General features: G+C 43.2%; 88 protein-coding genes, 1 tRNA gene and 1 other RNA gene (1 of these 90 only partly in view). 63 read left to right on the top strand and 27 right to left on the bottom strand.

Annotation, left to right across the window (positions count from 1 at the left end; all coding sequences use genetic code 11):
• On the top strand, positions 1–1,525 hold the 3' portion of the coding sequence (locus Q0890_RS04970) for a hypothetical protein (protein WP_299218245.1). 149 nt of this gene lie to the left of the window's left edge; the window shows 1,525 of its 1,674 coding nt (coding positions 150–1,674); the start codon falls outside the window, past its left edge; the stop codon is at positions 1,523–1,525.
• A gap of 395 nt (positions 1,526–1,920) precedes the next feature.
• On the top strand, positions 1,921–3,606 hold the full coding sequence (locus Q0890_RS04965) for an OmpA family protein (protein ID WP_299218243.1): 1,686 nt from the start codon (positions 1,921–1,923) through the stop codon (positions 3,604–3,606).
• 110 nt (positions 3,607–3,716) lie between these two features.
• On the opposite strand, the gene nagZ is transcribed toward Q0890_RS04965, so the two are convergent.
• Positions 3,717–4,802: a beta-N-acetylhexosaminidase gene (gene nagZ / locus Q0890_RS04960; RefSeq protein ID WP_299218241.1), complete on the bottom strand. Its 1,086-nt coding sequence runs from the start codon at positions 4,800–4,802 to the stop codon at positions 3,717–3,719.
• Between the two features lie 46 nt (positions 4,803–4,848).
• Here nagZ and Q0890_RS04955 point away from each other — a divergent pair, with 46 nt between their 5' ends.
• Both Q0890_RS04955 and Q0890_RS04950 read left to right on the top strand, forming a co-directional pair.
• Positions 4,849–5,010: a hypothetical protein gene (locus Q0890_RS04955; protein ID WP_299218239.1), complete on the top strand. Its 162-nt coding sequence runs from the start codon at positions 4,849–4,851 to the stop codon at positions 5,008–5,010.
• A 278-nt stretch (positions 5,011–5,288) separates the two neighbouring features.
• Positions 5,289–7,517 (top strand): carboxy terminal-processing peptidase, encoded by a 2,229-nt coding sequence (locus Q0890_RS04950; RefSeq protein WP_299218237.1) that lies wholly within the window; start codon positions 5,289–5,291, stop codon positions 7,515–7,517.
• Between the two features lie 486 nt (positions 7,518–8,003).
• Here Q0890_RS04950 and Q0890_RS04945 read toward each other — a convergent pair whose 3' ends face one another.
• Entirely contained in the window at positions 8,004–8,489 is a 486-nt protein-coding gene (locus Q0890_RS04945) for a peptidylprolyl isomerase (RefSeq protein ID WP_299218235.1), read from the bottom strand.
• Positions 8,490–8,984: 495 nt separating this feature from the next.
• Between Q0890_RS04945 and Q0890_RS04940 the strand changes: the two genes are divergently transcribed.
• Complete coding sequence (locus tag Q0890_RS04940; RefSeq protein WP_299218233.1) at positions 8,985–11,000, top strand: M61 family metallopeptidase; 2,016 nt, start codon at positions 8,985–8,987, stop codon at positions 10,998–11,000.
• Positions 11,001–11,002: 2 nt separating this feature from the next.
• Here Q0890_RS04940 and Q0890_RS04935 read toward each other — a convergent pair whose 3' ends face one another.
• Both Q0890_RS04935 and Q0890_RS04930 read right to left on the bottom strand, forming a co-directional pair.
• Positions 11,003–11,815 (bottom strand): DUF305 domain-containing protein, encoded by an 813-nt coding sequence (locus Q0890_RS04935; RefSeq protein ID WP_299218232.1) that lies wholly within the window; start codon positions 11,813–11,815, stop codon positions 11,003–11,005.
• 168 nt (positions 11,816–11,983) lie between these two features.
• Positions 11,984–12,598 carry a pseudouridine synthase gene (locus Q0890_RS04930; RefSeq protein WP_299218230.1) on the bottom strand — a complete coding sequence of 205 codons (615 nt, stop codon included), beginning with the start codon at positions 12,596–12,598 and terminating at the stop codon, positions 11,984–11,986.
• A gap of 401 nt (positions 12,599–12,999) precedes the next feature.
• Between Q0890_RS04930 and icd the strand changes: the two genes are divergently transcribed.
• On the top strand, positions 13,000–14,259 hold the full coding sequence (gene icd, locus Q0890_RS04925; protein ID WP_299218229.1) for an NADP-dependent isocitrate dehydrogenase: 1,260 nt from the start codon (positions 13,000–13,002) through the stop codon (positions 14,257–14,259).
• A 141-nt stretch (positions 14,260–14,400) separates the two neighbouring features.
• Here the strand turns inward: icd and Q0890_RS04920 are convergent, their stop codons facing one another.
• Complete coding sequence (locus Q0890_RS04920; RefSeq protein WP_299218227.1) at positions 14,401–16,620, bottom strand: NADP-dependent isocitrate dehydrogenase; 2,220 nt, start codon at positions 16,618–16,620, stop codon at positions 14,401–14,403.
• A gap of 720 nt (positions 16,621–17,340) precedes the next feature.
• Between Q0890_RS04920 and Q0890_RS04915 the strand changes: the two genes are divergently transcribed.
• From Q0890_RS04915 to glyA, 3 genes are all read left to right on the top strand, one after another.
• The gene (locus tag Q0890_RS04915) at positions 17,341–18,681 is read left to right on the top strand and encodes a GNAT family N-acetyltransferase (protein WP_299218226.1); all 1,341 of its coding nucleotides are present in this window, start codon (positions 17,341–17,343) and stop codon (positions 18,679–18,681) included.
• A gap of 66 nt (positions 18,682–18,747) precedes the next feature.
• Entirely contained in the window at positions 18,748–19,251 is a 504-nt protein-coding gene (locus tag Q0890_RS04910; RefSeq protein ID WP_299218224.1) for a chorismate lyase, read from the top strand.
• 316 nt (positions 19,252–19,567) lie between these two features.
• Entirely contained in the window at positions 19,568–20,824 is a 1,257-nt protein-coding gene (gene glyA, locus Q0890_RS04905) for a serine hydroxymethyltransferase (protein ID WP_299218222.1), read from the top strand.
• A gap of 216 nt (positions 20,825–21,040) precedes the next feature.
• Here glyA and Q0890_RS04900 read toward each other — a convergent pair whose 3' ends face one another.
• The 6 genes from Q0890_RS04900 to Q0890_RS04875 form a co-directional block, all read right to left on the bottom strand.
• Complete coding sequence (locus tag Q0890_RS04900) at positions 21,041–21,739, bottom strand: zinc transporter (protein WP_299185689.1); 699 nt, start codon at positions 21,737–21,739, stop codon at positions 21,041–21,043.
• A gap of 192 nt (positions 21,740–21,931) precedes the next feature.
• A complete protein-coding gene (gene gltS, locus Q0890_RS04895) occupies positions 21,932–23,206 on the bottom strand; it encodes a sodium/glutamate symporter (protein ID WP_299218220.1) in 1,275 nt (424 codons plus the stop codon).
• An 88-nt stretch (positions 23,207–23,294) separates the two neighbouring features.
• Complete coding sequence (locus Q0890_RS04890) at positions 23,295–23,639, bottom strand: barstar family protein (protein ID WP_299218218.1); 345 nt, start codon at positions 23,637–23,639, stop codon at positions 23,295–23,297.
• 1 nt (position 23,640) lies between these two features.
• A complete protein-coding gene (locus Q0890_RS04885) occupies positions 23,641–24,117 on the bottom strand; it encodes a ribonuclease domain-containing protein (RefSeq protein WP_299218216.1) in 477 nt (158 codons plus the stop codon).
• 33 nt (positions 24,118–24,150) lie between these two features.
• Positions 24,151–24,408, bottom strand: coding sequence for a cold-shock protein (locus Q0890_RS04880; RefSeq protein WP_299218214.1), 258 nt, complete (start codon positions 24,406–24,408; stop codon positions 24,151–24,153).
• Positions 24,409–24,609: 201 nt separating this feature from the next.
• Positions 24,610–25,911 (bottom strand): glutamate-5-semialdehyde dehydrogenase, encoded by a 1,302-nt coding sequence (locus Q0890_RS04875; RefSeq protein ID WP_299218212.1) that lies wholly within the window; start codon positions 25,909–25,911, stop codon positions 24,610–24,612.
• Positions 25,912–26,363: 452 nt separating this feature from the next.
• On the opposite strand from Q0890_RS04875, the gene Q0890_RS04870 reads away from it, so the two are divergent.
• From Q0890_RS04870 to Q0890_RS04830, 9 genes are all read left to right on the top strand, one after another.
• Positions 26,364–26,720: a hypothetical protein gene (locus Q0890_RS04870; RefSeq protein WP_299218210.1), complete on the top strand. Its 357-nt coding sequence runs from the start codon at positions 26,364–26,366 to the stop codon at positions 26,718–26,720.
• A gap of 334 nt (positions 26,721–27,054) precedes the next feature.
• Positions 27,055–27,852, top strand: coding sequence for an ABC transporter ATP-binding protein (locus Q0890_RS04865; RefSeq protein ID WP_299218208.1), 798 nt, complete (start codon positions 27,055–27,057; stop codon positions 27,850–27,852).
• A gap of 348 nt (positions 27,853–28,200) precedes the next feature.
• The gene (locus Q0890_RS04860) at positions 28,201–29,001 is read left to right on the top strand and encodes a transporter substrate-binding domain-containing protein (protein ID WP_299218206.1); all 801 of its coding nucleotides are present in this window, start codon (positions 28,201–28,203) and stop codon (positions 28,999–29,001) included.
• A 32-nt stretch (positions 29,002–29,033) separates the two neighbouring features.
• Positions 29,034–29,975, top strand: coding sequence for a transporter substrate-binding domain-containing protein (locus Q0890_RS04855; RefSeq protein ID WP_299218204.1), 942 nt, complete (start codon positions 29,034–29,036; stop codon positions 29,973–29,975).
• Positions 29,976–30,072: 97 nt separating this feature from the next.
• Positions 30,073–30,945 (top strand): ABC transporter substrate-binding protein, encoded by an 873-nt coding sequence (locus Q0890_RS04850; protein WP_299218974.1) that lies wholly within the window; start codon positions 30,073–30,075, stop codon positions 30,943–30,945.
• Between the two features lie 424 nt (positions 30,946–31,369).
• Positions 31,370–32,089, top strand: coding sequence for an ABC transporter permease (locus Q0890_RS04845; RefSeq protein WP_299218202.1), 720 nt, complete (start codon positions 31,370–31,372; stop codon positions 32,087–32,089).
• Between the two features lie 13 nt (positions 32,090–32,102).
• A complete protein-coding gene (locus tag Q0890_RS04840; protein ID WP_299218972.1) occupies positions 32,103–32,828 on the top strand; it encodes an ABC transporter permease in 726 nt (241 codons plus the stop codon).
• A gap of 146 nt (positions 32,829–32,974) precedes the next feature.
• Positions 32,975–33,715 carry a fumarylacetoacetate hydrolase family protein gene (locus tag Q0890_RS04835; RefSeq protein WP_299218201.1) on the top strand — a complete coding sequence of 247 codons (741 nt, stop codon included), beginning with the start codon at positions 32,975–32,977 and terminating at the stop codon, positions 33,713–33,715.
• A gap of 183 nt (positions 33,716–33,898) precedes the next feature.
• The gene (locus tag Q0890_RS04830) at positions 33,899–35,392 is read left to right on the top strand and encodes an alpha/beta fold hydrolase (RefSeq protein ID WP_299218199.1); all 1,494 of its coding nucleotides are present in this window, start codon (positions 33,899–33,901) and stop codon (positions 35,390–35,392) included.
• 104 nt (positions 35,393–35,496) lie between these two features.
• Here the strand turns inward: Q0890_RS04830 and Q0890_RS04825 are convergent, their stop codons facing one another.
• Positions 35,497–36,474, bottom strand: a complete 978-nt coding sequence (locus tag Q0890_RS04825; protein WP_299218197.1) for an Hsp33 family molecular chaperone HslO — start codon at positions 36,472–36,474, stop codon at positions 35,497–35,499.
• 316 nt (positions 36,475–36,790) lie between these two features.
• Between Q0890_RS04825 and Q0890_RS04820 the strand changes: the two genes are divergently transcribed.
• The 12 genes from Q0890_RS04820 (at position 36,791) to Q0890_RS04765 (ending at position 53,310) form a co-directional block, all read left to right on the top strand.
• The gene (locus Q0890_RS04820) at positions 36,791–37,768 is read left to right on the top strand and encodes a glutamate/aspartate ABC transporter substrate-binding protein (RefSeq protein WP_299218195.1); all 978 of its coding nucleotides are present in this window, start codon (positions 36,791–36,793) and stop codon (positions 37,766–37,768) included.
• A gap of 98 nt (positions 37,769–37,866) precedes the next feature.
• Positions 37,867–38,613: an amino acid ABC transporter permease gene (locus Q0890_RS04815; RefSeq protein ID WP_299218193.1), complete on the top strand. Its 747-nt coding sequence runs from the start codon at positions 37,867–37,869 to the stop codon at positions 38,611–38,613.
• The gene (locus tag Q0890_RS04810) at positions 38,610–39,281 is read left to right on the top strand and encodes an ABC transporter permease subunit (protein ID WP_299218191.1); all 672 of its coding nucleotides are present in this window, start codon (positions 38,610–38,612) and stop codon (positions 39,279–39,281) included. Before Q0890_RS04815 ends, Q0890_RS04810 begins: the two co-directional genes overlap by 4 nt.
• 127 nt (positions 39,282–39,408) lie before the next feature.
• Complete coding sequence (locus Q0890_RS04805; protein ID WP_299218970.1) at positions 39,409–40,128, top strand: amino acid ABC transporter ATP-binding protein; 720 nt, start codon at positions 39,409–39,411, stop codon at positions 40,126–40,128.
• Positions 40,129–40,346: 218 nt separating this feature from the next.
• Positions 40,347–41,594: an FAD-dependent oxidoreductase gene (locus Q0890_RS04800; protein ID WP_299218190.1), complete on the top strand. Its 1,248-nt coding sequence runs from the start codon at positions 40,347–40,349 to the stop codon at positions 41,592–41,594.
• A gap of 306 nt (positions 41,595–41,900) precedes the next feature.
• A complete protein-coding gene (locus Q0890_RS04795) occupies positions 41,901–43,688 on the top strand; it encodes an AMP-binding protein (protein ID WP_299218188.1) in 1,788 nt (595 codons plus the stop codon).
• A 398-nt stretch (positions 43,689–44,086) separates the two neighbouring features.
• Positions 44,087–45,841 (top strand): AMP-binding protein, encoded by a 1,755-nt coding sequence (locus Q0890_RS04790; protein ID WP_299218187.1) that lies wholly within the window; start codon positions 44,087–44,089, stop codon positions 45,839–45,841.
• A gap of 161 nt (positions 45,842–46,002) precedes the next feature.
• Positions 46,003–47,613 (top strand): carboxyl transferase domain-containing protein, encoded by a 1,611-nt coding sequence (locus Q0890_RS04785; RefSeq protein WP_299218185.1) that lies wholly within the window; start codon positions 46,003–46,005, stop codon positions 47,611–47,613.
• A gap of 231 nt (positions 47,614–47,844) precedes the next feature.
• Positions 47,845–48,639: an enoyl-CoA hydratase/isomerase family protein gene (locus tag Q0890_RS04780; protein ID WP_299218184.1), complete on the top strand. Its 795-nt coding sequence runs from the start codon at positions 47,845–47,847 to the stop codon at positions 48,637–48,639.
• Positions 48,640–48,695: 56 nt separating this feature from the next.
• Positions 48,696–50,819: an acetyl/propionyl/methylcrotonyl-CoA carboxylase subunit alpha gene (locus tag Q0890_RS04775; protein WP_299218182.1), complete on the top strand. Its 2,124-nt coding sequence runs from the start codon at positions 48,696–48,698 to the stop codon at positions 50,817–50,819.
• 36 nt (positions 50,820–50,855) lie between these two features.
• Positions 50,856–51,776, top strand: a complete 921-nt coding sequence (locus Q0890_RS04770) for a hydroxymethylglutaryl-CoA lyase (protein ID WP_299218181.1) — start codon at positions 50,856–50,858, stop codon at positions 51,774–51,776.
• A 346-nt stretch (positions 51,777–52,122) separates the two neighbouring features.
• Entirely contained in the window at positions 52,123–53,310 is a 1,188-nt protein-coding gene (locus tag Q0890_RS04765; RefSeq protein ID WP_299218180.1) for an isovaleryl-CoA dehydrogenase, read from the top strand.
• Positions 53,311–53,572: 262 nt separating this feature from the next.
• Here Q0890_RS04765 and Q0890_RS04760 read toward each other — a convergent pair whose 3' ends face one another.
• Together Q0890_RS04760 and Q0890_RS04755 are read right to left on the bottom strand one after the other, a co-directional pair.
• Positions 53,573–54,301 (bottom strand): pantothenate kinase, encoded by a 729-nt coding sequence (locus Q0890_RS04760; RefSeq protein WP_299218178.1) that lies wholly within the window; start codon positions 54,299–54,301, stop codon positions 53,573–53,575.
• A 37-nt stretch (positions 54,302–54,338) separates the two neighbouring features.
• Positions 54,339–55,301, bottom strand: coding sequence for a biotin--[acetyl-CoA-carboxylase] ligase (locus Q0890_RS04755; RefSeq protein WP_299218177.1), 963 nt, complete (start codon positions 55,299–55,301; stop codon positions 54,339–54,341).
• Positions 55,302–55,558: 257 nt separating this feature from the next.
• Between Q0890_RS04755 and Q0890_RS04750 the strand changes: the two genes are divergently transcribed.
• Positions 55,559–56,362, top strand: a complete 804-nt coding sequence (locus Q0890_RS04750) for a sulfite exporter TauE/SafE family protein (RefSeq protein WP_299218968.1) — start codon at positions 55,559–55,561, stop codon at positions 56,360–56,362.
• 8 nt (positions 56,363–56,370) lie between these two features.
• Here Q0890_RS04750 and Q0890_RS04745 read toward each other — a convergent pair whose 3' ends face one another.
• Positions 56,371–56,670, bottom strand: coding sequence for a DUF4298 domain-containing protein (locus tag Q0890_RS04745; protein WP_299218176.1), 300 nt, complete (start codon positions 56,668–56,670; stop codon positions 56,371–56,373).
• A 279-nt stretch (positions 56,671–56,949) separates the two neighbouring features.
• Between Q0890_RS04745 and Q0890_RS04740 the strand changes: the two genes are divergently transcribed.
• The 4 genes from Q0890_RS04740 (at position 56,950) to Q0890_RS04725 (ending at position 65,633) form a co-directional block, all read left to right on the top strand.
• Positions 56,950–60,906 (top strand): AAA family ATPase, encoded by a 3,957-nt coding sequence (locus Q0890_RS04740; protein ID WP_299218174.1) that lies wholly within the window; start codon positions 56,950–56,952, stop codon positions 60,904–60,906.
• A gap of 216 nt (positions 60,907–61,122) precedes the next feature.
• Positions 61,123–62,142 (top strand): cell division protein ZipA C-terminal FtsZ-binding domain-containing protein, encoded by a 1,020-nt coding sequence (locus tag Q0890_RS04735; RefSeq protein ID WP_299218173.1) that lies wholly within the window; start codon positions 61,123–61,125, stop codon positions 62,140–62,142.
• 180 nt (positions 62,143–62,322) lie between these two features.
• Positions 62,323–64,428: an NAD-dependent DNA ligase LigA gene (ligA, locus tag Q0890_RS04730; RefSeq protein ID WP_299218171.1), complete on the top strand. Its 2,106-nt coding sequence runs from the start codon at positions 62,323–62,325 to the stop codon at positions 64,426–64,428.
• 341 nt (positions 64,429–64,769) lie between these two features.
• Positions 64,770–65,633 (top strand): MauE/DoxX family redox-associated membrane protein, encoded by an 864-nt coding sequence (locus Q0890_RS04725; RefSeq protein ID WP_299218170.1) that lies wholly within the window; start codon positions 64,770–64,772, stop codon positions 65,631–65,633.
• 170 nt (positions 65,634–65,803) lie between these two features.
• On the opposite strand, the gene Q0890_RS04720 is transcribed toward Q0890_RS04725, so the two are convergent.
• The 3 genes from Q0890_RS04720 to Q0890_RS04710 all read right to left on the bottom strand — a co-directional run bounded on the left by Q0890_RS04720 (position 65,804) and on the right by Q0890_RS04710 (position 69,931).
• A complete protein-coding gene (locus Q0890_RS04720; RefSeq protein WP_299218169.1) occupies positions 65,804–66,343 on the bottom strand; it encodes a hypothetical protein in 540 nt (179 codons plus the stop codon).
• 388 nt (positions 66,344–66,731) lie between these two features.
• On the bottom strand, positions 66,732–67,172 hold the full coding sequence (locus Q0890_RS04715; RefSeq protein ID WP_299218167.1) for a hypothetical protein: 441 nt from the start codon (positions 67,170–67,172) through the stop codon (positions 66,732–66,734).
• 320 nt (positions 67,173–67,492) lie between these two features.
• Entirely contained in the window at positions 67,493–69,931 is a 2,439-nt protein-coding gene (locus Q0890_RS04710) for a YgiQ family radical SAM protein (RefSeq protein WP_299218166.1), read from the bottom strand.
• 242 nt (positions 69,932–70,173) lie between these two features.
• Here Q0890_RS04710 and Q0890_RS04705 point away from each other — a divergent pair, with 242 nt between their 5' ends.
• Positions 70,174–70,482 carry a hypothetical protein gene (locus Q0890_RS04705; protein ID WP_299218164.1) on the top strand — a complete coding sequence of 103 codons (309 nt, stop codon included), beginning with the start codon at positions 70,174–70,176 and terminating at the stop codon, positions 70,480–70,482.
• Between the two features lie 8 nt (positions 70,483–70,490).
• On the opposite strand, the gene Q0890_RS04700 is transcribed toward Q0890_RS04705, so the two are convergent.
• Positions 70,491–70,958, bottom strand: a complete 468-nt coding sequence (locus Q0890_RS04700) for an Lrp/AsnC family transcriptional regulator (protein WP_299218163.1) — start codon at positions 70,956–70,958, stop codon at positions 70,491–70,493.
• A gap of 267 nt (positions 70,959–71,225) precedes the next feature.
• Between Q0890_RS04700 and rarD the strand changes: the two genes are divergently transcribed.
• Entirely contained in the window at positions 71,226–72,224 is a 999-nt protein-coding gene (gene rarD / locus Q0890_RS04695; protein WP_299218161.1) for an EamA family transporter RarD, read from the top strand.
• Between the two features lie 80 nt (positions 72,225–72,304).
• Here the strand turns inward: rarD and smpB are convergent, their stop codons facing one another.
• Positions 72,305–72,781: an SsrA-binding protein SmpB gene (smpB, locus tag Q0890_RS04690; protein ID WP_299218160.1), complete on the bottom strand. Its 477-nt coding sequence runs from the start codon at positions 72,779–72,781 to the stop codon at positions 72,305–72,307.
• A 281-nt stretch (positions 72,782–73,062) separates the two neighbouring features.
• On the opposite strand from smpB, the gene coaD reads away from it, so the two are divergent.
• The 19 genes from coaD (at position 73,063) to Q0890_RS04595 (ending at position 93,506) form a co-directional block, all read left to right on the top strand.
• On the top strand, positions 73,063–73,653 hold the full coding sequence (gene coaD / locus Q0890_RS04685; protein WP_299218158.1) for a pantetheine-phosphate adenylyltransferase: 591 nt from the start codon (positions 73,063–73,065) through the stop codon (positions 73,651–73,653).
• A 26-nt stretch (positions 73,654–73,679) separates the two neighbouring features.
• Positions 73,680–73,928, top strand: a complete 249-nt coding sequence (locus Q0890_RS04680; protein WP_299218157.1) for a YfhL family 4Fe-4S dicluster ferredoxin — start codon at positions 73,680–73,682, stop codon at positions 73,926–73,928.
• Positions 73,929–74,218: 290 nt separating this feature from the next.
• The gene (bioA, locus tag Q0890_RS04675) at positions 74,219–75,523 is read left to right on the top strand and encodes an adenosylmethionine--8-amino-7-oxononanoate transaminase (protein WP_299218156.1); all 1,305 of its coding nucleotides are present in this window, start codon (positions 74,219–74,221) and stop codon (positions 75,521–75,523) included.
• A 43-nt stretch (positions 75,524–75,566) separates the two neighbouring features.
• Positions 75,567–76,304, top strand: coding sequence for a dethiobiotin synthase (gene bioD / locus Q0890_RS04670; RefSeq protein WP_345832321.1), 738 nt, complete (start codon positions 75,567–75,569; stop codon positions 76,302–76,304).
• An 82-nt stretch (positions 76,305–76,386) separates the two neighbouring features.
• Positions 76,387–76,748, top strand: an RNA gene (rnpB, locus tag Q0890_RS04665) — RNase P RNA component class A.
• 136 nt (positions 76,749–76,884) lie between these two features.
• Positions 76,885–76,961, top strand: a tRNA-Met gene (locus tag Q0890_RS04660).
• Between the two features lie 250 nt (positions 76,962–77,211).
• On the top strand, positions 77,212–78,024 hold the full coding sequence (locus Q0890_RS04655; RefSeq protein ID WP_299218154.1) for an ABC transporter permease: 813 nt from the start codon (positions 77,212–77,214) through the stop codon (positions 78,022–78,024).
• Positions 78,025–78,069: 45 nt separating this feature from the next.
• Entirely contained in the window at positions 78,070–78,741 is a 672-nt protein-coding gene (locus Q0890_RS04650) for an ABC transporter ATP-binding protein (RefSeq protein WP_075103441.1), read from the top strand.
• Positions 78,719–79,825: a capsule biosynthesis protein gene (locus tag Q0890_RS04645; protein WP_299218151.1), complete on the top strand. Its 1,107-nt coding sequence runs from the start codon at positions 78,719–78,721 to the stop codon at positions 79,823–79,825. Before Q0890_RS04650 ends, Q0890_RS04645 begins: the two co-directional genes overlap by 23 nt.
• A gap of 172 nt (positions 79,826–79,997) precedes the next feature.
• On the top strand, positions 79,998–81,779 hold the full coding sequence (locus Q0890_RS04640) for a polysaccharide biosynthesis/export family protein (protein ID WP_299218149.1): 1,782 nt from the start codon (positions 79,998–80,000) through the stop codon (positions 81,777–81,779).
• 55 nt (positions 81,780–81,834) lie between these two features.
• The gene (locus Q0890_RS04635) at positions 81,835–84,282 is read left to right on the top strand and encodes a capsular polysaccharide biosynthesis protein (RefSeq protein WP_299218147.1); all 2,448 of its coding nucleotides are present in this window, start codon (positions 81,835–81,837) and stop codon (positions 84,280–84,282) included.
• A 131-nt stretch (positions 84,283–84,413) separates the two neighbouring features.
• Positions 84,414–85,643 carry a capsular biosynthesis protein gene (locus tag Q0890_RS04630; RefSeq protein ID WP_299218146.1) on the top strand — a complete coding sequence of 410 codons (1,230 nt, stop codon included), beginning with the start codon at positions 84,414–84,416 and terminating at the stop codon, positions 85,641–85,643.
• A gap of 440 nt (positions 85,644–86,083) precedes the next feature.
• On the top strand, positions 86,084–87,883 hold the full coding sequence (lepA, locus tag Q0890_RS04625) for a translation elongation factor 4 (RefSeq protein ID WP_299218144.1): 1,800 nt from the start codon (positions 86,084–86,086) through the stop codon (positions 87,881–87,883).
• 103 nt (positions 87,884–87,986) lie between these two features.
• Complete coding sequence (gene lepB, locus Q0890_RS04620) at positions 87,987–88,889, top strand: signal peptidase I (protein ID WP_299218142.1); 903 nt, start codon at positions 87,987–87,989, stop codon at positions 88,887–88,889.
• A gap of 188 nt (positions 88,890–89,077) precedes the next feature.
• On the top strand, positions 89,078–89,473 hold the full coding sequence (locus tag Q0890_RS04615) for a DUF4845 domain-containing protein (protein ID WP_058368148.1): 396 nt from the start codon (positions 89,078–89,080) through the stop codon (positions 89,471–89,473).
• 202 nt (positions 89,474–89,675) lie between these two features.
• On the top strand, positions 89,676–90,470 hold the full coding sequence (gene rnc / locus Q0890_RS04610; RefSeq protein ID WP_299218140.1) for a ribonuclease III: 795 nt from the start codon (positions 89,676–89,678) through the stop codon (positions 90,468–90,470).
• 186 nt (positions 90,471–90,656) lie between these two features.
• Positions 90,657–91,829, top strand: coding sequence for a GTPase Era (era, locus tag Q0890_RS04605; RefSeq protein WP_299218139.1), 1,173 nt, complete (start codon positions 90,657–90,659; stop codon positions 91,827–91,829).
• Between the two features lie 46 nt (positions 91,830–91,875).
• A complete protein-coding gene (locus Q0890_RS04600) occupies positions 91,876–92,622 on the top strand; it encodes a DNA repair protein RecO (RefSeq protein WP_299218138.1) in 747 nt (248 codons plus the stop codon).
• A 110-nt stretch (positions 92,623–92,732) separates the two neighbouring features.
• Positions 92,733–93,506 (top strand): pyridoxine 5'-phosphate synthase, encoded by a 774-nt coding sequence (locus Q0890_RS04595; RefSeq protein WP_299218137.1) that lies wholly within the window; start codon positions 92,733–92,735, stop codon positions 93,504–93,506.
• Positions 93,507–93,568: 62 nt separating this feature from the next.
• Here the strand turns inward: Q0890_RS04595 and Q0890_RS04590 are convergent, their stop codons facing one another.
• The gene (locus Q0890_RS04590) at positions 93,569–94,111 is read right to left on the bottom strand and encodes a GspH/FimT family pseudopilin (protein ID WP_299218136.1); all 543 of its coding nucleotides are present in this window, start codon (positions 94,109–94,111) and stop codon (positions 93,569–93,571) included.
• A gap of 706 nt (positions 94,112–94,817) precedes the next feature.
• Here Q0890_RS04590 and Q0890_RS04585 point away from each other — a divergent pair.
• Together Q0890_RS04585 and typA are read left to right on the top strand one after the other, a co-directional pair.
• Positions 94,818–96,113 carry an OmpA family protein gene (locus Q0890_RS04585; protein WP_299218134.1) on the top strand — a complete coding sequence of 432 codons (1,296 nt, stop codon included), beginning with the start codon at positions 94,818–94,820 and terminating at the stop codon, positions 96,111–96,113.
• Between the two features lie 354 nt (positions 96,114–96,467).
• Positions 96,468–98,318: a translational GTPase TypA gene (gene typA / locus Q0890_RS04580; RefSeq protein ID WP_299218133.1), complete on the top strand. Its 1,851-nt coding sequence runs from the start codon at positions 96,468–96,470 to the stop codon at positions 98,316–98,318.
• Positions 98,319–98,399: 81 nt separating this feature from the next.
• Here the strand turns inward: typA and Q0890_RS04575 are convergent, their stop codons facing one another.
• The 6 genes from Q0890_RS04575 to cysM all read right to left on the bottom strand — a co-directional run bounded on the left by Q0890_RS04575 (position 98,400) and on the right by cysM (position 106,330).
• On the bottom strand, positions 98,400–98,768 hold the full coding sequence (locus tag Q0890_RS04575) for a hypothetical protein (RefSeq protein WP_299218131.1): 369 nt from the start codon (positions 98,766–98,768) through the stop codon (positions 98,400–98,402).
• 233 nt (positions 98,769–99,001) lie between these two features.
• The gene (mutM, locus tag Q0890_RS04570; protein WP_299218129.1) at positions 99,002–99,910 is read right to left on the bottom strand and encodes a bifunctional DNA-formamidopyrimidine glycosylase/DNA-(apurinic or apyrimidinic site) lyase; all 909 of its coding nucleotides are present in this window, start codon (positions 99,908–99,910) and stop codon (positions 99,002–99,004) included.
• Between the two features lie 52 nt (positions 99,911–99,962).
• Entirely contained in the window at positions 99,963–102,521 is a 2,559-nt protein-coding gene (locus Q0890_RS04565; RefSeq protein WP_299218127.1) for a bifunctional (p)ppGpp synthetase/guanosine-3',5'-bis(diphosphate) 3'-pyrophosphohydrolase, read from the bottom strand.
• 364 nt (positions 102,522–102,885) lie between these two features.
• Positions 102,886–104,427 (bottom strand): 23S rRNA (uracil(1939)-C(5))-methyltransferase RlmD, encoded by a 1,542-nt coding sequence (rlmD, locus tag Q0890_RS04560; RefSeq protein ID WP_299218125.1) that lies wholly within the window; start codon positions 104,425–104,427, stop codon positions 102,886–102,888.
• A 71-nt stretch (positions 104,428–104,498) separates the two neighbouring features.
• Complete coding sequence (locus tag Q0890_RS04555) at positions 104,499–105,323, bottom strand: 3'-5' exonuclease (protein ID WP_299218123.1); 825 nt, start codon at positions 105,321–105,323, stop codon at positions 104,499–104,501.
• A 41-nt stretch (positions 105,324–105,364) separates the two neighbouring features.
• Entirely contained in the window at positions 105,365–106,330 is a 966-nt protein-coding gene (gene cysM, locus Q0890_RS04550; protein WP_299218121.1) for a cysteine synthase CysM, read from the bottom strand.
• Positions 106,331–106,786: 456 nt separating this feature from the next.
• On the opposite strand from cysM, the gene Q0890_RS04545 reads away from it, so the two are divergent.
• The 5 genes from Q0890_RS04545 (at position 106,787) to Q0890_RS04525 (ending at position 115,067) form a co-directional block, all read left to right on the top strand.
• Positions 106,787–110,341 carry an ATP-binding protein gene (locus Q0890_RS04545; protein ID WP_299218120.1) on the top strand — a complete coding sequence of 1,185 codons (3,555 nt, stop codon included), beginning with the start codon at positions 106,787–106,789 and terminating at the stop codon, positions 110,339–110,341.
• A gap of 206 nt (positions 110,342–110,547) precedes the next feature.
• On the top strand, positions 110,548–111,360 hold the full coding sequence (locus tag Q0890_RS04540) for a crotonase/enoyl-CoA hydratase family protein (protein ID WP_299218118.1): 813 nt from the start codon (positions 110,548–110,550) through the stop codon (positions 111,358–111,360).
• Positions 111,361–111,662: 302 nt separating this feature from the next.
• On the top strand, positions 111,663–112,886 hold the full coding sequence (locus Q0890_RS04535; RefSeq protein ID WP_299218965.1) for a multidrug effflux MFS transporter: 1,224 nt from the start codon (positions 111,663–111,665) through the stop codon (positions 112,884–112,886).
• Between the two features lie 346 nt (positions 112,887–113,232).
• A complete protein-coding gene (locus Q0890_RS04530; RefSeq protein WP_299218116.1) occupies positions 113,233–114,114 on the top strand; it encodes an ABC transporter substrate-binding protein in 882 nt (293 codons plus the stop codon).
• A gap of 65 nt (positions 114,115–114,179) precedes the next feature.
• Complete coding sequence (locus Q0890_RS04525; protein ID WP_299218114.1) at positions 114,180–115,067, top strand: ABC transporter substrate-binding protein; 888 nt, start codon at positions 114,180–114,182, stop codon at positions 115,065–115,067.
• Positions 115,068–115,343 lie beyond the last annotated feature (276 nt).

Raw genomic sequence — 115,343 nt, 5'->3', positions numbered from 1 at the left:
CACCGATCAAGATTTACCATTACAAGCAGTTTCAGGCGTCACTGTGTTTGAGCAGCTTTGGCAAAAGGCAAGCCTGCGTCAATGGTTCATTAATGAATTGGCGATGAGCCATCATGTTGATACACAGACCACCGAAAAGCTACTCATCAATGCTGCATCGCTGACCTATCAGGAGCTGAATGTGTTAGCCAATGGTCAGTTTTTACCTGTTTTTTTACAGACGCAGCAACTGTCAGTAAGGCCTTATTTGCCAGTATGGGCAGAGAGGGTCATATCACCAAAGGATGCGGTTAACGAAAACATAAAGTTGGACGAAGACGCACTTAACGATATTGAAAATACAGCTGATGACATCGTTGAATCTGATGCTACTGACGTGCCAAGTATAGTAGTCAAACCAATGGCAGGCGTGAGTAGTTTGACCGGGAGCTTGTCAAAAAATGATAGCACGCTCAATAATATAACCACGTTAGACAAAGAGCTTTTTTTAACCGATACGAGCAATGTTATCCATACCAACCCATCTGACTATCGTGACTCAGACACTTCTGAGAGTCGTTTAAAGGGTCGCACGCGTAACCCGAGGAATAATCTGATAGTAAAGGTCTTGCTATTAATTGGCGCACTGCTCGCCATTGGGCTAGCATGGGTATTCGTCATCAAGCCTAATTATCTAACCGCTGCACCTGTAGAGCCAGTTGCTGATATACCTGTCGAAGCTGAACCGACAACTGAGCCTGCCGTAGAAGATTTATCACCAGTGGAGCTACTGATTGTGTTAGATGACAGTGGGAATATATATACTTGTACCGCGACTGTAGGGGATACAGTGTTACAAAATGCGCTGAATCAAGCCTTACACGTCAGCTTTGGAGCGCAGACAAATTCTTGTATGCTAGAAGTAAAGCAAGGCGTTGCTAAGCGTTTATCCAACATCGATGTAGAAGCGTTACCCCGTGTATTCACGCTACTGCGCGCAGTTCCTTTTGCACGATTACAACTACAGAACGCCGCGCTTAACCTAGAGGCACCGGATGACGTATTGCTCCAACGCTTAGTGACTGATATACGGACTATAATACCGACAGCAATGATAACCCATGCTGCACCCTTACCATTAACAAATAGCGACGAGATAACCGACGATAATAACGATGATATAAGTATGATGAACAGTCGCGATAATCAGTCTAACGATATAAAAAAACCACTAAACAATACTTATGACGAAACCTATCCTCAAAACAATAATCCTAGAAACAATGACCTTCAAAATAACGATATGAGTTCCAGCCAGAGTGCATGGCAATCAAATAACGATACAAGTAGTACAACAGAAACAATACCCTACAATACCAATCCTGATAAAGATATGAATAACCAGACTAACAACGAGCGCTCGTTTACCACTTCAATTGGTTCTATGTCAGCAGCAGAGGTTGATGATTTGGCCAATACTACGATCGTCGCTGAGAAGCTACGTAATGAGAGGCCAGTTGACAAGAATATCGTTCAGGAAAGATAAGCCCGCGCTGAAATATTTAAATAGTTTTTAACGATTTAATTAAAGTCTACGTAGCGATTAATAATTGATCTTCATACGATTTTTATTTTTATGTTAATAAATTGTAGGGGTTTAGCGATACAGTTACGTGCCACATCTCAAAAATTACCTAATGTATCATTTGCACAACAGCGTGTTTGTAGAGTTGACTTATGCATTGCTTTTATAATGTTTGATAGTTAAGTTTTATAGATGAGTAGTTAATCGTAAATCTTATATGAGTAAAATTAGCCAGAATATAAGGTGCTCAGCACTTTTTTATTTGGACTATTTATTTATATACAGATTTATAATAGATTTTTTATATCTTTTGAATGAGTTAGGCATAAAACAAGATTGATTGGAGGAAGTACATTATGGATATCATTGGTCATTTAACACGTACCGTTAGCCCTGCCGTATTAGGAGATGATCAGTCTCCCGCTAAAAAAAGTTTACTAGAACAATTTTATGCAATTTTTGCTGCACGTTTAGCAGACAAAGACACCTATGGACGTTTTGCTAATGAAAATATCGCTCGTGATGATCAGGGTTTTTATGATCGCGTGTGGACTGACGGCTCGCACCGTGACAGTATTTCACGTGAGCTTGCTGGTGCTCATAATGTGGACGCAACGGCGGCTCGTGGCTTAGTCGCTATGGCAGCGCCACTTGCTTATCATGAAATCAAAAGCCTAGCAGGTACGACGCCTGTACCACAGTTTTTGAGCGATAACTCTGCTGATTATCAGCATCATATTCCTGCTTGGGCCAGTGCAGTAGTTCCTGCTGGTATGCTTGGTGCTGGTGCTGCCGCTGGTACGCGCATTTCTGATACTACCAGTATGGAGCCACTTCAGCACAAAGAAGAAGAATCTGGTAGCTTTATGAAAGCTTTGCTACCTATTATCGGTTTGATTATCTTAGGTGCATTGGCTTGGGCGTTATTAAGAGGGTGTCAAGACAATCCAGAACCTGTAGCCACTCCAGTCGTTACTGAACAGTCAGTTGAAGATGATGGTCAAGCGGTAGCTGCGGTCGCCGCTAGTGTGGAGCCAGCCTCTATTCGTATTGCTACTGGCGAAGCAAATACCTTATATGCATGCCGTATGAATGTGGGTGATGAGACATTACAAACAACCATTATGAATGCTATGAGTAGCACCTTCGGCAATGAGGCTGATAAGTGCCGTGCAGATGTAGATGATAATTTTGCAACGGATATGCCAGCTGCAGCACAATTGGCTTCTATTTTACCAATTATCAAAAGTGTGCCAAACGCTAGTATGATCATCAAAGGCGATGAAATCGTGGTTAATTCGGCTGATGCAGAGGTACTTGATAAGCTCGTCTCTGACTTACAAGCGGCTGCACCAGCACTGTCTATAAAAGCAGAGGGCCCATTAAATCTACAAAGTGAGATTGATGATAGTTTGGTTGCAGCAGATGCTGCTGTTGATAATCTTGGTGAAAATCCAGACCCTCGTGATGTTGCTCGTGCTTTAAGTATTCAGGTAATCAACTTTGAGCTTGATAAAGCGATCATTCCAGAGGTGAACAAACCTTTCCTTGATCGTGCTGCTAATGTCGTTCAAGAAGTCCCCAACGTTGAATTAGTGATTATCGGACATACAGACAATCAAGCTTCTGATGCATACAATATGGAATTGTCTCGTGACCGCGCTGAAGCCGTAAAAGAGTATCTGGTCTCTAAAGGTGTTGATGCAAGTAAGCTTACAACCAAAGGTATGGGGGAAAGCGAGCCTATCGCTGATAACTCGACCGAACAAGGACGCTTCCGCAATCGTCGTATCGAATTTGTTGTTAACGACGAAGCTACACTGAATGGTACAGGTGTCAGTGGTACGATTACTAATAATGCTATTGACCCAGACCTAAACCCGTTGGATAGCAATAATGATGATATGACGGTGGACGGTGATGACAATGGCGTAGATGCTACTGTGCCAGATCCAGATCTAAATCCACTAGACAACAACAATGATGATGTATTGCCAGATGGTGATGATCCTACTCAAGGTACGGCATTAGACCCACAATAAAAGTTAGACTTAATTATCAATGTCAAAAACCGCGTCTAATAGAGATGCGGTTTTTTTGTTATATGAAATGTCCTCAAAGACGATAAAAACTACTTAACTACCAAAACTATTTATCTGTAGTCAGTTGGGTCTAGTTTCTTATGTTCACCTTGGGGTAGCGAAAAATCAGATTGAGCATTAAAAAACGTCTTTAGAACATTCTCCTTAGCTTGCTGCCAATATTCAAACTGCTGGCAGGTCGATTTTAAATCTCCTTGCCATGACGGCACCTGTCCACACATAGCCTTGACGCGGCTCTGGTTAGGGTAGGGCAGTTCTTGAGCAACCTTGGCCGCTTCATGGGCGGCAATACGATCATTGCATACTAGAGCAATATCGCAACCTGCTTTGATGGCTGCACGTACACGGTCGCTAATGTCACCAGCCGCTTGCGCGCCTGCCATACATAAATCATCAGAAAATAAAACACCGTCGAATTTGAGCTGATCACGAATGATGTCTTGCAACCAAACCTTGGAAAAACCTGCAGGCTTATCATCTACTTGCGAAAATATCACATGCGCTGGCATCAGTGCATCGAGCCATGGTAATGTCTGGGCAAAAGGCTGCATATCAGTGGCTAGTATTTCATCAAGGCTGCGATCATCAATGGCTTCTGCCACATGAGAGTCAGGAGCGATAGCGCCGTGACCAGGGAAGTGCTTGCCTGTGGTTGCCATACCAGCCGCTCTCATACCACGCATAAACTGTGTGGCCAAAGCGACGATCACTTGCGGATCTTTATGAAAGCTACGGTCACCGATGACTTGACTAATGCCATCTCTATCAAGTACTGGTGCAAAACTGAGGTCAACCCCCACTGCTAATACTTCAGCAGCCATCAAATAACCACAATCATAAGCGCAGCTTAGCGCCTCAGTTGAATGATGGTCAAACAACTCACCAAGCTTACCCATAGCGGGTATTGGTGTAAACCCATTACGTAACCGAGCAACGCGCCCCCCTTCTTGATCGACACCGATGAGAATATCAGGGTTATGATAGCGAATATCGTCACATAGCGCGCGTACTTGTGCGGCATCGACAATATTACGTGCAAACAAAATTACGCCACCGACTTGAGCTTGTTCGAGTAAACTGATGTCTTCATTTGTCAGTGCGGTGCTACCGATATCGATCATTAACACACCATACATGGCAAGATCCTTAGAGTGCTGTGCACTTATATTATGAGTTTTGATAATGACTGGTTATTTATATTGTTGGTTTGATGATGACATCATTAAAGCAGCATGGGTGAAAACTGCCTTTTTCTATCAATCTATTATGCCAGTTGTCGCTTATCAGACCTATGTTAATTTGGCAGATACAGCTGTTAGTATATTTATCATTGCTACCATTTAAGTATAGAATTATTACCACAACTTAAGTTGTATAACTGGTGTTGGTCAAACCATTACTATAAATATGATAACACGTACAATAAAGACGATAGAAAGTTTGGTATGTACAGACGTAGCGTGTAAGATTGTTTATACAGTTTGAGACAGTTGTAAGCCAATGACCATGCTAATATTGAACGCAAAGTATTCTATAGTAACAAACCAGTTTAAGACATATTGATAAGACAATTTAAGACACATTTTAGGCATTTTATCACTTAAAACAACCAGGTACACATAATGAAAAAACAACCAGCACAGTGGTTACTCAGCGCAGCGTCAGTCGGCGTAGCTGGGCTTATTCTGACACAAAGCTATGGTACAGCAGTAGCAGATACTGGTACTGAAGGGTTTGTCCAAACTCCTGAACAAAAAATTACAACCAGACAAGTCGCGGCACTATTAGACCGCAGTCATTATTTGAACCAACCACTTGATAGTGAAATGGGCAGTGAAATTTTGTCTATGTACATTGATAATCTAGACCCAAATCATACGTTGTTTTTGCAATCTGATGTTGATGAATTCGAAAAGAAATATGCAAGCGAATTTGGCAATCGACTCAAGCGCGGTGATCTATCTGCTGGTATCGACATTTTTGAGCGTTATCGCAAACGCTCAAATGAGTACTTCGATATGGCCACAAGAATGCTCAAAACGGATCTTGATTTGACAAGTGATGAGACCATCATTCTTGACCGAGAGAAGCTTGAACACTTTAAAACCAAAAAAGCACAGCGTGATTATTGGGCACGTCAGTTAAAATTTCAGTTAATAAGTATCTCTTTAGGTAAGGAAAGTGAAAAAGGCAAAGAACAGATATTTTTAGATAACCCTGACATCACTCGTGGTCAAGATTTAGTACGTGATGATCAGCGTACGCCAAGTGAGATTTTATTAAATCGTTTGTCGCGCCAACAAGGGCAGATGTCACGTTTAAAAGACGATGAGATTATGGAGACAGTACTCAATACTGCCATGCTCACTTACGATCCACACAGTAACTATTATGCGCCTATTCAGGCGACTGAGCTACAGATTCAGTCAAGCTTACAGCTAGAAGGAATCGGGGTCTCTATTCGTCCAGATCGTAAAAACCCAGATTATACACGTATCGTCACTTTAGTCGATGGTGGGCCTGCGGCCAAAACGGGTCAAATCAAACCCAACGATCTCATCATCGGTATCGCTGAAGATGGCAAAACCATGACCGATGTGGTCGGTTGGTCAACGCGTGAAATTGTCGGTTTGATTCGCGGTAAACGTGGGACTTCAGTGACTTTAAAAGTGCGTCAGCCCAATACACCAGAGGCGAGTGCTCGTACTATTACCGTCGTACGTGACATTATCGAGCAAGAAGAATCAGGAGTCACGCACCGTATCGTAGAGGTACAACGTCCTAACATTGATGACACGCCACAGCGCATTGGTGTGCTCGAGATACCAAGCTTTTATTTGAACTATCGTGCGCGGCGCAATGGTGAAGATTATCGTAGTGTCAGTGTTGATACTGAAAAGGCAATCAAAGCCCTAAATAAAGAAAATATCGACGGTCTGGTGGTGGATCTGCGTAACAATCCAGGTGGCTCTTTGGATGAAGTAGCAAAGATGCTAGGGTTATTTATCAAAGGTGGGCCATTAGTACAAATACGCGATAACCGCGGCAATGTCCAAGTATATCGCGATGATGATGGTGGTAAACAGCTATATGATGGCAAGGTAGTGGTGCTCACAAACTTAGCCTCAGCGTCTGCTAGTGAGATTTTCGCAGCAGCGATACAGGACTATGGCCGAGGTTTGGTGGTTGGTAGTACCACAACTGGTAAAGGCTCTGCACAAATACAGCTGGACAATCTAGCGCTGGGTTCTGCAACATTAACTCAGCGTAAGTTTTATCGTATCACAGGGGGCAGTACACAGAATAAAGGTGTTGTACCTGATGTAGAGCTAGTCAATATTTATGATGACGCTACCTTTGGTGAGCGCGCACAGAAAAAAGCGCTACCATGGGATACTATTAAGACGGCTGCATATAAGCCTGAAGGTAAGTTTTCTTCAGACACGCTTGCCACCTTGAACCAGCAATCGAAAATACGTCAACAGCAAAATCCGCAGTTTGTTTATCTATCTACTCTAAATGACATACGCGATATGGATGATGAAAAAAAGCCCATTGATTTGGATATAAATAGTCGCCGAGCGAAGATGGAGTTGATTGAGCAGCGCTCATTGCAAGCTGAGAATAAACGTTTAATAGCGACAGGTAAGGGTCCATATGCCAATTGGGATACTTATCAAGCAGCCATGGATGCAAAATTTGAAGAGCGCAGCAAAATGAAAGTTGATGAACGTCCGCAGCTACCAGAGGACGAGGCCTTTATCAGCGAGGCGGCTTATTTAATGCTAAGCGCTGATCCAAAAGCGACGCCCAGTCCTAAAGAAAAACTGCAAGCAACAATAGAGCCTTAAATACCTTGAACATTGTCTGTAAGCATATGCTTACAGACAATGTCGTTTCAACCTCTTACTAAGCGAGGGGCAATCTGCGATTATAGACCCACTGCACAGTTTGACGATACTATGTTTAATACTAGGGATTGGTATTTGTAGGTTGTTTATAAATTGTTTCAGGGATGGATTGCTCATTACGGATGATAAGGCTGGATGCCTAACAGTTATACTATGTCTTGGGATTGGGTATAGCATAACGTAAACAAGGATGGTTGGTGATAGAAACCGCATAGCGCTTGTCGTTGTGCGGTTTTATTACGTTTGGATGGGAGTGGTTTTATTACCAAGACATCCACAATATTTTTTTTACGATAATGTTCAAAAACAACTGCTCTTATCGTTTAAACCAAAAAAACCAGTAGACATCGCTACTGGTTTTTTTGGTTTAAACAATAAGTAATGTTTATCACTCATTGTTCAACGTTCTATCTCATTTATGATAGATTAGTGCTCAACGCCACCTGCGCCATGTACATGGCCGTGGTTGAGTTCGTCTTCAGTTGCTGCACGTACTTCTTGAATTTCTACATCAAACGTTAAACGCTTGCCAGCTAGTGGATGGTTGGCATCAACAGTCACTTGATCATCAGATACTTCAGTAACCGTCACTAACATAACTTGGCCACCAGCTTCTGACTGAAACTGCATACCAGGCTGGATATCGTCAACACCTTGAAAGTTATCACGTGGCACATGCTGCACTGCTTGCTCTTGGTATTCGCCGTAGCCATCAGCAGGTTCAACGACTGCATTAACTTTTTCGCCAGCAGATTTACCTTCTAGCTGCTGCTCAAGGCCTGGAATAATGTTGCTATGGCCATGCAAATAAGCAAGCGGTTGACCTTCTGGTGACTGGTCAAGAATGTTGCCTTCGTCGTCTTTTAGCGTGTAATTAAATTTGACGGCAGTGTCTTTTGCGATAGTAGTCATAAATTATCCTAAATATATCTATGTAAAAAATTAGATGCGGTTGCAATAAACCTAAAAAAGCCAATCAGTAAGCCAAAAGCCATATCATTAGTTAATTATCGTCAGTTTATTTAAACTTATAAAAGTAACTTTAACAGTTAGCATCTTTAATTGAGATGGTAATAATAACTTTCAAGGCAAAAAACATAAAAAATGCCAATATTCATGAAATTTATTCAATTTTTATTATATTAGTCAGCTTAAAATAAACACAGGGCAAGCGTATTGATGCGCTACTGATACCACTTTGTCCCGTTAACTTTACGCTTTGCCAGACAAGAGTTAAAAAATTCAACTCAGTCATTGTTTTATTCATCGCCTCAGTCACTCTACATCCATTTTAAGATGCATTGCTTATATTATTCATTATTCATTATTAATTACTCATTGCTTATTGGTTGCGTTTTGCATTTAAGGCTTCTACTATAACGTTAAACACCATAATAAGTATCCAATATGACAACACTATCCTTATCACAAGACCACTCATCAAATCATCAGTCTGCACCAAAACGTACCACTGATATCAGCTATCAGCTCGATTTTGACCGATTTTTTGAGCATTTAGTCGATGTTACGCTAAGCTTTACAGCAGATACAGCATCACCGCGCTTATGGTTGCCAGCATGGATACCAGGCAGCTATTTGATGCGTGAGTTTGCTCGTAATATTACGGCAGTTTATTACCGAATAGAGAATCAAGAAAGTAAAGAACAAAGTAAAGAACATAGTGATGCCAGCTCTTTTAAACAACGTGCTCATAAGATTGATAAAAATACATGGCAACTACCACAGGTTGAAGCTGGGCAGCTGCTAAGCGTCCATTATGAAGTTTATTGTTATGACTTATCAGTGCGTACTGCCTATGTCGACCAGCAGCGTTTGTATGGAAATTTTACGTCGCTTGCCTTGGCTGTAGAAGGACAAGAGAAAAAACCAGTACAGGTAAGCCTTATCGTACCAGCCACATTTTTAGCAGAGCAGAATCTGACGACTAACGATGATAGTGATATCACACTGGCATGCGGTCTTGAGGCCACGCATCTACACGTTGATGCGCAAGATGGTCATGGTAAGCATAGCTATAGTTTACTAGCAGACAGTTACTATGAGCTGATAGATCATCCTTTTGAGATTGCCGCTCAAACATCATTTAACTTTATCGTTCAAGACCATATGCATCAGACATTGAGTCATCGATTTTTTATCTCTGGCAAACACAACGCCAACATGGGGCGCTTGCAGCAAGATGTGACGCAGATTTGTCAGACGTATGTCAATTGGCTGGGTGATGCGCCGTTTGATGACTATACCTTTATGACTTACGCCAGTGGTCAAGATTATGGTGGCCTTGAGCATATCAACTCTACCAGCCTGATCACCCCGCGCCGCGACTTACCAAGTTTCGATGAGCCTAAAATACCAAGTAGCGACTATCAGCGCTTTTTGGGTTTATGCAGCCATGAGTACTTTCATTCGTGGTGGGTCAAGACTGTACGCCCAGATGTGATGCTAGAGGTTGATTTGCGCAAAGAAGTATTCACACCGCTACTTTGGGTGTTTGAAGGTTTTACCTCTTATATTGATGATTTTATGCTGCAAGCCTCAGGCGTGATTGATAAAGCCAGCTATCTAAAACTGTTGGCTGAACAAATGAATAGATACTACCAAACGGATGGCCGTGCGCATCAAAGTGTCGCAGAGTCCAGTTTTGATGCATGGATTAAGCTTTATCGTAGCGATGAAAATACTGGTAATGCAGGGATCAGTTATTACAATAAAGGCGCATTGGTCGCTCTTTGCTTAGACTTGACGCTACAGCAAAAAAGCGCTGGTCGCTACCACCTATTCGATGTGGTGAAAGCGTTTTACGAGCAGGCAAAGCAAAAGGACAATAAGCGCATTGGTATCAGTAGTGCTGATATGGGTACGGTGATCGGTCAGTTTATGCCAATAGCAGACTGGGAAGACTTTGAGCGCCGTTATGTCAATGGCGTGGAGGAGTTGCCTCTTGAGCGCTTGCTTACTGACAATGGAATTACCATTCATGATGATGTCAAAGAAACAGCCGATAAAAAGATACCTTGGGGTCTACGCTGCACTGAAACGCCAGCAGGTCTAAAAGTCAATCGAGTACAACGTAGTAGCGCTGCAGCAAAGGCTGGAATATCAGCTCATGATGTCATTATCGCTATCGATGGTATCAAGGCTGATAGTAAACAACTAACAGCTTTCAGTCACGCTCAGCATAAAGTTACTTGTCATTTATTCCGCCGTGATGAGCTGATGTGTGTCACCGTATTGCCTAACGTGGTCATGCAAGGTCAAGATAGAGTAGAACAAGCTTTTCCACATAAGATAAATTTACGGTTGGTTAAAACAGACAGCTCACAAGAGCAAGACGGAGCACGTCAGCAGATTGTTCCGGCTTGGCAAATGTGGCTTAATGGCATAGAGCGTTATCAAAAGTAAGGCTATTGATTGAGCTCGTTATTATCGATCTCTTGCAGAGCAATCCAATCTTGCATCAGCTCAATTTCACGCTGCTGCGTATCAATGATCTGCTGTGCAAGCTGACGCATTTCTGTATCTTTACCATACTTCATCTGCACCATTGCCATATCTACTGCACCTATATGATGTGGCAGCATCCCGCGCGCGAATGCCATATCAGGCATCGGGTCTGCGATGCCAAGTGTCATCTCCCCATGCATAGTTTCCATACCCTTAGCATAGGCTTGCTGCATTGCTTGAGTATCAGGTTTGGGTTTAGCGGCATCAGGATGACTGGCAAGCCACTTGTTTATAGTATCAATCTCAACTTGCTGTGAGTCTATAATGTCTTGCGCAAGCTTACGCATAGTCTCATCAGTACCGTATTTGAGCTCAGTTTTTGCCATATCTAAGGCACCGCGATGGTGTCCAAGCATGCCTTTGGCGAATGCAGTATCTGGATCATTATAATTCATCCCGATCATCATCTCATCATGCATTCTTGCCATCGACTTACTGTAATCTTTGAGCATATCGCTCATTTGTACATCATCAGCGCTCATAGCTGCATCTGGCATATGATGACCTGCATGCCCATCAATCGTTTCATCTACCTTGGTTACTTGTTCAGTTGCTTGGGTTGAAGGTGCTACAACCTCTTCTATGGTCGTTGCCTCATCGTTTTGAAGGACTGTACTTTCTGAGTTTTCAGTGATTGGCTGGCAAGCACTAAGCACAAGTAGCGTTGTAACACTAATAGCTATAGCAGGAAGAGGATAACGATAAGAAGTCATGATATGTCCTTAACATAAATAAGCCGCTAGTCAGTCAAATGAATAAATAAATTGACAAACCATTTGGCTAAAACACAACAAATAATGGATATTAGCAGATTAGTCTTGCTAATTCGAGTCGCTAACGTTTTAAATGTCAGCAGCAAATTTGCTACAACCTGTGTTCTATTACTTTATGATACCCAACTTCTGACAGCGCTCTTTACTTAAGTGAATACGTACAAACTCACCAACACCTAAATTGCCCAATTCAAACCCAGCCACTGACCATCTGATTAAGCGTAAGCAAGGCAGGCCAACATGCGCTGTCATACGACGTACTTGACGGTTTTTCCCTTCGTAAATGGTCAGCATTAGCCAGGAGTCAGGGACGCTTTTACGCTCGCGAATAGACGGGTTACGTGCCCAAAGAGGCATCGGTAATTCGTCTTCGTTTAGACGTTCGACTTTAGCAGGCAGCGTCTTACCGTCTTTTAAAACAACACCTGTTACAAGCTGACGTAGTTGCTCAGGAGTTGGAATACCCTCAACTTGTACCAAGTAAGTTTTGCCTTGTTTGTGCCCATCATTGGCCTTTGGTGGATGCGTGATGGCTTTGTTTATCCGTCCATCACTTGTCAAAATAAGTAAGCCTTCTGAAGTCGCGTCCAATCGACCAGCCACTCTCAAAGACTTGTCAGTGAAGTATTCAGATAACGTAGTATGGTCATTGTTACTATCGTCACGAAACTGACTTTGTACTCCGTAAGGTTTGTTAAATAAAACAAGGCTTGAGGCTGACATAAGGCAAATATATCCAAACAAAAAAGAAAAGATTTTATGTGATAAAAAGGAAGATTGCGCTACCTATTATCGTCTGACATTTTGAAACCAAACCGTTTGAGAATAGATGTTAAAATAGGCACTATTCTTTACTCATACTAATTATGTACTAAGCATGAACAGCCATCATATTATAAATATATCAGTTGATAAGCGTCTAACATAGTCAGACAAAACGAAAGCAATATTGAGCCAGTAGCATACTAAATAAACATCACGTTAGCTAATCTCAATTATAAAACCATGATGGAGTAAAGGTTTTTGTAGTGCTAGTAATTGAAATATTTATAGCAAATATTTGTCACATAACAAAGTGATCAATGGGCCTGAGAACCCTAACATATAATCAAGGAATTTTATTTATGTCTTATAACAAAGTTATCGTACCAAGAGATGGTGAAAAAGTGACTGTCAACGCTGATTTGTCGTTAAACGTTCCTAACAATCCAATTATTCCGTACGTTGAAGGTGATGGTATCGGTATAGATATCACGCCTGTCATGATAAAGGTGGTCAATGCTGCTGTAGACAAAGCCTACCATGGCAAAAAATCAATCATTTGGATGGAGGCCTACCTTGGTGAAAAAGCTGCCAAAATCTACGAAGGTGATTACTTGCCAAGCGAGACATTAGATGTTTTAAAAGACTATGTCATCAGTATCAAAGGTCCATTGACCACACCAGTTGGCGGCGGTTTTCGTTCATTAAATGTTGCAGTACGTCAAGAGCTTGACTTATACGTCTGTCAGCGTCCAGTACGTTGGTTTGAGGGCGTCCCAAGTCCAGTCCAACATCCTGAATTGACCAATATGGTCATCTTCCGTGAAAACTCAGAAGATATCTACGCTGGTATTGAATGGAAAGCGGGTAGTAATGATGCCAAAAAGGTCATCGACTTTTTACAAAATGAGATGGGTGTCGATAAGATACGCTTCCCTGAAGACTGCGGTATCGGTATCAAACCTGTATCAAAAGAAGGCACACAGCGCCTAGTGCGCAAAGCCATTCAACATGCTATCGATAATGACTTGCCAAATGTAACCTTAGTGCATAAAGGCAATATTATGAAGTTTACCGAAGGTGCATTTAAAGAGTGGGGCTATGAGTTAGCTGCGGAGCGTTTTGGCGCCGAGTTGTTAGATGGCGGTCCTTGGATGACGATGAAGAACCCTAAAACAGGTAACGAGATTGTCATTAAGGACGTCATCGCTGATGCGTTTTTGCAGCAAATACTAATGCGTCCTGCAGATTACTCAGTGGTGGCAACACTAAACTTAAACGGGGATTATATCTCTGATGCACTGGCAGCAGAAGTGGGCGGTATTGGTATTGCACCAGGCGCGAACAAAGGCGGCGCTGTTTCTGTTTATGAGGCCACTCATGGTACTGCGCCAAAGTATGCAGGTCAAAACAAAGTAAATCCAGGGTCGTTAATACTGTCAGCTGAGATGATGTTACGTGATATGGGCTGGGTTGAAGCAGCAGACCTGATTATTGAAGGAATAAAAGGCGCGATTGCGAGTAAGACAGTGACTTATGATTTTGAGCGCTTGATGCCAAAGGCTACCTTACTGAGTACCTCGGAGTTCGGTACAGCAGTCATCAAGCATATGAACGCTTAAAATTTCATGGAACGTCAGCTTTAAACCTGCGTTGCTTATAACGCTACATAGTGTTTCTTTGTTTTACTAATTTCTTAAACCGAAAAAACACCCCAACGATCTTAGACCGTTGGGGTGTTGTTACTTTAACCAATCACGTACTTATAACGAATCGATAGCTTCGTTGAACGTTGTGCTAGGGCGCATTGCCTGCTCAGCCAACTTTTCATCGGCAAAATAGTAGCCATCGATATCTACAGATTTACCTTGAGCGTCATTGAACTCTTTAACGATAGCGTCTTCTTGACTCTCAAGACTTTGCGCAAATTTAGAGAATTTCTCTTTTAGCTCGCTGTCTTGTTCTTGTGCGGCAAGCTCTTCTGCCCAGTACATAGCCAGATAGAAGTGACTACCGCGGTTATCCAATTCACCTGTTTTACGCGATGGAGATTTATCATTCAATAACAGCTTTTCTGTCGCTTTATCAAGCGTATCTGCCAATACCTGTGCTTTGGCATTGTTATCGTTTTTGGCCAAATGCTCCAAAGACTCAGTTAAGGCTAAAAACTCACCCAACGAATCCCAGCGTAAATGGTTTTCTTCTACCAGCTGCTCGACGTGCTTTGGAGCTGAACCACCGGCACCCGTTTCAAACAGACCGCCACCCTTCATTAAAGGTACAACTGAGAGCATTTTTGCGCTCGTGCCCAACTCTAAGATAGGGAATAAATCTGTCAGATAGTCACGTAAGATATTACCAGTCGCAGAAATGGTATCAAGACCGCGAGCTACACGCTCTAAGGTATAACGCATCGCACGAACTTGTGACATGATTTCAATATGTAGGCCATCAGTATCATGGTCTTTTAAGTACATATTAACCTTTTTGATGAGCTCGTTTTCATGCGGACGATATGGATCTAGCCAAAAGATAACAGGCGTATTTGATTCACGTGCGCGGCGTACAGCAAGTTTCACCCAGTCTTGAATCGGTAAGTCTTTGGTTTGACACATGCGCCAGATATCACCCTTTTTGACGTCTTTTTCGAGCAAGACTTCGTCGGTGTCAATATCGACAATACGTGCCATACCGGTATCGCTAGATTCAAAGGTCTTATCGTGCGAGCCATATTCTTCAGCTTTTTGAGCCATAAGGCCGACGTTAGGGACAGTACCCATCGTCGTTGGATCAAAATTACCATGCCATTTGCAAAAATTAATCATTTCTTGATAGATACGAGCAAAAGTAGACTCAGGCATAACGGCTTTGCAATCGTATAATTTGCCATCGGCGCCCCACATTTTACCGCCATTACGAATCATAGCAGGCATAGAAGCATCTACGATAATGTCGCTTGGAGAATGGAAGTTGGTAATACCTTTTGCAGAGTCGACCATGGCCAGACGCGGGCGATGCTCTTGACAGGCATGTAAGTCCTGCTCAATCTCTTCACGCTTTGATGCTGGTAATACTGAGATTTTGTCGTATAGATCAGCCATGCCGTTGTTAACGTTAATACCTAACTCATCAAAACACGCGCCATGTTTTTCAAAGGCTTCCTTATAGTAGATTCTTACTGCATGACCAAAGACGATAGGGTGAGAAACCTTCATCATGGTCGCTTTTACGTGCAATGAGAACAAAATACCAGCTTCGCGGCAGTCTTCCATTTCACGCTCATAAAACTCTAGCAGGGCATCTTTACTCATGACCATCAAATCGATGACTTCTTTGTCTTGCAACGCAATTTCAGGCTTTAAGACTTTTTTAGTGCCGTCATCGAGCAACAATTCCATGCGGACAGTGCGAGCTTTATCTAATGTTATAGACTGCTCACCGTCATAAAAGTCACCGCCATGCATGTGCGATACGTGCGTGCTTGACCATTGCTTCCATTCACCCATAGAGTGCGGATGTTTGCGAGCATAGTTTTTGACAGCCTTTGGTGCCCGGCGATCTGAGTTACCTTCACGCAGTACAGGGTTTACTGCACTACCGAGCGCTTTACCAAAACGCTTACGCAGCTCTTTTTCTTCATCCGTTTGAGGATCTTCTGGAAAATCAGGTATCGCGTAACCTTTGCCTTGTAGCTCTTTAATCACAGCTTTAAGCTGTTGTACAGAAGCACTGATGTTAGGTAGTTTGATAATATTGGTGTCAGGTTCTTGTGTTAGACGACCAAGCTCAGCCAAATTGTCAGGAACACGTTGATCTTCATTTAAGTATTCAGGAAATTCAGCCAATACTCGGGCGGCAACAGAGATATCGCTGGTCTCAACAGCAATCCCTGCCGTCTGCGTAAAAGCCTTAACAATAGGTAAGAACGACAGAGTCGCCAGCGCTGGGGCTTCATCAGTTTTTGTATAAATAATTTTTGACATTTTAGTAGGGTAATCCTTTAGTCGGTAGTTAATAATAAGGCTTAGTATTATTTTGAATGCTAAATGCTAAATGCTAAATGCTAAATGCTAAATGCTAAATGCTACTAAGCGATAACGAACTATATGGCTATAACCAGTACATTATATGCAGTTCCAAAAGTTGAAACGGCTTAAAGTTTTCTATTACTCATATTCATTTACAGGCGTTAATATAAGATTTCAAAAGGTTGCCCTAAAGAAACCATTTTTAAAAGTAACTGATTGACAGCACATTATAACTAATCCGCTATAAATTCGCTTAATGTCAATCTTGTTTAATGAACTAAGTGTACTGTTTTTGCTCATATCCTATGTATCTAAATTATATTAATCTAATAACAGCTTTATTCTACCAGTCATCGACACTGATATCATCTTTTCCATGCAATTAACGTTTTTTGCAACTATTATCTAGGGGCAAATTTTTTGGTATATTTATAAAACCAATCGATAAAGCAAATATCTGTGGTTTATGTAGCAAACGCCTTGCTTAGCTGTAATTATACAACATAATAAGTAAAGTCATCTGCAGCGTTGTAGATGACTTTTTGTATTGGTTGAGCATAAAGCTCAATTTTTTGAACATTATTGTTTGCTTTAATTGGATATTTTGCAAATTGTGACAGCAAAATAGTTGACGTTTGATACGCTAAACCATAAAGAAAACGCAATGTGAGAATTATGAATTTACAGTATGCACTACTCAAAGACACAAGTTGGCAGAGTCAAGTCGATTGGCAATTGCCTGATACGCCTTTTATGTCGTTTGCCTTTTGGCAGGCATTGATAGATACACATGCCATTGGCGAGCAGGCAGGATGGTTGCCTATTTTCGTTTTGGTTTATCGTACAGATGATGTGGGCCACAAAGCTACGATCGATCCTATCATAGAACCAGTAGACATAGAGCCAGTAGATATCGCTCAAGCTGTCGCCGTCATGCCAGTATTTGTAAAAAATCATCATCGCGGTGAGTTTGTGTTTGATCATGCATGGGCGCAAGCCTACGCGCAATATGGTCTTGACTATTATCCGCGCCTAGTGACAAGCTCTCCTTATACCCCAATTACTGGGCAGCGCTTATGGTTGGCGGCTGGCGAGACGCTTGATGCCAATATCGTAAAAACGGCTATGGCAGGAGTAGACGACATTGCCCAGCAAGTAGGAGCGTCAAGCTGGCATGGACTGTTTGTAACGCCAGAATTGGCCAAGCTGACGACGGCCGCAATGCCTGCTCATAATGTGAGTGATCCGGCACAAATAACCCATACTGAAGTAGAGGCGCTTACTGCAAACAATCCTATCCTTGAGCGCCAAGGCTGCCAGTTCTTATGGCAAAATAAGGATTTACTGCAAGATGGCAAGGCGTTTACAGACTTTGATGCGTTCTTAACGACATTGACGGCTAGAAAACGTAAAAATATTCGTGCTGAGCGTAGAAAAGTAATTGCCCAGGGGATTCGTTGCGTTCGTAAATGCGGAGATGAGATTACTGAGGCGGATTGGAAGGCGTTTTATCATTGTTATGTAATGACCTATGCCGTCCGCGGACAGCAGCCATACTTAAAAGAAGCATTTTTTATGGCATTAGCAAAACAGATGCCTGAGTGTCTGTTGTTAGTACAAGCTTACGATACCAATGATGAGATTATTGCCAGTAGCTTGTTTTTATACGACAAACCCCATAGCGACAATGCAACTTTATATGGGCGCTATTGGGGTGCGCTTGGCGAGTATGACAGTTTGCATTTTGAGCTGTGCTATTATCAAGGCATTGAGTTTGCCATTGAGCAAGGTTTGACGCATTTTGATCCCGGTACTCAAGGTGAGCACAAACTTATCAGAGGATTTATTCCAACTAAAACACACTCATTACACCGTATATATGATCCACGTTTTGTACCAGCGATTGCTGACTTTTGCGCAAAAGATCGACTACAAATGGCGCGATATCGTCAGCAAGCACACGATGCATTACCATTTAATGTTGATAACATGCCAGAGTTTACTGATTATGATTGATAAGGTTTGAGCGTTATGAGTAAGATTGGTTTTTCTTTTTTTACCCTTCATATTTAGTCAGTGATTATGTCAAGTTATCCCTATGATTGTCTAAATAATTGGCCACCGCCAATAGAGCTATTACCATGGCTTAATGCCAAAGGCTCATTAACTGCAATGTTAGAAGAAAAAGCCGGGCAGCCATTACGCGTAGAGCGTAGCTTTGAAGGTTATCGGCTGCTTACGTTACACCAAAAGCGGCAACTAGGTCTGCATAACTCAGCACTTAATCGTTCGATGCTAGCATGGGTACGCGAAGTTCGGTTGTATGGTAATGATGATAAGCCTTGGGTACAGGCGCAGAGTGTCTTTCCTTTAGCAAGTCTAAAGGGGGGTGCACGTCGTCTGCAGCAACTAAAAGGTATTCCTATCGGCTATGTCTTATTTAAACGCAGTCGTACTTTACCTAACAAGCGCTCTGTCTGCTTAACTGACGATGGATGGCAACGTCAAACGTGTTATGACTGGTATAGACGTAAATTACTGATTAGTGAAACCTTTTTATCAGCATTTTTGTCTAGTGATGCTTGAGGGTTTTTAATAATCGTAGGTTTGCTAGATCAACATTGCTAGATATGACGTATTTAACATGTGCTGGCATGTATTAAAATAAGAAAAAAGCTTATTTTATTGGCCATTTATTGACGCTATAAAACCATCTAATTCGCTTGGCTTAAGGTAAGGGTTTTTTGCGTTCATAACATAAAATTTCATGTTACACTTGCCCATAGCGATACGCTAAGTGCAGAAGTACATCAAAACTTGTTGCTGATATCGAGGCGCCGACTCTAGGCTTCTTTTTTCTAACAACGCCTTTTTAATAATAGTCAATACGTAGGACATACATATGTTTAAAGATATATCTATCAAGGATTTTGATCCAGAACTTTCAAAAGCCATGGAAGCTGAAAGTGTACGTCAAGAAAACCATATTGAGCTTATTGCGTCAGAAAACTATTGCTCGCAAGCTGTGATGGAAGCGCAAGGTACAGATCTCACCAATAAATACGCCGAAGGCTATCCAGGCAAGCGTTATTACGGTGGCTGTGAGCACGTCGATGTCGTTGAGCAATTGGCTATTGATCGCGCAAAAGAGTTGTTCGGTGCTGAATATGTCAACGTACAGCCGCATTCAGGTAGCCAAGCAAACTCAGCCGTCTTTTTAGCATTGCTTGAGCCTAACGACACGGTACTAGGCATGAGCCTAGACGCGGGTGGTCACTTAACCCATGGCGCGCATATTAACTTTTCAGGCCTTAATTACAACGCCGTACAGTACGGTTTGGTTGAGGGCACTGGACTTATCGATTATGATGAAGTTGAGCGTTTGGCAAAAGAGCACAAGCCTAAGATGATTATTGCTGGCTTTTCAGCATACTCACAGATTGTAGATTGGGCACGTTTCCGTGAAATCGCCGACGAAGTAGGCGCATATCTATTAGTAGATATGGCACACGTGGCTGGTCTTATCGCTGGCGGCGTTTACCCAAGCCCAGTACCATTTGCTGATGTAGTGACGACGACGACGCACAAAACCTTACGTGGCCCGCGCTCAGGTATGATTTTGGCTCGTGATGAGAAGCTTGCGAAAAAGCTTAATTCTGCGGTATTCCCAGGCAACCAAGGAGGCCCGCTCATGCATGTCATCGCGGGCAAAGCGATTTGCTTTAAAGAGGCGCTAGAAGACAACTTCAAAACCTATCAGCAGCAAGTCGTCAAAAACGCCCAAGCAATGGCTAAAGTTATCCAAGAGCGTGGTTATGAAATTATCTCTGGTGGTACTGAAAACCATCTAATGCTGATTAGCTTGGTTAAGCAAGAAATGACGGGTAAAGAAGCGGATAAATGGCTTGGCGATGCGCATATCACTGTGAACAAAAACGCTGTACCAAATGATCCAAAATCTCCGTTCGTCACATCTGGTATCCGTATCGGTACGCCAGCGATTACTACGCGCGGCTTTAATGAAGCACAAGCTAGTGATTTGGCTGGTTGGATCTGCGATGTGCTAGACAGCCGCGGTGATGAAAAAGTCTTGGCTGACATACGTGGCAAAGTAGAAGCTATCTGTAAAGAGCTACCAGTTTACGAAAAAAACCAGTAAGCCAGTTCTTTTAATTTTAGCTAGCGCTTATTTAGCGTTGAGTAAAATAAAAACCGCTCAGCTTAGGCTGGGCGGTTTTTTCTTGTTATAAAAAAGTCGGTATTTTTATGGTGAACTTCTCAGTCGAGTCTTTGGGTCATCGATGATTTGGTCATAGTGTTCAGAACTATAGTACACGGAGATTAGGCAGCCAACGTATCAGCCATACCAAACAGATTAACCACCAAGCTGGTTTAAGGCCAACGCCAGTATCAGGCCAACACTCGCACTGATACCTGCCCAGTGGTTGCCGCGTTTAAAGGCAGTGGGGAACACCTCAGTCGCTAAAGAGGCAATAACAGCGCCAGCAGCGAAACAATCGATAGCACTAATAATCTCTTCATCAACGCCTTTGAGCAGCACCTTACCTAAGATAGCCGCAAGCGATAATAAAACAGCGGCACCGATCCAAAGCATAAGTACTTTCTTGTTACTTTTGCCATTTTTACGCATCTCTTTGGCACCGCCCGCCGCTTCTGGAAGATTGGACAACAAGATAGAGCCTGCCAATGCAGCGACTTGCATTACGTTACCGCTTAAGAGTGATACGCCTAGCGCCAGATTTTCAGGCACCCCGTCAAGTGTGATGGCAGCCAATAGACCACCACCGCCCTCCGAGTTGAGTTTTTCATCAATCAAGTAGTCAATACCTGTAAATACGATAGCGCCTAGTAAAGTGAAAGCCGCTGTGATCCAAACTCCGCTATCAGTCACGGCTGGTTGTAATAGCTCGATGACCACTGATATCGTCAGTGCCCCACCTGCGACCGCCAGCAAGTTGCCTTCAAGCCAGCTAGGTAGTCGTCCATACAACCCCCAAAGCGCCCCGACGATAAGGGCGCCTGAGACAACAATGATTACTGCAAACACTAACATAATTTACCTCAATATTTTTATACACCATTGATAACGGCTTATGGTTTTGGTGTCATTAGAAGTTGCGTAACAAAACGCAAGGTTTGTTCTTTAATCTATGAGATCAGTAAACACGCCAACCAAAAACCCCAACTAACCGAAGTGTAGTTGGGGCTTTAATTATTACTAAAACTGGTCTAAAAAGTCTTGTTTCTACATAAACGGTAAATTAACGAATATCTGCAATACCGTGGCGTTGACAATATCGACAAAGAAGGCACCAACCATCGGCACAATCAAAAACGCCTTATACGAAGGTAGGTAGCGATCGGTGACCGCCTGCATATTGGCAATCGCAGTCGGCGTTGCCCCCATACCAAAACCACAATGTCCTGCTGATAAGACAGCGGCATCGTAGTTTTTGCCCATTATCTTAAAGGTGACTAGGTACACATAGATAATCATAATCACCGTTTGTACGATTAAGATAACCAGTACAGGACCTGCTAAGTCAGTCAGCTGCCATAGTTTTAGTGACAACAATGCCATGGCCAAAAACAGGCTCAAAGAGGCGTTACCTAATACATCAATGGCACGGTCAAACATCTCAAAGTTAAAAAATATCGTTAGTACGTTGCGAATAATCACACCGCCTGCCAGCGCCCAAACGAAGGTAGGCAACTCAAACCACGTATCAGCTGCAACCAATGTCATGGTCTCTGCAAACGCCAACGCACCGGCGAACAGTGCCAAAGTTTCGATAGTAGAGGACGCAGTAATAAGACGAATGTGGTCAGGTCTTTCAAAGATTTCTTTGTCATTTAAGATGTCGTCTTCGTCGTGCTTGGTACTATATAGTGACTGCGCGCCTGTTACCTTTTCGATATCACTTGGACTTTGATTGTAGGGAGTTGGCTCTATACCAAGCCTTTGAATCAACCGACGAGCCACAGGCCCACCGACTACGCCGCCTGCGACCAAGCCGTAAGTTGCAACAGCGATACCTAGAGTCGTTGCACCGACCACGCCATATTGCTCCTCTAAAGTAATGCCCCAAGCACCGGCCGTTCCATGTCCACCAGTCAGCGCGATAGAACCGGTGACCAGCCCAAGTAGAGGGTCAAGTCCAAGAGCGCTTGCCATCGCAACGCCGACGATGTCTTGCAAGATAATAAAAACGGACACCACAATGGTGAAAATCAATAACGGCGTACCACCTGCTTTAAGCTTACTAAAGTCAGCGCTCAGACCGATAGAGGCAAAGAACATCAGCATGGTCGCCGTTTGCAATCCTTGGTGAAAGTTAAAGCTAAATCCCCAAAATATATTTAATATATAAACAACGACTGCAGCGACCAAACCACCTGCAACTGGTTCTGGAATATTAAAGTTTTCTAAAAACTTGATATTTTTAACCAAAAACCGCCCTAGCAGTAGTACTAAAGTGGCTAGTATCAAGGTGTAATAGCCATTTAAAGTAATTTCCATACTTCAATCCTTTCTCTAAATATAAATTAACCCAAATTTGAAACAAAATTATATTTATCTCAAATTTAGGTCTCGTGATAATTAGCGACTAATCCTTGTCTCTTGTCGGCATAGTCACCCAAAGTTGCGGCTTGCCGAAGTCCTTATAGGCATCTTCAATAATGCCTTTAAAAACGTTAAAGTCCTCAGTGTTTATGTTCTCTACCGCAGCCAAATTAAGCGCTAGATATGCAACTTTACTGTCTGTCAAACAATCCCACGCACTGTCCCAGTTATGAGCAAAGTAGCTAGGAAAATTGCATGCCTTGGCTAAGCTGGTCAAAAGGGTGTTTTTATCAAGCGTTTTACCGATTGAGATACTAACAGCCTGTTTAGGAATGCTGTCACTTAGTGCTGCATTGCTTTGATCAACAAAATAAATGGCTTGGCTCATATCAGTTTACCTTAAGCTTTCGAAAGCTATCGTAATGATCTATGGTCAAATAATAGACGGTAGGAGGATTGCCACCAGTGACAATACGCCGCGCTCCTCGATGAGACACCCCAGGCGTAGGTACGGTGTACTCGCGGTAGTAGCCTTGGGACTGGGCAGGCAGTCTGCCTTCACGGTTATAAAAGGTAGTACCGTCTTTATTCGGATATGGAAAAGGCCCACCTTGTTGAATCAGCGCGACTGTTTGGTCTATCTGAGGGTCGCCAGTGACAGCGTTTGTCTCTATCTCAACATAAGAAGAGGTTGACGTAGTATTAGATGGAGCATCACCGAGTAACGCCGGCTTTAATTCTGTATAGCCAAAGAATATGATGGCAATAAGAACAAGTACGCTAAGAGCAGTCGATTTCCAGCTTTTTTTGTTCTGCCTATTAGAGTTACTATTATTGTTACGGCTATTCACGTCACGGCTATTCACGTCACATAGTCTCTGACTGCCGTTCTGATAACTTTAGTTTGAACGTATTGAGGCGTGATTTACTTTGGCGGAACTCTCTTCGATACTCAACGAAGCATCCGTAACCTCAGTTGCTCGCAATTGATCTTTATGGTTACGTTCGCTATTAAAATAGACTCGTTGACCTACAGTGATTGGCTGCGACAACCTGACGTTACTGACATGGAAGAAGACCTCTTCATTTTGCTCATCAACATCGATAAAGCCATAGCCTTTATCTGAGCTATAGTGCTTGATTTTGCCACTTTGCATGAGATCATGTTCCTATATAATGTTTTCGTTATGTTGCAACCTGATCTTTATCATGGTTTTCATTGAGAAAGCGAATTTTTATGACCCATTTACCCTCAATAAAAAAACGCCAGCAATGGGGCTGACGTTTTTTGTGGATTATACTTGAGGTTAGGTCATAAGTGGTAGGTTAAGGAGTAAAAATTAACAAGAGACAACAAGTTAAGCACGTGTCTCACCATGTCCATAGACGATCCACTTCTGTGAGGTTAGGCCTTCGAGTCCTACCGGGCCACGCGCGTGAATCTTATCGGTTGAAATGCCAATCTCTGCGCCCAAGCCATACTCAAAACCATCTGCGAAACGACTAGAAGCATTAATCATGACACTTGCTGAATCCACTTCACGAATAAAGCGCTGCGACTTAGTATAGTTATCAGTAATGATGACATCGGTATGATGGCTGCCATGGGTGTTGATATGTTCAATGGCTTCATCGATGCCTGCCACGATTTTAATCGCTAAGATAGGCGCTAGATATTCGGTATCCCAGTCCTCATCGGTTGCAGACGATAGATGACCCTCAAGCTTGGCATTGTCCTTTAAGAGAGCTTGCGCCTTGTCATCGAGACGTAGTTGCATGGCGTCATCAGCTTGCACGATAGCTTCAGCAATCTTTGGTAATAGCTCATCTGCAATCGTGTCATCGAGCAATAACGTCTCCATCGTGTTGCATGTGCCATAGCGATGGGTTTTTGCATTGACGCTGACATCGATGGCGATTTTTGAATCAGCGTCGCTATCGATAAAGGTATGGCAATTACCATCTAAGTGTTTGATGACAGGTACTTTGGCATCATTACTAATACGAGCAATCAAGCCTTTGCCGCCACGCGGTACAATGACATCGACGTATTCTGTCATAGTAATAAGCTCGCCAACGGCAGCGCGATCTGTGGTTTGCAGTACTTGTACGCTATGCTCAGAGAGGCCCGCTTTTTTTAGGCCTTGGTGGATACATTTAGCGATTGCTTGATTGGATTCAAAGGCTTCAGAGCCGCCGCGTAGAATAATGGCGTTACCTGATTTTAGGGCCAATGAAGCAGCTTCTAAAGTAACGTTTGGGCGTGACTCATAAATCATGCCAACAACGCCAAGTGGCACGCGCATTTTACCTAAGTGAATACCAGATGGGCGATAGGTCATATCGGTGACCTCGCCGATAGGATCAGGTAGGGCTGCGACATCTTTTAGACCTTGAAGCATGCCCTCAAAGCGATCTTCGTTGAGCTCTAAGCGATCTAAAAGTGCTGCTTCAAGGTCGTTTTTTTGACCATTATCCATATCGATTTTGTTAGCAGATAAAATATCTTGTTTGTTATCAACTAATACATCATGAATCGCTATCAATGCTGAATTTTTATCGCCAGTATTGGCAGCGGCAAGCGTACGCGACGCTGTACGAGCTTGTTTGCCGACTTGTTGCATGTAAGTAGCGACATCTGCGGTATTTGATTGACTCATAGAAAGGTTCCTTGTGTGTGTAGATGAGAGTTTTTCACTAATAAGAGGTTGTCATTGGCGAGAATTTACGTTTTTTCGCCTTCACAACTTGATGCTATTTAACATAGAGGAGTTACCATCGATAGTAAAGATGAATTTGTGAACAGTATCTGCTTTTACTCAGCAATTTTTGTCACTTACAATGCCTTTGCCAGCCTTTATAAATATAAGATTTAAATCAAAATATTGTCTATTCGTAAGTCTGTTAACTCAAAATAATCATATAAAAAACTTAATACGTACGCGGTTACGCACTTTTAACATAACTGTGCTGTAAATACTAAGGTAGTGACAAACAGTTATCAGTATAGTTGAGTACTAAATAACCAGACATTCCCTAAACTCAATATCCATTAAGTGGGTTTAGAAAATTTTTTTATCCCATTATGCCTATTAAGCGACGGAGAGTTCAGATGAATACTATTAAAGATATGACTACCTCAGATACGACCACTCACAAACCTATGCATAAAAAGTGGCTTTACGCTTCTTTAGCAGCAGCGGCTTTAACATTGGGTGCTTGTGCAGATAAAGAAGCACCTATGAGTGAAGACGAAACAGCTATGGATGCGCAAGTAGAAGTAGAGCAAGATGCTACTAGTGTTGATGATGTCGAGCAAGTCACAGAAGGAGTCAACAGTGCAGATATCTCTGATGATCCTATGGTGAATGATGATGTCGCCGTTGCTACGGTTGATGAGTCTGAAGTGACGGACGACGCTGAGATATTAGACGGTAGCGAATCAGAAGAGCATGTATCAACCTACTAATTTTAATCTCTTAAATTACTATTAATAAGCTTACAGACTGGCTGTTGATAAGCCTATAAACTGACTATCATTTAAGCTGACTATTACCAGTTTTATATAAAAACAGTAACATTATAGGTAAGCTCAGATGTGCTAACGCTGTCTGAGCTGTTTTTGTGGAAAAAAGGGTAAAGAAGCAAGAGGTATCAAGCACAAAAAATAGATAGAAAGTTTGCCTTTTGGTCTTGTTTTAGGCGACAATGTGGCGCAAACGCCCTATAAAACTTATTAGCATCATTTTAAGTCATTATTACGCTTCTCCCTTTATTTATTTTTATTGGAAATCTACCGACCCATGCTTGAGACTGCCGCAAACTCGACTCGCCCTATTGCCTTAGAGTTACAAGATCTTCATAAAAGCTTCGGCTCATTGGCTGTGCTCAAAGGTGTATCGTTGACTGCCTATGATGGTGATGTGATCTCTATCTTAGGATCTTCTGGCTCTGGTAAATCGACTTTACTACGATGTATTAATCTACTTGAAAAACCAACACAAGGGCATATAAGCATTGGTAATGAAGCGCTTATGCTAAAGCCAACCAAGTCAGGCGAGATGCAGGCGGTAGATAATAAACAGCTTGATAGCTTACGGGCTCGTGTGGGTTTTGTTTTTCAAAACTTTAATTTATGGCCGCATAAGACCATCCTTCAAAACATCATCGAAGGGCCAACACAGGTATTAAAAATCAAAAAAGAGCAGGCCATTATCGATGCAGAAAAACTGCTAGATAAAGTTGGTTTGCTTGACAAAAAAGACGCTTATCCTGCCAACTTATCCGGCGGTCAGCGTCAACGGGTTGCGATCGCTCGTGCACTTGCGATGCAGCCGCGTGTATTATTATTTGATGAGCCGACTTCTGCACTTGATCCTGAGCTGGTCAATGAAGTGCTGACTGTTATGCGCGACTTAGCAGAGGAGGGGCGTACAATGTTAATTGTCACCCATGAGATGCGCTTTGCTCGTGAAGTTTCAAACAAAGTGGTGTTTTTGCATCAAGGTGTGATTGAAGAGATAGGCACACCTGAGCAAGTATTTGACAACCCTACCTCAGAGCGAGTCAAAGAGTTTATGGCATCGCACAATCAAAATTAATTATTAAAAATACCCATCATCTATTATCCATCACGCTATTTTTTAACCTTATGTCTTAACTTTTCAGACAATCAATCACCTGACCACTATTTGATGTTGTCATTCTGACAGTGTTAGATAGTGGCGATGTCAAACGAACATCAGGCATGTATTTTATCCTCATTTGATGCTTTATTGCTCGATAATAACAGTCAATATGCAAAACGTTTGTTTTTGATATTTGAGTGAGGTATTATCGAGTTGTCCATAAAATGTCAATACTTGTTATTGTATTTACATCTGGCAAGGATGTCAGACGTTAAAACTGCACAAATCTTTATCAAAATTTTATTAAAAAATGAGGAACGTATGATGTCGAACTCTCGCCTATTGTGGTCATCAATGACCATCACCGCGGCCATTGCACTTAGTGCCTGTAGTCAACCTGCCAACGAGGCCGCTGATACTAACGCTGATGCACCGGCAGCGGACGCGGCTGGTAAGACGATTCGTATCGCAACTGAGGGCGCTTACCCTCCTTTTAACTATACTAATGCTGACGGTAGCTTGGCAGGATTTGATGTCGATGTTGCCAATGCTTTGTGTGAGCAGATGCAAGCCAACTGTGAAATCGTCGCGCAAGATTGGGACGGTATCATTCCAGGTCTATTGGCTCAAAAGTATGATGCTGTGGTCGCAGGTATGTCGATTACTCCCGAGCGTCAAGAAAAGGTCGATTTCACTGAGCCTTACTTTGCTAATACCATGGTATGGCTGACCGATACGACTGGCAGTTTTGATCCAATGGCAATGCAAAACCTGACGTTGGGCGGTCAACGTTCAACGACTCCAGGTGCTTATTTGCAGGACAATTATGAAGGTAAAGACGGTAATACGGTTCAATTATATGATAACTATGATAATGCCTACCTAGACCTAAAATCTGGTCGTAGTGATGCAGTATTGGCCGAAAAAGTATCTGCCAAATCGTGGTTAGCAGATAACCCTGAAGGCTTTGGTATTGTTGGCGATGAGATAGATAATGACGACAATATTGCTATCGCTGTACGTAAAAACGACTCTCTTAAAGATGACTTCAATAAGGCGTTGAGTGAGATCCGCAGCAACGGTGAGCTTGCTCGTCTTGAACAAGAAAACTTTGGTCAATAAAAATCTATTTTAGAAATAAGAGAGTAGCAATTATGACAATATCTATGACATCATCAATCGTAAATAAAGCCAAATGGTTGGCACCGCTTAGCGCTGCTATGTTGATGCTGGCTGGCTGCAACAATAGTACTGCACCAGAAGAGAGCGCTGCCTCTGATACAGCAGTTTCTGACGCGCCTATTAATGTAAAAATCGCTACCGAATCAAGTTATAAGCCGTTTAGCTACACAGATGCTGATGGCAAGCTTATCGGTTATGAGATTGAACTGGTCGATGCGTTATGTGCGCAAATGCAAGCTGAGTGTGAGGTAATCTCTCAGGATTGGGACGGCCTTATTCCTGGGCTCAATGCACAAAAATTCGATGCGATTATCGCTGGTATGTCGATCACACCTGAGCGTAAAGAAGTGGTAGATTTTACGGATCCGTACTTTCACACTGGTATTATCTTAATCGGTAAAAAAGGCGATGACATCAGTGTTGCTGACCTAAAAGGGCAGCCTGTAGCTTCGCAGCGCTCAACGGTCTCGTCACAGTACCTGCAAGACGAATACCCTGATGCTGACATCAAGCTTTATGACACTCAAGACAATGCCTATCTAGACCTAACTTCAGGTCGTGTACGTGCGATGATGTCAGATAAAGTGACTGGCATTGATTGGTTAAAGACTGAAGCTGGTCAAGACTATGAAGTCAAAGGTCAAGAGATTAGTACTGAAGAAGATGCAATGGGTATTGCCTTTCGTAAAGGTGATCCTCTAGTTGCCAGGTTCAATGAAGCGTTGGCTGAGCTAAAGTTTAATGGTGTCTATGATCAGATCACTGGTAGCTACTTTGGTACCAGCACAACCGCTGCAGCCCAACAAGCGACAACCACCGGCGGTGTTGAAAAAGTCGTTGTCGTGGACGAAGAGGGCGTCGATGCCAATGCTATGATTGCTGAAGAAGAGCAAACAGAAGCGGCGACTAATTAATAGCGCTTTAATGAGTAAAACCTAGGCTGTTGGTCTTTAGTAAATATCAAGGATGATTATGAGCAACCATTTTGTCTCCGCGATCGTAATGGCGAATATGTCTGTTGTGAGATCGACTAGAGTGAATCGTTTACTAGCTCCTTCATTGGCTATGGTGGCAGCGTTTACGTTAGCTGGTTGTAGTAATAGCCAAGACAGTGCTGAGAACGTTAATGCAACAGCTGATGAGACTACGGCAGCGGCTGAGTCAGGTGAGGTGCTACGTATTGGTACCGAAGGTGCTTATGCGCCTTTTAACTATACCAATGCAGATGGGACACTCGGCGGTTTCGATGTCGATATGGCCAATGCCATTTGTGCGGATATGCAAGTCACCTGTGAGATTACGGCGCAAGATTGGGACGGTATCATTCCTGGCCTGAAGGCTGGCAAGTATGATGCGATTGTAGCTGCGATGTCTATAACGCCAGAGCGCGCGCAGCAAGTCAGCTTTACTGATCCTTATTTTAGCAATACTTTGGTGTTTTTGGCCAAACAAGACAGTGGCTTTGATCCAAGTCTGAGTAGTGATATCGATGCCCATTCTATTGCCGCCCAGCGCTCGACCATCTCTTCACAGTGGTTAGAGGAGACTTATCCAAAAGCAAATATGAAGTTATATGATACTTTGAGCAATGCGTTTTTGGACTTAGGGTCAGGCCGCGTTGATGCGATGATATCTGATAAGCTACCAGCGCTAGAATGGTTAAGCTCACCATCAGGTAGCGGCTATGTAGTCAAAGGGGAAGAGATCGATATCGATGACAACTTTGCAATCGCCGTGCGTCCTGGCGATGATCTGCAAGCAAAAATTAATCAATCATTAAAGAATCTAAAAGCTGATGGTACTTATGATAAGCTCAATCAAAAGTACTTTGCTATACCAATTGTGGTAACCGATGAACCTATCGCAGATACTACTGCTCAATAGAGGTGTTCTAGTGTAATGATCTATAAACCAACCTCAAAATACTTACCTTATTAGTCAAAAGGATATTGCCAGACCGGTGATATCCTTTTTATTTTGTCAATGTTTTCTATCGTAATGTCGGCTTTCGTATCTGCTAGATAAGAAAGACAACTGTAAATTGACTATACAGTCTTGCCAAATTTATCCTAATAGTAGGGGTTTTGACAATAGCAATGTTCATTTATAGACAGGTTTTGCTTATGAGCAGTAACATAGAGCTTGCCGATTATGATAAAATCACGGCGCATTTCTACCGAGTCAATCAATCGTCGTCTCTGTACAAGGCGACATTTGTCATTGTTCTAGAAGATATAAGACGATTGATACGGATTCTTTAACTAACATTCTGCTAACTGGCTAATATAAAGAGACTGAGTGGACAACTGTGTTTGACTTACAAGGATTTGGCGCGCTCTTACTGAGCGGCGCAACCGTCACTATCAAGCTTGCTTTGACCAGCTTAATTATAGGCATGGTCCTCGGGCTTTTGGGTGCGACTGCTAAGCTGTCCAAGGTTTGGATACTACGTAAAATTGCGACTGTTTATACAGCCACGATGCGCGGTATCCCCGAGCTACTATTGGTACTGTTCATATATTATGGCGGCTCCATATTGCTCATGAGTGTACTCAAAAATTTTGGTTATAATGACTATATTGAGATCAGTGCATTTTGGGGCGGGGTCATGGCCTTGTCTATTGCCTTTGGTGCATATGCGACCGAGATTTTACGGATGTCCATTCAGGAGATTCCAGTAGGTCAAAGTGAGGCGGCTCAAGCGGTTGGCATGCGTCCTCTTCAGACGTTTTATCGGATTACTTTACCGCAAGTGTGGCAGATTGCCCTACCAGGTTTGGGTAATTTATTTTTGGTACTGCTCAAAGATACCGCTTTGGTATCAGTCATTGGTCTTAAAGATATTATGTATCAGTCATCGCGCGCCGCTCAGTCAACCCAGCAGCCTTTTACGTTTTATATGGCAGCAGCGATTATTTATTTGGGGCTGACGATGCTCATAACTGGCTTTATGATGTGGCTTGAATGGCGTGCAAACCCAGCAGCACGCTATGCAAAGAAGCTTAGCCGTCAATCGACCACAGGGTAGAGGAGAGATACTCATGGATTGGAATTGGCAGGTTATTTTTGATCATATCCCAGATTTATTGGGCGGTGCAGTGTTGACCGTGCAACTGGTGGTAGTCTCAGGCATCATTGGGCTATTTTTAGGCTTGGTTTTAGCGTTATTAAGATTGTCCAAAAGCTGGTTGGTACAGATTATACCTTTTTTGTATATCTTCTTCTTTCGTGGTACGCCGCTACTGGTACAGATATTCTTGATTTACTATGGTCTTGGCCAGTTTGAAGCCGTACGTGATTCGTTCTTGTGGGAGCCAGTACTTAGCCAAGCTTATTGGTGCGCCATTATCGCGTTTACGATGAATACGAGTGCGTATCTTGCCGAAATTATTCGCGGAGCCATTCAGACCATCCCAGTCGGTGAGCTTGAAGCGGCCGATGCGATCGGCATGTCAAAATGGCAAAAGCTCACCCGTATTACTTTGCCGCGAGCATTTGGTATTGTGATTCCAGCGTATAGTAACGAAGTGATTTTTATGCTTAAGGGTAGTGCCTTAGCCTCAACGATTGCGCTGATGGATATCACTGGGGTAGCCCGTACTATTAGTGCTCGTACTTATACTTTGATGGAGTTATTCTTCGCTGCAGGTATTGTTTACTTACTATTATCATGGGTAATTTTATTCGTTTTTGGCAGGTTTGAAAAACGTATGAATCGTCATACCAGCTACGTACCACCAGATGTCGTGACACGTACTATCCCATGATATAGGACCATGTTTTTATTACATAGATGATCAGACATTACGATAGAGCGGTTGATTGACCGCTACTAAAAGATAATAATGAAAAATAGTGATGAAAGTTACTTGGTAAATGCTCGTATGACTTCCTTTTATAGTGAGAACGCATTATGACTGAATCTCCCCATGTTTCTTTGATTAATGACATCGTTAGAGAGGCTAATGAGTTTAGCATAGACGATGATAACAGCAACCAAAACAAGCGTCATTTGATAGGCAAAGTCGTCTGCGTCGGTCGCAATTATGCCGCTCACGCCGCTGAGCTTGGCAATGCTGTTCCAACGCGTCCATTACTATTTATCAAGCCTGCTTCAAGTATTATCTCTTTATCAGACGTTATTCCTAGTAGTGTCCGTGATACACCCCGCAAAAAAGTATATCCAGTACATTACGAAGCAGAATTCTGTATTCGTTTGGGCAAGGATTTAAAGTCAGCTTCGTTAGAAGAGGTTGTCAGTACGACTGGTTTAATTGAAGCAGTCACGCTAGGACTAGATTTGACTTTGCGAGACTTACAAAGTGAGCTCAAAGAACAAGGCCATCCATGGGAGCGGGCAAAGTGCTTTGATGGCGCATGTGTGTTTGCTGACTGGATTGATCCGCTGGCATTTGGTGACTGTAGCGATGTGCATTACCAGCTTTATATTAATGACGAGCTTAAGCAAGACGGTAATAGCGCGCTGATGCTATTCCCTGTTTATGAGTTACTTGCCGAGATTAGCCATGCTTTTAGTTTGCAAGCAGGTGATGTGATTATGACCGGCACCCCAAGTGGCGTTGGTATCTTGCATGCAGGCGATGAGTTAAAATTGGTATTGGGCGCGCATGAGTGGCAGGCGCGAGTGCAATAGTGTTACTCTAAATATAAGCTTAAATAAAAATTTGATGTCTGAAAATAAAAAATCCCAAGCCAATGCTTGGGATTTTATATTGAAAATGAGCACAGTAATCTTATGTGACAGGATAGAGGTTTTGTTTATCTGACATAGCAGATACTATGAATAGGTACTCTTGTCACCAGATATATCAAAACTATGAACAATCTAGATTCTATCGATTCGATTCACAATTTATTTGCCAAAAATAAGCTTGAGCCTAATATAAGCTCTGGCTCTGATACTAGCTCAAGGTTCCAAGGTGACCTATATGAAGAGCTGGCTAAGCTTGAATATATCTATATCGATGACGCAATAGAATTACAGGCAAACGATAATAGAACCACCATTGCATATAATCCTATATCTTTAAGCGACTTTTTTGAGGGGTTAGCACAGCTTGCTACAATGGGAGTGGTGGAGGTAACTGATATTGTTGAAGCTATTCACCGTGAGATTGTTTTACGTCCTTTGGGGCGTTTTAATGAAAGCAATGTCAGTAAATGGCAACGTGGTCTCACCGGTCGAATCTATAGGGCGGTACGCCGGGTAGCATCCTTGGTTGGCAATAATCTAGCATTGGCACTGCGATTGTATAAAAACGTAATTAGTCAAAAAGACGCCCGTCCGCTACCAGAATCTTTTAAACAGCTTATCAACGTCCTAAATGGCGTGATGGGCGATCATCTGGTCAATCATGACAATCCCCTCGCGATTCCCATGATTTTATACGATAGCGCCTCACGTCCAAGAAGTGAACAGCTGCAAAACAAAGAAATATCAGGACGCGTTATTATCTTGTGCCATGGTCTTTGCATGAGTCATTTAAGCTGGCAACCATCTGAACCAAACAGCCTTGGTGCACATATTAAGCGCAGTCTGCCTAAATCCACCGTTTTATATCTTGATTACAATACCGGACGACGTATCTCGCTCAATGGTCGTAACTTCTCCAAAGTACTACAAGAGCTGGTAGCACATAATCCAAACATCAGTCAGATAGACTTAGTTGGACATAGCATGGGCGGATTGGTCGCTCGTAGTGCCTTGTTTTACGGTAAACAGCAAGGCTTTGATTGGGTAAAGCGAGTGGGTAATTTGATTACTCTTGGTTCACCGCATCATGGGGCAAGCCTAGAGCGTATCGGCTATTTTGTACAAGATATGATCGCCAAACTACCTTTTGCAGGATCACTTGCGAAGTTGGGTGATTTACGTAGTACAGGCATCATCGATTTGCGTCATGGTAGTATTCGTGACGATGACTGGATGTCTTTAGAAGGTCGCAGTGTACTGCCGCAAGAGTTCCATCATCCTGCGCGGTTGCCGCTACATGTCAATACGTATTTTATCGCCGCCACACTGGTTGAAGCTCATTATGACTCTAGAGCGACAAGCCTATTGGGCGATGGTCTGGTGACGATAGAATCTGCGCTAGGGGAGTATGATGGCGAGCATGCTTTGTCAGTACCTGAAGGACACAAGGCTATTTTCTATGGTGTGAGTCATTACAATTTACTTTATAACGATAGAGTGCACAAACAAGTGGTCGCATGGCTGCTGGATAACGGTCAGAGTAGCGCTAATCAGGACGGAGATGTACTTGGCACTTGCATCCATTCTTATCCTGAAAATATCGAGGTGAGGGTGTAGTTTTATTTTTTTATCTACATTCATCCAGTAAAATAAAACCCCCAAGCATTACACTTGAGGGTTTCAATTATGAGTTCAAATGAAACAAAGCAAGTTAATAATAACTACTCAGCAAATATCGCTGTAATATCGTCTTTGTTAAATTTATAAATTTCACCGCAGAATCCACAATCCATCTCGAATGTTCCGCCTTGCTCTTCAATAATATCCAAAGCTTCTGCTTCACCGATTTGCTCAATCGCCATCTCTGACTTTTTACGTGAACAAGTACAGCCAAAGGCCAGCTCGACAGGGTCAGGGGCGACGACGTTTTCTTCATTGTACAAACGATACAAGATTTCGTTGGTATCGAGTGTGGTCAACTCTTCGGCTTTGACCGTACGAGTCAACACACTTAAACGCGTCCACAAATCATCATCGATACCCGCGTCTTCGTTTTGCTCTACTTCATAGGTTTCCTCAGCAGTACGAGGCAGCATTTGTACCAATATACCACCCGCTTGCAAGCCATCAGATGCCAAATTAATCAGCGTTGGAATTTGTGCAGACTGCTTTTGATAATGGGCCAAGCAGTCAGCCAAATTGTCATGGCTACGCTCAACGATACCTTGATACGCCTCACCGCCATCGGGCTGAATATTAATAAATAACACACCTTGACCCATAGCCCCAAGCTCAGCGAAGGCTTCATTAGCACAGGTCATGTTTTCCCATGCTTGTACTTGCTCATCTGTATCAGCTTTCCAGCTGGCAAGTGCACGAATAATACCGTTTTGATCACATTCAGCCATTGCCCAATTTAGCAAACTACCACTGTCTGATGATTGTAATTGAATAGATAAGCGGCCGTCTATTTTGACAGTACCAATAAGCAAACTGGCCGCCGTTAGCATCTCACCTAGCAAGCGCTTAATCGCTTCAGGGTAGGGCTTTTGAGCGATAGTACTGGCATAACTACGTGATAGACGAACGACATCACCACGTACAGGTGAGTCTTGAATAAAAAAGCGCTGGCGTACGTCGTTATTGGTACAAGCCGTATTAGCCGTCGTTACTTGAGTATTGTGATTGGTTTGAGTCATAAGTCGTTAGTAAGATTAAGAAGTTGCTAACTTTATGGGGATTATTGGTAAATTATCAACAACGCCACAAGCATGATAATCAAGTTTAAGTCATAGTGTTCCAATAGAGACTTTATGTGCTGATACGAGTTTTGTTGCAATACATGAGATATTATGAATATACGCAAAAAAGTCTATTAAGAGTGTTAAAAGTATTGTACAGTAACATTAAGTTGCTCTATGATAACTGAAAGTAACAGCAAGGATGCTGGACAGTAGGATAAACAATGTTCAGAGTTTTCACTATTTGTACTAATTTGATAAAAGGATGTATCTTATGGCTTACTCGCTCTCAAAACCTCTAACACTAGTTGCTGCTATGGCGTTTGGCTTAGCTGGCTGTAATAACAGTAATCAAACGACCAGCGAAGCTCCAGCAGATGATGCTGCTACGACGGAAACTGCCGCGAGTGCTAGTGGTACCCTACAAAAAATAAAAGATTCTGGCACTATCGTCGTCGGTTATCGTGACTCCTCAATTCCATTTTCTTATATCGCTGATGATCCCAACCAGCCAATGGGCTATGCACACGATTTAGAGATGAAAGTTGTCGAAGCGGTCAAGCAAAAGCTAAACATGCCAGATTTAAACGTCCGTTATAATCTTATCACTTCACAAACTCGTATCCCACTAGTACAAAACGGTACGGTAGACTTTGAGTGTGGCTCAACGACCAACAATGAGGAGCGCCAAAAACAAGTTGCGTTCTCTAATGGCTTTTTTGAGATTGGGACGCGCTTGTTAACCAAAACTGACTCTGGCATTCAAGATTTTGAAGACTTAAAAGGTAAAACCTTAGTTACTACGGCCGGTACGACCTCAGAGCGCTACATTCGCAAATACAATGATGAAAACAATATGGACACCAACGTCATCTCCGCAAAAGATCATGGTGAAGGTTTCTTGATGTTAGAGAACGGCCGTGCCGATGCCTTTATGATGGATGATGTACTGCTCGCTGGCGAAAAAGCCAAAGCCAAAAATCCTGATGAATGGGTCATCGTAGGTGAACCACAGTCGTTTGAAATCTACGGCTGTATGATGCGTAAAGACGACCCTGAGTTTAAAGCGGTGGTCGATGAGGCGCTTGCTAATACCTTTAGCTCAGGTGAGATTAACAGCATCTATGATAAGTGGTTCTTAAACCCTATTCCACCGAAAAACGTCAATCTCAACTTTGAGATGTCAGACAACTTAAAGGCTTTAATTGCTAACCCGCACGATAGTGCTCAGCCACAAGACGCTGCACAATAAGACATTTGTCCCTCACTATAGCCGACTCATGCGCTTAGGAAAATCATCTAGATTGACCTAACGCTTGAGTCTATCTTCCGCTGCTCGGAGAGACAAAAATGAATTATAGCTGGAACTGGGGTGTGCTCTTTGAGCAAACCGGTATCGGTAATGAGCTGTACTTACATTGGATGATCACCGGTCTTGGCTGGTTGTTATTGATTGGTAGTATTGCATGGGCGATAGCCATGATCATTGGTACCATCTTTGGTATCATGCGTACTTTGCCAAGTAAGACTGCGCGCAGTATTGGCACCGCCTACATCACTTTTTTTCGTAATATTCCTTTATTGGTTCAATTATTCTTTTGGTTTTATGTCGCCCCTGGTTGGCTGACACCAGCCTTACAAGAATGGTGGTATAAAGACTTGTCTCCGAATACCTCAGCCATGCTCTCAGCAAGTATCGGCCTTGGCTTATTTACCGCTGCACGTATCGTTGAGCAAGTGCGTACGGGTATTGAGTCGCTACCACAAGGTCAAATCAATGCCGCTTACGCTCTTGGGTTTAGTGTTCTACAAGCTTATAAACAAGTCTTATTACCCCAAGCCTTTCGTATCATCTTGCCGCCACTTAGCTCTGAGCTGACCAACTGCTTTAAAAACGCATCAGTGGCCTCTTTGGTCGGCGTAATGGAGCTCATTAGTCAGACCAAAACCATTAGCGAATATACTCAAAATAACCTTGAGATTTATACTTACGCGACTGTTATCTATTTGGTATTTAATCTATCTTTAATCGCCATCATGGGTTTGATTGAGCGCAAACTGCGTGTACCAGGGCTTATTGCAGGGAGTCAGAAATGAGTATGATGACCGAACTTGCAACGGCCTATCCAGGTCTAATGGGTGGCATGCTAACCACCTTAAAAGTATTGTTTTTAGCCATTCTCGGTGGTATCAGTTTAGGAACCGTACTCGCTTTGATGCGCTTATCTGGTATTAAGGCGCTAGAAGTACCCGCCAAACTCTACGTCAATTACTTTCGTTCTGTACCGCTGCTACTAGTATTGCTATGGTTTTATTTTGCCGTACCGATGATCTATTTTTGGGTAGCTGGTAAATACTTGCAACTTGATGCCGCCTTTGCTTCATGCGTCGTTGCTTTTATGATGTTTGAAGCCGCCTACTTTTCAGAAGTGGTACGGGCAGGTATTCAGTCTATTGGTAGCGGCCAAGTCAATGCTGCAAAAGCCTTGGGTATGACTTATGGGCAGACCATGCGTTTGATCGTATTACCGCAAGCCTTTCGCAAAATGCTGCCACTTATCTTGCAACAATGTATTATTTTATTCCAAGATACGACGTTGGTATTTGCTATTGGTTTGACAGACTTTTTCCGTGCAGCCTATGTCCGTGGTGAGCTGATGGGTTTATTGACACCTTATATATTAGGCGCAGGGGCGGTGTATTTTGTCATCAGCTTAAGCGCTTCTATCGGTGTGCAACATGTACAAAAACGTCTGAGGTTTTGAGTGTTTTTTAATAACTTTAAAATAATGTGGTTAGGAGCCAGTGATGAGTAATGCTGATACGTATACAAATGACTTTGGCGGACTGGTGACAAACAATGGTCATGCCAGTGATGAGATAGTCATTCAGATGACTGACGTCAGCAAATGGTATGGCGACTTCCAAGTTTTGAGCGACTGTACTGCCCACGTACACAGGGGTGATGTGGTGGTGGTTTGCGGCCCATCGGGCAGTGGTAAATCGACCTTGATTAAGACTGTCAATGGTCTTGAGCCTTTTCAAAAAGGTGAGATTATGGTTAATGGTATCTCAGTCGGTGCGCCAAAGACTGACCTACCTAAGCTGCGTAGTAGCGTTGGCATGGTGTTTCAGCATTTTGAACTGTTTCCACATTTAACCATTATCGACAATCTGACCGTCGCACAAGTCAAAGTATTAGGCCGTAAAGAGTCTGAGGCAAAAAAGAAAGCGATGGCGTATTTGGATCGGGTGGGACTGACAGCGCAAGCGGCAAAATATCCAGCCGAGTTGTCTGGTGGTCAACAGCAGCGGGTCGCCATTGCCCGTGCGCTTGCAATGGATCCCGTAGCGATGCTGTTCGATGAACCAACCTCAGCGCTTGACCCTGAGATGATTCAAGAAGTACTTGATGTGATGGTCGAGCTAACACGCGACGGTATGACAATGATGTGTGTGACTCATGAGATGGGCTTTGCCAGTCAGGTCGCTAACCGTATTATTTTTATGGATGAGGGCTATATCGTTGAGAATTGTAGTAAGGATGAATTCTTTGAAGGTGCGAAAAGTGAACGCGCGCAGATGTTTCTGTCAAAGATTTTGAACCATTAAAAGTTTATTTCATTCTATGATGATATCAAGCGCCTATAAATAGGCGCTTTTTTGTGTGAGTAAGTTTATATCCTCAATATTGAGATGAGTAACTACATCGTAAGCGATGAGGGAGAATAGATGAGTGCATGGCTGTTTACTGATACAATAAGAGCAATCATATCCAGCAAATTTTGTAAAACTTAACAAACATAATAATCAACTTAATGGGAGCTTGTATGAGCGCAGAACATTCATCTACATCAAAAGGTGTCGTCATTGTTGGGGCAGGACTAGCGGGTTGGCATGTCATTGACGCCATTCGTGCGAAAGATAAAGACATTGCAATTACGTTGGTCACGACAGATAGTGCAGATCGTTACCACAAGCCCATGCTAACCATGGCGATCAGTCAAAACAAACGCGCCTCAGATTTGGTACGGGCTACAGGTAGTGATGCAGCTAAGGATGCAAACGTCAATTTACTCGCCAATACCCAAGTCAGTGACATCGATGCAGCCAGTCAACAATTACATCTTATCTCTGCTACGCGCTCAGATCCGGCCAATGTAGATTATGCCACTATTGGCTATGATAAATTAGTGCTAGCAATGGGCGCTCATCCTATCTTTCCGCAAAGCTTGCCAGAAGACTTGGTTTGGCACGTTAATCATATTGAACGCTTTGGTCAACTGCAAGAAAAGCTGGCAACGGGTAGTCAGCATGTCGCTATCGTCGGCGCGGGTATGGTTGGGACCGAGATTGCAGAAGATTTGTTAAAAGCTGGGCATGAGGTGACGCTGATTGATTTAAATGATGCACCGCTTTCACAAATGTTACCGCCAAAAGCAACAGCTCGTATCGCTCAAGCAGTCAAATCACAAGGGATTAACTTTTTGGGTGGTTATCAAGTGTCTGACGTGACGCGTGTCAGCGACAGCGTCAATGATAACGACAGTACAAGTGGTCATGATAAATTACAAGTAAACTATAAGCCGGTAGCAGGTGCCGATAGTACGGTTGATCAGCAGCCTGAACCTTTGATCGTCGACCATGTGATAGCTAGTACAGGTCTCACTGTCGACGATAAATTGCCTGCTGCTGCTGGGGTTGAGTTCAATCGCCGTACTGGTATCGTGGTCGATGCGACAACACTGCGTACTAATGCTTCTAATATTTATGCCATTGGTGACTGTATGTCTATCAATGGGGTAGCGTGTCGTTATGTCGCGCCACTACGTGCACAAGCTGCCACCATTGCCGACGATATTTTAGGTCATGAGCACGAAGGCTATGAGCATAAGCCGCCGATGATTCGTCTAAAAAATAAAGCCATCTCTGTCATGGCGACTGGTGTACCACAAGCGTCGGGTAATTGGCAGGTAAAGGCTGAAACGGATGACGAGCTAATCATGGAATTGCTAGATGATAAGGATAAAGTCAGTGCAACAGTGACTATTAAAGCGCCTGTCATGCCTAAAGCTTAATTATTAAAAATCTTTACATCATAGCCAGTGCTGCTATCTAAATGCAGCACTGGCTTTTTTTATGGCTATCGCATTTTTTGCATTAGTTATCGACTTAATAGTACGTCGCATCAATTATAATCGATACGTGCTGTATCAATATTATTGACAGTCTTTTATTTAAGGGGCTATATTGGTTAGGGCATGATTTAACTATACTGTCTAGTTATAACAAATATCCAAGGAGGAATATTGTATTTACCTTAGCAGCGCATTAAATGCTCATAAAGCAGTAATAAAATTAACAGCAAAACGAAAGGACTCGTTATGACTCAGCTTGCCGATTTCGACAATATTCTCAATAACAAGATTCTTAATGACAGTATTCTCAATAATGTTCCCAAAGTTAATATAGGTGCGCGCTCAGCGAATGCGCCACTCACCCAAAGCCATGACAAAGGGCTTGAGGTGCCGCTGATTGAAGCGACCATTGGCGACTTTTTTGATGCCATTGTCAATAAATATCCTGAGCGTGAAGCCTTGGTTTCTCGTCATCAAAATATTCGCTGGACGTATCGTGAGTTGCAAATAAAAGCCAATCAGCTGGCAAGTGCCATGATTGAGATGGGACTTGAGATAGGTGATCGTATCGCTATTTGGTCGCACAACAATAGCGAGTGGCTGCTGATGCAATTAGCGACCGCAAAAATTGGCGTCATTCTCGTTAATATTAATCCTGCCTATCGTACCTTTGAGCTGCAATATGCGCTGAATAAATTGGGCTGCTCGGCCTTGGTATTGATGCGTCATTTCAAAGATAGTGACTATACGCAAATGATTCGCGAGCTATGTCCTGAGATTTATCATAAAAGCTATAACCAGCTCGATTTGGTCGAGATTCCGACGATTGAGCGCATTATTTGGATTGATAAACCAGAGAGCGATGAAGACTTTAATTTTATGCAAAAGTTCTCTAGTTGGATGGCAGAGGGAGATGCCAATGACCCTCGCGTTGCAGAACGTCAAGCTCAACTCAAAAACACTGACGCTATTAGCGTGCAGTTTACCAGTGGCACAACTGGCACGCCCAAAGGCGCTACCTTAACGCATCGTAATATCTTGAATAATGGTTATTTTATGGGCGAGGGGATGAGGCTGACGAAAGAGGACAGGCTGTGTATTCCATTGCCACTCTATCACTGCTTTGGCATGGTAGGCGGCAACTTAGCCATTTTAACCCATGGTGGCTGCGCGGTGTATCCCAATGATGGTTTTGATCCGCTAACAGTATTGCAAACGGTGGAAGCAGAAAAATGTACCGCCTTACTTGGCGTGCCAACGATGTTTATCGCAGAGCTTGATCATCCAGACTTCGATAGCTTTGATTTGTCCAGTTTGCGCACCGGTATCATGGGCGGCTCGAGCTGTCCGATTGAGGTCATGCGCCGCGTCATGGATAAGATGCACATGAGCGAGGTGACCATTGCTTATGGTATGACCGAGACCAGCCCAGCTTCTTGTCAGACCAGCTCGCAAACACCCCTTGAAAAAAGAGTCTCGACAGTAGGGATGGTACTGCCAGCACTTGAAGTCAAAATCGTCGATACCGAGACGGGTGAGGTCGTCCCGATTGGAGAGACAGGCGAGCTACTCACCTACGGCTATGCGGTCATGAAAGGCTATTGGGGTAGCCGCTTTAAAACACGCGCGGCAATCACTGATGGCTGGATGCACACGGGTGATTTGGCAACGATGGACGAAGACGGCTACATTACGGTGGTTGGGCGTAGTAAAGATATGATCATTCGTGGCGGCGAAAATATCTATCCTGTAGAAGTCGAAAATTACCTTTATCGTCATCCTAAAATACGTGATGTACAAATCGTTGGCGTGCCTGACAAAAAATATGGGGAAGTGTTGGCGGCGTGGATCATTACCAAAGAGCCGGGAAATTTGACCGAAGAAGAGATAAGGCAATTTTGTCGTGACCATATCGCTCATTATAAAGTGCCGACCTATTTTCGCTTCGTGGATGTATATCCGATGACCGTGACGGGCAAAATTCAGAAGTATAAAATCGTTGAACAAATGATAGAGGAGCTAGGTTTAGAGTAGACTATGGTAGATAAATAGCTGTTAACCAACATAAGTCATTAATTTATAAGCATTAATTTATAAGTGCTATTATCATAAAGACTTACAACTGAATGCTAAAGATATAAAGACAGAAGTGTTAAACACTGATAAAGTCAGTTTTATACTACTATGGTATAAAGCTGACTTTTATAATTTAAGTCACATAAAAAATTCATTGCTAACTTATCGTTTAATAAGCAATTATTCATTTATTTTATATTTTCTTTTTAAATGATACATATTGTATCGCTATCATTGACAGTCTTTCATTTGAAGCGGTATAGTAGATAATAATATATGATATAGGTTCAAGGATGAAAAATCGGCTTACGGGCTGTTTTTATATAGAATAAAAAGATAAAACGAAAGGACTCGTTATGACTCAAAATATTGATTTCCATGCTATCTTAGCTAACATTCCCAGCGTCAACATGGGTGCGCGCTCAGCCAATGCGCCACTTTCTCAAAGCTACGACAAAGGTCCTGATGTACCACTGATTGAAGCGACCATCGGTGATTTCTTTGACGCTATTGTCCATAAATATCCGGACCGCATGGCGCTAGTTTCCCGTCATCAAAACATTCGCTGGACTTATAAACAGCTACAACAAAAGGTCAATCAGCTGGCAAGCGCCATTATAGAGATGGGGCTTGAGATTGGTGATCGCATCGGTATTTGGTCGCACAACAATAGCGAGTGGCTTTTAATGCAATTAGCGACCGCTAAAGTTGGCGTTATCCTCGTCAATATTAATCCTGCCTATCGCACCTTTGAGTTGCAGTATGCCTTAAATAAATTGGGCTGCTCGGCATTGGTGCTCATGCGCCACTTCAAGACCAGTGATTATACGCAAATGGTGCGAGAGCTGTGTCCGGAGATTTATCATAAAACTTATAATCAGCTAGATTTGGTCGAGATACCGACGATTGAGCGTATCATTTGGATCGATGAGCCAGGGAATGATGAAACTTTTAGTTATATGCAAAAGTTCTCTGACTGGATAAGCGAGGGTGACCCGAACGATCCACGCGTTGCCGAACGCCAAGCACAGCTCAAAAACACTGACGCTATCAATGTCCAATTTACCAGTGGTACGACTGGCACACCAAAAGGTGCGACCTTAACCCACCGTAATATCTTAAACAACGGCTACTTTATTGGTGAGGCGATGAATCTCACTGAAGAAGATATCTTGTGTATTCCTGTGCCGCTTTATCACTGTTTTGGTATGGTACTCGGCAATCTAGCCATTTTGACCCATGGTGGTTGTATCGTGTATCCCAATGATGGTTTTGAGCCATTAAGTGTCCTGCAAGCGGTCGAAGAAGAAAAGTGTACTGGTTTGCATGGAGTGCCAACGATGTTTATCGCAATGCTTGATCATCCAGATTTTAACCAATACGATTTATCCACTTTACGTACCGGTATTATGGCAGGCTCGAGCTGTCCGATTGAAGTCATGCGCCGCGTTATTGATGAGATGCACATGAGCGAGGTCACGATTGCTTATGGTATGACCGAGACCAGTCCAGTATCTTGTCAAACAAACAAGCACACACCGCTTGAGAAGCAGGTTTCCACTGTCGGACTGGTGCAGCCAGCGCTTGAAGTCAAAATCATCGATACCGAAACGGGTGAGACTGTTCCGCTAGGAGAAAAAGGCGAGCTACTCACGCGCGGCTATTCGGTGATGAAAGGCTATTGGGGTGACCGCTTCAAAACTCGCGCGTCCATTCAAGATAATTGGATGCACACAGGGGATTTGGCTACTATGGATGAAGATGGTTATGTCAAAGTGGTGGGTCGTAGCAAAGACATGGTCATTCGTGGTGGTGAGAATATCTATCCAGTAGAGATTGAAAACTATCTATATCGTCACCCTAAGATTCGCGATGTGCAAATCGTTGGCATACCTGATGCTAAGTACGGTGAAGTATTGGCAGCATGGATTATTCCCAAAGAGCCTGATTGCTTAACCGAAGAAGAGGTAAAAGAGTTTTGCCGTAATAACATTGCCCATTATAAAATACCGACCTATTATCGTTTCGTCGAAGAATACCCGATGACCATTACAGGCAAGATTCAAAAATATAAAATCGTTGAGATGATGAAAGATGAGCTGAGCTTGTAATAAGCTTGTTTAGTTTATAAGGTCTAAAATATTTGAACTTAAAACATCTGGGCCTAAAACATTAAAGATTAATTATGTGAGTAACGCTTAGAGTAATCAGCAATTAGAATAATCTGCCTAAAAAAGCTACTTACCTCTACGCATTAAAGAAAAGGGATATCATGAGCACTATCATAACCAGTAAGTTAAGCCCAAATGCGAGCGACTTTCAGCAAAACAGTGCTGCTATGCAAGAAGTGGTCGACGACTTATATGTACACCTGCGTAAGGTCGCTCAAGGCGGTTCAGAGCGTGCCCGTGCCAAGCATTTGGCGCGTGGTAAGCTACTCCCGCGCGAGCGTGTCGAGCGCTTGCTTGATGTGGGTACGTCATTTTTAGAAGTGGCTCCAATGGCTGCGCATGATATGTATGGCGAGGATATTCCCGCAGCTGGCGTGATTGCCGGTATCGGCCGTATTAATGGCACTGAGTGTATGATTGTCTGTAATGATGCCACGGTAAAAGGCGGCACGTACTATCCGATGACGGTCAAAAAGCACTTGCGCGCGCAAGAAATCGCTCAAGAAAACAACTTACCTTGTGTCTATTTGGTGGACTCAGGCGGCGCGAACTTGCCAAACCAAGATGACGTATTTCCAGACAAAGAGCACTTTGGTCGTATTTTCTTTAATCAGGCCAATATGAGTGCTGCAGGCATTCCACAGATTGCCGTAGTCATGGGCAGCTGTACGGCAGGCGGTGCTTATGTGCCAGCGATGAGTGACGAATCTATTATCGTCAAAGATCAAGGCACCATCTTTTTGGGTGGGCCACCACTTGTGAAAGCAGCAACGGGGGAGGAGGTCACCGCTGAAGATTTGGGCGGTGGCGACGTGCATACTCGCCTGTCGGGGGTCGTCGATCATTTAGCACAAAGCGATACCCATGCGTTGTCGATTGCCCGTAATATCGTCAGTCATCTCAATCGTTCTGCTAAGCAAATTCCGAATCAAATCACACCACGTCCACCACGTTATGACGCCAAAGAGCTATATGGCGTCATTCCAACAGACAAGCGTAAACCTTTTGATATTAAAGAAATCATCGCTCGTATCGTCGATGACAGTGCCTTTGATGAGTTTAAAGCGCGCTTCGGTACTACGCTGGTTTGTGGTTTTGCGCATATCGAAGGCATGCCAGTCGGTATTATTGCCAATAACGGTATCTTGTTTAGTGAGTCAGCGCAAAAAGGCACACACTTCATTGAACTATGTTGTAAGCGTAAAATCCCATTGGTATTTTTGCAGAATATTACTGGCTTTATGGTTGGCCGTAAGTATGAAAACGAAGGTATCGCTCGTCACGGTGCTAAGATGGTGATGGCAGTTGCCAACGCCAAAGTGCCGAAGTTTACCGTTATTGTCGGTGGCTCATTTGGTGCCGGTAACTACGGCATGTGTGGCCGTGCTTATAGTCCTCGTTTCTTATGGATGTGGCCAAACGCGCGTATCTCTGTCATGGGCGGTGAGCAAGCAGCCTCAGTACTGGCAACCGTCAAGCGTGATAATTTCGACCGTAAGGGCGAAGAATGGAGTAGCGAGGATGAGGCTGCATTTAAAGAGCCGATTCTCGATATGTATGAGAAGCAGGGCCATCCCTATTATGCGACGGCGCGCCTGTGGGATGATGGGGTGATTGATCCTGCTGATACTCGTAACGTACTGGCTTTAGGTCTTAGCGCTGCCTATAATGCACCGATTGAAGAGACGACTTATGGGGTCTTTAGAATGTAGATTGGTAGCGACTTGAAAAGATAGTAGGGTGGGTTAGCGTAAGCGTAACCCACCAATATTAAATAGTCACAACATTAAATAGCCATCATGCAAAATGGCGGGTTACGTTTTATCCGCACTCTCTGAGAGAGTTTGAAAAACTAACCCACCCTACAGTTTTTCTAAAATATAATGACGGCGTTAAAAGAAAAGTCATACAAAAGTTACCATGAAAAATAGAGACAATCATATATGAATAACTATAAAAGCCTATTGGTCGATATTGAGCAGCACGTAGCGACGGTGACATTAAACCGTCCTGAAATACGTAATGCCTTTAATGATGAAATGATTGCTGAGCTGACCGAAGTTTTCACCACGCTTGGCACTGATGATAATGTGCGAGTCATCGTGTTAGCGGCTGCCGGCAAAGCATTCTGTGCAGGTGCCGATCTTAACTGGATGCGTGCCATGGCAGATTATAGCTATGAAGAAAATCTAGCGGACGCTGATAAACTCGCGCAAATGCTTAAAACTATCTATGAATGTCCTAAGCCGACAGTTGCTGCTATTCAAGGCGACGTTTATGCAGGTGGTATGGGTTTAGTGGCCGTTTGTGATGTGGCTATCGCCGTTAAGATTGCGAACTTTTGCTTGAGTGAAGTGCGTTTGGGGCTAGCCCCTGCAACAATTAGCCCTTATGTTATCAGAGCGCTAGGTGCTAGAGCGTCACAGCGTTATTTCTTAAGTGCGGAAGTGTTTGACGCCAAAAAAGCGCGTCAGCTTGGTTTTATCCACGAGCGAGTCAGCGAAGAAGCATTAGATGAGGCAGTGGCAACATTCTGTGCCAAGATGGTCAAAAACAGCCCTGATGCGGTTAAAACTTGCAAGCAGCTGTTGCATGATATTGCAGGCGCGCCTATTAGTGATGACTTAATTGCCGATACGGTAAAAGGCATTGCTGATATCCGTTCATCTACACAAGGTAAGGAAGGCGTGCAAGCGTTTTTGCAAAAGCGTAAGCCTGATTGGTTGACGGTAGACTAGACGCAAACAACGATAGCCAAGACGACAAATAAAAATGACAAGACACAGGGATAGTTATGTTTTCTAAAATTCTAATCGCCAACCGTGGTGAAATTGCCTGCCGGGTGGCCGCGACTGCCAGGCGTCTGGGTGTGAATACCGTCGCTGTTTATTCTGATGCTGACCGCGAAGCCAAGCATGTCGCTGTCTGTGACGAAGCGGTTTATTTGGGTGGATCGTCTCCGAAAGATAGCTATCTTAAAGGCGATGCGATCATTGCGATTGCTCTCGATGTTGGCGCACAAGCGATCCATCCGGGTTATGGGTTTTTAAGTGAGAATGCGGATTTTGCGCAAGCCTGTCAAGATGCAGGGTTAGTCTTTATTGGTCCATCTGCCGATGCGATTTGCGCCATGGGCGGCAAGTCTGAGTCCAAGCGTTTAATGGAAGCGGCAGGCGTGCCACTGATACCGGGTTATCATGGTGACAATCAAGATGCCCAGTTTTTAAAACAGCAAGCAGATGATATTGGCTATCCGGTATTGATTAAAGCCAGCGCCGGCGGTGGCGGTAAAGGCATGCGTATCGTAGAGCAGGGTAGCGACTTTATTGACTTGTTAGATTCATGTCGCCGTGAAGCGATTACCAGCTTTGGTAATGATCAAGTATTGATTGAAAAATACGCCCTCAAACCACGCCATATCGAGATCCAAGTATTCGGTGATACGCATGGCAACTATGTGCATCTTTTTGAGCGTGATTGCTCGGTACAGCGTCGCCATCAAAAGGTGCTAGAAGAAGCCCCGGCGCCAGGCGTTGATGAGGCTATGCGTAAAGCGATGGGGACAGCAGCGATAGAAGCCGCGCGTGCCGTTAGCTATGTTGGTGCAGGTACGGTTGAATTCATCGTTGAACAGCGCGAAGGCGCTATGAGCTTTTATTTCATGGAGATGAACACCCGTCTGCAAGTTGAGCATCCAGTCAGTGAGGCCATTACTGGTGTAGACTTGGTCGAATGGCAACTTTTGGTTGCGGCAGGTCAGCCATTACCAAAGACGCAAGATGAGCTTGCGATCAATGGTCATGCGATTGAAGCGCGTATCTGTGCTGAAAATCCTGACAATGACTTCTTACCAGCGACAGGTACTTTATTTACCTATCAAAAGCCTGAACATAGTACCTTTATAATTAACAATGACAGCGCAGGCGTGCGCATCGATGATGGTGTACGCGAAGGCGATGTAATCAGCCCGTTTTACGACTCTATGATTGCCAAGCTTATCGTTCATGCGCCAACGCGCGAGCAAGCATTGGCCAAGCTTGATCGCGCATTGGCACAAACGCGCATCGTTGGCTTACCGACGAATGTGGCGTTTTTGCGTTATATTCTTAATACTGAGTCATTTAGTAAAGCCAATCTCGATACGGCACTGATAGAGCGTGAAGCGGACGAGCTATTTGATCAGCATCCGCTTGAGTTATCGACGTTGGTTGTGACTGCTATTACGCAGCAGCTTGCCAGTGAAGGCGCTGCTCAAGGTACAGATGTAGACCCATTTAGTAAGCCTACTGGTTTTCGTGCGTATAACGATTATACAAGATCGTTTAGCTTGGTTTATGATGAGCAAGCTTATAGTGCTCGTATTAGTAATTGGCACAACGCACATTATTCTGACAGCAAAAAGGGTGCTAAAAATACCAGCAGCTTTACATTGATTATTGAAAAAGAGATCGCAAGTAACGACACTCAAAATAATGTTAATGTAGCCGCTCAGACAGAAATTGTTTATGAGAGTAATGTGAGTTACGCCAGCAGCGACGCACACAATCATACTTTATGGGTTGATGGCGCACGTATTAGCGCTCAAAGTTGGGTACACAATGAGATCGTTTATGTGTTCACCGACAGCGGTCGTGACGAGATTACGCTGATCGATATCATGGCGCACGTGGGCGAAGAGTCTGCAGCGGTCGGCAGCTTGAAGTCACCAATGCCAGGTCAGGTAGTGGCATTTAAAGTAAAAGTTGGCGACACAGTCAAAAAAGGTGAGCCACTCGCTGTTATTGAAGCAATGAAAATCGAACATACCATTACCGCACCGACTGATGGGGTAGTGGCAGAGTTATTGTTTGCAGCAGGTGACTCGGTGGCTGATGGTGATGAGCTGCTCCGTATCGATACCGAAGCTAGTGAAGCTTAAGAACCGAAGTATAAGGGCAATAAAAGGATAATAACCATGAGCCATTCTTATCCAGACCATGTCAGAATCGTTGACGTTAGTCCACGTGATGGCTTGCAAAATGAATCAATGACAGTACCGACTGTAGTGAAGCAGACGCTTATCAACGATTTAATCGCAGCAGGGGTAAAAAAGCTGGAGGCAACCAGCTTTGTCTCGCCAAAGTGGGTGCCGCAAATGGGCGACAATAGTGAGCTAATGACCGCACTGTCAGAGTCGCGGCATGATGACGTTATGTATTCGGTACTCGTGCCAAATATGCGCGGCTTTGAGAATGCCATCGTGCACCGTCCTGATGAAATCGTAATTTTTGGTTCAGCCAGTGAAACCTTTAGCCAGAAAAACATCAATTGTAGTATTGATGAAAGTATTGAACGTTTCGCCCCCGTTGCCGCTGCGGCAAAAGAACAGGGCATCAAAGTACGCGGCGTTATCTCTTGTACGGTCGGTTGCCCTTATGAGGGCGAGATTGACCCAAGCCAAGTGGCGTACGTGACCAAGCGTTTGGTTGAGATTGGTTCAGAGCAGATTGGTATTGCCGATACCATCGGTGTTGGTACTCCGTTGAAAGTACAGCGCGCGCTACAAGCCGCTTTAGAATATGCTGATATAGCTATGCTATCAGGCCATTTTCATGATACTTATGGTCAAGCCGTTAGTAATACCTTGGCCGCCTTACAGATGGGCGTCAGCGAATTTGATACCTCAGTGGCGGGGCTTGGCGGCTGTCCGTATGCCAAAGGCGCAACAGGCAATGTCGCAACCGAGGATGTCGTCTACATGCTGCATGGTATGGGCATTAGCACTGGCATTGATTTAGATAAATTGGTCGTAGCAGGTGAGCGTATTAGTGAGTTTCTCGGTCGCCGCAATGGTTCAAGCGTGGCACGTGCGCTGATTAATAAGCGTCAGTCCTAATTAGGGTATGTTGAACTTTCGATCATGGCACTGACAGAGATTATTTTTTAGGCGATTCAAAGATAAAAATAGTAAGTTTAGTCATTCTAAGCGTCTCTTTTTATAAAAGGAGTGGCAAAAAGTAGTCCTGTCCTTTTAGGCTGATGCTAAAATTGCCCCATACTGTGTTGCAAGTCTAGCTAAGGTATCAACATAATCTTCGACTTGCGCCGTGTCTGGAACAATTTTAGCGATCAGCAGTGTTCATTTATGAATGTTCAACACGCCCTAAATGCACTGAAAATGTAATGGCTCTAAAAACAGATTAGAATTTAATTATTAAAATATTTATATACAAGGAATGGTTATGAGTTTACCTGGATTAAATTTTCAGCTTGGCGAAGATATCGATGCACTGCGTGATGTGGTACAGCAGTTTGCGGCCAATGAAATTGCCCCGCGCGCGGCTGAAATTGACAGTAGCGATGAGTTTCCAATGGATTTGTGGCAAAAGATGGGCGACCTAGGTTTGCATGGTATTACCGTTCCTGAAGAGTACGGCGGTGCTGATATGGGCTACGTCGCGCATATGGTCGCGATGGAAGAGATTAGCCGCGCTTCTGCGTCCGTGGCTCTAAGCTATGGCGCGCACTCAAACCTATGTATCAACCAGATTAAACGCAATGGTAATGAGGCACAAAAACAAAAGTATTTACCAAAATTAATCAGTGGTGAATTCGTTGGTGCACTTGCAATGAGTGAGACGGGCGCTGGCTCTGATGTGGTCAGTATGAAACTAAAAGCAGAAGAAAAAGACGGCAGCTACATATTAAACGGTAGCAAAATGTGGATTACCAATGGTCCTGATGCTGATGTGATGGTGGTTTATGCTAAGACCAACCCTGAGATGGGCGCCAAAGGTATGACAGCATTTATCGTTGAAAAAGGAATGGAAGGCTTTGGTACCGCACAAAAGCTCGACAAACTAGGCATGCGCGGTAGTCATACGGGTGAGATGACCTTTAACAATGTTGAAGTCCCCAAAGAAAATATCTTAGGTGGCGTTGGTGAAGGCGTTAAAGTACTGATGAGCGGTCTTGACTACGAGCGCGCAGTATTGGCCGCAGGTCCTATCGGTATTATGCAAGCGGTGATGGATAATGTCGTTCCGTACATCCATGATCGTAAGCAGTTCGGTCAAGCGATTGGTGAGTTTCAGCTAATTCAAGGTAAAGTTGCCGACATGTATACCATCCTGCAAGCGGGGCGTAGCTTCTTATACACGGTCGGTAAAAATTTAGATATGCTCGATCAGCGCGGTGCTGGCCATAGCCGAGAAGTGCGTAAAGACTGCGCCAGCGTGATCTTGTGGTGTGCTGAAAAAGCCACGTGGATGGCAGGCGAGGGCATTCAAATCTTCGGTGGTAATGGCTATACCAATGAGTATCCGCTAGGTCGCTTTTGGCGTGATGCTAAGCTGTATGAAATCGGCGCAGGTACCAGTGAGATTCGCCGTATGCTGGTCGGTCGTGAACTGTTTAACGAGACTAAATAAAAACTATTGAATGTCCGTTAGATAAACTATTGAATGTTCGTTGGATATTAATTTCAGAATAAAATCGATACATTAATATCCTCATGCTAATGGCCTAAACTTTTCTTGCTTGCTGTTCGCAGACGTGACAGAGTCTGCGAAAAACTTATACTATTAGCACTCTGTATGGTTTTGAAGTCGAACAAGCTATAAAAAAAGCAGTACGCTTAAAACGTCCTGCTTTTTTATTTCTATTTTCTATCTTATAAAATCTTTCAAATTACTATGTCTGTTTACTATGGTCAAAATAGCGTGCCAGACCATTTAATAATAAATCATCACGCAAGCGCACTGAACGGTTGACGTGCTGAGCGATAATGGACGCATCGCCGCCAGTCATGATCACTTCAAAGTTGGGATGGCGACGGCTAATCTCATTGATCGCCCCAACGATAGATAGTAAGATTCCGCGATGTACCGCATCTTGCGTGGTAACCCCTTGACCGACGCTGTCAAAAGTACCGTTAGAGATGGTGATTTGCTTGGTACCAGAAAACAATGACTCGCGCTGCAGATAGATGCTCGGGAAAATATAACCACCCAAATGTGTCGCATGGTCAATCAAATCAATCGTTACCGCTGTACCGCAACCAATCACACATTGACGTTTTTTCTTATCGACTGCGCCCAGCATCTGTAACCAACGATCGCAGCCAAGTTGCTCATCATTATAGTCGCTACGCATCAATGGGTGCGCCGCATCGACATGGACAAACTCAAATGGGATGTTTAGACGACTCAGCGTTTCTGTTACTTTGGCGTTCAGCTCGTCACCCAGTACAGATGAGATACCGATAAAGTCAGGGGCGTAACGCTCAAAGCGATCGGTTAGACCCATGAGTAATTCGGCAGGCGCTTGCAAATGCTGCTTGGCATCGTGTGCGACTATCTGCCCGATATCATCAGTGAGCCAGTATTTAAGACGGGTGTTTCCAAGATCTAACCAGAGCATAAAAATCCCTTTATATAGTGCTCGTTAAGTATGTGCTCTAAGCCTCACGAGTTACGTCAATACGGCCCGTAAAAAGCGCAGAAATCTTACCGTTATCTTCACGCAATTGCAAACACCCGTTTGTATCGATACTGCAGGCATGACCAGTCACCACATGCGCTTTATCGTCATGGTCTTGAGTCACACGTAATCGCAGACCTGCCAGTGCATCCATCGTCGCAAATTCTTGCAAAAAGCTGTGCAGATAATAAGTGTGTCCAGTTGGCTTTTCTATCCCAAAGTGCTCAAAGCGCGTCATCGCTGCTATCAATGCTTTGCTCATTTGTTGATAAAGCGTTTGTAAGGTTGGTAGACTGATATCGTTGCTCTTATTATTGGTATCTGCTTTTAGCATCGCGTAAATGTCTTGTAAGCTGATCGCTTGATAGCTCATGCCTTCGCAAGTTTGCGCGGTTAGCTTTGGTGCAGCTTGTACGTTGAGTCCAACACCTATGACCACACCAACCAATTTACCTGCTTTCCATACGGGTTCAATCAAAATACCGGCAAGTTTATTAAATTGAATAATTTGCGTGTCTAGTGTGGCTTTGTTTGATTGAGATTCATCTGGTTTAGGCAGGTTTTGATAAAAGCCCAAGTCATTGGCCCATTTGACGCCAATAGGAGTCAAACCTTGTGCGCGCAGCTGCTCATTTAACGTTTGGATAATAGGCATTTTTGCCAGCTCGACACCGACGAGCAACGATAACAAGCCGCTAATGGATGTATGCACTGGATGGTATAACGACAGATAGACATTGCCGCGCGGTGATTGCCATGAACGCCCCCGTTGCCCACGTCCTGCGCTTTGGGTCTCAGCCGTCAATAGATGTAATTCAGTGGCGCTTAGTGTGCCATCTTGGACATGTTCTATCAGCTCAGTATTGGTAGAGGCGCTGCTGGTCACATGACGATGCGTAAGCTCAGATAAATAGACAGAGGTGCTGGCTGATGACGGCATAAATTTAGTCACTGTAGTTAAGGTCGTATGGGTAATCTTTGGTATACTGGCGCTTGTCTTAAGTAGACAATATAAGACAAACAGCATAAAGATCGGCTGAGAGTTTGGCAAATGTAATATGGTCGATTGTACCTATTTAATACCTCTGATTTGGCGTGAGAGTATGCGCCAAGTAGACAGACAAAAAAATAAGAAGACAAAAAAGTAGTCAGGCACGACAAAAACATTCAAAAAACAAGCAAAAGGCCAATTCGATGATGTTGTATGTATGGTTTGTGATTGCAGGAGCGTTTGCAGGGGTCAGTGCAGGCTTGTTTGGTGTCGGTGGCGGCATGATTATCGTGCCAGCATTGGTATGGATTTTTACTGCTTATAACTTCCCTCCTGAGGTAGTTACTCATTTGGCGGTTGGTACCTCGCTTGCAACCATTGTGGTGACTTCTATTAGCTCATTGACTGCGCATAATAAGCGCGGCGGTGTGCGCTGGGAGGTCTGGCGCAAGATGGCGCTAGGTTTGGTCATCGGTAGCCTTGTTGGCGCAGGTGTCGCTGATTTGATTGATGGCAAGGTATTGCAAGCCATCATTGGTGTTGGCGCATTATTGGTGGCATTAAAGATGCTATTCTTTTCTAACAAAGAACAGCTCGGTAAGCCACTGCCGCCTGCGGGTATACAGTTTGGCGCGGGTACAGGGATTGGTATGGCATCGTCTATCTTCGGAATTGGTGGTGGTAGTTTGACCGTACCGTTTTTAAATTGGGCAGGACTACCTATGAAGCAGGCGGTCGGTACTTCAGCGGCTTGCGGTCTACCGATTGCGTTGGCTGGCGCGGCAGGATTTGCATGGTTTGGTCAAGATGTGGTCAATCTACCTGAGGGTACGATAGGCTTTGTCCATGTCACAGGCTTTATATGTATTTCAGTCGTCAGTTTCGCGATGGCAAAAGTCGGTGCCAAGCTTGCTCACGTATTGCCAGCACTGATGCTTAAGCGTGCTTTTGGGGTATTGTTATTATTTGCTGGGGGGCAGCTGCTGTTAAGTGGAATTGGGGTGATTTAGGTTAAGATTTACTTTTTATCAAGCGCATCTAGCCCCAAACGCATCCACTTTCTCGCTAATTCATCATGATCGCTGAGCATACTCCACAGCGCATCTTCACTAAATATTGAGTGCGCTTGACCCGAGTACTCAATTGGCATATCCGCTTCACGATCTGCCATCCATTGCGAATTTAGATAGTAGTCTTTTAATTCGTTTTGCAATGCTTCAGCTTTTAAGAACTGCTGTTGCGCCTCAAGCTGTTGACGATGTAGCTCACACCATTCTTCATATTTTTGTTGTAGCTCCTGCGGGTTATATTCTGCCATTTTAATTCTCTTTTTTTAGTGATTAATAATTTAGCTTTTGAGCAGTATCATATAATGAATTGAAATAAAACTGCTATATAGATTTGGATGTGCTACTGGTATAAATTTTCCTTGCTTGCTGTGCGACTTCGTCGCTGTTCGATGCTACACATAATTCATCCTAGTAGCACTATATATTTTTTAAAGTGAACATATTATCGCATTCCTCATAAACCCTAAAAACTCGTCACAATTTCAGGTAGAATAGCCGCCTGTTTTCGCTAAGTTCACTGACCATTCATGCGTTTAAAATCTCTTAAGCTGGCAGGCTTTAAGTCCTTTGCCAATCCAACGACTTTTACCTTCCGTCATGGTATCACCGCCATCGTCGGGCCGAACGGCTGTGGCAAATCCAACGTCATCGATGCCATTCGCTGGGTGCTGGGTGAGACCTCTGCCAAGCAGTTACGCGGCGGGGCAATGAGTGATGTCATCTTTGCTGGTACGCAGGATAAATCTGCCAAAAGTGTTGCCAGTGTTGAGCTGACTTTTGAGCATACCCAAGATGAGCAGACGGGCATTCTCCATGAGTTTAACCTCTATCAAGAGCTGTCTGTACGCCGGCAAGTAAATAAAGAGGGACGTTCAGACTATTTCATCAATGGCACGCGCTGTCGCCGCCGAGATGTGGTCGATGTGTTCTTGGGCACGGGGCTTGGCGCGCGCAGTTATGCAGTCATTGAGCAAGGTATGATTGGGCGAATTGTAGATTCCAATCCGATGCAGCTGCGTGAGTTTATCGAAGAGGCGGCAGGGGTATCGCGCTATCAAGCGCGCCGAATAGAGACGCAAAAAAAGCTCGAGAAAACCAAAGACAATCTTGCACGCCTGCATGATATGCAAAGCGAGCTAATTAGCCAACAAAGGCGCTTATCTAAGCAAGCTGCTAGCGCTGAGCGTTATGAAGAGTTGGCCTTAACGCTTGCTGACATTAAGCAGCAACTTGCGATTCAGCAACTGTATCAAGCTAAGCATACTCAGCAGCAGCAAAAAATCGCCCATGAGCGTAGCGCTAATGAGGTCACCACACTACAAGCAAGTTATGACGCGCTAAAAGTCAAGCAAGATAAGCTTGCTGCGCATATCAATCAAGAACAGTGGCTAAAAGACGATGCGCAAAGCAGCCATTATCAGCAGCAGCTAAGCTACCAGCAAGCCGAGCACCAGCTAAGTGATGCCAAGTCACAGCTAACCGTTATTGAACAGCAACGAGTCGGCTCAGAGCAGCAGCGTGGGCAAGCAGTCGATGAGATTGAGCGTTTAAAAGCTGAGCAAGCCACGCAGCAGAATGTGCTAGAAGAACTGCGTCCGCAGCTCGATAAGCTGAGTAGTAAGCGTGAAGCACATAAACGCAATGAGCAACCATTGCAGCGCGCCTACCATGATGCGCAAAATCAGCTATCACAACTGCAAGATCGTCATCGTGCGCTCGAGCAGCAGCAAGCCATTAATGCTCAAGCGCAAAAACGGCATCAGCAAAACCATGATAAGTGGCAGCGCCGCCAGCAAAACTGGCAGAATCTATGGCAGCAGCTACAGCAGTCATTATCACCAGTTGCCAATACTGACAGAGCTGATGGTAATGGGCAAGCGCAGACTGATGCGAATAATTTGCAGCGCACGTTAGACACGCAAGTTGCTAAGCTAAACAAACAGTTGCAGCAAATTGAGCGCCAATACGATAGCGTCGATGAGCGGCTGTCTGAGCTACAGCCACAAGCGCATGATTTACAGCAACTTTTAAACAAACAGCAACGCGAGTTGAGTGAGAATGAAAAACGTCACGCTGTTTTAGCAGGTGAGTACGATACCTTACATCAGATATTACACCCTAAACCCACGCCAAAATCGCAACAGCCTGTTAAAGTAAAAACTACCGATGTAGTAAAAACTGACTCAGAGAATCAAGTATTAAATAACTATAATGACTTAGCCATCACCACCTTACGTGAGCAGATTGAGCTCAGCGCGAAAGGTCAGCAGCACGCAGAGTTACTCGATAGTGTATTGGCATTATGGCTGGGTAGTCATGTACTGGTCTCTAAACAATCAAGTACTAAAAAAGTTAATGGCGACGTTGAAAAAGCGAATAGCTTATGGCAAGCGCTTGAGCATGACTTAGCAGATGTGTTTACTTATCAGGCTGCGCAAAAAGAACAAATTAATAAACAGGACAATTCTTCTATAGAAAATGGCCATAGCCTGTGGCTATCTGTTAAGCAAAGTGAGATTAGAGGTAATTTATTCGTTAGCGAATTGCCTGATAGTTTGACTGATACAGTACTGCCTTTATCACAGCTGATTACTGCCCCTGACTTAGTGCTTTGGCAGCAATGTTATTTATATATTGCGGAGCCTGAAGATACTAACAAGCAGACACTTGCAGTGCTCGCCGACATTTTAAAAGCATTACCATCATCAGCTATTCTGCTAACGTCTGATGGTTGGCTTATCAGTCGCCAGGGTACAATGAATCTTAGTAAATTTATTGGTGCGCAAGATGGTCAAAATGATAGCAATAGTCAATTCTTAAGCCAGCGTTTACAGCAGCGCAGCCGTCTACAAGCGTTAGAAGATTTGCTTGATGAGTTTGAGAGCAAAATACAAGATCAGCAAAAAACCATCGCTAATAACCAGCGCAACTACGATGCGTTAACGGTCAGTTTAGAAGAAACCCGCGCGCAAGCGGAGCAATTAACGCGTGATAAATACAACTATCAGCAGCAACTCACCACGCAGCGTGCTACTGCTGAGCGCTTGCAAGCGGATAGCCTGAGGCTAAATGCGGATAAAGTTGCCCTTGGGCAGGAACAACAAGAGCTGGCACAAGAGCAGCAAACCCTCAATCATGAACAGCAGCATATCCAAAGTGAGATAGCGGCGCTGACACCAAAAATAGCGGATGCTCGGGCATTGAGTCAGCAATTGCAGTCTGAACGCAGTGAGCTCAATCGGACGCGTCAAGCAGATGATGACGCTTGGCAAGCCTTGCAGCTGCGTATTCAACAAAACGAGATGCGCTTAGAGCATAGCGTTAGTAGCCTTAACCGTGCAAGTGTGCAACACAACAAGTCGCTACAAAGTGAACAACGTCTAAAGGTAAGTTACGAGCAGCAGCAAAAAAAACTGCCAGCACTACAATCGGCATTACAAACTGCGCAGACAGCACGCGATGAGCAGCAGGCAATATTAGCAGAGCGTGAGTTGGCATTAACGGCGCTTAAAAAGGCGTATAGTCAGCAGCAGGCAGAGCTAGAGACGCTACAGCAGACACTGCAGACTCAGCAAAGCGAGCTTGCACATCATGCCACTGAGCTGGCATTAAGTGCAGCGCGGTTAGACGATGCCAGTACTCATACGCAAGAGGCTTTAGAAGCTTATTATAGCGTGAGTCACACATATAAGGCCGATGAGAACTTATCACAGCAGCCCCAGTTAATGACGAGTGTTTCAAATTTATTGGCAGATTTTATCGCGCATGATCGCCGCGTGCGCCCTGACAAAATCGCTGAGCTTGAGCGTGAAAAGACGAAACTTGAGCAGCAACTGAGTAAGATTGGTGCGGTCAATCTCGCGGCAGTGGCAGAGTTGGCGGAAGTTAATGAGCGCTTAGAGCCACTCGCGCAGCAGACAGTAGATATCACCGCCAGTATGGAGACATTGAGCAAGGCGATTGCCTCTATCGATGAGACCACTAAGACCTTGTTTATACAGACGCTTGACGCGGTCAATAACGAGCTTGCCAATTTATTCGCCAAAGTCTTTGGCGGTGGACAAGCCAGCCTAACGTTAAATACTGATGATATGCCTGCCAATGCACCAAAATCAGAGCAGTGGCGGGCTGGATTAACCTTAATGGCGCAGCCAAAGGGCAAGCGTAATAGTCGCCTCGCCGTACTTTCGGGCGGTGAAAAAACCCTAACTGCGCTGAGTTTGATCTTTGCGATATTTAAGCAGCATCCAGCACCGTTTTGTGTGCTTGATGAGGTCGATGCGCCACTTGATGATGCAAACGTTGCTCGTTTTACTAGCCTCATTCATGAGCTGGCAGACGATTTGCAGTTTATCTTTATCAGCCATAATAAGCTTGCGATGCAAATTGCCGATGAGCTGAAGGGTATTACCATGCCAAATGCTGGTATCTCTACTTTAGTGAGTGTTTCACTCAACGAAGCGGCCAGCTATATCGACAATTAGTATGAATGATCGATATTAATCATTGATAACTGGTATCGGATTTTATACAGACTTTAGTATTATAGTGAGTGCTGAGAGTGTAACGTAACGCAACTATGTCGCGCTGACCATAAACGATTACTATATGGTGACGAGGTTAGTCAGCCATGCTAGACTATTGCCATTTATTCCATTTTGTGTATTCCCTTTTATCATAGTTATTAGGATGTATTTCTCATGACCGCTATTCAGTTTGTTTTGATTGCCGTTGCTGCATTTGTTGTGCTTGCAGGCCTGTTTATGGTCATTCGTAGTTTTAAGCGTCGGAATGGTACGGAGGTTGCGGTAGTCAACTATGATAAAAATGGTATACCCATCATACCGCGTCACGAGCGTAATATTGTCGATCAACCAGATTTTGATGATACAGTTCCAGGTGAGACCACCATTGCGCCCAATCGTGACTATCTCGATGCGGTTATCGAAGATGAGCCGTTGACCGAGACCCATACCACTGTCGATGCACAATTGACTCAAGGTCGCGGTGAGATTGGCGTGGATACTGATGACAACAATGATGAAGACTATACGCGCTGGCAAGCTGAGCAGCAACGCGCAGATAATGCTGAGTTTGCAGAAGCAGCTCGCCATATGCAAGCTGGTAATGAGCAAGAGCTTGATGCGTTTTCTAGCCTTATGTCAGCGACGGATAGTTTGATGCCAGTGATTGATACGGCTGAAGAGCCAAGTTTTGATGACAACAGCCCGATACTAGATCAACATCTATTAGAGCCTGTCGATGAAGCGCAAAATGGCCCACTTATCAATGCCAAAGACAATATCAACATTACTATCTTGCCGCGTCAGTACCGTGATCGCCCTGTAGAAATCATTCGTGGCCGCGATTTATTGGCTTTGATTGATAAATATGGCCTACGCTTTGGGGCCATGAATATGTTCCACCGCTATGAGCAAAAAGACGGCACCGGCATGCTGTGGTTTAGTATGATGGGTATCACCGACAGTGGTATCGCGCCGTTTGATCCGCATAGTGTGGCGACTAACACTTATAATGGGGTGGTAGTATTTTTATCACTGCCGCATCCACAAGCGCTGCGCAGCTTTGATAGTATGATGAGTATTGCTTATATGATGGCGGATGATTTAAATGCGCTGATACTTGATGAAAACAATGAATCGATCACCCCTGAATATAAACAACAATTGCGTAATCAAGTTCGCGACTATGAAATTTAATAAATATTGAAAATCAAACTGTACCAGTAGTATCTCAACACGCAAATAAGGTAACGCAGATGGTATATTGATGTTACGTTATTTGCCTTTTTTAGTCGTCCTCATTTTCTGTAAAACTCTATCCGAATAACCTGCAAAATTGTTATCATATCGGCATCTTGAATTGTAAAGACGCCGACTATGACTGACCCTATCGCACCGACCACTTCTCAAACCCAAACCAATCAAACAGTAGCTTCACAACCTTCGATTAATCCTGATGCTCATCACGATATCATCACTCAAATGCGCACGCTTATTGATGCCATCAAAACGCACAATTATGCCTATTACGTGCTTGATAACCCCGTTTTAGACGATAGCGAATACGATCAGCTGCGTCGCTCTTTGCTTGAGCTTGAAGAAGAATATCCAGATTTGGTGCAGCCGGACAGTCCTATCAATCAAGTCGGTGATACGCCGCTGTCGGCATTTACTCAAGTGACCCATGACATTCCCATGCTGTCGCTTGGCAACGTCTTTGATTATGACGAGTTGCATGCTTTTATGCGCAGGATTAACGATCGTCTGAGCGATGCACAGCAAAACCCCGAATACGAGATGGAGCTTAAGCTTGATGGGCTTGCAGTCTCACTAAAATATGCGCACGGTAAGTTTGTGCAAGCAGTCACACGCGGTGATGGGCAAACGGGTGAAGACATCACTCAAAACACCAAAACGATTCGTAACTTGCCACTTTGGCTCGCTGATGCCGCTGATATCCCACTATTAGAAGTACGGGGTGAGGTGCTGATGCCTAAGGCAGGTTTTGAGCGTCTTAATCGCCTTGCCGAAGAGAAGGGCGACAAAACTTTTGCCAATCCACGCAATGCCGCGGCTGGTAGCTTGAGACAACTTGATCCAAGCATAGCCGCCAGTCGTCCGCTAGCTTTTTATTGCTACTCGGTAAATCAAGGTCTACCTGAGACTATTGAGACGCAATCAGCCGCGTTGGCTTGGCTTGGTGACATTGGCTTTAGTGTCAGTGCTGTACGAGTGGTAAAAAACCCACGCGAAACTCAAGAGTACTATGAGTCTGTGATTGAAAAGCGTGCCAAGCTACCGTTTGAAATCGATGGTGTGGTAATTAAAGTCAATAGCTTAGCCTTACAACAGCAGCTTGGGTTTTTGTCACGTGAGCCGCGCTGGGCAACGGCGTATAAATTCCCCGCCGAAACCGTCATGACCCGTCTGCATACTATCGAATGGCAGGTCGGGCGTACGGGACAGATTACCCCAGTTGGTAAATTAGAACCCATTAAGGTTGGCGGCGTCACCGTCAGCAATGTCACCTTGCATAATTTTGGTGAGATTCAGCGCTTAGATGTGCGTGCAGGCGATATGGTCAGCGTACACCGGGCAGGCGACGTCATTCCAAAAGTCACGCGCGTCTGGCATGATCAGCGTCCAGAAGACTCCGCGCCAGTTAAGCTACCCTCTACTTGTCCTGTCTGCGACTCTCCTGTCGTCTTGCCAGAAGATGAAGCATTGGCGCGCTGTACTGGCGGACTGTTTTGTCCCGCGCAGCAGACCGAGGCATTGATTCATTTTGTCTCGCGTCGGGCGATGGATATTGATGGTTTGGGCGAGCGTTGGCTTATTAGCTTTTTTGAGCATGGACTTATCAAAACCGTCGCTGATATCTATCAATTGCATAACCATACCGATGAGCTGATTACCCTTGAAAAGTTGGGTGAAAAATCCGTACAAAACATCATCAGTGCTATCGAGGCCAGTAAAAAGACTACCTTAGCCAGATTTATTTATGCGCTGGGTATTCGCGGTGTCGGTGAAGGTACAGCACAAAACCTCGCCCAACAATTTGGTGATCTTGATAGCCTGATGTCAGCCGATATGGACGCGCTTATTGAAACTCCTGACGTTGGCGCGATTACCGCTGAGCTTGCCCATGAGTTCTTCCGTGCCCCGCACAATATCGAAGTCATCACTGCACTACGTGAGGCTGGCGTCCATTGGGATAAGGTCGAGCAGGTCGCATCAGAAGGGCTACCACTCGATGGGCAAACGTGGGTCATCACCGGCGCGCTCGATAGCATGGCGCGCGATGAAGCCAAGGCTAAACTACAAGCGCTTGGTGCAAAAGTCTCGGGGAGCATCTCGGCAAAAACCACCGCGCTATTGGCAGGGGATAAGGCTGGCTCAAAACTGACCAAAGCAGAAAAATTAGGCGTGAAGATAGTGAGTGAGCAAGAGTTTTTGGGGTTGGTTGTGGAAGAGAACCGTTAAAAAATTGCACTGCTAACTGCGAGCATGGCTCTTGTCTTGCGTCGGGCAAAACAGTGTTTTGCTTATTCCTCCTCAGGTTCGCAAGTGCAAATCCCTTGGAGGGGATTTTCTGGATAGGTTATTCTTTAATGGCATGCTCGTCCCTCGCACACCATTTATAAATTAGAAACGTAGGGTGGTTTAGGTTTTAGCTAACCCACCCTACAAAACTCTAAAAGCCAACCAATCTCCCACCACTAACCCCAATGTTATTACCAATTAAAAATCAATAACATACCCTTACCCGCAAGCCTTGCGCTCTTTTTTATAATGAATTTTACAATTTTAAAAAGGAGCAAATTATGCCCGCAGACAACGATAATAATAACGACGCTGAAAAAACCAACACCAACTCTATCAGCCAAGACAAGCTTGATTTTCTCATCAATAAACTGCCCGGTGAGCATGTCGATGGCGATGGCAAACGCGCCATCATCTTTCGGATGGTGATGGAAGACCATTTATGTCCGTTTGGACTCAAATCAATCGATGCGCTCAAGCATGCAGGCTATGATATTACTGATCGCCACATCACCAACCAAGACGAGAATACACTGGTAAAAGAGACCTTGGGCGTTAAGACCACACCGCAAACCTTTATCGATGGCAAGCGTATTGGCGGGAATGATGAGCTGCAAGTATTCTTGGGCAACGCTGAGCCAACGGATGAGGACGATACCACTTACGCACCCATTATCGCCATATTTTCTGTTACCGCTTTAATGAGCTTGGCTTTATGTTGGGCACTATCAGTTAGTATATTGTCCATGCAAGCTTTGATGTGGTTTGTTGCCCTATCTATGGGTGTGCTGGCCATCAAAAAACTTGAAGATTTAGAAAGCTTTACGACTGGGTTTTTGGGTTACGATTTATTGGCTAGAAGAGTCGTGCGGTACGGTTATGTCTACCCGTTTTTAGAAGCTTTTGCAGGGATTGCTATGCTCGCTGATCAGCCTTGGCTCAATCCTATCGCCGGTATTGTAGCGTTAACGATTGGTTTGATCGGTGGCGTCTCAGTGATTAAAGCGGTTTATATTGATAAGCGTGAGCTAAAGTGCGCCTGCGTCGGTGGTGATAGTAATGTGCCATTAGGCGCTATTTCATTAACTGAAAACGTGATGATGGTAGGTATGGGTAGCTATATGCTTATTCGTGCTTTGCTTTAGTAAGTAGTTTTTAGGAGGGTGCGCTTTACGTACCCTCCAATATTAGAAAATCCTTAAACTTTTATATCAGCCTGCCAGATAAATAAGTACTTTGCTCGATATAAAAACAAAAAACTTGCTTCAGTAAAACTTATGGCAGATAGAGCTTACTAGTAACCATTCTAAACCTCTTATTGTGGCATCTTTCCATGCACCTCAACCTTACCTTTTTTACCATCTGGCAAAATCTCAATCGGCAACACCAGCCCCTTAGCAAAGTCATCAGACAGAACATAATCATAGCTACTGGCAGCGATGTCGGGCGTAGTATGAATGATAAGTTTTATATCCTCGCCGTCAGTCAGTTCATGTGACACATAACTACTGCCCGACTGATCGAGCACCTTAGACAGTGCTTCGTTACTTGCCATGCTCACGGTTAGGTTATGCTGAGCGGTCGCAGCGTCCACTTTAAAGTAGTCCGCATAATCAAGGACGTTTTGACTATCGATTGCAAACGGATACTTATAATTGGCGCGATCAGCAGGCTTTTCACCACTATCTATTAATGACCAGTCTATCGTATCGACTTCTGATGCTGATGAGTTTGCCGTGGCTGTTTGCGTGGTTTGGTCGGTGGCATCAACAGAGTCGGTGGCGTTATCGCAGCCTGTCAGCGCCCATATACTTGTAGTAGCGATTAACATCATACTTATTAGGCGCTTCGTCATCGACGTATCCTCTTTATTAATCATAAATTTTTATATAAGCGCTATTTTGACAGCTTTCGTTATACTTCTCTAGCAAAATGCAGCAAACGAGCGACTGTGATAAAAATATCGGCAAGACAGGTATAGTTGGTTCACTTTAAAACTGATACAGTGCTGCTAAGGTAAATTTTTTGCAGCCTCTGTCACGCTTGCGAACAGCACGCAAGAAAAATTTACTCCAGCAGCACGTCGCTATTAACGTATCAATTTTATTTCGAACTGACCATATGTTTTATGGACTAGACGCATAAAAAAACAGCCATCTTTCGATGACTGCTTTCGGTTCGCTGTTTCTTATTTTGTTTTTATATCGTTTAAATGCGCAAGGTTAACGATTCAACCTCAACCATTATCTACCGATCTGGCAGTTTACTTGGTATTCTTTTCCATCAGCCCATTTCATCGCTAGGATACCTTTATCGCCTTTCATATGCCATGCATAGACAACTTCTGGGTTTGACTCATTGACATAACTTGCCGTATCGCCCTCTACGCCACCATTTAAAATAATTGGTTGCTCCGACCAGTTCACTTTAGGTAGGGTGGCAGTCAACATCACTTGTTTTTTATTGATAGATTGTTTTGCAAGGATTTGACTATCATCAGTACAAATATAAGGTGCCGGCGCCATACGATCATAGGCTGCATCAGTCACGCTTTCTGAAGCAGGCGTTGTCGTACTTGGCGTGGTAGGAGTGTTTGGTGCAGTAGGCGTAGGCGCGGTAGTAGCACAAGCGCTAAGTAAAGCAAGGGCAGGTAGAGCAGTCGCAACCTTAGTTAAGGTGTTCATAATTTTCTCCAAAAAATCAAATCATATCATTTATTTGTATTTAACAATGCATTAAGCATATAGCGCATATATTAGCGAAAGTAGAGCTTGTAGATTGTTAGAAATTGTTTGCTAGCTGTTATTCACGTTACGTAATCGCTGGTTAATGTAATTTTACTCTCAGAGTATTTTAATTGGTCAATTCTGTACAACAGACGTATGTACTGCATAAACTGCTTTGATCAAAAAAGCACTTATCGACTGGGGAGCCAATAAGTGCTGTTAATGGTATTAATCCGATGAGCCAATAATATTCTGCTCATCGTTTTATACATTCAATACTATTTGGTTTTACGCGGTGGCAATCCGGTATGCTGGGTTTGGAAGTTACCACGGCTGACTTTTTTGCGCGCGTTATTGGGCTGGTTTTTGCGGTTTTGGCTCGCTGATTTGCCACTGCGTTTGACGGAGTCATTACCCATACGGCTGTTCTTTTTGCGCGCCGATTGATAGCTGTCCTGACTGGCATCACGGCCCTCTAAATGCGCATTGAATGGCGGTATCAGACAACCACGGTTTTTGCCAATTAGGTCGCTACGTCCCATGTCCTGCAAGGCGCGGCGCAATAAGGCCCAGTTTTTTGGGTCATGATAGCGAAGGAACGCCTTGTGCAATTTGCGCTGCTTGCCGGATTTGACGATATCCATATCACCGCCTTCGCGGTTGACCTTATGTAGCGGGTCTTTGTGGGTGTGATACATGGTGGTTGCCGTCGCCATGGGGCTGGGGTAAAAGGCTTGCACTTGATCGGCGCGGTAGTCGTGAGATTTTAGCCACAGCGCCAGATTCATCATGTCCTCATCTTTGGTGCCAGGATGCGCGGCGATAAAGTAGGGGATAAGATACTGCTCTTTACCGGCCTCTTGGCTGTACTGCTCAAACATGGCTTTGAATTTGTCATAGCTGCCCATGCCAGGCTTCATCATTTTAGATAAGACGTTTTCTTCTGAATGCTCTGGGGCAATCTTAAGGTAGCCACCGACATGATGGCTGACCAATTCTTTGACGTATTCAGGGTCTTTTACCGCCAAATCATAACGCAAGCCAGAAGCGATAAGGATTTTTTTCACGCCTTTGATATCACGCGCTTTGCGGTAGAGCTGGGTTAAATTGCTGTGATCGGTCAGTAGATTTTCGCAAACATCAGGATAGACGCAGGACGGCTTACGGCAGTTTTTCTCAATGGTCTCGTCCTTACAGTTGAGGCGATACATGTTGGCCGTCGGCCCGCCCAAGTCGGAGATGACGCCAGTAAAGGCAGGCGCGGTATCACGAATGGCCTCGACTTCACGCAGGATAGAGTCCTCAGAGCGGTTTTGGATGATGCGCCCTTCGTGTTCAGTAATAGAACAAAAAGTACAGCCGCCAAAGCAGCCACGCATGATATTGACGGAGAATTTAATCATATCAAAGGCAGGGATGCGCGCATCGCCATAGCTTGGATGCGGCAGGCGCGCATAGGGCAAATCAAAGACGTAATCCATCTCTTCGGTCGAGAGCGGAATCGGCGGCGGATTGAGCCAGACATCGATGGAGGTAAACGAGTTGCCCGCGCCGCTACTGTGGCGCTGCACCAAGGCGCGCGCGTTGCCGGGGTTGGTCTCTAAATGCAAAATTCGACTGGCATGCGCATAAAGTACAGGGTCTGATTTGACATGGTCATAATCAGGCAGGCGAATGACGGTTTTATCACGCGGCGGCATTTTAAATTTGTGCTTACGCGCGGTGGGTCTTTTAGTATCAAAGCCGCGCATCTGTACCACTTGCGTGTCGTCATCGACTTGATCGGCGTTCAGTACTTTATTGGTGACGGGTTCTGCGACAAAGCCCTGATATTGTGCCGACATGCCTGTCATGGCTTGCCCAACTGGCGAGTCGCTAGGCTTTTCTTGCTCAATCTTGCAGCTGTCCACATCCTCGGTCATCACATACGGGTTAATAATCGGATCAACGCGGCCGACCGTATCGACGTCATTGCTCGCGACTTCCGTCATGTCTGCTTGCCAATGGCGGCGGCTTGGGGTCAATAAATACGCGGTACCGCGTAAGCTGCTCATTTGCTCAAACGTATAGCCTTTGGATAGTCCATGTACCACATCGACGATGGCACGTTCCGCGTTACCATATAATAAGACATCGGCACGGCTGTCCAGTAAAATACTGCGGCGCACTTTATCTGACCAGTAGTCATAGTGGGCGATACGGCGCAGGCTGCCTTCAATACCGCCTAAGATAATTGGCACATCAGGATAGGCTTCACGGCAGCGCTGGCTATAGACGATGGCGGCGCGATCAGGGCGCTTGTCCGCGACATTGCCAGGCGAGTAGGCGTCATCGCTACGAATCTTGCGATCGGCGGTATAGCGATTGATCATGCTGTCCATGTTGCCGGCGGTCACGCCATAGGCGTAGACCGGTTTGCCAAGCTCCATAAAGGCATCTTTGCTCTTCCAATCCGGCTGCGCGATGATGCCGACGCGAAAGCCTTGCGATTCTAACAATCGCCCGATAATTGCCATACCAAAGCTTGGATGATCGACATAGGCATCACCTGAGATGATAATCACATCGCACGCATCCCAACCGAGCGCGTCCATCTCAGCACGCGTCATCGGCAAATAAGGCGCAGGCTCATAGCAGCTTGCCCAATGCTTATCGTAGTCATATAGTGGCTTGACGCCTTGTTTGAAGGCGGTGCGGGCGATGGTATCGGCAGACATGAGGTGACCCTATTAATGGCGTGTTGGCAATTGCGACAGCTGGACAAGGTATTGCCGCAGTCGCTGATGCATAAAAAGGCGCTCATCTTACCATGAATTGCACTCAGGGTGTGAATGCTGATTTATAGTAAATCTTCGATAAGTGATTGATAGCATAAGGTAAAATGATGGATTAAATGGGGTATAGTGAACCATAAAGGCCTATTTTATTGGTAGTGCGCTCTACTTAATGGAAATCAAAAATGCTCTCGATGCTTTTACTTGTGTACTTTATGCCCGTTGTCGTGCTTATTTATCTGATAACGACGGTTTATTGTTATCAAAAAGACCGTTTTTGCCGCAAATCCTTTACTTATAAATATTTAATGATAGCGATGCTGGTGCCCATAGCGGGCATGGCGCTGATCACTTTTGAGTATGGGATAAATATGGCGCATGGCGGCATTCATATCGGTACATGGTTGTCTGTCTTATTTGTTTACGCCTTTATAGCGATTATTTTTGCCATCCCTTTTTTGCTTTATCTGATAGCGCCAAACAAGCAGCCTTAGCATATGGCTCAATCTAAATAAATCTTGGTACCACTTTTGGTAAAGTTCATCACAAACTGACTCTTAAAGTTGCGCACGTTGTTCTCATACGTCAGTAGATTGCGCGTAAATTGATGATAATCGCTCATGTTTTTGGCGCTCACCATCAGCATAAAATCAGCATCGCCCGACACCTCATAGCAGCTCATCACTTGCGCCTGCGCGTTCATTAAGCGCTCAAACCGGTGCTGCATCGAATTGTTTGAGCGCGCCATCTCAACCATCACGATAGCCGTCAAACTATAGCCGACCTTATTGGGATCCACGATGGCGACTTGTTTGGTGATCACGCCTGTGTCTGTCAGCGTTTGGATGCGGCGCTGGGCGGTGGCGATCGACACATGGACGTGTTCGGCGACCGTCTTTAGCGGCAGCGTGGCATCGTCTTGAAGGAGGTTTAAAATGGCTTTGTCGGTGGCGTCTAAAGGCTGGTTCATAGGATCATACTCTATTAAATCGTAATGGTTATTAGCGCATGCTTAAACCATAAACATAAAAATGTGCTTATTATCACTATTATAGGGAATATGATAATAAATATAGAAAATATAGGAAACTATGATAAATAAAATTGTAAATAAGGTTTTATAGAGATTTTTTATTGAAGGACATCTGTATGATAGTCGTTAACCATTTCAGAGCGGTTAGCTGATAAACCATATAACCGATCTTCTTCTACCCACTCGCTAAATCAAGGTGCCTTTATGTCAACGTCTACTTTATCTGGTGCGCTTCACGCGACCTTGTCACGGCTGCCGATGCCTGCGGTATGGGCGTCGGGTAGCGCGCAGGAGCGAACGCTGATGATGGGCGTGGCATTAGCTATTTTATCCAATGTTTTATTTGGGGTGCTATATGCTTACAGTAGCTTTTTGGCGCCGTTGTCAGGTACGCAGGTATTTATCTGGCGCATGCTGGCGATGTGGGCGGCACTGGTTGGGTTTTTAACTTTTAGCGGTCAGCTGGGAGGGCACATTGATAAATTAAAATCGCTTGGCAGCCTCAAGCAATGGGCGTGGCTATTATTGCCAACGCCAATATTTTTAAGTCAGTTTTGGCTGTTTATGTGGGCGCCAGTCAATGAGCAGGGCGTGCAAACTGCGATGGGATATTTCTTATTTCCGCTGATGATGGTGGTGTTTGGCTGTGTTTTATTTGGCGAAAAGCTCAGCCGCTTGCAGTGGCTTGCCGTCGGGTTTGCTGCGCTTGGCGTGGGCAGTGAGATTGTGCGCACCCAAAGCGTATCTTGGGCAACCCTTTGGGTCTGCGGCACTTATCCGCTGTACTACATTTTGCGCCGCTTGCAGGGGGTTGGTGCGGTGACCGGACTGCTGGTAGATTTAACCATTTTTGCACCATTTGCTTTGGGGTATTTATTTTTTATGGCGCCTGACAGTTTAAGTCTGGTTGGCGGCTCGGGCTTTTTTATCATGATGCTGATTGGCTTGGGTATTCTTAGTGTGCTGGCGATGAAAACCAATGTCGATGCCAGTCAAATGCTGCCCGTCAACGTGTACGGCATGATGAGTTATTTGGAGCCGGCATTGCTCTTTATCCTTGCCATCACCATTTTGGGCAATCCATTTGAGTCAGGCATGCTCTTTAGCTATGGTTTGATTTGGCTTGGGATTGCATTTTTAATTGCGCATGGGGTCAAGCAGTTGCGATCGACCAAACGCAAGCAAATCGCGGCCTCAGTGTAGCTGGTTTAACTAAAGCAACAATGAACGGAAAAACGGCTATCATAACGATAGCCGTTTTTTATTGCGTGGTGACAAATTTTTTAATCTAAATGCTGCTTAAAGCCGCGCTGCTTGTCGCGCTCCCAGTCACGATCTTTAAGCGTCTTGCGTTTGTCATGTTGTTTTTTACCCACCGCCAGTGCAATTTGACACTTGACCATAGAGCGCTTCCAGTAGCACGATAATGGCACGCAAGCATAACCTTTTTGGTTAACCGCGCCCATCAACTTTTCGATTTCGCGACGATTAAGCAGCAGTTTGCGGGTACGAATGCTATCAGGGCTCACGTGCGTTGAGCTACTGAGTAATGGCTGAATATGCGCGCCAAAAAGAAAAGCCTCATTATTACGAAAGATAATGTAAGCTTCGGTAATGGTCATTTTTCCGGCACGAATGGCCTTAACTTCCCAACCTTGTAGTGACAATCCTGCCTCAAAGGTTTCTTCAATGAAATATTCATGCCGCGCTTTTTTATTTGAGCAAATTTGATTGTCCGGTTTTCTTGATTTTTTTGACATAATCTCTCCATAAGGACTACAACATACCGTGTCCTTGTCTAACTGTTCCTCATCCTAACCCTAATACGGATTATGTTTTTGTCATGCTAAGATGGATGAGTCGAACCAACTATTGTAGCAAAGCTACTACTAAAAATGTTAGAGCAAATGTAGTCGTGCGTTATCGATAGTCAGTAGATTTGGATTAAAAGTTATACTGAGTACTGACCACAGATAAGTATTATGTTTAACCAAAATTTGTTAGCATAAGCGCTATTATTAACCAATAAATTAGCCTTGCCATGAATCCAGCAACTTCTTCTAACGATTTAGATTCTAACCTTCCAAATTCTAATGCGTCAGAGCTTTCAAACGCTACCAAATCTCTAGAATCTTCAAAATCTTCAAAGCTACATACCAAAATTTTATATCCAGGCACTTTTGATCCCATTACAAATGGACATGTCGATTTGGTCACCCGTGCGACCAAATTGTTTGATGAAGTGGTGATCGCTGTTGCCTCAGGTCATCATAAAAAGCCGTTGTTTAGTTTTGAGGAGCGCGTTGCTCTGGTAGAGACGGTATTTGCTGATTTACCGCAAGTATCAGTCGTGGGCTTTGAAGGGTTGCTGGTCGATTTTATGCGTGAAAAAAATGCCACCGCGGTATTACGTGGTCTGCGCGCCATGTCAGATTTTGAGTATGAGTTTCAGCTCGCCAATATGAACCGTGAGCTTGATGAGCGCTTTGAAGCGGTATTTTTGACCCCATCTCAGCATTATTCATTTATCTCATCGACGATGATTCGTGAGATTGCCAAGCTTGATGGTGATGTGAGTAAGTTTGTGCCCAAGTGCGTCTCACAAGCTTTTATTAACAAACTTGGCTCATAACCCTACTTATGTAATAGGAGCAGTTTATGGCGTTATTAATCACTGACGAATGTATCAACTGTGACGTATGCGAGCCGGCTTGTCCAAACGAAGCGATCTCAGAAGGGGACGATATTTATGTTATCGACCCCGATCTATGTACGGAATGTGTCGGTCATTTTGATGAGCCGCAATGTGTGGTCATCTGTCCTGTGGACTGTATACCCAAGGATCCAAATCACGTTGAGACCGAAAATGATCTGTTGGCTAAATATAAACGTATCACCGGTCAGTGATGCGTTATAGATTATGCTATTGATAAATGCTCAGCTCAAAATAAAATCGATACGTTAATAGTTGTACGCGACTGGTATAAATTTTACTTACTTGCTGCTATCACAGCGGCTACGAAAAAATCATCCCAGTCGCACTTTATCTATTTTAAATTGAGTTCACTATTTATACGAAAGTACTAAAAGTACCAATTGTATGGAAATGCTAACTGTATGAAAGTGCTAAAAACTAGGAATAATATGACGAATATGGACACTCAATTTGCCACACGTTTGATGTTTAAGAGTGTGCTATGACAAATACTTCTACCAGCGATTTTGACCACCATCATCTTTGGCATCCTTATGCCAGTCTACCGCCCACTTATTCTAATATCGTTATTGATCATGCGGAGGGTATCTACATCGTCACTGAAGATGGTACGCGCCTTATCGATGGCATGTCGTCGTGGTGGGCGAGCGTACATGGATATAATCATCCCAAACTAAATACTGCTATCACAAAGCAGCTGGGTAAAATGGCGCATGTCATGTTTGGCGGGTTGACGCATAAGCCGGCGATAGAGCTGGGCGAAAAATTGCTAAAGATAGTGCCAAAAGGACTTGATGCGATATTCTATGCTGATAGTGGCAGCATCGCTGTGGAAGTGGCGCTAAAAATGGCGCTGCAATACCAAATCGCGGTCGGACGTACTGATAAAAACCAATTTGCCTCGACCCATTCAGGCTACTATGGCGATACTTGGCATGCCATGAGTATCTGCGATCCGGTCAATGGCATGCACAGCTTATATGGCACGCAATTACCGACGCAGCATTTTGTTTCTGCGCCGCCTATGGGGTTTGAGCATAAGTTAACGCAAGACGTGCGCGATGAATTAACCCAGTTTTTTGCCAACAACAGCGATAAGCTTGCCGGATTTATTATTGAACCAATTATTCAAGGCGCAGGCGGTATGCGCTTTTATAGTCCTGAATACCTGCAACTGTTACGTAAGCTATGTGATGAGTATGACGTGTTGTTAATCGCTGATGAGATTGCTACAGGCTTTGGACGCAGCGGTAAGCTGTTTGCGTGTGAACATGCAAATATCTGTCCTGACATTATGACCATTGGTAAGGCGCTAACAGGTGGTTATATGACATTTGCTGCCACCTTATGTACAAGACAAATCGCGGATACTATTCATCACAGTGATTATCCAGCGCTGATGCATGGGCCGACCTTTATGGGTAACCCGCTGGCATGCGCGGTTGCCTGTGCGTCGATTGATTTAATCATGTCTTACGATATCGAGGCGCGTACGGCAAATATGCAAGCTGTGATGCAGCAGCAGCTCGCGCCTGCTACGGCGTTAGATGGTGTGAAAGAAGTCAGGTGTTTGGGGGCAGTTGCTGTAATCGAGCTAGAGATGGCCGTTGATATGCCTACTTTCCAAGCGTTATTGATTGATAATGGTATTTGGGTCAGACCTTTTGGAAAATTGATTTATATTATGCCGCCTTATGTGATTACAGATAGTGAACTTAACACATTGTGCCAGGCGTTGTTAAAGGTAGTGACAAGCTATCTGCAAACCTTACAACTGGCGCAATAAAAATTGAAAATACGCAAAAACAAGTTTCTTATTAAGGTAGATAATGAGCGTCCTATTTGTATCTGGTATTGATACCGACATCGGTAAAACTTACGCGACTGGAATGATTGCTAAAGCGTTAATGACACAAGGCATCAGTGTCATTACCCAAAAGCTGGTACAGACCGGCGTGACGCTCGATAATGATGGCAAAATGAGTATCGCTGATGACATCATCACTCATCGTAGGTTAATGGGTATTCCTCTACAGTCTTATGATTTGGATTTTACAACTTGTCCTTATCGTTATCAAAAGCCTGCTTCACCGCATTTGGCGGTAAAACTTGCCAAAGCAGTCTTAGACCCCAAAGTCATTGACAATGCTACGCGCTGTTTGCAGGCCGATTATGATGTGGTGCTATTAGAAGGCGCAGGTGGTTTGCTCGTACCTATTATAGAGCAACTATTAACCTTAGATTATATTGCCACTCAAGGCTATCCTATAGTATTAGTCACTTCTGGTCGCCTCGGCAGTATCAATCATACGCTGCTTAGTCTAGAGGCGATAAAAGCGCGTGGATTGTCTGTGCATAGTATTGTTTATAATCCCATACATGATACGAGCCTTAATACCGATAATGAGATAGCTACTAGTACAATTGAGTTTTTAAAAAACCACATACAACAGCATTATCCAACCACACATTGGTTACAGTTGCCTTATCTAAACGATACAACACTGCCTGACAACCAAACAGCGTCAGTAGATAAAGCGTGGGTTTTACCATCGAATTTTATTTAAAAAGTCTTAATCTGGTCTTAAAAGTGCAAATAAGCGTAAAACTTATTCCTAGTCTGCGATTAGATTTGCTATACTAGCGCCCTTGGTAGACTAGGCGATCGCCGCTGCATACTGTTTAACAGACTTGCAGGGGAGGAAAGTCCGGGCTACATAGGGCAGCGTGCCAGCTAACGGCTGGGCGGGGTAACCCGACGACCAGTGCAGCAGAGAGTAGACCGCCTCGCGTCAGCACGTGAGGTAAGGGTGAAAGGGTGCGGTAAGAGCGCACCGCGTGGATGGTAACATCTCACGGCATGGTAAACTCCACGCGTAGCAAGACCAAATAGGCATCGGCATGGCGCGGCCCGCGTTCGATGCGGGTAGGTTGCTTGAGCGTATCAGCGATGATACGCCTAGAGGAATGATCGTCCACGACAGAACCCGGCTTATCGGTTTACCAAACCTCTTTTATTGTTCGTGCTTTATCAATAATAGTGATAACAATTGCAGCTAATTTGAACGAAATTCATATTTTTTGCAAAAAATGCTGTTTAGGGGTTGACGTCGGTCACCTGTATCGGCATAATACCGAGCCTTAAATGGCGATGTAGCTCAGCTGGTTAGAGCGCACGACTCATAATCGTGAGGTCGAGAGTTCAAGTCTCTCCATCGCCACCATCTATATAGTAGTAACGTGTAGTACGAATAAATCCAATCCTTTGTGGTTGGTTTTTTTTTGTCTGAAATAAGTCGATAGACAGTGGCTGTCTGAATGATACCAGCTTACTGAACGATTATTGCTACCGTTATTTACTTGCCAATTTCTTGCCAAAACATAGCTTTATCTACCTACTCACAGATTATTTCTTGTAACTTATGTCCCTCTTACTTATCATAGGGGCTGTTTTTGGTGAAGTCCTGTAACGCTATGTCTGTACAATTGCCTCCTTATCGTCCTATTAAGCATCGCAGTGGCCTTAAAGTCATGGGCGCCGCCTTTCATGCATTACTAATGCGTGAGCTACAAACGCGTTTTGGTGGTTATCGTTTGGGTTACCTGTGGGCGCCGTTAGAAGTGCTTTTTCAGGTATTGATATTTTTAGTAATCTTTGGTGCGATTCGTGAGCGTTTGGTTCCTGGAATGGATTTCTCTCTGTTTTTGGTAGCCGGAATGGTTCCCTTTCGCATGTTTCAGAAGATAGCTACAAGAGCGTTAGGGGCTGTTGAAGCCAATAAAGGCCTGTTGATGTATCGTTCAATCAAACACATCGATGTCATCATTGCTCGCTCATTTTTAGAGCTCGTTATTTATTTTTTTACCTCGATACTATTATTGCTGGGCTTAGCTTTTTTTGATATCTATGCCAGTTTAGAAAACTTACATATCGTACTATTTTGTTGGGCGACACTTTTTATATTTAGTTTTGGTATTGCTTTAATTATGATGGTTGTTGGATATTATGGTGGTGAAATTAGTAAGGTAATTACTATATTGTTTACCATTTTATATTTCACGTCTGGAATTATTTATCCTATTCATATTATTCCAGAACCCTATTTTAGTTATTTACTATATAACCCTTTTATTCATAACATTGAACTTATCAGGCATGCATTTGCCCCCAACTACCCAGCCTACCACATTGATATAGGTTACTTTCTAAAATGGATGTTTAGTGTCAACTTTTTAGGCTTGCTGCTTTATAAATTTGCTGAACGTGACATGATTCGTTCTCGTTGAATTGATAGATACCAATTTATATAAGTTGTACTAAAAGAGAAGTAAATGATTGAAATAAAAAACGTTTCCAAGTCGTTTATGACCAAGCAAGGTCGGCATTATCTATTTAAAGACTTAAACCTGACCATTGGTGATAAACAAAGTGTGGGTTTGCTAGGCCGTAACGGTGCTGGTAAGTCTACCTTGCTACGCATTATATGCGGACTTGATGAGCCGGACCACGGTGAGATTATTACTGACTCAACGATTTCATGGCCAGTAGGCGTTGCAGGTGGCTTTCAAGGTAGCTTGACTGGACGTCAAAACGTACGTTTTGTTTGTCGATTATATTCAAGCGGTCCTTATATTGATGAAAAAATTCGTTTTGTTGAAGAGTTTGCTGATATCGGTAATTATTTTGATATGCCGGTCAAAAGCTACTCATCGGGAATGAAGTCACGTCTGACTTTTGGTTTAAGTCTAGCGTTTGATTTTGATTATTATATGCTCGATGAAGCAGGTGCCGTTGGTGACGCCGCTTTTCGTAAGCGTAGTGAGGATATTTTGGCGGCTCGCCGTGCGCAAGCAGGATTTTTAATAGTGTCGCATAATATTGGTGACATTAAGCGCAACTGCGATATTGGTATTGTGTTAATGGATCAAACAGCACTCGTGTTTAACGATACAAAAGAAGCGATTGAGGTATATGAAGAGCATGTCCACAAAGCGAAAAAATAAGATTATTGACTTCTCGCTGTTTATCGGCTTGGTAATCCTGCCTTGGGTCTTGGTGATTTTTTATGTCATGACGCTTGCACATCCGCGCTTTATTTCGACTTCTGACGTAGTGGTCAAACAAGTGAGTGATGCAAGCGTACCCTCTGGCGGCGGTTTATCGGCGCTACTGGGCGTTAATAGCACCAGTAAGGAAGATGCCACTTATCTGACCGAATATATCCTGTCCAATGACATGATCAAACGTCTTGATAATAAGTTTCAGTTTCGAGAAGCTTATTATGTCGATGGTTCAGACCCTATCTATGAGATAAACCCTGAAGCGTCACAAGAGGAGCTACTTGAGTACTTCAAAAAGCGCGTTCATATCGACTTAGATGAGCAAAGTTACATCCTTAGTGTCTCAACAGAAGCCTTTGATTCAGATTACGCTCATGAGCTCAATAAAGCTATCTTGGGTGAGTCTGAGCAGTTCGTCAACCGTATCTCGCAAGAAGTCGCTCGTGACCAGCTCGTATTTGCCGAAACTCAGCTAGATGAGTCGCAAGATCGTCTAAATGAAGCTAAAGAGCAGCTACTTACCTATCAAAATACTAATGAGATCTATGATCCGCAAGCCAATGCGCAGATAGTAAATCAACTGATTGGTAGTTTACAAGCGCAGTTAAGCTCACTACGCACTGAAGAGCGGCAGCTGCTTAGTTACTTGAACCCTGATGCGCCGCAAGTGGTGTCGATAAGAAGTCAGATTAGAGCGGTAGAAGAACAAATCACTCAAGAACAAACCAAGCTGACCTCCCCAAGTACGACTAAATTGAATCGTCAAGCAGTACAGTTTGAAACGATTAAAGCGGATGTCGATTTTGCGACTGAGCTTTATAAATTGTCGCTATCTTCACTTGAAAAAGCACGTCTAGAAGCCTTCAAGAAAATGAAGAACCTGATCGTCATCTCAACCCCTTATGAGGCTGAAGATGCGTTGTATCCGCGCCGTGCCTACATCATCTGGACATCGCTGGCGTTATTAATAATGCTTTATGGCTTTGTGCGATTAGTCATGGCAGTCATACGTGATCATCGTAGCTAGTTTGGCATTGGTGGTTGGAAAAAACACTGGTTGTGATAAGTAAACAGCCAGTTATTAATACTGCAAGTCGTTAGCAATTTAATATATCTAACAACTGTAAACGATTTGATCAATTTGACTTATATAATCAGATATCAGCAATGATCGACAGATCAGCAAAGGAATACCGCTCATGAACATGAAACCACGCCCAATCGTGATGATGATTAAAGTGATCAGTTTGACGATGGCTGCTACTAGTCTTCCAGCAATGGCTGCCACCAGCTATGCAGAACAGATGGCAGGGTCTAGCTTTGGAACCAGTGCCAACAATACCAGTCAGGATCAAAACCGTAATAATATCAATGTCTCGACTCAAGCATTCGCAGGCGGTGTTCCTGGTCAGGCTACGACGCAAGAGGCAGTCAATGCTGCCAGTTTACCAAGTCAATCCGTCATTAATACCACGCGTCCTTATCAAGACATCAGTACGCAAGACCTGATGTTCGGTGAGCAATTGTTTCGCGGTGCGTTTTCTACCACATCAGGCTCTACCTTTAATGACAGCTACGTCATCAATCCTGGTGATAATGTACAAGTACGTATGTGGGGTGCTTATCAGTTTGCATCGACTATGACTGTTGATCCGCAAGGCAATATATTCCTACCCAACGTGGGTCCAGTACGGATATCTGGTGTACAAAATGGCAACCTACAGAACGTCGTCAAAAGTGCTGTCAACCGTATTTATCGCTCAAACGTCGGTGTTTATGCTTCATTAGAGCAAGCCCAGCCTGTGAAAGTGTTTGTCACAGGTTTCGTCAAGCAACCTGGTTATTATGGCGGGCTCGCAGCAGACTCAGTGCTCTCATATTTAGATCGGGCAGGCGGCGTTGACCCAACACGTGGCAGTTATATTGATATTCAAATCAAGCGTAATGGTCAGCTATTACAGCAAGTCAATTTATATGATTTTTTATTAGCAGGTAAGCTGCAGCCATTTTCTTTTCGCGATGGCGATGTGATCACGGCTGCACCGCAGAAAAAAACTTTCGCTGTGAGCGGACAGGTTCAGAATGAATACACCTTTGAGTTTGATGTCAATGACTTGACCATTGGTGATGTATTACAAGTTGCTAACCCGGCTGCCAATGCAACCAACGTCAGCATTACTCGCAGTGCAGGACGCGCACAAACAGCAGAATATTACTCGCTTGCCGATGCACAAGATGTGTCCGTTTATAATGGCGATCAACTGGTCGTTACCTCAGATCGTTATGCTGGCACTATCGCGGTACAAGTCAAAGGTGCTCATACGGGTAATGGTGCTATGGTTGTGCCTTATGGTGCTCGTCTAAAAGACATCGTACCGCAATTACAACCGAGTCCATTAGCGAAGCTGACGCATTTGACGATTTATCGTCAGTCGGTGGCCGAGCAACAAAAACGCATGATTAATGAGTCGCTTGATCGCTTAGAAGAATTGACGCTAGCTACTCAATCAACGACGCGTGAGGAGGCAGCATTACGTCAAGACGATGCCAATTTGGTCAAACAATTTGTAGCCAAGGCACGTACTGTTAGACCTGACGGGCAGATAGTAGTCGTACCAAATTCTTGGCAGGATATTATCCTTCAGCAAGGTGATGTCATTGAAATACCTGCGCAAACATCAGTGATAACCGTTAATGGTCAAGTACGGTCGCAAGGCGCGCTCACCTTTAATCCAGACTTTACGGTTGGCGATTACGTTGCCAATTCAGGCGGCTTTGGTGACAACGCTGATACTAAAGAGATCTTAGTTATTCATCAAAATGGGGCGAATGAAGTGGTCAATACCGCTTATCGTATCCAGCAGGGTGATGAGATTATGGTCTTACCAAAGGTCAAAACCAAGCGCGTTGAGATTACCCGCGGAATATCACAAATCGTTTATCAATTGGCAGTCGCAGCCAAAGTTATTTTAGATTTATAACGGTTGATGTCAAAGGTATATTAACGCCAATACAGCATTAAAAAGGATGATCAAAATGACAAGAAGTGCAGCAAACGAAGATAAGGTGCCAACGACGTCTACTTCTAAGGCTGTACCATCTTTGTCATCAGCTCAACACTTGATACCCAATCGTTTGGCAGTCATTGGTAAAGGAATGCACCGTAATAATTTGCTGCTGCCTAATGTCTTGGACGCTAATATTCAGCGCTGGTACCCATGGTCAAGCGTGCAGCAGCGTTTTAATCCAAATCTACAAACGCCTAACGCTTTTATCGGTTGGGGACACAAAAAAAGCTATCAACGAGCGAAAAGAGCGGCTGACCGTCAACAACTAACAACTTTAAGTATCGAAGATGGTTTTTTGCGTTCTCTAGATTCTGGTATCGGCAGTCGTCATGGGCTGAGCGTGGTTGTTGATGATATTGGTATCTACTTTGATTTAACACAAAGCTCACGCCTTGAGCAGTTAATCGTTACGCGCGCTAAAGAATATGCTAACTCTGATAGTGATATTTTAAATAAAGTCCATGCTCGCCAGTTAATGACATATATTTGCGATAAACAGTTGAGTAAATATAATGCTGTGATTACTTGTCCCTCATTAGACAAACTGGTTACTGAAGAAAATACCAGTCTAAGAGAAGACTCGGTAAAGTCGCATGTACTCTTAATTGATCAGGTCGCTGGTGATGCTTCTATCAAAGGCGCTGGTGCAAGTAAGCGTCAGTTTAAGCGTATGCTAAAGACTGCCTGTCGCAATCATCCTGATGCCTATATATGGATTAAAGCGCATCCTGCCGCCAAGTCAGGTTACCTTACCCATCTTAAGCTACCTAAAAACGTTCGACTATTAACGCAAGCACTCAATCCAATCGCGCTACTGGCACAGGTAGATCATGTCTATACAGTCAGCTCGCATATGGGGTTTGAGGGGTTGATGCTAGGCAAGGCTGTACATTGCTTTGGGGTAAATTGGTATAGCGGCTGGGGGCTTACTGATGACAGCGGCGCACCAAAACGGTTGCTAAAAGCAGTTAAAAAGCGCCGTCAAAACTCAACAGCAACGTTAGAGACGTTATTTTATAGTGCTTATATTGATTATAGTCGCTATGTCGAGCCAGTAACGCGGCAGGCATGTGATATTGATACGGCGATTACTTGGTTGGTAACCAATCGCCATTGGCAATCGCGTCTTGAAGGTAATTTGACGGTATATGAGTTTAGCCGTTGGAAACTGCCTTTCGTTAGAGCCTTTGTTAATCTGCCGCGTACGACATTGTTTGTCAAACCAAAACCGCGTCTAAAAAACTTACTACATCCAGATCATTTTAAAGTTGATTATCACCAGCCTTTATTGGTATGGGGCTTAGCTAAACGTCAACAAGTCTATAAACGACTACAGAGTAAACTTGCAAAGCCGCCAATGTCGGATATGCCAGCTATTTATTGTATGGAAGATGGTTTTATTCGCTCAAATGGTCTGGGTGCAACATTACTCGCACCGTTATCGGTAGTAATAGATAAACAAGGTATTTATTATGATGCCACTCAGCCCTCAGATTTAGAAACTTTATTACGCAACTGTGATACCTTGACACCACAGCAACATGCACGAGTACAAAGGCTGCAAACCAAACTACTGACTCAGCGAGTAAGCAAATATAACGTTGGTACGGAAGTTAGTGCTGAAGTTAATGCTACTGATAAAACCAGCATTATTGATCAAAAAATGCAATGGATGCAGGATGCAAAAGTATCTGGCAAACCACGTCTCCTTATCATTGGGCAAGTAGAAGATGATCTGTCAGTGCAGTATTGCGGCTCGACTATTAAGACCAATCGAGGCCTGATTGAGCGTGTCAGACAAGACAATCCTGATGCCTATCTAATTTATAAACCGCATCCAGATGTAGAAGCTGGTCTACGAGCAGGCAAAGTTGACAAGGAATGCTTAGCAAAAGTACAAGCAGTTGCCTATGATACAGCGATGCCTGATTGTTTAGAGTGCGTCGATGAGGTACATACGATTAGCTCATTGACTGGCTTTGAAGCATTGTTGCGCGGGCTAAAAGTGACTTGTTACGGTTTGCCGTTTTATGCAGGGTGGGGCTTGACGACCGATATAGATGCACAGTTATCACCAAAAGCAGATTATCTACAGAGGCGAAAGCGGGACACAGTATTATCGCTTGAGCAACTACTGTACTGTGCACTCATACACTATCCACTATATCGCTTACCCGATGGTTATGGACTTGCACAAGTAGAGCAAGTGGTTGATTACTTATATCCTGCTAAGCACCAAAATCAACAAATGTCTCAAAATAAATCATATGACAGTGCGGCTCAAACAAACATTATTTTACCAATAAAGTTGTCTACGCTATCAAAGCTTACTAATCAGTTAAAACGTCATACTACTACGCGCTTTATGCAGCAGCGTCATAAATGGCAACGGCATCTACATCAAAAAAATCAGTAGGTTTAAAGCAAATCCATTACGACAATTATGTTTTTTTTGGTATAATTTGTGTACAATTTAGCAGTTGTTACAACATTGCTTTATTCGTTTAACGTTAATTTTTAACTTTCTAACCGATGGTACCTAATCTTATGGCAGCTTCGATGCATCAATTGCTTACTCATCGACACGTCTTGCTGCTACAAGGAAAGATGGGTGGTTTTTTCAATCGTTTTACAACATTTTTGCAAACTCAAGATATTCAAGTAAGTAAAATTAACTTCAATGCTGGTGATGCGTTTTTTTATCGTCATCCTAATGCTCATGATTATGTAGGGACCTTAGGGCAGTTTTCCTCTTGGTTACAATCCTTTATTGAAGAGCACAGCATTGATGCGATTGTCTGTTTTGGTGATTGTCGCCCGCATCATACGCAAGCTGCCTGCTTGAGTGAAAAGTTAGGCATATCCTTTTTTGTATTTGAAGAAGGCTATTTACGACCCGATTATATTACCCTACAAGAGCATGGTATCAATGGCTACTCACGCTTAAACATTGCCGATATTAAAGCACTCAAAAAAGCCAATGATAAACCGTTATACACGCACAATCGCTTTTATCGATTAAGTGTTGCTGCTATCGTTTATTATATCGTTACCCGCCTATACAAGTCGCGTTATCCGCACTATTCACATTATCGTGGAATGACCGCATGGCAAGAAGCAATCGCTTGGTTAAAAGCGCCTTGGCGTAAATTGCGTGGGTATTTACCAGATAAGAAGCTACAAAAACATCTCGTCACTCACGCAGATAACAATTACTTTTTGGTCAGCTTGCAAGTACATAATGACTCACAGATCACCCATCATAGTGGTTATCGTGATGTCGTGCAGTTCATAGACGAAGTTATTGCAAGCTTTGCAGACCATGCTGATACAAAGCAGATGCTCGTATTCAAGCATCACCCTTTAGATCGTGGTCATCGTGATTATCGCGAATTGGTAGCAAGCCTAGCAGCCCTTTACCAGATCAAATCAAGAGTATTTTATGGTTGTGACATGCATCTGCCAACGCTCATGAAGCACAGCATTGGCATGGTCACCATCAACAGTACAACGGGTCTACAGTCGGTATATCACAAAAAACCCACTAAGGTTATGGGACGCGCTATCTATGACACGCCTAAGCTAACAGATCCTAAGGCGCTTGCACAATTTTGGCAGCAGCCTAAACATCCAGACAATGAGTTCTATTTGAGGTTCCGTGAGTATTTGATCGAACAAACACAGATCAATGGGGCATTCTATGGTAAGTCGCCATGGATGTATAAATACTTGCAACGACCAGTTAGCACAGACGCAGTATCTGATACAGTCAAATAATGTCTTATACATATCGGGTAACTCATTTAATGCAACAACTTACTAGTCACTGATTTGCTACCGTAACTCTAAACTATTATGCCTTATATAATTAAGGCTTATGTAACTGGCAACGTTGATCAGTTGTAGTGTTAAATTTCAACCAGATTGCTCCTAATAAAATCTTCTTACTTTATAGTGGAAAACTGCTAGAATACGCTCATATGTCTGTGTAGGTTAGCAAGTGCCGTCCGTCGTGATTTTAATAGTTGATATTATTAACTTAGTTCAATCAGACGCGCTTTGGCGACCACCATTGACAACACTTATCTTTATTGTTAATTCTGTTTTACAACATTTTTATCATAATTAATATCTAATAACCGTTCGCTTTTTACTATTGTTCAGGCATCGTTGTTCAATAGCGGTTATCCAATCACCTTTTATTTAGTAGGCGCTTTGTGACTGCATTAGCCAATATTCGTAACTTTTCTATTATCGCCCATATTGATCATGGCAAATCAACGCTTGCCGATCGATTTATTCAAATGTGTGGTGCCTTGCAAGATCGTGAAATGCAAGCACAAGTACTTGATTCCATGGATATCGAGCGCGAGCGCGGTATTACCATCAAAGCACAATCAGTAACCTTGTTCTATGATCATCCAAATGGCGAGCGCTATCAGCTCAACTTTATTGATACGCCGGGACACGTCGATTTCTCATACGAAGTTTCTCGGTCATTAGCCGCTTGTGAAGGTGCACTGCTGGTGGTAGATGCCGCGCAGGGCGTAGAAGCACAGTCTGTTGCCAATTGTTATACCGCAGTTGATCAAGGCTTGGAGGTAATGGCGGTTTTAAATAAAATCGATCTGCCTCAAGTTGAGCCTGAGCGCGTGATTCAAGAGATTGAAGATATCATTGGTATTGAAGCCATTGATGCACCGCGTGTGTCTGCAAAATCAGGGCTTGGTGTCGACAAACTATTAGAAACCTTAGTTGAAGTTATTCCTGCACCGACGGGTGACCGCAAAGCACCGCTACAAGCTTTGATTATAGACTCATGGTTTGACAGTTATTTAGGCGTGGTTTCATTGGTGCGAGTTCGAGAAGGGACCGTAAAAAAAGGCGATAAGATTTATATTAAATCGACCAAAGAGGCGCATCCGGTTAGCTCTATTGGTGTATTTACGCCCAAGCCAGTCGATACAGGTATTTTAGAAGCTGGGGAAGTGGGTTTTGTTATTGCTGGTATCAAAGACATTGCAGGGGCTCCCGTCGGTGATACGATCACCCATGCCAAAACACCAGACGTTGATCGCATTCCAGGCTTTAAGCAAGTAACTCCGCAAGTTTATGCAGGTATGTTCCCTGTTGATGCCAACGATTTTGAAAAATTTCGTGAAGCACTACAAAAGCTGCAAATTAATGATGCCTCACTATTTTTTGAACCTGATACCTCTGATGCATTAGGCTTTGGCTTTCGCTGCGGCTTCTTGGGTATGCTGCACATGGAGATTATCCAAGAGCGTTTAGAGCGTGAGTATGACTTGGACTTAATTACCACGGCGCCCTCTGTTATCTATGAGATCGAAAAGAAAGATGGTGAAATAATCTATGTCGACAACCCTTCAAAATTGCCAGAACCGAACAATATAGAAGAGTTTCGCGAACCGATTGCCCGTTGTCAGATTTTAGTGCCGCAAGATTATTTAGGCAACGTTATGACGCTGTGCATCGAGCGACGCGGGGTGCAGGTTGATATGCGCTTTATGGGCAAGCAAGTGCAGATAATCTTTGATATTCCAATGGGTGAGGTGGTCATGGATTTCTTTGACCGTCTAAAATCTGTCTCTCGTGGGTTTGCATCGCTTGATTATAACTTTGAGCGTTATCAAGTAGATAAGCTGGTAAAAGTTGATGTGTTGATCAATGGTGATAAAGTTGATGCCCTAGCGATGATCGTACATCAGGATCAAGCGCGTTTCCGTGGTAATCAGTTAGTGACCAAGATGAAAGAGCTTATCCCGCGGCAGATGTTCGATGTGGCCATTCAAGCGGCAATTGGTAGTCAAATCATTGGTCGTAGTACGGTCAAAGCCATGCGTAAAGACGTCCTTGCTAAGTGTTATGGCGGGGATGTATCGCGTAAGAAAAAGCTGTTATCTAAGCAAAAAGCAGGCAAGAAGCGTATGAAGCAAGTCGGTAACGTCGAGATTCCTCAAGAGGCTTTCTTAGCGGTACTGCAAGTAGATAGTTAATGGTTTAAACTGTCTTACCTTGTTTTTGCAAATAATACGTCGCATGTCGTTATTCTTAGCGTTAAAGTCGTGAGATAAGCAGCTCTTTAATAGGCAAATGAGTATGGATTTTGATTTTAATTTGATTTTGGTGCCATTAACGTTAGGTCTAGGGCTAATATGGCTACTAGATAAGTTGGCATTAAAACAGCGTAAAACCCGTGGCCATGGTAAAGAGAGCTTGTTGGTACGCTGGGCTTACGACTTTTTTCCTGTCTTAGCAGTGGTGTTGGTTGTACGCTCGTTCTTAATTGAACCTTTCAACATTCCATCATCTTCTATGGTGCCAACTTTATATACTGGTGATTTTATCGCGGTTAATAAGTATGCGTATGGTGTACGCTTGCCTTTGACGTATAATAAAGTGTTGGACACGGGGAGTCCTGAACACGGCGATGTGATAGTATTTCGCTACCCTGAAAACCCCAGCATCTATTATATCAAGCGTGTCATCGGTTTGCCTGGTGACACTGTCAGCTACAGTCAAGGACAGCTTGCGATCAATGATGTACCAGTCGATACTAAGCCAGTAGATTTTGATGCTAATAAAGATCTAACTGCGCAGCTTTACCCTGCTGGTCAAGTAACGACTGGTCAAGTATTGACTGAGTCTGAGGCTATGCAAATGGGCCAACAAGAAGAAGAACAGGCTCAGTATTTTCAAGAAACACAAGGTGAGAATAAGCATTTAGTGCGCTATTTATCAGGTATGAATAGCTCGCAATATGCGCCGTTTTTGCAACAGCAAGCACCAGAAGTGGTAAGCTCAGCAGGTACAGAGTGGCGCGTCACCGTGCCTGCTGGCGAGTACTTTGTGATGGGTGATAACCGTGACCGTAGTGCTGATGGCAGGTTTTGGGGATTTGTACCTGATGAGAATTTAGCTGGTAAAGCTGTGTATATTTGGATGCATAAACCACCTGGGCTTAATCTGCCGACTTTCGCACGTAACGGTTCAATTGATTAGTCGCTATTCTATTGATTGATTATTGTGCTAATATCAATATTAACCCTAATTAAATTAATATATATACTGTATGTACTTCATCAACCATGTTGCGCAAGAGATGCACAAAATGGTTATAGAACATTAAGACATAAACACCAATAGAGCATGAAATACAACTATATTATATTGAGTCATTAGGAGAATTTATGCCGCAGCAGTTAACAGGGTTGTCGTCGCAACGTGGGTCTGGTGTGACTAGCATAGTTTTATTACTTATTATTATCGTTATTGCTGGCAAGTTGGTGATTGCCATTATGCCTGCTCAAGTTGGAGACTATCAGCTGAGCAAAACATTAGGTACTCAGCTAAAAGAAGCCAATAATAATGGCGAGACTGCAAAACAGTTCGTTGAACGCGTCAATCGTCAACTGTCTATCAATGCTGATTATGACACGACTGCTGAAGAGGTATTTACTTTTACCAATAAACAACCAGGTCAGCTTGCTATCTATAAGGATTATGATAAAACCAGTAATTTCTTTGGTAATGTTGATATCGTTAATCGTTTTGAAGGTGAGATAAATGCCGCTTCAGTAGAGTAGATGTCTACATAAGTAGCTGTTTTATCATTTATAGTAGATGGAAGTTAACCAATTAAAAAGCATTCACCATTTGTAATAACTGATCTGCAACGATTAGCAAAATATAGACTGTTTATAAGCGTTTAATAGGTTTTATACAGCTACTCTACCAACTATTTAACCGTATGAATTACCAACATTAAAGGATAACCAAAAGCCACGCATGAAATCAACTTCACAATCATACAAAGCGCTGCCTACCGCCAAAAAAAATAGCGCAACTATGGAGACTTTACCTAAAGGCTCAGATTTTGTTCAGCGTCTGGCAGTATTGACCCGAAAATTAGGCTACGAGTTTAATGATTTGAGTCTACCAAATTTGGCCTTGACGCATCGTTCGTTTGATAGCAAGAAGAACTACGAACGTTTGGAGTTTTTGGGAGATGCGCTTCTTGGTATGATCATCGGTGAAGCTTTATATCATCGTTATCCAAATCAAAACGAAGGGCGTCTGACGCGTATGCGTGCTACGTTAGTACGTCAAGAATCATTGGTGACTATTGCGCAAAATTTAGAATTGTCTAACCATTTGATTCTAGGTGTTGGTGAGCGTAAAGGTGGCGGTCGTAACCGCGCCTCGATATTGGCTGATGCCGTAGAGTCATTGATTGGGGCTATTTATTTAGACAGTCAAGATATGGAGGTTACTCGTCATTGCGTATTAGCATGGTATGGTGACCTTATTGATAACGTCAATGACCAAAAAGCTTTGAAAGATGCCAAAAGCCGTTTGCAAGAATGGCTACAATCCAAACAGTTTGATTTGCCTCATTACGAGTTGGTCGAAACACGGGGCAATGCTCCTTATCAAATATTTGTAGTACGCTGTCAGGTCAATATTAATAATTGTCCTGATATTACTGAGTCTGGTGAAAGTCGCCGTATAGCTGAGCAAAAAGCAGCTGAATTAATGATTAATCAATTGCATAAGCTGCCAGGTGCTTTTAAAAAACGTTGATGGCTTTTTCTTTATATGATGTTCGGTTTTATAATTTCTGAATCATTGATTACATTACCAATTTCTAATGTTTTAGCAGATGGCATCAGACTTCAAATATCTTTACATTAACATTAGCTTTGTAGATGCTCTTAAAATATAGAACGTGCTACTAAGATTATTATCAAAACCCCACAGGATTACCCTATGAGCAATCATAATGACTTGCCATTCACTCCCAAAAATAATGCCCATAATATGACAGAAAATGCTGACACCAATCAAAATGATGCTGTAGAAAACGTTGAAAATATGCAAGAAGCCAGACAAATAGGCGATTCATTAACTGCCGTTCAGCCGCATGACACTAGTGATGCTGATGAACATGATAAGAGTATTACTCTTGAAAATAATGCTGCGATTGATGGGTTCTTTGCGCCAAGTAACAAGGCTGGGGTTGCTAAGGACTTTAAAGCAGGTTATGTGGCGATCATTGGTCGTCCAAACGTTGGTAAATCGACTCTGATGAATCATCTATTGGGTCAAAAGCTATCAATTACTTCCCGCAAGCCGCAAACGACGCGCCATCGCATTCATGGTATTTTGAGTACCAATGAGATGCAGGCGGTGTTCGTAGATACGCCAGGTATTCATCACAATGAAGTACGTGCTATCAATGAGCGTATGAATAAAGCTGCCGTATCAGCTTTGGTAGACGTGGACTTAGTACTATTTGTAGTCGACTCAGACCAGTGGCGTGAAGATGATTTACTGACGTTACAAAAGCTTGGTGAAACTGATTTGACGGTCGTATTGGTCATTAATAAAGCAGATACGTTAAAAGATAAAGGTACGCTGCTTCCATTGATTGAAACATTTGATGAGAGTTTCGACTTTGCTGACATCGTACCCGTTTCGGCTTTAAAAAACCAAAACTTAGACCGTCTTGAAGAAGTAATTGCGTCACATCTACCGAATGCCACGCCTATCTACGATACTGAGCAAATTACTGACCGCTCAGAGCGTTTTTTAGCCAGTGAAATTATTCGTGAAAAAATCATGCGTAGTGCAGGCGATGAAGTACCCTATGATCTCACCGTCCAAATCGATGAGTTTAAAGATGAAGCAGCTCATACAGACCCAAAAACTGGTCGTCCACGTAAAGCCTGTACTTTTATTGATGCCACGATATATGTAGAGCGCAATGGACAAAAAGCCATTGTGATTGGTGAAAAAGGTCAACGTATCAAGCAAGTTGGGATGGATGCACGCAAAGATATGGAACAGTTATTTGGCAAAAAGGTCATGCTAACTTTGTGGGTAAAAGTTAAGCGTGGCTGGTCTGATGACGAACGCGCGCTCACCAGCTTGGGTTATTGATTTAAAATAAATATTTGATCTACACATGATGCTGAGGTAATAGCCAATGCGTAATGAAGCATTAACAGGATATTTATTACATCAGCGTCCTTATCAGGAAAAACGGGCGCTTTACTATTTATTTTCTTGGCAACATGGCGTAGTACACGGTATTGGTAAAAAAGGGGCGCCTTTGTTTGAGCCGCTACAACTGTTTGCAACAGGTAAGCGCGATCTAAAAACCTTTAGTCAGATTGGTTTATTACCCGTAGAAGATAGTTTTACAAAAGATGCTACAACGCCTAAGCCGACACGTTATCAGCAAATAAGCGGCCAGCAGCAGTATGCAGCGTTGTATTTGAATGAGATACTGTGGAAGCTATTGCCTAGCGAAGACCCAATGCCAGTATTGTGGCAGTATTATCAAGACAGCTTGACGCAATTAAAGCAGCCATTAACAGCGACTGCTCTTAGATTATGCTTACGTCAGTTTGAGGCTTATCTATTTCAAGAGTTAGGCTTTTCCTTGACGCTAGCCCATGACAATTTATTAACGCCTATCGAACCTGATACGGATTATCGGTTTTTATCTGATGTAGGTTTTGTGGCTACTAACCAACCTGATAAAACGACGATCAATACGCTACAAACACTTTTTACTGGCGCAGATATTATTGATATGGCACGTCTAGGAATAGTTGAGGCCACACTAAATAATTGGTCACGTCTTCATAAACACCTAATTGATCACTTGCTTGATTATCAGCCGTTGCAAAGTCGATTACTGTGGCAGCAGCAACAACGTTACCAATGAGGGCGTCAATCTTTAGACAAAATATGGTCGTTCAAAAAGTATTTGAGGTAGTACTACTGTAGCCCTATCATCTGTATGTTACTTGGAACTCGTTATCAAAAGGATTTCTTATGACCACATCTTTACAGCACTCATCGAAGAACACAATAAAGACCCCTTTATTGGGTGTCAATGTTGATCACGTAGCAACCTTGCGTCAAGCACGCGGGGTTGGCTATCCCAGTCCTTTAGAAGCAGTGCTATTATGTGAAAAAGCGGGAGCAGATGGTATCACCATACATTTGCGTGAAGATCGTCGTCATATTCAAGATTCAGACGTCTATGAGATAGCAGAACAGTTAACAACCAGATTAAATTTGGAGATGGCAGCAACGTCTGAGATGTTATCTATCGCTCATGAAGTTAAGCCATATTGGGTTTGCTTAGTGCCTGAAAAGCGTGCGGAGCTAACGACCGAAGGTGGTTTGGATGTAGCAGGGCAGATCAGTCATCTAAAACCCTATATCCAAGACTTACAGGCAGAAGGGATTAAGGTTTCTTTATTTATAGATCCGGACGAGGACCAAATTACAGCAGCAGTTAACTGTCATGCTGATGCTATCGAGCTACATACTGGTACTTATGCTGAGTTAGGTCTGGCTGGAAATACGAATGCTCAAAAGGACGAATTAGAGCGTATCAAACAGGCAGTGAGCATTGCAAAAAATCTAAACAGCGAGTTACTTGTTAACGCAGGTCATGGTTTGACTCGTGACAATGTAAATGCTATTGCTCAGATAGATGATATTTACGAGCTTAATATTGGACATGCCTTGATCGCTGATGCTGTATTCGTGGGCTTGGAGCAAGCAGTGGTTATGATGAAAGCTGCGATGCATAAGTAACTTTGTAGATCAGGTCTAAGCTAATAGCGCCTCTAATAATATTGCTACAACAAATAATGCATTTATGTACAACCAGTAGGGTGTCTATCATTAGGTTTGTATTTGATATTACCATTTTGATTAAAAGAAATTTGATACATAGCCTGACTATAGGTTGGGCTTGGACAGTATTTTATGTGGCCAAAGTGTCCTCGAGGTTTGCCTGTATCACCATAAAATTTAATATAATGCCGTTTTCCAGCCCGTAAATGTAGGGTGCCATATTTAGGATTTAAGCCTTGTTTACTAAGTAAATAATCCGTACTAATATCAAAAACTTTATTGTTATTTTTATCAACAAACAACAAAAGGTTTTTATCACTATTCTTATTACATCGTCCACCTGCATCAGATAAACATACTAATAGATTCTGCCGTCGAATAAAACTTTCAGCTTTCGCTATTTTGAGAGTGCTTTCTAGTTGATTTTTGATACGTTTGGCTTCCATACTTGCCAATTGATCTACGATCGCTGGCGCTGCAATCGTTGCGATAATAGCTAGAATTGCCACTGTTACCATAAGCTCTACAAGAGTAAACCCTTTTTGCTGATAAGATTTCGACAAATATGGGACTCTTAAGCATACAGCTAGATTCAGATAAGATAGAGTAAGGTTCGATATGGTGTGACATATTCTAATCATATATAGTCATCGCTTACGCTATAAATTTAATTATATAGGCCAAATTCATCAGCTTTATACATTTGGATGAAGTCTTACATTGATATCTCTTCTGGTACAAGACTTTAACTTTTGAAAATATCTTAGACTTTTAGATTCACAAACCTTTAACAACAACACTTTTAACGCAACAATTACATATCGGCTTATTACTTTAAAATTATGTACTAGAACAATGTTTACTATTTAATATATATGAATTATAGTGCAACTGTCAAAATTTGTTTCAATTAGTGAAGAGTAATCTTTATTAATAGAGAAAAAAATTCGATTGTATTAAACTAGTTGCAGACAATAGGTAAAATCTAATTTACTTCTATTGCGAATTAACATTCAAAAGACTAAAATTGCAACGTATGTTAGTTCTTAGTAAAACAAGCAGGCTATTGTGTTTGTGTTGCAACACTATCGTGTAATAATGTGTAGCTGCCTAACGAAAAAAGTTGTAAAATTAATAGATAGTCGATAAGCTACTTCCTAATTAGTTTTGTTGTATAATTATGCATTCGTAAAAGATGTCTACTTTTATTACATCTTAGGAAGCGGTTTTGCTTAATGCATCACTCAAATCATCCTTTGGAGGAAGTCCATGAAATTGAATAAAATTGCTCTAGCTCTGGTTGCCGTAGCAGCTGCACCTTTAGCAGCTAACGCTGGCGTTACGATTAGCCCGCTATTACTAGGTTACCATTATACTGACGAAGCTCACGATGAGCAGCGTGATATTCTAAAAACTGGTAAAGATCTATATATCGATGCCAACGGTAACTCTATCGATGGTCGTGGTGGGAACGTACCTAATGGTGGTGTAGCTAAAGAAAGTAGCCTATATACTGGTGCTGCCCTAGGTATTGAATTGACTCCTTCTACTCAGTTCCAAGTCGAGTACGGTGTATCAAGTGCTAACGGTGAAGCGTCTGAAGATTCTGCAGATGCTGGTGTTAACCGTTTTGATGTTGAACAAACGATGATTTCTGGTAACTTCTTGATCGGTACTGAAGAATTTACTGGTTATACTGACAATGCGTTCAAACCATATGTACTAGTTGGTGCTGGTCAGTCTAAGATCGAAGTAGAAAACCAAGAAACTTATGATACTGCTGAAGGTTCTTCTGTAGGTCGTGTTGAAGCCGGTACTGAAGTATCATCATCAAAAGATACCATCGGTAACCTAGGTTTAGGTGCTATGTATCGCATCAACGACGCGCTAAGCCTACGTGGTGAAGCTCGTGCGATTCATAACTTTGATAACAACTGGTGGGAAGGCATGGCATTGGCCGGTCTAGAAGTTGTACTTGGTGGTCATTTATCACCAACAGTAGCAGTACCGCCACAAGTTGAGCCAGAAGTATCTGTTCCACCAGTAGTATTGGTTGAGCAAGACGTTGATTCAGACGGCGACGGTGTACCTGATAGCATCGACGAATGCCCAGGCACTCCTATGAACGTCGTAGTTGATGAGCGTGGTTGCCCAGTAGCAGTAGATATTACTGATGAGCTAAAAATGGAGCTACGTGTATTCTTTGATAACGACAAATCAGCTATCAAAGACCAGTACAAAACTGAAATCGCTAAAGTAGCAGAGAAGATGCGTGAGTATCCTAACTCTAGCGCTCGCGTAGAAGGTCATGCTTCTAAAACTGGCCCTTCAGCACGTTACAACCAACGTCTATCTGAAGCTCGTGCTGTTGCTGTGAAATCTATGTTGACTAACGAATTTGGTATCGCTCCAAACCGTCTATCAACAGTTGGTTACGGTTATGACCGTCCAATCGCACCAAATGATACTGAAGAAGGTCGTGCAATGAACCGTCGTGTTTATGCCATCATCACTGGTGACAAAACCATGACTGTTGAACAAACTAAAGACATGGTTATTCAATAATATTTAACCAGTTAGTTATGTTCTAGATTGTATAGTTACAAAAAAAGCTGCCTATTAGGTGGCTTTTTTTGTTTGTGTAGTCAGATAAATAATTTATTGCATAAATTTATAATCTAATAATGTTATACTAGCCGCCCAAACACTTTGTAAATTGACAAAGTGTACATTAGCATAGCTATCTGTATGATGGATTTATCAGTAGAAAACCTTACTTTGCCAGTATTTTTTATTTCACTACCCCTCTTGCGTAGTCATTCTATAGTAAAGTAAAAACAACTATCTGCTTTATGATAAAAGATTCTCCAGCGGCGCTTACTGCTACTGCATTTTATTAAGACGAAACGAGCATTTTATATGGCGAACGATATCAAACACCTGCGTAATATTGCAATTATTGCCCACGTTGATCATGGTAAGACAACTCTAGTTGATAAACTATTACATCAATCTGGTACTTTTGGCGATCGTGCGAACATTGCTGAACGTGCAATGGATTCAGGTGATATTGAGCAAGAACGTGGTATTACTATTTTGGCCAAAAACACGGCCATTCGTTGGACAGACAGCTCTGACGATACAGAATACCGTATTAATATTGTGGATACTCCAGGCCACGCCGATTTTGGTGGTGAAGTTGAGCGTGTGATGTCAATGGTTGACTGTGTCCTTTTGGTCGTTGACGCTGTTGATGGACCGATGCCCCAAACCCGTTTTGTGACCCAAAAGGCGTTTGAGCAAGGTCTAAAACCGATTGTTGTTATCAATAAAATTGACCGTCCAGGTGCACGTCCTGATTGGGTTATGGATCAGATCTTTGATCTATTTGATAACTTAGGTGCCACTGACGAGCAGTTAGATTTTCCAGTGGTTTATGCATCAGCATTGAATGGTATTGCCGGTTTAGACGCTGATGATTTGGCTGATGACATGACGCCATTATTTAAGACCATTGTTGATGTGGTACAGCCTCCGCAAGTAGATGCAGATGCCCCGTTCCGTATGCAAATTTCAAGTCTTGACTATAATAGCTTCGTTGGTGTTATCGGTATCGGTCGTATCCAACGCGGTAAGGTTAAAACTAATACCCAGGTTACAGTCATTGATAAAAACGGTAATACTCGTAATGGTCGTATTTTGAAAATTATGGGTTATCACGGTCTTGATCGTATTGAAGTAGAAGACGCACAGGCTGGTGATATTGTTTGTATTACTGGTATTGATGCACTTAATATCTCTGATACTATTTGTGACCCTAACCACGTCGAAGCATTGCCAGCTCTGACGGTTGATGAGCCAACTGTATCAATGAACTTTCAAGTAAATAATTCACCGTTTGCTGGTCGCGACGGTAAGTTTGTGACTTCACGTAACATTCGTGAGCGTCTTGAACGTGAACTGATTCATAACGTAGCATTACGTGTAGAAGATACCGAGTCTCCTGACAAATTCAAAGTATCGGGTCGCGGTGAGCTACACTTATCTGTACTAATTGAAAACATGCGTCGCGAAGGTTTCGAGATGGGTGTTTCAGGCCCAGAAGTTATCGTTAAAGAAGTTGACGGTAAGCTGCAAGAGCCTTATGAAAACGTTGTATTCGATATTGAAGAAGAGCATCAAGGTTCTATCATGGAACAGGTCGGTTTGCGTAAAGGCGAGATGACCAATATGGAACTTGATGGTAAAGGTCGTATGCGTATTGAGGCGACCATACCTGCTCGCGGTTTGATTGGTTTCCGTTCTGAGTTTTTAACACTGACTTCAGGTACTGGTATCATGACGTCAAGCTTCTCACATTATGGACCACAGAAACTTGGTGATGTTGGTGGGCGTTCTAATGGCGTACTAGTGTCTATGGCAAACGGTACTTGCTTAGGTTTTGCACTCTTTAATCTACAAAAGCGTGGCAAACTATTCGCTGAGCCACAGCTTGAAGTATATGAAGGTATGATCGTTGGTTTGAACTCACGTAACGACGATATGGCTGTTAATCCAACAACCGCCAAACAGCTTACTAACGTACGTGCCAGTGGTACTGATGAAGCGTTAACATTGACGCCAGCGGTTAAGTTTACCCTTGAGCAAGCGCTTGAATTTATTCAAGATGATGAGCTGGTAGAGGTGACGCCAAAAGCTGTCCGTATTCGTAAGCGCTACTTGACTGAAAGTGAGCGTAAACGTCATGGTCGTAGTAAGAAAGGTGCTTGATACTTTAGTATAGAATAATTAAAAAAAGGCTAACGCAACGTTAGCCTTTTTTTATGTTTGACCACGAGTTTTTATTGTTGGTTATTTTGTTACTACGACATAATCGTTAGTATCAATAAGGATTTCTGAAGGTTGGTCAACGACGATACGTACGATATTGTCGTTAGCGTCTTGTGACTTATAAAAATTGTCTTCAGCAACTGTACAACCTAAGCAGCGCCCCATCGCATTCCAAGGCTCAACGAACAGTTTTTGTTGTGCTTGATCAGCGTTACCACCGATAAGAGAAAAAGGCAGACTGACGAGATAAGCGGCGGTACCAGTGACAGCGGTGACTAATTGTAAGGGCTTTCCAACGACTGTATCAACGATCATCGTGTCATATGAGGGACCAAAATCACGCTCATCTATCTCTATTGCAGCCGAGGCTGGCTGCGTAAAAGCTATCATAAAGCCTATGCTTAAGGCTATGGTCAAAAGCTTACTTTTATTGGAGCATCGGTTATCGGCATTAACAGTCATCATTATTTCCTAAAACATGTAAGCGGTATAAGTAATAAACACTGCTATTGAAGGTATTTGCAAAGCAGCGTTGACTCTTTATTAAAGCAAGATGCGTGCCGATAAGCAATATAAAAACATATTATACCGATCTTATCTCATATATATTAGTAAATATTTGTTTATAAAATTGGCTGACAGAGTGGGCAAAACACGCTAGCACGACCATTGAGTTTGATATTGTCGAGTACAGTATCGCAATGCGGACAAGACTCACCTTGTCTACCGTAGACATTTAAGGTTTGTTGAAAGTATCCCGTTTGTCCGCTGGCGACTGTAAAATCACGTAGTGTCGAACCCCCAAGCTCGATTGCTCGTTGCAGTATGACTTTAATATGTTTGACCAATATACTTATTTGTTCGTAAGACAATTGGTGTGCTGGGGTAGCAGGATGAATAGCAGACAAGTATAGACTCTCTGTTGCATATATATTGCCTACACCAACCACGACCTGCTGCTCCATAATGACTGATTTGATAGCACGAGTGATAGGGCGTCGTTTGGTTGTCTTATCCGACATATTATCGACATCGCTACGCTGAATCAGGCGATACAGATAGTCAGTATCGAAATCTTCTGATAGTGGTTCAGGTCCTAGATGATCTAAAAGCTTGGTACCATAATCCTTATACCATAAGACTGCGCCAAAACGTCTGGGATCATGATAATGCAGTTGCGACTGAATACCATCATTGTCAAAAGTCATTATTAAATGGTCATGCTTACGTTTATCAGTACCCAAAGGATGCTGTTGTAGACTACCTGACATGCCTAAATGTATGATCAGTCGACGTCGATGTTCAATGGCGTTTTGGTCATTTTCTATCAATTTTACTCTAGCTATAAAAGTCAGTATTAAATACTTTGCTCGGCGCTCTACGTCTTGCAACGTATAGTCAATCAGCATATTTAAGTCATCTGGCATCGGCCAACGTAGTTTTGGCTGAAACACTTGTATGGCGGTAACGCTTTGTTTTAATAAAGGGGCAAGACTGGTTTTTGTGGTTTCAACTTCGGGTAATTCAGGCATAAGGGCTTTCTACAAAATTTATAAAATATAAAGTTAAGTTATCGATTAACGGTTAGACAATGGTACGACGTGCATGCAAAACCCCTGGCTGCAGCTCAAGCTTGGCAAGCAGTTTGGATAGATGAGCCAATCCCGAGACTTCGATATGAAATTTTAGCGAGGCTATATTGTCATCAGTGCTCAAGGTTTCAACCTTACGTATATTGACACTTTCTTTGTCAATGACTTGGGTTAAATCACGCAATAATCCACGCCTATCATAAGCTTCAATATGGATATCAACAGGCTGATAACGACCGGATTTAGACTTCCAAGCTGCACTGATCTTTCTCTCAGGGTCACGTTCAATCAGACGCATGTATTCAGGACAGCCACGGTTATGAACACTAACGCCGCGAGATAAAGTAATGTATCCAGAAATTGGCTCACCATGCACAGGATGACAACAACCTGCCAAATTTATCTCAATATTATCCAAGCCATCAATACAGATTTTGTAGGCATCAAGTTTGCCTGTTGTTTTTGGATCAACACTAGGGGTGTAATCTTCCTTTTCTTTTTCAGGCTCTAAATGCAGCTGACGAGAGATATGACCAGTTAATTGATGGAGTCCAATGTCGCCTGTGACAAGCCCAACGATAATATCGTCCGTATTATTAACATGAAAATGCTGCGTATAGTCATTCAAGTCGATGCTATTGGGATGTACTGAAAGTCGCTCAAGCTCTTTACTTAGCATCTGCTTACCGATTTCGATATTTTTATCGCGGTCTTGTTTGTTAAACCATTGACGCAGTTTAGAGCGCGCACGATTGGTATGAATATAACCCAGTGACGCAACCAACCAATCACGATTAGGCTCACGTGATGCTTTAGTAATAATCTCAACCTGTTCGCCTGTTTTTAGCTGGTAAGTCAATGGCACGTAACGCTGATTGACTCGCGCTGCTTGAGCGCGGTTGCCTACTTGCGTGTGTACATAATAAGCAAAGTCAAGTACGGTAGCCCCTTTTGGTAGTTCAGTGATGTCACCATCTCGGCTAAAAATATAAATCCTCTCAAGCTCATCAAAATCAACGATTGGCTCATCATCTTCTAGTTCACCTAACTCACGGTCAGTAAACTCACCCTCTGCTGTAAGCCCTAAACGATTTTGACTCCGAGTTTCGTTATTAATAGAAAGCAGATAACGTAATGAGCTGATCTTTTGAGTGAGGTAGCTGTCTTTTTTCTTTTTGAGGCCTTCCTTATAATTTACGTGGGCGCACATACCAAGCTCGGCCTCAAAATGCATGCCTTGGGTGCGTATCTGTACTTCAAGTGATTTGTTTTCAGCGATAACCGCAGTATGCAACGAGCGATAGCCATTAGGCTTTGGGTTGGTAATGTAATCATCAAACTGTTCAGGAATGTACCGCCATAAGCCATGTACCAAACCTAACACATGATAACAATCCGCTGGGTTTTCGACCAATACTCGTAGTGCTCGAATGTCATAGAGTTGATCAAACGATAAGCGTTTTAGCTTCATCTTGCGATAGATAGAATAGATATGCTTGACTCGTCCTGAGACATCGGCAGTAATGTCAGCTTCTGCTAACGCATCATTTAGCTTGTTTTGTACTCGCTGAATATAGTCTTCACGCTCGCTGCGTTTTTCGGATAATAACTTGGCAATCTCTTTGTAACGTTCAGGGGCAAGATAGCGAAAAGCTAAGTCTTCAAGCTCCCACTTTAACTGAGCAATACCCAATCGATGGGCAAGCGGTGCATAAATGGTCATCACTTCGCGGGCCACGCGCTGTTGACGTTCAGGTTTGGAAAATGACAATTCACGCATGGCAAAGGTACGTTCGGCAAGCTTAATAAGTACCACGCGCACATCGTTAGTGACAGAGATGAGCATGCTGTAGATGTTAGACAGCTGATCTCTTTGATTGTTGACGAAATGATCTTCTAGGCGCTTGTTGCTTTCTATAATGGCAGACAGCTTTCCCATAGCTAAGGCGTCTTTAACCAAACTTGCAATCTCTGCCCCAAAGCTTTGCTCAATATCAGTCAAACTCACCAATGATTTGCGTGCGCTACGGTATAGCATAGCAGCCACTAAAGCGTCTTCATCTTGATATAAATAGGTTAGTATATCTGCCATACCAATACCGGTCACATAAGCACCAGAACGTTCAGACTCGCTAGTATTCATACGACTACGAATAAACTCGCAAGCAGCGGCTAGATTAGGGACAGATTCTTGGTCGATACGTTTTGCGACATTATCTAGCCATACGGGTACATCAATATTGGCTTGATCTGAATCATCAGCGATTGATGCTTCTGCAAGCATCTGCATATCGTCTAGAAGAATATGATCCGAATATTCGTTTTTTAATTTGGGATCATGACTATGATAAGAGTAGGGGGCAGAGCGATCAAAAGTGGTATGTAGCTTATGCGTTGCTAGTTGTTGTTTAATATCAGATGGTACTTGGGCGTAGCTATTAGCAGATTGATGAGAGCGCTGGCTTGCCACCAACTGCGCTGCTAAAGCCGCACTATCAGCTTGTGTTGTTTGCCCATCAATAAGCGGTAAACCTTCTCGAATTTTTACCATAGCCGACTCCTCTTAGCTATTTTCAAAATTTCTTATCCTCTTACCTGCTATGCAAAAACGCTTGATCTACCCCATAATTCATGATTATCAGATATGATCAACACAGCTACAAAAATCCATTTTTTAGCAGCTGTTATAAAGAGTTTATGCCCAGTATTTTAAGACGATAAGCGCAAATATGCACAATGTGTAGATAAACACATACAGCTTGTATGGGTATTATTATGTCACTTTAGAAAGCTAATTCAAGCAAGGCTCTGTAGTGATAATGCATACAAGCGTAACGGTATTCTGACGAAATTTCATTTGTGCAAAACAGTTCAAGTTAAATCAGTAAAAAGCCCAATAACACAATCAATAAAAATTAAGTCGTTATTTTCTCAAAGCGCGCAATGGATTCGACATGACCCGTATGACAGAACATGTCCATTACTCCAGCATGGGTGAGACGGTAGCCTTGCTCTAACAAAGCTTTTGTATCACGTGCAAGGGTAGCAGGATTACAAGAGACGTAGACAATCCGCTTGGCATTAAATTTAGGCAAGTATTGCATGATTTCCCAAGCGCCAGAACGTGGCGGATCAATGAGGAGCGCATCAAAACCTTCGTTAGCCCAAGGTTTATCAGTACAGTCGTGAGTCAAATCTTGATTATAAAACTTGGTATTGTGAATACCGTTACGACGTGCATTGTCTGCTGAGCGTGCTGTCATTGCGTCGCTACCTTCTACGCCTACCACTGCGCCAGTTTCACCAACGAGGCGGGCTAATGGCAAACTAAAATTACCTAAACCACTAAACAAGTCGAGTACCCGCTCGCCTGCTTTTAGATCTAACAAATCGCAAGCAAGCTTGGTCATCTGACGATTGACAGAAAGGTTTACTTGCGTAAAGTCAGTTGGAATAAACTCAAAAGTAAGGTCATATTCTGGCAGTTGGTAATATAAACGTCCAAATTGTTGGCTCAGATCATCTTTGTCAGTCAAGGCAACGCGTTGGATACTATCAGCGCCTTTAGATTGTAAATATAGCTGCCAATGACGCGCTGCAAAAAACGCTTTAAGCTTTTCGATATCAGAGTCTGATAATGGAGCCAGATGACGTACGATAAGGGCAACAGGCTGATCGCCATCAGGTAGCTCTGGTAGGTATTCACCCATTGCTAGCTCTAGCTGAGCAATCTTGTCGCGGCTCTCAAGTGTACTCATAAGTGCTTTTAGGTTTTCAATCTCAAAGCCAATACGTGGATCTAAAATATGACACTCGTTTAATTCGGCCAAAAAGTTACTTGAGCGTTCACGAAAGCCGACCAATGCAGTTTCTTTTTTGGCAACATAGCGTACGCCAAGTCGTGCTTTGGTACGATAGCCGAGACGATCACCAACTATCGGTGCAAGCCAGTTTTCTGGCTCAGCATTGGCTTGATGTATAAGCATCTCAGCAAGTACTGATTGCTTAAAGTTGATTTGGCCATCTGGCTGCCAGTGCTGTAAGCTGCACCCACCGCAAACGCCAAAATGCGGGCAGGGCGGTACAGCACGTTCAGGATTTGGGTTGGCTGTGATATCAATCGCGTCTCCCTCTTCAAAGCTGGCACGACTATTGGTTAGTTTGACCAAAGCACTTTCACCCGGTAAAGCAAAGCTGACGAAAACTTTTTTGCCATGCTTGTCTGCTACATGTCCCTTCTTTTCATCAAAGCCATTACCATATACGGCAACCCCGCGCCCATCGTGTGACAATCCATCAATATTGAAGGGAAGTGGCTCTGCCTCTTTTAGACGTCGACGCGTCTTGGATGATGGTTTAGATTTTTTCTTATTGGGCGGGATAGTGATCGTTTGGGTATCGTTGGCTTGTGACATAGTATCAGGTGCTGTAGACGTTTTTGAATCGGTGGGTTGCATAAACCTGCCTTAATAATAAATAACTAAAAATGAGAGTAGGTGCTATTGTCGATAATACTGCGTCTGGTCTTTTATGGTTCAGGTACGGATATCCAATCGGCAAGAAACTCATGATGGCGCGCTTGACCATCTGCTTGAGTAAAGTTTGCTAAATAGTCACGGCTTTGTTGTTGCCAATGATTATAAGACGGAGACGACAGCTTACCGGTTAGACGCAGCCAGCGTAGATATATCAGCCATGTATTCATGACATCAGATTCGCAATAGATCGATAGTGTTTGCCAATCATTATCGTTAACTAGGGCGCCTACCATACTGCCATCTACATCGGTCTTACCAGGTAGGCCATACAGGCTTGCAACCACATCCATCGCTTCACGTCGACTCGCACCATATTGGCTAAATCTGTCCATCAAATCTAGATGCTTGGTTTGAAAGCGATTAACGTAGTTATCAAAACGCATGTTTTTGATACGCTCGCCTTCTTCAAACAGCCATGGCGCAGACAGATCATACTGCATAGCGCGGTAAATAAGTACGGGTATATCAAAGCCTGAACCATTCCAGCTAATCAGTTGTGGCAAGGTTTCAATATCGTTAAAAGCGCGAAAAAACTTGGCAAGGATATCTTTTTCGCTAAACTTATCTGCTGTCAAAGAAAATAAAGAAAACTGCCCATCTTTGACGTATAGCGCTGAGATGCACACGATACGCTGTAATGGTAAGCGCATAAAGTCATGGCCAGCTTCTTGGATCCGAATGGCAGTCAAGGCACTGAGCGCATCAGCGTCGTTTAGGTCGGCCAGTTTTGGATAAATACGACGTGCAGCATCCGTATCCGCCACAGTCTCAATATCAAAGACCAGTACAGGATTAACAGGTAGGGCATGTGACATAAATAGTCCTAGTTACTTATTGTGCAAGCATTGGTCAGATATTACGACTGAGTATTATCATCGATAGGAGTGTCATCGACATTGTATAGACCAGTTGATAGATAGCGATCACCGCGATCACAGACAATAAAGGCAATAACAGCATCAGGGTTCTCTTTAGCAACTTGTATAGCCGCCCACGCTGCTGCGCCTGATGAGACACCAGCAAAGATACCTTCAGTCTTCGCCAGTTTGCGCATATAGATTTCAGCGATATGTTGGTCAATATCCATGATTTCATCGACTAAATCTGCCTCAAAGATACCTGGCATATAAGCTGCAGGCCAGCGGCGAATACCGGCGATAGACGCCTTTTCATCAGGTTGCAGGCCGATAACTTTGATCGCTGGGTTTTGTTCTTTAAGGTATTGCGATACGCCTGTAATGGTGCCTGTGGTGCCCATTGAGCTTATAAAGTGGGTAATTTTGCCTTCAGTCTGCGCCCACAGTTCAGGGCCTGTCGTCAAATAATGTGCTTGCTTATTATCAATATTATTAAATTGATCAAGCACAACCCCCTGACCATCAGCCTGCATCTGTAACGCCATATCACGTGCAGCCTCCATCCCTTCATCGACTTCGATTAAGGTTGCGCCATAAGCTTTCATAGCGTCTTTACGCTCTTGAGTTGAGTTTGTTGGCATTAACAAAGTCATCGGATAGCCGCGCATTGCGGCAACCATGGCTAAGGCAATGCCAGTATTGCCGCTGGTTGCTTCAATCAAAGTGTCACCAGGCTGAATATCTCCGCGCTGTTCTGCTTGATAAATCATATTAAAAGCAGGGCGATCTTTTACAGAGCCTGCAGGATTATTACCTTCGAGCTTTGCCAGCAACGTCGCTCCATTGGTAATACTTTCTTCTACAGGCAAACGATGTAATTTTACGAGTGGCGTTTGGCCAACACAATCAGCAAGTTCGGTAACTTGATTGATAAAATTGGCGTTTGGCGTAGTGGTGGAGGACATAGGGCACCTTTGTCTATTTTGGAATAATAGTATCGTAAATACGGTTCTAATCTTTGTTCTAGTCAATTTTGTACTGGTCACATCTCATAATGTCGTGTAATCATTTTATTTGGTATCGACTATAACCGAAAGTTATGACAAATTGAAAATGGCATCATTATATCATTTTGTTTTTAGCTACGCTGATAGCATCAAGATATTTTGGTAAATGAATAAGATTAAAAAGTCAGTCAACTAGAGTCTGTTGGGTATCTAAGTATGAGGACAGCGGATAGTCATAACAGTATAAAATAATTGTTGATATTTCTGATAAGTTGATATGAATGGCCAAGATGATACCGACACTTCTAAATGCTGCTAAAATAACGAAAATATTTAATATGTTGATGGCTGAATAAAATCATTTATAGTGGTTATTGATAGAGAGCACAGAAACCTGTAGGGATAAGTTTTAACATGGCATACAAAAAACGCTTTGATACCAGTAGCGCCTATGGTCAGTTGATCATCTTGGTGTTTTTACCGATTTGTGTGTTAGCAGCAGTCGGCGGTATTCTTGTTTTTCATGAGACGATGCGTGCCAGTGAGTCAGAACAAGAAGCGTTAGCTGAGGCGGTGTTGATTCGTTACAAACCTATGGTTACTGAGCTGATTCCTGCATTGTTAGTGCAAGAACGTCAGCAGTCAAAAGCCAATGAAAAAAATTCGCAGGATATGATTGATGAGATGGCGGCAGCCAGCCAAGCAGCACTTGAAAACAATATCCGACCTGAGTATCTGCCGTTGTCGCAAGTACATTCGGACCATTATATTAGTGCCCGTGGTGGACGATTGAGTAGTACGGTACTGTCAGAAGAAGCGCTGGGAGGTATGTCCACCTCTCGTCTATCGTCTGCTACAGTTATTGATGAAAGTCTCAACGAGACAGCCGATGCTCCTCAAGGGGCGATGGCCACATTGGTATCGATTCGCGATAGACTCAGCCGTATGCAGTCGGAGCAGCATGTACAACGCATTGCCATTATCAATGAAAATAATCAAGTACTTGCAACAGTCGGTTATGGTGTGAGCGAAAGTTGGCCTCTAATCGATGCATCACAAAGTTTTTTGTCCCAGCAATCGACGCCTATCGGTACAGCTTATGGCACTGTATTGGGTAATTTTGAAGGGCACAGATTGTGGTTGCTTGTCGATATGGACAACGAGCCACTTTACATTGCGCGTTACCGTATCGCGATGGCGCTCGTTATTACCGGTCTTTTTACGATTTTAATTTTGCTATTAAGTCTCAATATTTATGCCAAACGCTGGATTGCGCCTATTTATGAGCTGCGTTTGCAACTACAGCGTACTCATGTGGACAATCTATACAAGCCTATTCCGGTTGAGTCTGATGGAGAGTTAAACTTATTACAACAAGACTTGGTTAAGACGTTACGGCGCTTGCACAGTAGCTTTCAGGATTTAAAAGACCATGCAGAACAAACCGAGGACGATCTACGCCTGGCTTTTGATGAGATGGAGATGCAAAACATTTCTATCAGAAATGCTCGTGATGATGCCATCTCAACCAGTCAGGCTAAGTCTGCATTCTTAGCCAATATCAGTCACGAGCTGCGCACGCCGCTAAACAGTATTGATGGATTTATTAATTTGCTGGCGCGTCACGGTGAGCTCAATCCTGAACAAGACTTATACGTGCATACGATTCGTAAATCGTCTGCACATCTGCTGGCATTGGTCAATGATGTGTTGGACTTCTCTAAAATTGAAGCAGGCAAGTTGGTGCTTGATCGTCACGAGTTTGATCTTTATGACACCATTTATGACGTGGTCGATATGCTCTCTCCTGTATCGGCAGAGAAAGGTCTGCGAATGGCCGTACTATTTTATAACGATGTGCCGATGCGAATCGTGGGTGATGCCCTACGTCTCAAACAAGTTTTAACCAATCTTGTCGGTAATGCCATTAAGTTCACCGATAGCGGTGATGTCGTGGTGCGCGTAAGCTTAGATGATCATCGCGATAATCATCTGATGATTAGCGTTCAAGATAGTGGCAAAGGGATATCTCTTGCAGACCAAAAGATGCTGTTTCAAAGCTTTAGCCAAGGTGATCCTTCTATCACGCGTCAGTATGGTGGAACAGGATTGGGCCTTGTCATATCCAAACAACTGACACGCCTTATGGGCGGTGATATTGGGTTTTATGACAATGCACAAGAAAATATAGCCAATCAAGGCGCGACGTTTTGGTTTCGTATGCCAACTCATATCGATGTATTGGAAGCTGCCACTGGTCAAACCATAGCCTTACCAGTACTTGCGCCACTGGCTAGTGCGAATGATGAGTTCAATGTATTGGTCTGGATCAATCACATTGCGTCAAGACAAGTCCTAAAAGCTAGCCTGCAAGTCCTGCCTATCAAACTTACTCAAGCCAACTCGTTACCTGGTGTGCTTGAGTCATTAAAAGAGCATGGCAATTATTGGGACTGGGTAATCGTCGACAACGACACACAAGACGACATGACAGCATTGCTCAAGCAAATTCGTTTGCACTATCAAGGCAAGCTTGCTGTGTTCGGCTATCAAGTTGCTGCTGACCAAGCATTATTGAACCGCTATCATGCCAATGTCTTATATGAGCCGTTGGATAAGAGGCAGTTATATGCCATGCTCGACACTCAAAAGAAAAGCGAACCGGTCGCAGCGCAAGCACCGCGCTGGCATGGCATAACTGTGCTGGCAGTAGACGATCATCTGCCCAACCTTTTAGTATTAGATGCGCTTCTTAGTGAGCTTGGTATCCATGTCATCACTGCCAATAGTGGCTTTGATGCCATCGAATTGATCAGTAAACAGCAGGCTAAAAATATAAAAAATGCTAAATCGTCGCAACAAAGCTTATCCAACAAAACACAGATATCAAAAGCTCAAGCTCGCGCGCAAACCCATAAGGTGTCGGCCAATACTGCCTCAACCATAGATATAGATACCGAAGAAAATTCGTTGGCCCATTTAAAAAACAACCCAGAAGATAAAGACAGCATCGATCTTATTTTTATGGATATTCAAATGCCGCGTATGTCGGGTCGTGAAGCGGCGCAGCAAATCCGTAAAATAGAGGTTGGCGATAGCCACATTCCTATTATTGCACTAACGGCTCACGGATTGTCTGATGAGCGCGATAAGCTACTTGCAAGTGGTATTGATGACTACGTTGGCAAACCAATTAGCCAACCGCAATTGTTACAAGTGCTACAAAAATGGTTAGGGCGTACATCAACGTCGCAGCATTTATTACCAGTTGCGTCTACTGACGCTACCCATAGCATGGCGTCCAATGACGTAGACAATACTAAAATCAAAAGCCCATCTGTAGATAAAACTGTGCGACGTCCACTATCTCTAAAAAAAATCCGTGATGATTATATGCGAGATATTCACCCTCGCGATGAGTATAGGCGAGAGCCCCAACGGGCGACTCAGCCTCGTTATCAAAGCTTACAATATCAAGATCGGCCACATCAAGATACTCTCATTGAACAAGACGAGCAAGCACAACAGGATCATGGCTCAAAAAGTAACAGCATCGTTGGGATGGAGATATTGGACTGGCAAGATGCGCTGACACGTTCGGCAAACAAGCCGGATTTGGCTGCTAAGCTCATTATTATGATGATCGATACTATAGCGGATGAAAAAGAAGCCTTGGCTCAAGCGTGGCAAGCGCGTGATCGAAATATGCTGGCGCAAGTTGCACACCGCATTTTGGGTGCCAGTCGCTATACTGGTGTCCCGCAACTGCGTAAAGCCAGCCAAGACTTGGAAGATAAGTGTCTATTAAATGTTCAACATACTACGCCGGTGCAGTTTGCCATGCTCAAGCCGTACTATGAGGACTTATTGCTTGCGCTCAACAATCTGCAGGCGCTCGATCTATCACCATATCCGCAACTGAACTATCATCGCTTAAGCGAAAATGATATGACTTGGAAGATGATCTAGTGTGGCTGTCGTCAAAACAACTATCTGGTCAACTGTCGCTAAAGTAATGCGTCAGATATTATAAAACGATATGGCCAATAAAGTATTGATACCTCTGCAGTCAGTTATTCGCGTGCTGTAGCAGATATAAGCCTGTTAAGATTAATAAAATATAACTGCTAAAACGAACATCAACTTATCATCCAAACTGCTTATTAAGGATTGTTATGCATGCTATCGCCGCTTATCAATATAAAACCCTACAAGTTAGCGTAACCGAAAATATTGCCACTGTTACTATAAATCGTCCTCAAAAAAAGAACGCCATGAGTTTTCAAGTGGTTAATGAGCTTATCGCTGTTGCTAGACATATTAGTAAGGATAAGACGTTACGTGCTGTCATTCTTAATGGTGCTGAAGGGACGTTTTGTGCTGGTATAGATTTGGGTGATTTGAATCACCCCAAAAATCAAGCGTACGCTTTTTGGGAATTAATTAAACCTAACCAAAGCCTATTTCAGCAGGTCTGCTTGGTCTGGCGCGAAGTACCAGTTCCTGTGATTGCTGTATTAGAAGGGTATTGCATTGGTGCGGGATTACAGCTGGCTCTGGCGTGCGATGTGCGCATTAGTCATCCTGATTGCAAACTGTCCATTATGGAAGCCAAGTGGGGATTAGTACCAGACATGGGGTTGACGCAATCGGCACTAGGGGTCGTGCGTGCAGACGTGCTAAAAGAGCTGGCAATGAGTGCGCGTACCATTGATGCAGAGGAGGGGCGAACACTAGGGTTGGTTAGTCATTGTAGTGAATCACCATTGCAACAAGCACAGTTGCTGGCCGCTGAGTTTGCCGAGCGTTCTCCTGATGCGGTGCTTGCAAGTAAGCGTGTCATCAATGCCATGTATCAGCAGTCGCATACCACGCTATATAAAGAAAAAATGTGGCAGTTAAAACTTATGTTAGGACGAAATCGTAAGCTTGCGCTCAAAAAAGCCAAAGAGGTCAGTACAGGGTTTAGCAAACGCCAGTTTCGTTAATTTAACCCTCATCTTATAGCAGTCTAGTAGGTTCTGTTTAATTATTGAGGTTTGTTCTATTAAGGTTATATCTCTATTGAAATACAAGTAGATAGTACGATATAGGACTGTCCGCTTGCATATTTGTAACGATAATAAATTAGATATGCACCATTGTTTTTATCAGTAATGCTCGTTAATAAACAAGAATATTTTATTGATAACGTTTATATTGAATAAAAGCAATCTAAGTATCAACAGCAATCTTCGTATAAAATGGTCACGCTATGTCTGCTCCAAAATCCTCTTTGCCCAATAAACCTATGACTGCTGAACGTGTGCGCGCTGCTGATCTGCCTGTTGCATGGATTATGATGCTTGGACTGATTGTGGCGATAGGACCTTTATCTATCGATATGTATCTGCCTGCATTACCATCGATGGCAGATGATTTTGAGGTATCTACAGCATTTATGGCCAACTCCGTACCAGCTTACTTCTTTGGTTTGGTATTTGGGCAGCTGTTTTATGGCCCTTTTAGTGACCGTGTTGGTCGGGTCAAACCTTTATATATAGGTATGAGCTTGTATGTCATTGCGTCGATTGTTTGTGCCATGACCAGTAACGAGTATATTTTGTTCGCTGGGCGGACATTACAGGCACTTGGCGCCTGCGTAGGCGCGGTCGTCACCCGCGCTGCAATACGTGATCGACTCACCGCCAAACAAACGGCTAAAGCTTTTTCTATTATGATTTTGGTAATGGGGTTGGCGCCTATTTTAGCGCCATCGCTTGGTGCACTATTCCTACAGTTCTTTGATTGGCATTCGATTTTTTGGTTTTTAGCAGCTTTTGGGGTGCTTAATTTACTATTAACTAAGTTTTTCTTTTTTGAAACCCTTACAGAAGAAAACCGTAATGTGCGCCCTGCTAAAGAAGTGCTCAGCCAATATTGGAGCTTATTAAAAGATCCAAGTTTTAATTATCCGGCGATTGGTGGCGGGCTGCTGATGGGGGCGATGTTTGTCTATATTAGCTCGGCTTCTGAGCTAATTATGGACACGTATGGTGTGTCAGCGACGCATTTTGGTTGGCTCTTTGGTATGAACGCTGCAGGGTTTGTGGCGTTAACTCAGCTTAATCAATGGCTTACCAATCGCTTTCGTATTTTGAGTATCTTACGTTTTGGTGCGATGATGCAGGTGATTTCGGCAGGCGTACTGTTTGTGGTTGGAATACTACTTGGTACAGATGCTTGGCTGCCGCTGGTTTTAAGCTGTATTTTCTTTTGTATTGCAGGTCTTGGTTTGACCCAGCCGAACGCTTCTGCCATTGCGTTGGCGTTCCAAAAACACCGTGCTGGGATGGCAAGTGCCTTACAAGGCTCTTTGATGTTTTCAGTCGGTATTTTTGGTGGGCTATTGTTGAACCTATTTCCAGTTAATCCTGTACTTAAGATTGGTATTGCAATGTTTGCCTTAATGAGTCTGGGCTGTTTTTTAATTTGGAAAATAGATCGTAACTTAAATCTTGAAGATACGGATTAAAAATTTTGTTGTTAGCTTCTATTTAAAAAGCATTTAGTTATCTAATAGATAATGAATGCTTTTTTTATACCTTTAATAAAAGATATATTACAATAATTTATATATAACCCAAAAATTTATTTCATTCAAATAGATGGGTAAAATTTTCAAATAACTTCTATTATCTACCTTTTATCATACTATTCATCCATTTATCTAGTTTTTTCTATGTTTCTAGCTATCCTAAATTTACTGAATTAATATCGAATGTAACGGTTTGTATTTTTTATTACAAAAAAGTTATATACAAATTTGTTGGTTTGTTAAAGGAAAAGTTACTAATATTTTTTAATTTCAAGGATGAGTGATGAAGACATTATATAAAGTACTTCCAATGATGCTAGGAGTAGGATTGTTTGGTTGTAGCAATGCCAACAATGCGACTACTCAGGACAATGTAAATACCAATAGTACTGCAGCTATCAAAGATAACAATGCGTTTGTAAGTAAATTGCCTGATACCGCGCCGACAGTCAAGTTATCTACTGACGCGCAGTTTGCTCCTTATGGTTTTAATGATGAGTATGGAAGTGTTACTGGATTCGATATTGATCTTATGCGTGAGATTGGTGAGGACCAAGGTTTTAAAGTTGAAATCTATAGTGATCCGTGGGAAGAGGTGTTTGACAACTTAGACAATAAAACACGAGATATGCTTGCAGCGGCCGTACCATATAGTACGGAGCGTGACAAAAAATATCTACTGTCAGACCCATATGCGCCGCTACCATCAAGCTTAGTATATTTAGATGAGTCCCTAAATCTCACCTCTGTAGAAGAATTAGACGATGTAAAGATTGGGGTGCTTAGCGATACCGTACAGTATGACTACTTTAGTAGTGGTGAAATCAGTGTTGAATCTGTTAGCCCATATCCGTCAACTTTTTTAGCAGTAAAGGCTATGGCGCGAGGTGAAGTTGATGCAGTTGCCGAAGATGCGGGTGCCCTTCGTTATCTTATGAATGACTTACCTGACTTGGAGCCAAAATATTTTGATTATGAAGATATCCATGCAGAGAGTGCATACAAAGTATTGCTTGTTGAAAAAGGACAGCCTGAGTTACTCGAAAAGGTAAACGCCGGTTTAAAGAGTCTAAAACAAAATGGTACTTATGCTACTTTAACCACAAAATGGTTTGGTGAAGATCTGACGCAAGCTGTATCGGAACAACGTAAACCAAATACTTAATGTCGTTGAAGTTAGAAACATTTGTTTCGCTAAATATTTCTCTTCTTAGAAACTGGAGATAGAAAATGAAGACATTGTATAAAGTACTCCCGATAGTACTAGGCGTAGGATTGTTTGGTTGTAGTAATTCTGGTACCTCTAATAATGCCGTTACTCAAGATAGCGCTAGTACCTCCACTACCAAAGGTAAAGACGACTTCGTTAGTCAGTTGCCTGATACTGCCCCTGTGATTAAAGTGGGTACCGAAGCAAACTATGCACCATATGAGTTTAAAGACGAATACGGTAATGTTACTGGATTCGATATAGAACTGATGAATCATATTGGTGAATCACAAGGCTTTAAGGTTGAGGTCTATAACGACCCTTGGAAAAAGCTGTTTGATAATTTAGATAGTAAGAATAGAGATATGGTGGCCGCTGGTCTTACTTACAGTGACGAGAGAAATAGCAAATATTTATTGTCGGATGCTTATGCACCTTTGCCTACTAGCCTAGTGTACTTAGATAGTGAATTGAATATTAAGTCATTAGATAATTTGGACGATGTAAGTATTGGTGTATTAAGCGACTCTGAACCTTATCAATTTTTTGCAAAAGGCAATTATGCAGTAGGTGCTCTAGAACAGTATCCAACTACATTTGCGGCAGTGCAAGCTATGGCACAAGGCGAAGTTGATGCGGTTGCAGATGATTCTGGTGTTATACGTTATTTATTAAACGATTTATCAAGTTTAGACCCAATATATTTTGACTATGAAGGTATTGACGCCGATGGTGCTCGAAAAGTTTTCCTTATCGATAAAAACCAACCTGAACTACTTGAAAAGGTAAATGTAGGGTTAGAAGGATTAAAAAAGGATGGTACTTATGCTGTGCTAACGACAAAATGGTTTGGTGAAGACTTGACTGAAACTGCTTTAAAACAGCAAAAAATATTAGGAACAAGCTAGATTTCGATAAGAGCAAAGTCACCTGACCTTTTATCTTATTTTTTACAAAAAAGCATTCATACGCATGACACGTATGAATGCTTTTTTTGTCAATACGTAATGTTATTCTACGACCCTTTCGAGGGTAGAGCGGCTGTACTGTACGAATCTATCCTATTAAACGATAATGATTATCATTTACTACTCGTTTACCTTGATTGCTTTTATAAAGTTACTTAAGTATTATTCATTGTAAATTTGTGTAATAAATGTACTAGTCGTGCAGCATGTTATTTA

This window comes from uncultured Psychrobacter sp., assembly GCF_947488565.1.
GTDB classification, from domain to species: Bacteria; Pseudomonadota; Gammaproteobacteria; order Pseudomonadales; family Moraxellaceae; genus Psychrobacter; species Psychrobacter saeujeotis.
Note: the sequence above shows the minus strand (reverse complement) of the source record. Positions and strands in the feature narration are given on the sequence as shown.

Excerpts from the sequence above, each read along its gene's own strand:
- Q0890_RS04965 (WP_299218243.1), top strand. The coding sequence starts at position 1,921 with ATGGATATCATTGGTCATTTAACACGTACCGTTAGCCCTGCCGTATTA.
- nagZ (WP_299218241.1), bottom strand. The coding sequence starts at position 4,802 with ATGTATGGTGTGTTAATGATCGATATCGGTAGCACCGCACTGACAAAT.
- Q0890_RS04955 (WP_299218239.1), top strand. The coding sequence starts at position 4,849 with ATGACTGGTTATTTATATTGTTGGTTTGATGATGACATCATTAAAGCA.
- Q0890_RS04950 (WP_299218237.1), top strand. The coding sequence starts at position 5,289 with ATGAAAAAACAACCAGCACAGTGGTTACTCAGCGCAGCGTCAGTCGGC.
- Q0890_RS04945 (WP_299218235.1), bottom strand. The coding sequence starts at position 8,489 with ATGACTACTATCGCAAAAGACACTGCCGTCAAATTTAATTACACGCTA.
- Q0890_RS04940 (WP_299218233.1), top strand. The coding sequence starts at position 8,985 with ATGACAACACTATCCTTATCACAAGACCACTCATCAAATCATCAGTCT.
- Q0890_RS04935 (WP_299218232.1), bottom strand. The coding sequence starts at position 11,815 with ATGACTTCTTATCGTTATCCTCTTCCTGCTATAGCTATTAGTGTTACA.
- Q0890_RS04930 (WP_299218230.1), bottom strand. The coding sequence starts at position 12,598 with ATGTCAGCCTCAAGCCTTGTTTTATTTAACAAACCTTACGGAGTACAA.
- icd (WP_299218229.1), top strand. The coding sequence starts at position 13,000 with ATGTCTTATAACAAAGTTATCGTACCAAGAGATGGTGAAAAAGTGACT.
- Q0890_RS04920 (WP_299218227.1), bottom strand. The coding sequence starts at position 16,620 with ATGTCAAAAATTATTTATACAAAAACTGATGAAGCCCCAGCGCTGGCG.
- Q0890_RS04915 (WP_299218226.1), top strand. The coding sequence starts at position 17,341 with ATGAATTTACAGTATGCACTACTCAAAGACACAAGTTGGCAGAGTCAA.
- Q0890_RS04910 (WP_299218224.1), top strand. The coding sequence starts at position 18,748 with ATGTCAAGTTATCCCTATGATTGTCTAAATAATTGGCCACCGCCAATA.
- glyA (WP_299218222.1), top strand. The coding sequence starts at position 19,568 with ATGTTTAAAGATATATCTATCAAGGATTTTGATCCAGAACTTTCAAAA.
- Q0890_RS04900 (WP_299185689.1), bottom strand. The coding sequence starts at position 21,739 with ATGTTAGTGTTTGCAGTAATCATTGTTGTCTCAGGCGCCCTTATCGTC.
- gltS (WP_299218220.1), bottom strand. The coding sequence starts at position 23,206 with ATGGAAATTACTTTAAATGGCTATTACACCTTGATACTAGCCACTTTA.
- Q0890_RS04890 (WP_299218218.1), bottom strand. The coding sequence starts at position 23,639 with ATGAGCCAAGCCATTTATTTTGTTGATCAAAGCAATGCAGCACTAAGT.
- Q0890_RS04880 (WP_299218214.1), bottom strand. The coding sequence starts at position 24,408 with ATGCAAAGTGGCAAAATCAAGCACTATAGCTCAGATAAAGGCTATGGC.
- Q0890_RS04875 (WP_299218212.1), bottom strand. The coding sequence starts at position 25,911 with ATGAGTCAATCAAATACCGCAGATGTCGCTACTTACATGCAACAAGTC.
- Q0890_RS04870 (WP_299218210.1), top strand. The coding sequence starts at position 26,364 with ATGAATACTATTAAAGATATGACTACCTCAGATACGACCACTCACAAA.
- Q0890_RS04865 (WP_299218208.1), top strand. The coding sequence starts at position 27,055 with ATGCTTGAGACTGCCGCAAACTCGACTCGCCCTATTGCCTTAGAGTTA.
- Q0890_RS04860 (WP_299218206.1), top strand. The coding sequence starts at position 28,201 with ATGATGTCGAACTCTCGCCTATTGTGGTCATCAATGACCATCACCGCG.
- Q0890_RS04855 (WP_299218204.1), top strand. The coding sequence starts at position 29,034 with ATGACAATATCTATGACATCATCAATCGTAAATAAAGCCAAATGGTTG.
- Q0890_RS04850 (WP_299218974.1), top strand. The coding sequence starts at position 30,073 with ATGTCTGTTGTGAGATCGACTAGAGTGAATCGTTTACTAGCTCCTTCA.
- Q0890_RS04840 (WP_299218972.1), top strand. The coding sequence starts at position 32,103 with ATGGATTGGAATTGGCAGGTTATTTTTGATCATATCCCAGATTTATTG.
- Q0890_RS04835 (WP_299218201.1), top strand. The coding sequence starts at position 32,975 with ATGACTGAATCTCCCCATGTTTCTTTGATTAATGACATCGTTAGAGAG.
- Q0890_RS04830 (WP_299218199.1), top strand. The coding sequence starts at position 33,899 with ATGAACAATCTAGATTCTATCGATTCGATTCACAATTTATTTGCCAAA.
- Q0890_RS04825 (WP_299218197.1), bottom strand. The coding sequence starts at position 36,474 with ATGACTCAAACCAATCACAATACTCAAGTAACGACGGCTAATACGGCT.
- Q0890_RS04820 (WP_299218195.1), top strand. The coding sequence starts at position 36,791 with ATGGCTTACTCGCTCTCAAAACCTCTAACACTAGTTGCTGCTATGGCG.
- Q0890_RS04815 (WP_299218193.1), top strand. The coding sequence starts at position 37,867 with ATGAATTATAGCTGGAACTGGGGTGTGCTCTTTGAGCAAACCGGTATC.
- Q0890_RS04810 (WP_299218191.1), top strand. The coding sequence starts at position 38,610 with ATGAGTATGATGACCGAACTTGCAACGGCCTATCCAGGTCTAATGGGT.
- Q0890_RS04805 (WP_299218970.1), top strand. The coding sequence starts at position 39,409 with ATGACTGACGTCAGCAAATGGTATGGCGACTTCCAAGTTTTGAGCGAC.
- Q0890_RS04800 (WP_299218190.1), top strand. The coding sequence starts at position 40,347 with ATGAGCGCAGAACATTCATCTACATCAAAAGGTGTCGTCATTGTTGGG.
- Q0890_RS04795 (WP_299218188.1), top strand. The coding sequence starts at position 41,901 with ATGACTCAGCTTGCCGATTTCGACAATATTCTCAATAACAAGATTCTT.
- Q0890_RS04790 (WP_299218187.1), top strand. The coding sequence starts at position 44,087 with ATGACTCAAAATATTGATTTCCATGCTATCTTAGCTAACATTCCCAGC.
- Q0890_RS04785 (WP_299218185.1), top strand. The coding sequence starts at position 46,003 with ATGAGCACTATCATAACCAGTAAGTTAAGCCCAAATGCGAGCGACTTT.
- Q0890_RS04780 (WP_299218184.1), top strand. The coding sequence starts at position 47,845 with ATGAATAACTATAAAAGCCTATTGGTCGATATTGAGCAGCACGTAGCG.
- Q0890_RS04775 (WP_299218182.1), top strand. The coding sequence starts at position 48,696 with ATGTTTTCTAAAATTCTAATCGCCAACCGTGGTGAAATTGCCTGCCGG.
- Q0890_RS04770 (WP_299218181.1), top strand. The coding sequence starts at position 50,856 with ATGAGCCATTCTTATCCAGACCATGTCAGAATCGTTGACGTTAGTCCA.
- Q0890_RS04765 (WP_299218180.1), top strand. The coding sequence starts at position 52,123 with ATGAGTTTACCTGGATTAAATTTTCAGCTTGGCGAAGATATCGATGCA.
- Q0890_RS04760 (WP_299218178.1), bottom strand. The coding sequence starts at position 54,301 with ATGCTCTGGTTAGATCTTGGAAACACCCGTCTTAAATACTGGCTCACT.
- Q0890_RS04755 (WP_299218177.1), bottom strand. The coding sequence starts at position 55,301 with ATGCCGTCATCAGCCAGCACCTCTGTCTATTTATCTGAGCTTACGCAT.
- Q0890_RS04750 (WP_299218968.1), top strand. The coding sequence starts at position 55,559 with ATGTTGTATGTATGGTTTGTGATTGCAGGAGCGTTTGCAGGGGTCAGT.
- Q0890_RS04745 (WP_299218176.1), bottom strand. The coding sequence starts at position 56,670 with ATGGCAGAATATAACCCGCAGGAGCTACAACAAAAATATGAAGAATGG.
- Q0890_RS04740 (WP_299218174.1), top strand. The coding sequence starts at position 56,950 with ATGCGTTTAAAATCTCTTAAGCTGGCAGGCTTTAAGTCCTTTGCCAAT.
- Q0890_RS04735 (WP_299218173.1), top strand. The coding sequence starts at position 61,123 with ATGACCGCTATTCAGTTTGTTTTGATTGCCGTTGCTGCATTTGTTGTG.
- ligA (WP_299218171.1), top strand. The coding sequence starts at position 62,323 with ATGACTGACCCTATCGCACCGACCACTTCTCAAACCCAAACCAATCAA.
- Q0890_RS04725 (WP_299218170.1), top strand. The coding sequence starts at position 64,770 with ATGCCCGCAGACAACGATAATAATAACGACGCTGAAAAAACCAACACC.
- Q0890_RS04720 (WP_299218169.1), bottom strand. The coding sequence starts at position 66,343 with ATGACGAAGCGCCTAATAAGTATGATGTTAATCGCTACTACAAGTATA.
- Q0890_RS04715 (WP_299218167.1), bottom strand. The coding sequence starts at position 67,172 with ATGAACACCTTAACTAAGGTTGCGACTGCTCTACCTGCCCTTGCTTTA.
- Q0890_RS04710 (WP_299218166.1), bottom strand. The coding sequence starts at position 69,931 with ATGTCTGCCGATACCATCGCCCGCACCGCCTTCAAACAAGGCGTCAAG.
- Q0890_RS04705 (WP_299218164.1), top strand. The coding sequence starts at position 70,174 with ATGCTCTCGATGCTTTTACTTGTGTACTTTATGCCCGTTGTCGTGCTT.
- Q0890_RS04700 (WP_299218163.1), bottom strand. The coding sequence starts at position 70,958 with ATGAACCAGCCTTTAGACGCCACCGACAAAGCCATTTTAAACCTCCTT.
- rarD (WP_299218161.1), top strand. The coding sequence starts at position 71,226 with ATGTCAACGTCTACTTTATCTGGTGCGCTTCACGCGACCTTGTCACGG.
- smpB (WP_299218160.1), bottom strand. The coding sequence starts at position 72,781 with ATGTCAAAAAAATCAAGAAAACCGGACAATCAAATTTGCTCAAATAAA.
- coaD (WP_299218158.1), top strand. The coding sequence starts at position 73,063 with ATGAATCCAGCAACTTCTTCTAACGATTTAGATTCTAACCTTCCAAAT.
- Q0890_RS04680 (WP_299218157.1), top strand. The coding sequence starts at position 73,680 with ATGGCGTTATTAATCACTGACGAATGTATCAACTGTGACGTATGCGAG.
- bioA (WP_299218156.1), top strand. The coding sequence starts at position 74,219 with ATGACAAATACTTCTACCAGCGATTTTGACCACCATCATCTTTGGCAT.
- bioD (WP_345832321.1), top strand. The coding sequence starts at position 75,567 with ATGAGCGTCCTATTTGTATCTGGTATTGATACCGACATCGGTAAAACT.
- Q0890_RS04655 (WP_299218154.1), top strand. The coding sequence starts at position 77,212 with ATGTCTGTACAATTGCCTCCTTATCGTCCTATTAAGCATCGCAGTGGC.
- Q0890_RS04650 (WP_075103441.1), top strand. The coding sequence starts at position 78,070 with ATGATTGAAATAAAAAACGTTTCCAAGTCGTTTATGACCAAGCAAGGT.
- Q0890_RS04645 (WP_299218151.1), top strand. The coding sequence starts at position 78,719 with ATGTCCACAAAGCGAAAAAATAAGATTATTGACTTCTCGCTGTTTATC.
- Q0890_RS04640 (WP_299218149.1), top strand. The coding sequence starts at position 79,998 with ATGAACATGAAACCACGCCCAATCGTGATGATGATTAAAGTGATCAGT.
- Q0890_RS04635 (WP_299218147.1), top strand. The coding sequence starts at position 81,835 with ATGACAAGAAGTGCAGCAAACGAAGATAAGGTGCCAACGACGTCTACT.
- Q0890_RS04630 (WP_299218146.1), top strand. The coding sequence starts at position 84,414 with ATGGCAGCTTCGATGCATCAATTGCTTACTCATCGACACGTCTTGCTG.
- lepB (WP_299218142.1), top strand. The coding sequence starts at position 87,987 with ATGGATTTTGATTTTAATTTGATTTTGGTGCCATTAACGTTAGGTCTA.
- Q0890_RS04615 (WP_058368148.1), top strand. The coding sequence starts at position 89,078 with ATGCCGCAGCAGTTAACAGGGTTGTCGTCGCAACGTGGGTCTGGTGTG.
- rnc (WP_299218140.1), top strand. The coding sequence starts at position 89,676 with ATGAAATCAACTTCACAATCATACAAAGCGCTGCCTACCGCCAAAAAA.
- era (WP_299218139.1), top strand. The coding sequence starts at position 90,657 with ATGAGCAATCATAATGACTTGCCATTCACTCCCAAAAATAATGCCCAT.
- Q0890_RS04600 (WP_299218138.1), top strand. The coding sequence starts at position 91,876 with ATGCGTAATGAAGCATTAACAGGATATTTATTACATCAGCGTCCTTAT.
- Q0890_RS04595 (WP_299218137.1), top strand. The coding sequence starts at position 92,733 with ATGACCACATCTTTACAGCACTCATCGAAGAACACAATAAAGACCCCT.
- Q0890_RS04585 (WP_299218134.1), top strand. The coding sequence starts at position 94,818 with ATGAAATTGAATAAAATTGCTCTAGCTCTGGTTGCCGTAGCAGCTGCA.
- typA (WP_299218133.1), top strand. The coding sequence starts at position 96,468 with ATGGCGAACGATATCAAACACCTGCGTAATATTGCAATTATTGCCCAC.
- Q0890_RS04575 (WP_299218131.1), bottom strand. The coding sequence starts at position 98,768 with ATGATAGCTTTTACGCAGCCAGCCTCGGCTGCAATAGAGATAGATGAG.
- mutM (WP_299218129.1), bottom strand. The coding sequence starts at position 99,910 with ATGCCTGAATTACCCGAAGTTGAAACCACAAAAACCAGTCTTGCCCCT.
- Q0890_RS04565 (WP_299218127.1), bottom strand. The coding sequence starts at position 102,521 with ATGGTAAAAATTCGAGAAGGTTTACCGCTTATTGATGGGCAAACAACA.
- rlmD (WP_299218125.1), bottom strand. The coding sequence starts at position 104,427 with ATGCAACCCACCGATTCAAAAACGTCTACAGCACCTGATACTATGTCA.
- Q0890_RS04555 (WP_299218123.1), bottom strand. The coding sequence starts at position 105,323 with ATGTCACATGCCCTACCTGTTAATCCTGTACTGGTCTTTGATATTGAG.
- cysM (WP_299218121.1), bottom strand. The coding sequence starts at position 106,330 with ATGTCCTCCACCACTACGCCAAACGCCAATTTTATCAATCAAGTTACC.
- Q0890_RS04545 (WP_299218120.1), top strand. The coding sequence starts at position 106,787 with ATGGCATACAAAAAACGCTTTGATACCAGTAGCGCCTATGGTCAGTTG.
- Q0890_RS04540 (WP_299218118.1), top strand. The coding sequence starts at position 110,548 with ATGCATGCTATCGCCGCTTATCAATATAAAACCCTACAAGTTAGCGTA.
- Q0890_RS04535 (WP_299218965.1), top strand. The coding sequence starts at position 111,663 with ATGACTGCTGAACGTGTGCGCGCTGCTGATCTGCCTGTTGCATGGATT.
- Q0890_RS04530 (WP_299218116.1), top strand. The coding sequence starts at position 113,233 with ATGAAGACATTATATAAAGTACTTCCAATGATGCTAGGAGTAGGATTG.
- Q0890_RS04525 (WP_299218114.1), top strand. The coding sequence starts at position 114,180 with ATGAAGACATTGTATAAAGTACTCCCGATAGTACTAGGCGTAGGATTG.